113 protein-coding genes and 1 tRNA gene (2 of these 114 cut by a window edge) are annotated in these 113500 nt (G+C 57.1%); 72 read left to right on the top strand and 42 right to left on the bottom strand.

The genetic code is table 11. The annotated features are described in order from the left end of the window. The 3 genes from AAC636_RS06460 to AAC636_RS06450 form a co-directional block, all read right to left on the bottom strand. Positions 1-495, bottom strand: the 5' portion of a protein-coding gene (locus tag AAC636_RS06460) for a peptidylprolyl isomerase (RefSeq protein WP_340300823.1). 12 nt of this gene lie to the left of the window's left edge; the window shows 495 of its 507 coding nt (coding positions 1-495); it begins with the start codon at positions 493-495; its stop codon lies beyond the left edge, outside the window. 43 nt (positions 496-538) lie between these two features. Beyond that, on the bottom strand, positions 539-1033 hold the full coding sequence (gene coaD, locus AAC636_RS06455; RefSeq protein ID WP_340300822.1) for a pantetheine-phosphate adenylyltransferase: 495 nt from the start codon (positions 1031-1033) through the stop codon (positions 539-541). Positions 1034-1109: 76 nt separating this feature from the next. Next, positions 1110-1997 (bottom strand): LysR family transcriptional regulator, encoded by an 888-nt coding sequence (locus AAC636_RS06450; protein ID WP_340300821.1) that lies wholly within the window; start codon positions 1995-1997, stop codon positions 1110-1112. A 116-nt stretch (positions 1998-2113) separates the two neighbouring features. Here AAC636_RS06450 and AAC636_RS06445 point away from each other — a divergent pair, with 116 nt between their 5' ends. The 6 genes from AAC636_RS06445 (at position 2114) to AAC636_RS06420 (ending at position 7618) form a co-directional block, all read left to right on the top strand. Then, positions 2114-3613: a CoA-acylating methylmalonate-semialdehyde dehydrogenase gene (locus AAC636_RS06445; protein ID WP_340300820.1), complete on the top strand. Its 1500-nt coding sequence runs from the start codon at positions 2114-2116 to the stop codon at positions 3611-3613. 84 nt (positions 3614-3697) lie between these two features. Beyond that, the gene (locus AAC636_RS06440; RefSeq protein WP_340300819.1) at positions 3698-4747 is read left to right on the top strand and encodes an enoyl-CoA hydratase/isomerase family protein; all 1050 of its coding nucleotides are present in this window, start codon (positions 3698-3700) and stop codon (positions 4745-4747) included. Between the two features lie 21 nt (positions 4748-4768). Further along, positions 4769-5644 carry a 3-hydroxyisobutyrate dehydrogenase gene (gene mmsB / locus AAC636_RS06435; RefSeq protein ID WP_340260826.1) on the top strand — a complete coding sequence of 292 codons (876 nt, stop codon included), beginning with the start codon at positions 4769-4771 and terminating at the stop codon, positions 5642-5644. 111 nt (positions 5645-5755) lie between these two features. After that, positions 5756-6157 carry a DUF2852 domain-containing protein gene (locus tag AAC636_RS06430; protein ID WP_340300818.1) on the top strand — a complete coding sequence of 134 codons (402 nt, stop codon included), beginning with the start codon at positions 5756-5758 and terminating at the stop codon, positions 6155-6157. A 90-nt stretch (positions 6158-6247) separates the two neighbouring features. Beyond that, a complete protein-coding gene (locus AAC636_RS06425) occupies positions 6248-6679 on the top strand; it encodes an RDD family protein (protein WP_340300817.1) in 432 nt (143 codons plus the stop codon). A 90-nt stretch (positions 6680-6769) separates the two neighbouring features. Further along, complete coding sequence (locus tag AAC636_RS06420) at positions 6770-7618, top strand: arginyltransferase (protein WP_340300816.1); 849 nt, start codon at positions 6770-6772, stop codon at positions 7616-7618. 92 nt (positions 7619-7710) lie between these two features. On the opposite strand, the gene AAC636_RS06415 is transcribed toward AAC636_RS06420, so the two are convergent. The 3 genes from AAC636_RS06415 to AAC636_RS06405 all read right to left on the bottom strand — a co-directional run bounded on the left by AAC636_RS06415 (position 7711) and on the right by AAC636_RS06405 (position 12262). Continuing rightward, positions 7711-10068 (bottom strand): TRAP transporter large permease, encoded by a 2358-nt coding sequence (locus AAC636_RS06415; RefSeq protein WP_340300815.1) that lies wholly within the window; start codon positions 10066-10068, stop codon positions 7711-7713. A gap of 38 nt (positions 10069-10106) precedes the next feature. After that, positions 10107-11006 (bottom strand): TRAP transporter small permease subunit, encoded by a 900-nt coding sequence (locus AAC636_RS06410; RefSeq protein WP_340300814.1) that lies wholly within the window; start codon positions 11004-11006, stop codon positions 10107-10109. A gap of 170 nt (positions 11007-11176) precedes the next feature. Next, positions 11177-12262, bottom strand: coding sequence for a TRAP transporter substrate-binding protein (locus AAC636_RS06405; RefSeq protein WP_340300813.1), 1086 nt, complete (start codon positions 12260-12262; stop codon positions 11177-11179). Positions 12263-12967: 705 nt separating this feature from the next. Here AAC636_RS06405 and AAC636_RS06400 point away from each other — a divergent pair. The 4 genes from AAC636_RS06400 to AAC636_RS06385 all read left to right on the top strand — a co-directional run bounded on the left by AAC636_RS06400 (position 12968) and on the right by AAC636_RS06385 (position 16795). Next, positions 12968-14722 carry an acetolactate synthase 3 large subunit gene (locus AAC636_RS06400; RefSeq protein WP_340300812.1) on the top strand — a complete coding sequence of 585 codons (1755 nt, stop codon included), beginning with the start codon at positions 12968-12970 and terminating at the stop codon, positions 14720-14722. A gap of 15 nt (positions 14723-14737) precedes the next feature. Continuing rightward, entirely contained in the window at positions 14738-15298 is a 561-nt protein-coding gene (gene ilvN, locus AAC636_RS06395) for an acetolactate synthase small subunit (RefSeq protein ID WP_340300811.1), read from the top strand. 118 nt (positions 15299-15416) lie between these two features. Beyond that, on the top strand, positions 15417-16571 hold the full coding sequence (locus tag AAC636_RS06390; RefSeq protein WP_340300810.1) for an aromatic ring-hydroxylating oxygenase subunit alpha: 1155 nt from the start codon (positions 15417-15419) through the stop codon (positions 16569-16571). Further along, the gene (locus AAC636_RS06385; protein WP_340242852.1) at positions 16568-16795 is read left to right on the top strand and encodes a hypothetical protein; all 228 of its coding nucleotides are present in this window, start codon (positions 16568-16570) and stop codon (positions 16793-16795) included. Before AAC636_RS06390 ends, AAC636_RS06385 begins: the two co-directional genes overlap by 4 nt. Positions 16796-16799: 4 nt before the next feature. Here AAC636_RS06385 and AAC636_RS06380 read toward each other — a convergent pair whose 3' ends face one another. Continuing rightward, entirely contained in the window at positions 16800-17315 is a 516-nt protein-coding gene (locus AAC636_RS06380; RefSeq protein WP_317655778.1) for a lytic transglycosylase domain-containing protein, read from the bottom strand. Between the two features lie 230 nt (positions 17316-17545). Between AAC636_RS06380 and ssb the strand changes: the two genes are divergently transcribed. From ssb to trpE, 3 genes are all read left to right on the top strand, one after another. Beyond that, positions 17546-18058 (top strand): single-stranded DNA-binding protein, encoded by a 513-nt coding sequence (gene ssb, locus AAC636_RS06375; protein WP_317654442.1) that lies wholly within the window; start codon positions 17546-17548, stop codon positions 18056-18058. A 131-nt stretch (positions 18059-18189) separates the two neighbouring features. Next, complete coding sequence (locus tag AAC636_RS06370; RefSeq protein WP_340300809.1) at positions 18190-20046, top strand: SurA N-terminal domain-containing protein; 1857 nt, start codon at positions 18190-18192, stop codon at positions 20044-20046. A 10-nt stretch (positions 20047-20056) separates the two neighbouring features. Next, entirely contained in the window at positions 20057-21580 is a 1524-nt protein-coding gene (trpE, locus tag AAC636_RS06365; RefSeq protein ID WP_340300808.1) for an anthranilate synthase component I, read from the top strand. A 10-nt stretch (positions 21581-21590) separates the two neighbouring features. Here trpE and AAC636_RS06360 read toward each other — a convergent pair whose 3' ends face one another. Further along, entirely contained in the window at positions 21591-22601 is a 1011-nt protein-coding gene (locus AAC636_RS06360) for a divergent polysaccharide deacetylase family protein (protein ID WP_340300807.1), read from the bottom strand. Positions 22602-22717: 116 nt separating this feature from the next. Between AAC636_RS06360 and AAC636_RS06355 the strand changes: the two genes are divergently transcribed. From AAC636_RS06355 to lexA, 6 genes are all read left to right on the top strand, one after another. Next, entirely contained in the window at positions 22718-23305 is a 588-nt protein-coding gene (locus AAC636_RS06355) for an anthranilate synthase component II (protein ID WP_340251573.1), read from the top strand. Next, positions 23302-24318, top strand: a complete 1017-nt coding sequence (trpD, locus tag AAC636_RS06350) for an anthranilate phosphoribosyltransferase (RefSeq protein WP_340300806.1) — start codon at positions 23302-23304, stop codon at positions 24316-24318. The genes AAC636_RS06355 and trpD overlap by 4 nt, the downstream gene beginning before the upstream one ends. A 13-nt stretch (positions 24319-24331) precedes the next feature. Continuing rightward, on the top strand, positions 24332-25144 hold the full coding sequence (trpC, locus tag AAC636_RS06345) for an indole-3-glycerol phosphate synthase TrpC (RefSeq protein WP_340300805.1): 813 nt from the start codon (positions 24332-24334) through the stop codon (positions 25142-25144). Between the two features lie 7 nt (positions 25145-25151). After that, positions 25152-25634 carry a cyclic pyranopterin monophosphate synthase MoaC gene (gene moaC, locus AAC636_RS06340; RefSeq protein ID WP_317654433.1) on the top strand — a complete coding sequence of 161 codons (483 nt, stop codon included), beginning with the start codon at positions 25152-25154 and terminating at the stop codon, positions 25632-25634. Beyond that, entirely contained in the window at positions 25631-26818 is a 1188-nt protein-coding gene (locus tag AAC636_RS06335; protein ID WP_340300804.1) for a molybdopterin molybdotransferase MoeA, read from the top strand. Before moaC ends, AAC636_RS06335 begins: the two co-directional genes overlap by 4 nt. A gap of 106 nt (positions 26819-26924) precedes the next feature. After that, positions 26925-27632 (top strand): transcriptional repressor LexA, encoded by a 708-nt coding sequence (gene lexA, locus AAC636_RS06330; RefSeq protein ID WP_340300803.1) that lies wholly within the window; start codon positions 26925-26927, stop codon positions 27630-27632. Between the two features lie 62 nt (positions 27633-27694). On the opposite strand, the gene AAC636_RS06325 is transcribed toward lexA, so the two are convergent. Then, positions 27695-28027, bottom strand: a complete 333-nt coding sequence (locus AAC636_RS06325; RefSeq protein WP_340300802.1) for a hypothetical protein — start codon at positions 28025-28027, stop codon at positions 27695-27697. A gap of 481 nt (positions 28028-28508) precedes the next feature. Here AAC636_RS06325 and gltX point away from each other — a divergent pair, with 481 nt between their 5' ends. Both gltX and gltA read left to right on the top strand, forming a co-directional pair. Continuing rightward, positions 28509-29915 (top strand): glutamate--tRNA ligase, encoded by a 1407-nt coding sequence (gene gltX, locus AAC636_RS06320; protein ID WP_340300801.1) that lies wholly within the window; start codon positions 28509-28511, stop codon positions 29913-29915. 104 nt (positions 29916-30019) lie between these two features. After that, complete coding sequence (gltA, locus tag AAC636_RS06315; protein ID WP_340300800.1) at positions 30020-31312, top strand: citrate synthase; 1293 nt, start codon at positions 30020-30022, stop codon at positions 31310-31312. A 76-nt stretch (positions 31313-31388) separates the two neighbouring features. Here the strand turns inward: gltA and AAC636_RS06310 are convergent, their stop codons facing one another. The 3 genes from AAC636_RS06310 to recA form a co-directional block, all read right to left on the bottom strand. Further along, positions 31389-31679, bottom strand: a complete 291-nt coding sequence (locus tag AAC636_RS06310; RefSeq protein ID WP_340260850.1) for a DUF1330 domain-containing protein — start codon at positions 31677-31679, stop codon at positions 31389-31391. Position 31680: 1 nt separating this feature from the next. Continuing rightward, the gene (gene alaS / locus AAC636_RS06305) at positions 31681-34347 is read right to left on the bottom strand and encodes an alanine--tRNA ligase (RefSeq protein ID WP_340300799.1); all 2667 of its coding nucleotides are present in this window, start codon (positions 34345-34347) and stop codon (positions 31681-31683) included. A 179-nt stretch (positions 34348-34526) separates the two neighbouring features. Continuing rightward, positions 34527-35597: a recombinase RecA gene (gene recA, locus AAC636_RS06300; RefSeq protein ID WP_317654423.1), complete on the bottom strand. Its 1071-nt coding sequence runs from the start codon at positions 35595-35597 to the stop codon at positions 34527-34529. Between the two features lie 208 nt (positions 35598-35805). On the opposite strand from recA, the gene AAC636_RS06295 reads away from it, so the two are divergent. Then, positions 35806-36162, top strand: coding sequence for a hypothetical protein (locus AAC636_RS06295; protein ID WP_340300798.1), 357 nt, complete (start codon positions 35806-35808; stop codon positions 36160-36162). 239 nt (positions 36163-36401) lie between these two features. Here the strand turns inward: AAC636_RS06295 and AAC636_RS06290 are convergent, their stop codons facing one another. The 3 genes from AAC636_RS06290 to AAC636_RS06280 form a co-directional block, all read right to left on the bottom strand. Next, a complete protein-coding gene (locus AAC636_RS06290) occupies positions 36402-37571 on the bottom strand; it encodes an RsmB/NOP family class I SAM-dependent RNA methyltransferase (RefSeq protein ID WP_340300797.1) in 1170 nt (389 codons plus the stop codon). A 9-nt stretch (positions 37572-37580) separates the two neighbouring features. Beyond that, entirely contained in the window at positions 37581-39035 is a 1455-nt protein-coding gene (gene guaB / locus AAC636_RS06285; RefSeq protein ID WP_317655777.1) for an IMP dehydrogenase, read from the bottom strand. A gap of 87 nt (positions 39036-39122) precedes the next feature. Further along, positions 39123-39839: an RlmE family RNA methyltransferase gene (locus AAC636_RS06280; RefSeq protein WP_317654418.1), complete on the bottom strand. Its 717-nt coding sequence runs from the start codon at positions 39837-39839 to the stop codon at positions 39123-39125. Between the two features lie 166 nt (positions 39840-40005). Between AAC636_RS06280 and AAC636_RS06275 the strand changes: the two genes are divergently transcribed. Then, positions 40006-40944 (top strand): nucleoside hydrolase, encoded by a 939-nt coding sequence (locus tag AAC636_RS06275; RefSeq protein WP_340300796.1) that lies wholly within the window; start codon positions 40006-40008, stop codon positions 40942-40944. Further along, the gene (locus tag AAC636_RS06270; RefSeq protein WP_340300795.1) at positions 40941-42398 is read left to right on the top strand and encodes a protein adenylyltransferase SelO; all 1458 of its coding nucleotides are present in this window, start codon (positions 40941-40943) and stop codon (positions 42396-42398) included. The genes AAC636_RS06275 and AAC636_RS06270 overlap by 4 nt, the downstream gene beginning before the upstream one ends. Here the strand turns inward: AAC636_RS06270 and AAC636_RS06265 are convergent. Then, entirely contained in the window at positions 42395-43291 is an 897-nt protein-coding gene (locus AAC636_RS06265) for a DMT family transporter (protein WP_340296940.1), read from the bottom strand. The genes AAC636_RS06270 and AAC636_RS06265 overlap by 4 nt on opposite strands. A gap of 149 nt (positions 43292-43440) precedes the next feature. Here AAC636_RS06265 and AAC636_RS06260 point away from each other — a divergent pair, with 149 nt between their 5' ends. The 4 genes from AAC636_RS06260 to AAC636_RS06245 all read left to right on the top strand — a co-directional run bounded on the left by AAC636_RS06260 (position 43441) and on the right by AAC636_RS06245 (position 46565). Continuing rightward, on the top strand, positions 43441-43818 hold the full coding sequence (locus AAC636_RS06260; RefSeq protein ID WP_445322542.1) for a Fur family transcriptional regulator: 378 nt from the start codon (positions 43441-43443) through the stop codon (positions 43816-43818). 84 nt (positions 43819-43902) lie between these two features. After that, on the top strand, positions 43903-44772 hold the full coding sequence (locus AAC636_RS06255; RefSeq protein WP_340300794.1) for a DMT family transporter: 870 nt from the start codon (positions 43903-43905) through the stop codon (positions 44770-44772). An 83-nt stretch (positions 44773-44855) separates the two neighbouring features. Continuing rightward, positions 44856-46130 (top strand): phosphopyruvate hydratase, encoded by a 1275-nt coding sequence (gene eno / locus AAC636_RS06250; RefSeq protein ID WP_340300793.1) that lies wholly within the window; start codon positions 44856-44858, stop codon positions 46128-46130. 3 nt (positions 46131-46133) lie between these two features. Further along, a complete protein-coding gene (locus tag AAC636_RS06245; RefSeq protein WP_340300792.1) occupies positions 46134-46565 on the top strand; it encodes a cupin domain-containing protein in 432 nt (143 codons plus the stop codon). On the opposite strand, the gene AAC636_RS06240 is transcribed toward AAC636_RS06245, so the two are convergent. Next, positions 46562-47668 (bottom strand): anhydro-N-acetylmuramic acid kinase, encoded by a 1107-nt coding sequence (locus tag AAC636_RS06240; protein WP_340300791.1) that lies wholly within the window; start codon positions 47666-47668, stop codon positions 46562-46564. The two genes, AAC636_RS06245 and AAC636_RS06240, sit on opposite strands and share 4 nt — an antisense overlap. 76 nt (positions 47669-47744) lie before the next feature. Between AAC636_RS06240 and tyrS the strand changes: the two genes are divergently transcribed. Together tyrS and AAC636_RS06230 are read left to right on the top strand one after the other, a co-directional pair. Further along, a complete protein-coding gene (tyrS, locus tag AAC636_RS06235) occupies positions 47745-48995 on the top strand; it encodes a tyrosine--tRNA ligase (protein ID WP_340300790.1) in 1251 nt (416 codons plus the stop codon). Positions 48996-49038: 43 nt separating this feature from the next. Then, positions 49039-49944, top strand: coding sequence for a hypothetical protein (locus AAC636_RS06230; protein ID WP_340300789.1), 906 nt, complete (start codon positions 49039-49041; stop codon positions 49942-49944). Here the strand turns inward: AAC636_RS06230 and AAC636_RS06225 are convergent. Continuing rightward, complete coding sequence (locus AAC636_RS06225) at positions 49888-50625, bottom strand: GNAT family N-acetyltransferase (RefSeq protein ID WP_340300788.1); 738 nt, start codon at positions 50623-50625, stop codon at positions 49888-49890. The genes AAC636_RS06230 and AAC636_RS06225 overlap by 57 nt on opposite strands. 28 nt (positions 50626-50653) lie before the next feature. Continuing rightward, complete coding sequence (locus tag AAC636_RS06220) at positions 50654-51148, bottom strand: outer membrane protein assembly factor BamE (protein ID WP_340300787.1); 495 nt, start codon at positions 51146-51148, stop codon at positions 50654-50656. Between the two features lie 171 nt (positions 51149-51319). Between AAC636_RS06220 and AAC636_RS06215 the strand changes: the two genes are divergently transcribed. From AAC636_RS06215 to AAC636_RS06180, 8 genes are all read left to right on the top strand, one after another. Beyond that, entirely contained in the window at positions 51320-51970 is a 651-nt protein-coding gene (locus AAC636_RS06215; protein ID WP_340300786.1) for a YceD family protein, read from the top strand. Between the two features lie 268 nt (positions 51971-52238). Next, a complete protein-coding gene (gene rpmF / locus AAC636_RS06210; RefSeq protein ID WP_317654399.1) occupies positions 52239-52445 on the top strand; it encodes a 50S ribosomal protein L32 in 207 nt (68 codons plus the stop codon). Positions 52446-52484: 39 nt separating this feature from the next. After that, the gene (plsX, locus tag AAC636_RS06205) at positions 52485-53582 is read left to right on the top strand and encodes a phosphate acyltransferase PlsX (protein WP_340300785.1); all 1098 of its coding nucleotides are present in this window, start codon (positions 52485-52487) and stop codon (positions 53580-53582) included. Beyond that, positions 53579-54553 (top strand): beta-ketoacyl-ACP synthase III, encoded by a 975-nt coding sequence (locus AAC636_RS06200; RefSeq protein WP_340300784.1) that lies wholly within the window; start codon positions 53579-53581, stop codon positions 54551-54553. Before plsX ends, AAC636_RS06200 begins: the two co-directional genes overlap by 4 nt. Before the next feature lie 118 nt (positions 54554-54671). Continuing rightward, the gene (gene ihfA, locus AAC636_RS06195; RefSeq protein WP_340300783.1) at positions 54672-54977 is read left to right on the top strand and encodes an integration host factor subunit alpha; all 306 of its coding nucleotides are present in this window, start codon (positions 54672-54674) and stop codon (positions 54975-54977) included. Positions 54978-54989: 12 nt separating this feature from the next. Then, positions 54990-55535, top strand: a complete 546-nt coding sequence (locus tag AAC636_RS06190; RefSeq protein WP_340300782.1) for a MerR family transcriptional regulator — start codon at positions 54990-54992, stop codon at positions 55533-55535. 73 nt (positions 55536-55608) lie between these two features. Next, a tRNA-Pro gene (locus AAC636_RS06185) sits at positions 55609-55685 on the top strand. 74 nt (positions 55686-55759) lie between these two features. Beyond that, positions 55760-56836, top strand: coding sequence for a 2'-deoxycytidine 5'-triphosphate deaminase (locus AAC636_RS06180; RefSeq protein WP_340300781.1), 1077 nt, complete (start codon positions 55760-55762; stop codon positions 56834-56836). Between the two features lie 3 nt (positions 56837-56839). On the opposite strand, the gene AAC636_RS06175 is transcribed toward AAC636_RS06180, so the two are convergent. Both AAC636_RS06175 and AAC636_RS06170 read right to left on the bottom strand, forming a co-directional pair. Then, complete coding sequence (locus AAC636_RS06175; protein ID WP_340300780.1) at positions 56840-57664, bottom strand: heme-dependent oxidative N-demethylase family protein; 825 nt, start codon at positions 57662-57664, stop codon at positions 56840-56842. After that, a complete protein-coding gene (locus AAC636_RS06170; protein WP_317654389.1) occupies positions 57661-58140 on the bottom strand; it encodes an Lrp/AsnC family transcriptional regulator in 480 nt (159 codons plus the stop codon). The genes AAC636_RS06175 and AAC636_RS06170 overlap by 4 nt, the downstream gene beginning before the upstream one ends. 138 nt (positions 58141-58278) lie before the next feature. Between AAC636_RS06170 and cysG the strand changes: the two genes are divergently transcribed. The 7 genes from cysG (at position 58279) to infC (ending at position 64309) form a co-directional block, all read left to right on the top strand. Further along, a complete protein-coding gene (gene cysG, locus AAC636_RS06165) occupies positions 58279-59676 on the top strand; it encodes a siroheme synthase CysG (protein ID WP_340301103.1) in 1398 nt (465 codons plus the stop codon). Continuing rightward, a complete protein-coding gene (locus AAC636_RS06160) occupies positions 59673-59975 on the top strand; it encodes a DUF2849 domain-containing protein (RefSeq protein ID WP_340260897.1) in 303 nt (100 codons plus the stop codon). The genes cysG and AAC636_RS06160 overlap by 4 nt, the downstream gene beginning before the upstream one ends. 5 nt (positions 59976-59980) lie before the next feature. Beyond that, entirely contained in the window at positions 59981-61639 is a 1659-nt protein-coding gene (locus AAC636_RS06155; RefSeq protein ID WP_340300779.1) for a nitrite/sulfite reductase, read from the top strand. Then, positions 61626-62366: a phosphoadenylyl-sulfate reductase gene (locus tag AAC636_RS06150; RefSeq protein WP_340242889.1), complete on the top strand. Its 741-nt coding sequence runs from the start codon at positions 61626-61628 to the stop codon at positions 62364-62366. The genes AAC636_RS06155 and AAC636_RS06150 overlap by 14 nt, the downstream gene beginning before the upstream one ends. Positions 62367-62377: 11 nt before the next feature. Continuing rightward, positions 62378-62767, top strand: coding sequence for a DUF934 domain-containing protein (locus tag AAC636_RS06145; protein ID WP_340300778.1), 390 nt, complete (start codon positions 62378-62380; stop codon positions 62765-62767). 42 nt (positions 62768-62809) lie between these two features. After that, positions 62810-63673, top strand: coding sequence for a ferredoxin--NADP reductase (locus tag AAC636_RS06140; RefSeq protein ID WP_340300777.1), 864 nt, complete (start codon positions 62810-62812; stop codon positions 63671-63673). A gap of 66 nt (positions 63674-63739) precedes the next feature. Continuing rightward, positions 63740-64309, top strand: coding sequence for a translation initiation factor IF-3 (gene infC, locus AAC636_RS06135; protein ID WP_445322555.1), 570 nt, complete (start codon positions 63740-63742; stop codon positions 64307-64309). 85 nt (positions 64310-64394) lie between these two features. On the opposite strand, the gene AAC636_RS06130 is transcribed toward infC, so the two are convergent. The 7 genes from AAC636_RS06130 to AAC636_RS06100 all read right to left on the bottom strand — a co-directional run bounded on the left by AAC636_RS06130 (position 64395) and on the right by AAC636_RS06100 (position 72543). After that, the gene (locus tag AAC636_RS06130; RefSeq protein ID WP_340300776.1) at positions 64395-65183 is read right to left on the bottom strand and encodes an FAD binding domain-containing protein; all 789 of its coding nucleotides are present in this window, start codon (positions 65181-65183) and stop codon (positions 64395-64397) included. An 87-nt stretch (positions 65184-65270) separates the two neighbouring features. After that, on the bottom strand, positions 65271-67646 hold the full coding sequence (locus AAC636_RS06125) for a xanthine dehydrogenase family protein molybdopterin-binding subunit (protein WP_340300775.1): 2376 nt from the start codon (positions 67644-67646) through the stop codon (positions 65271-65273). A gap of 102 nt (positions 67647-67748) precedes the next feature. After that, positions 67749-68234, bottom strand: a complete 486-nt coding sequence (locus tag AAC636_RS06120) for a (2Fe-2S)-binding protein (RefSeq protein ID WP_317654378.1) — start codon at positions 68232-68234, stop codon at positions 67749-67751. A gap of 107 nt (positions 68235-68341) precedes the next feature. Continuing rightward, a complete protein-coding gene (locus AAC636_RS06115; protein ID WP_340300774.1) occupies positions 68342-69349 on the bottom strand; it encodes a molybdopterin-binding protein in 1008 nt (335 codons plus the stop codon). Continuing rightward, positions 69346-70323: an XdhC family protein gene (locus tag AAC636_RS06110; protein WP_340301101.1), complete on the bottom strand. Its 978-nt coding sequence runs from the start codon at positions 70321-70323 to the stop codon at positions 69346-69348. The genes AAC636_RS06115 and AAC636_RS06110 overlap by 4 nt, the downstream gene beginning before the upstream one ends. Before the next feature lie 21 nt (positions 70324-70344). Further along, positions 70345-71613 carry a vWA domain-containing protein gene (locus AAC636_RS06105; protein WP_340260907.1) on the bottom strand — a complete coding sequence of 423 codons (1269 nt, stop codon included), beginning with the start codon at positions 71611-71613 and terminating at the stop codon, positions 70345-70347. Between the two features lie 6 nt (positions 71614-71619). Then, positions 71620-72543, bottom strand: coding sequence for an AAA family ATPase (locus AAC636_RS06100; RefSeq protein WP_340300773.1), 924 nt, complete (start codon positions 72541-72543; stop codon positions 71620-71622). Between the two features lie 212 nt (positions 72544-72755). Here AAC636_RS06100 and pyrC point away from each other — a divergent pair, with 212 nt between their 5' ends. From pyrC to purF, 9 genes are all read left to right on the top strand, one after another. Next, a complete protein-coding gene (gene pyrC / locus AAC636_RS06095; RefSeq protein WP_340260910.1) occupies positions 72756-73802 on the top strand; it encodes a dihydroorotase in 1047 nt (348 codons plus the stop codon). Between the two features lie 12 nt (positions 73803-73814). After that, complete coding sequence (locus tag AAC636_RS06090) at positions 73815-74495, top strand: orotate phosphoribosyltransferase (protein ID WP_340300772.1); 681 nt, start codon at positions 73815-73817, stop codon at positions 74493-74495. Between the two features lie 243 nt (positions 74496-74738). Beyond that, positions 74739-76265 (top strand): replicative DNA helicase, encoded by a 1527-nt coding sequence (locus AAC636_RS06085; protein ID WP_340300771.1) that lies wholly within the window; start codon positions 74739-74741, stop codon positions 76263-76265. A 90-nt stretch (positions 76266-76355) separates the two neighbouring features. Continuing rightward, positions 76356-77405 (top strand): alanine racemase, encoded by a 1050-nt coding sequence (alr, locus tag AAC636_RS06080; RefSeq protein WP_340300770.1) that lies wholly within the window; start codon positions 76356-76358, stop codon positions 77403-77405. A 2-nt stretch (positions 77406-77407) separates the two neighbouring features. Next, on the top strand, positions 77408-78196 hold the full coding sequence (locus tag AAC636_RS06075) for an MlaE family ABC transporter permease (RefSeq protein ID WP_340260915.1): 789 nt from the start codon (positions 77408-77410) through the stop codon (positions 78194-78196). Then, a complete protein-coding gene (locus AAC636_RS06070) occupies positions 78193-78939 on the top strand; it encodes an ABC transporter ATP-binding protein (protein ID WP_317654368.1) in 747 nt (248 codons plus the stop codon). Before AAC636_RS06075 ends, AAC636_RS06070 begins: the two co-directional genes overlap by 4 nt. 49 nt (positions 78940-78988) lie before the next feature. Then, the gene (gene radA / locus AAC636_RS06065; RefSeq protein WP_340300769.1) at positions 78989-80356 is read left to right on the top strand and encodes a DNA repair protein RadA; all 1368 of its coding nucleotides are present in this window, start codon (positions 78989-78991) and stop codon (positions 80354-80356) included. 26 nt (positions 80357-80382) lie between these two features. Next, entirely contained in the window at positions 80383-80991 is a 609-nt protein-coding gene (locus tag AAC636_RS06060) for a CvpA family protein (RefSeq protein ID WP_340300768.1), read from the top strand. A gap of 173 nt (positions 80992-81164) precedes the next feature. Further along, positions 81165-82670 (top strand): amidophosphoribosyltransferase, encoded by a 1506-nt coding sequence (gene purF, locus AAC636_RS06055; RefSeq protein ID WP_340300767.1) that lies wholly within the window; start codon positions 81165-81167, stop codon positions 82668-82670. Between the two features lie 70 nt (positions 82671-82740). Here purF and AAC636_RS06050 read toward each other — a convergent pair whose 3' ends face one another. Beyond that, positions 82741-83313 (bottom strand): biotin transporter BioY, encoded by a 573-nt coding sequence (locus AAC636_RS06050; RefSeq protein WP_340300766.1) that lies wholly within the window; start codon positions 83311-83313, stop codon positions 82741-82743. A 166-nt stretch (positions 83314-83479) separates the two neighbouring features. Here AAC636_RS06050 and AAC636_RS06045 point away from each other — a divergent pair, with 166 nt between their 5' ends. Continuing rightward, entirely contained in the window at positions 83480-84142 is a 663-nt protein-coding gene (locus AAC636_RS06045) for an SDR family NAD(P)-dependent oxidoreductase (protein ID WP_340300765.1), read from the top strand. Between the two features lie 14 nt (positions 84143-84156). Here the strand turns inward: AAC636_RS06045 and AAC636_RS06040 are convergent, their stop codons facing one another. Beyond that, positions 84157-84660, bottom strand: a complete 504-nt coding sequence (locus AAC636_RS06040) for a cell division protein ZapA (protein ID WP_340300764.1) — start codon at positions 84658-84660, stop codon at positions 84157-84159. Next, positions 84660-85394 carry a hypothetical protein gene (locus AAC636_RS06035; RefSeq protein WP_340300763.1) on the bottom strand — a complete coding sequence of 245 codons (735 nt, stop codon included), beginning with the start codon at positions 85392-85394 and terminating at the stop codon, positions 84660-84662. Before AAC636_RS06035 ends, AAC636_RS06040 begins: the two co-directional genes overlap by 1 nt. A 291-nt stretch (positions 85395-85685) precedes the next feature. Here AAC636_RS06035 and tkt point away from each other — a divergent pair, with 291 nt between their 5' ends. After that, positions 85686-87701, top strand: coding sequence for a transketolase (gene tkt / locus AAC636_RS06030; RefSeq protein WP_340300762.1), 2016 nt, complete (start codon positions 85686-85688; stop codon positions 87699-87701). A gap of 41 nt (positions 87702-87742) precedes the next feature. Here the strand turns inward: tkt and AAC636_RS06025 are convergent, their stop codons facing one another. Continuing rightward, positions 87743-88687, bottom strand: a complete 945-nt coding sequence (locus AAC636_RS06025) for a DUF808 domain-containing protein (RefSeq protein ID WP_340300761.1) — start codon at positions 88685-88687, stop codon at positions 87743-87745. A gap of 187 nt (positions 88688-88874) precedes the next feature. On the opposite strand from AAC636_RS06025, the gene gap (AAC636_RS06020) reads away from it, so the two are divergent. The 9 genes from gap (AAC636_RS06020) (at position 88875) to AAC636_RS05980 (ending at position 98970) form a co-directional block, all read left to right on the top strand. Next, a complete protein-coding gene (gap, locus tag AAC636_RS06020) occupies positions 88875-89879 on the top strand; it encodes a type I glyceraldehyde-3-phosphate dehydrogenase (RefSeq protein WP_340300760.1) in 1005 nt (334 codons plus the stop codon). Positions 89880-90358: 479 nt separating this feature from the next. Further along, positions 90359-91360: a type I glyceraldehyde-3-phosphate dehydrogenase gene (gap, locus tag AAC636_RS06015; RefSeq protein WP_340300759.1), complete on the top strand. Its 1002-nt coding sequence runs from the start codon at positions 90359-90361 to the stop codon at positions 91358-91360. A 111-nt stretch (positions 91361-91471) separates the two neighbouring features. Beyond that, positions 91472-92650 (top strand): phosphoglycerate kinase, encoded by a 1179-nt coding sequence (locus tag AAC636_RS06010; RefSeq protein WP_340300758.1) that lies wholly within the window; start codon positions 91472-91474, stop codon positions 92648-92650. 147 nt (positions 92651-92797) lie between these two features. Next, complete coding sequence (locus tag AAC636_RS06005) at positions 92798-93097, top strand: FtsB family cell division protein (RefSeq protein WP_340251712.1); 300 nt, start codon at positions 92798-92800, stop codon at positions 93095-93097. A 98-nt stretch (positions 93098-93195) separates the two neighbouring features. Continuing rightward, positions 93196-94326, top strand: coding sequence for an S-(hydroxymethyl)glutathione dehydrogenase/class III alcohol dehydrogenase (locus tag AAC636_RS06000; RefSeq protein WP_340300757.1), 1131 nt, complete (start codon positions 93196-93198; stop codon positions 94324-94326). After that, positions 94326-95150: an S-formylglutathione hydrolase gene (gene fghA, locus AAC636_RS05995; protein ID WP_340260936.1), complete on the top strand. Its 825-nt coding sequence runs from the start codon at positions 94326-94328 to the stop codon at positions 95148-95150. The genes AAC636_RS06000 and fghA overlap by 1 nt, the downstream gene beginning before the upstream one ends. Positions 95151-95270: 120 nt before the next feature. After that, positions 95271-96290, top strand: coding sequence for a pyruvate dehydrogenase (acetyl-transferring) E1 component subunit alpha (gene pdhA / locus AAC636_RS05990; RefSeq protein ID WP_340300756.1), 1020 nt, complete (start codon positions 95271-95273; stop codon positions 96288-96290). 21 nt (positions 96291-96311) lie between these two features. After that, complete coding sequence (locus tag AAC636_RS05985) at positions 96312-97676, top strand: pyruvate dehydrogenase complex E1 component subunit beta (protein WP_340251724.1); 1365 nt, start codon at positions 96312-96314, stop codon at positions 97674-97676. 13 nt (positions 97677-97689) lie between these two features. Then, complete coding sequence (locus tag AAC636_RS05980) at positions 97690-98970, top strand: pyruvate dehydrogenase complex dihydrolipoamide acetyltransferase (protein ID WP_340300755.1); 1281 nt, start codon at positions 97690-97692, stop codon at positions 98968-98970. A gap of 53 nt (positions 98971-99023) precedes the next feature. On the opposite strand, the gene AAC636_RS05975 is transcribed toward AAC636_RS05980, so the two are convergent. The 3 genes from AAC636_RS05975 to AAC636_RS05965 form a co-directional block, all read right to left on the bottom strand. After that, positions 99024-99560: a pseudouridine synthase gene (locus tag AAC636_RS05975; protein WP_340300754.1), complete on the bottom strand. Its 537-nt coding sequence runs from the start codon at positions 99558-99560 to the stop codon at positions 99024-99026. A 56-nt stretch (positions 99561-99616) separates the two neighbouring features. Beyond that, entirely contained in the window at positions 99617-102430 is a 2814-nt protein-coding gene (gene polA, locus AAC636_RS05970; protein WP_340300753.1) for a DNA polymerase I, read from the bottom strand. A gap of 81 nt (positions 102431-102511) precedes the next feature. Further along, the gene (locus AAC636_RS05965) at positions 102512-102697 is read right to left on the bottom strand and encodes a zinc-finger domain-containing protein (RefSeq protein WP_340251735.1); all 186 of its coding nucleotides are present in this window, start codon (positions 102695-102697) and stop codon (positions 102512-102514) included. A gap of 129 nt (positions 102698-102826) precedes the next feature. Between AAC636_RS05965 and AAC636_RS05960 the strand changes: the two genes are divergently transcribed. After that, positions 102827-103762, top strand: coding sequence for an ABC transporter ATP-binding protein (locus AAC636_RS05960; RefSeq protein ID WP_340251738.1), 936 nt, complete (start codon positions 102827-102829; stop codon positions 103760-103762). Here the strand turns inward: AAC636_RS05960 and AAC636_RS05955 are convergent. The 4 genes from AAC636_RS05955 to nth are packed head-to-tail and all read right to left on the bottom strand — an operon-like array spanning position 103754 to position 106014. Continuing rightward, positions 103754-104140: a histidine triad nucleotide-binding protein gene (locus AAC636_RS05955; protein WP_340251741.1), complete on the bottom strand. Its 387-nt coding sequence runs from the start codon at positions 104138-104140 to the stop codon at positions 103754-103756. The genes AAC636_RS05960 and AAC636_RS05955 overlap by 9 nt on opposite strands. Positions 104141-104178: 38 nt before the next feature. Continuing rightward, the gene (locus tag AAC636_RS05950; protein ID WP_340300752.1) at positions 104179-104331 is read right to left on the bottom strand and encodes a DUF5928 domain-containing protein; all 153 of its coding nucleotides are present in this window, start codon (positions 104329-104331) and stop codon (positions 104179-104181) included. Positions 104332-104377: 46 nt separating this feature from the next. Beyond that, positions 104378-105373 (bottom strand): adenosine kinase, encoded by a 996-nt coding sequence (locus AAC636_RS05945; RefSeq protein ID WP_340297039.1) that lies wholly within the window; start codon positions 105371-105373, stop codon positions 104378-104380. Continuing rightward, on the bottom strand, positions 105370-106014 hold the full coding sequence (nth, locus tag AAC636_RS05940; RefSeq protein ID WP_340301100.1) for an endonuclease III: 645 nt from the start codon (positions 106012-106014) through the stop codon (positions 105370-105372). The genes AAC636_RS05945 and nth overlap by 4 nt, the downstream gene beginning before the upstream one ends. Before the next feature lie 137 nt (positions 106015-106151). Between nth and AAC636_RS05935 the strand changes: the two genes are divergently transcribed. From AAC636_RS05935 to AAC636_RS05915, 5 genes are all read left to right on the top strand, one after another. Continuing rightward, a complete protein-coding gene (locus AAC636_RS05935) occupies positions 106152-107000 on the top strand; it encodes a methylated-DNA--[protein]-cysteine S-methyltransferase (RefSeq protein ID WP_340300751.1) in 849 nt (282 codons plus the stop codon). 121 nt (positions 107001-107121) lie between these two features. Continuing rightward, a complete protein-coding gene (locus tag AAC636_RS05930) occupies positions 107122-107796 on the top strand; it encodes an OmpA family protein (protein WP_340300750.1) in 675 nt (224 codons plus the stop codon). 67 nt (positions 107797-107863) lie between these two features. Further along, a complete protein-coding gene (locus AAC636_RS05925) occupies positions 107864-108631 on the top strand; it encodes a FadR/GntR family transcriptional regulator (RefSeq protein WP_340300749.1) in 768 nt (255 codons plus the stop codon). Then, positions 108615-109430 (top strand): 3-oxoadipate enol-lactonase, encoded by an 816-nt coding sequence (gene pcaD / locus AAC636_RS05920; RefSeq protein WP_340300748.1) that lies wholly within the window; start codon positions 108615-108617, stop codon positions 109428-109430. The genes AAC636_RS05925 and pcaD overlap by 17 nt, the downstream gene beginning before the upstream one ends. Positions 109431-109466: 36 nt before the next feature. Further along, entirely contained in the window at positions 109467-110684 is a 1218-nt protein-coding gene (locus AAC636_RS05915; protein ID WP_340300747.1) for a TCR/Tet family MFS transporter, read from the top strand. On the opposite strand, the gene AAC636_RS05910 is transcribed toward AAC636_RS05915, so the two are convergent. Together AAC636_RS05910 and AAC636_RS05905 are read right to left on the bottom strand one after the other, a co-directional pair. Beyond that, positions 110673-111644, bottom strand: a complete 972-nt coding sequence (locus tag AAC636_RS05910) for a threonine ammonia-lyase (RefSeq protein WP_340300746.1) — start codon at positions 111642-111644, stop codon at positions 110673-110675. The two genes, AAC636_RS05915 and AAC636_RS05910, sit on opposite strands and share 12 nt — an antisense overlap. Then, positions 111641-112483, bottom strand: coding sequence for an alpha/beta fold hydrolase (locus AAC636_RS05905; RefSeq protein WP_340300745.1), 843 nt, complete (start codon positions 112481-112483; stop codon positions 111641-111643). Before AAC636_RS05905 ends, AAC636_RS05910 begins: the two co-directional genes overlap by 4 nt. A gap of 191 nt (positions 112484-112674) precedes the next feature. On the opposite strand from AAC636_RS05905, the gene AAC636_RS05900 reads away from it, so the two are divergent. Continuing rightward, positions 112675-113103: an FKBP-type peptidyl-prolyl cis-trans isomerase gene (locus AAC636_RS05900; protein WP_340300744.1), complete on the top strand. Its 429-nt coding sequence runs from the start codon at positions 112675-112677 to the stop codon at positions 113101-113103. Between the two features lie 138 nt (positions 113104-113241). Here AAC636_RS05900 and AAC636_RS05895 read toward each other — a convergent pair whose 3' ends face one another. After that, positions 113242-113500: the final stretch of an enoyl-ACP reductase FabI gene (locus AAC636_RS05895; RefSeq protein ID WP_317654330.1), read on the bottom strand. It continues 530 nt past the right edge of the window; only the last 259 of its 789 coding nucleotides appear in the window; its start codon lies beyond the right edge, outside the window; it ends in the stop codon at positions 113242-113244.

Raw genomic sequence — 113500 nt, 5'->3', positions numbered from 1 at the left:
GGCCACCTTCACGCTGATCATTTTATCAGGGTTTGCGGGCGGCTCGCCGCGGGTGATCGCGTCAATATGCTCCATCCCTGCAATAACGCGGCCATAAACGGTGTATTGGCGATTGAGGAAATGGTTGTCGTTAAAATTGATAAAGAACTGGCTGTTTGCCGAATTGGGGTTGGAAGAGCGCGCTGCCCCTAATGTGCCGCGATCATGCGGAATGCCAGAAAATTCAGCAGGTAAATCAGGCTTGTCCGAACCGCCCGTGCCCGCCATGCGGATATTCGCGCCCTTGTCACCATTGCCATGTTCAACATCGCCCGTTTGCGCCATGAACCCGTCAATCACGCGGTGAAAGATCACACCATCATAGGCGCCTTCACGCGCCAATTCCTTCATGCGCGCGCAATGCGCAGGCGCAATGTCGGGCAGCAATTCGATGGTGACAGTGCCCTCTTTCAGCTCCATCAGGATGGTGTTTTCGGGGTCTTTGATCTCGGCCATGCCTTTATTCCTTTTGCGGATATCTGACTTTGGCCTTGACCTATCAGGATGAGAATTTCGCGTCTAGCGCTTGATGCACAGCGGGCGGCACGAAATGGCTGACATCGCCCCCAAGCCGCGCGATTTCTTTGACCAGTTTTGAGGCAATCGCCTGATGCTCGGCCTCGGCCATCAAAAAGACAGTGTTGATCTCATCATCCAGTTTGCGGTTCATGCCGACCATCTGGAATTCATATTCGAAATCGGCGACCGCACGCAGGCCACGGATGATAAGCCCCGCCCCAACCTCGCGCGCGCAATCAATCAAAAGATTGTCGAAGGGATGCGCGACAATCTCAATGCCCGTGGCGCGTGACAGTTTCGCGCTTTCGGCCTCGACCATAGCCACCCGTTCCTCAAGGGTGAAAAGCGGGCCTTTATCGCGGTTGATCGCAACACCAATCACCAATCGATCAACCAATTTGGCCGCACGGCGGATAATATCGACATGGCCCAATGTGATTGGATCGAATGTGCCCGGATATAGGCCTGTGCGCATCTGCAAATCTCCCAAACTTGGCATATGCTGCCGCAATTACGGGGTCACGCAACATTATTGCGCCGCGAAACGCAAGCTAAAAGCAGCGCGCCGCCGCCTCCGCTTCAAGCCGCGCCACCTCGGCGCGCAGCCCCGCTGACAAAGCCTTAACCAAACGCCCCAACCTGTCAGAGCGCCGATCTTGCTCGTGGCGCACAAGATAAAAGGCCCGTTTCAGGCTGATGTCATCCTTCAGCACAATCCGCAATTCGGGCGCAAAAGGCAGTGCAAAATCATGCACAAAGCCAATCCCGCCCTGCCGCAGCATGTGCAATTGCACCGCGACAGAATTTGACGCCATCTGCACCCGTCCGCGCCCCAATAGCCCAAGATAGTCCAATTCTTTGTCGAAAATCATATCGGGAATATAGCCCACCACCGCATGATCCCGCGCCTTGGCCAGATCATCTGGCGGCGTCAGATCGGCGCGCATTGCCAAATGCAAATGGTAATCGGTGATCTTTTGCACCAAAAGCCGCCCCGCATCGGGTGGGCTGACAGTAATCGCTAAATCCGCTTCGCGCTTGGATAGGTTCACAACCCGCGGCAGGGCCAGAATTTGGATATCGAGATCAGGGTTATCGGCGCGAATGGCCGCGCAGACCTGTGGCAGCAAATAATTGGCGCAGCCATCAGGTGCGCCGATCCGCACCGTGCCAGACAGCCCCGCCTGCCCCTGCCCGCCCGCAAGAGGAACGGCAAGGGCCGCCTCGGCAGCCTCGGCCGCGGGCAAAAGCTCCTCGCCTACACTGCTCAGGACATAGCCTTGCGGGGATTTCACAAACAGCTCGGCCCCCAGCCGCGCCTCAAGCCGTGCAATACGCCGCCCGATTGTGGCCGCATCAAGCCGCAGGGTTTTCCCTGCCCCTGTCAGGCTTTCGGCCCGCGCAACGGCCAGAAAGACACGGATATCATCCCAATTCATCGCCCCATCCATTTTGCAAAAATGCAAGACTAATTTGGATTTCTTCCTCTTTTCCCGACAGGATTGCAAGTATAGAACAGCCACCAAGTGTAGATTTTCAACAAAAGGGTGGGATCATGGAACAGATCGGTCACTGGATTAACGGCGCGCATGTCGCGGGCACATCAGGCCGCACAGCGGATGTCTTTAACCCCGCAACAGGGGAAGTGCAGGCGCAGGTGGCATTGGCCTCGCAGGAAGAAATGGATCGCGCGATCGCCTCCGCCGCAGAGGCGCAAATTGCATGGGGCGCCACAAACCCACAACGCCGCGCGCGCGTGATGATGGAATTGGTGCGCCTTCTTAACCGCGATATGGACAAACTGGCCGAGGCCATCAGCCGCGAACATGGCAAGACCTTCCCAGATGCGAAAGGCGATGTTCAGCGCGGGCTAGAGGTGATCGAATTTTGCATCGGCGCACCGCATCTGCTGAAGGGTGAATTCACAGATGCCGCAGGCCCTGGCATTGACATGTATTCCATGCGCCAACCTTTGGGCGTTGTTGCAGGGATCACGCCGTTTAACTTTCCCGCCATGATCCCCTTGTGGAAATTGGGCCCTGCCTTGGCATCGGGCAACGCGATGATCCTCAAACCTTCGGAACGCGATCCGTCCTGCCCGATGATGTTGGGTGCGCTTTTGAAAGAGGCGGGTTTGCCTGATGGCGTGTTCCAAGTGATCAATGGCGATAAGGGTGCTGTGGATGCCATCTTGGACAGCGAGATCATTCAGGCCGTTGGCTTTGTTGGGTCGACCCCAATCGCGCAATATATCTATAGCCGCGCGGCCGAAACAGGCAAACGCTGCCAATGCTTTGGCGGGGCGAAAAACCATATGATCATCATGCCCGATGCCGATATGGATCAGGCCGCTGACGCCTTGGTCGGCGCGGGCTATGGGGCGGCAGGCGAACGCTGCATGGCGATTTCCGTGGCCGTGCCAGTGGGTGACGAAACCGCAGATCGGTTGATCGAAAAACTTGTCCCGCGGATCGAGGCCTTGAAGGTTGGCCCTTATACCGCAGCCAATGATGTCGATTTCGGGCCAGTTGTCACCAAAGCCGCGAAGGAAAACATCCTGCGCCTTGTGCAAACGGGCGTAGATCAGGGCGCGGAATTGGTTGTCGATGGCCGCGATTTCAATCTGCAAGGCTATGAAAACGGGTTCTTTGTGGGCGCGCATCTGTTTGACCGCGTCACCCCCGACATGGATATCTATAAAACCGAGATTTTCGGCCCCGTTCTGTCGACCGTGCGCGCTGCTTCCTACGAAGAGGCTTTGGGTCTTGCGATGGATCACGAATATGGCAATGGCACCGCGATCTTTACCCGTGACGGCGATGCAGCGCGCGATTTTGCGTCCCGCGTGAATATCGGGATGGTTGGCATCAACGTGCCAATCCCTGTTCCCTTGGCCTATCACACCTTTGGCGGTTGGAAGCGGTCAGGCTTTGGCGATTTGAACCAGCACGGGCCAGATTCCTTCCGTTTCTACACCCGCACCAAAACCGTGACCTCGCGTTGGCCAAGCGGGATCAAGGAAGGGGCTGCGTTTAACTTCAAGGCAATGGATTGATCCTGCCGCGAAAATCACCAAACTTAACACAAGCCCCCGCGCAGACCTTGCGCGGGGGTTCGCTGTGACACTAGGGAGGGGGCCATGAGCGAGACAGAGTTTCTCAATATCCGAAAAGACGGGCGCGCAGGTCGTATCACGCTGACGAGACCACAGGCCCTTAATGCGCTATCGCAATCGATGTGCGCGGAAATTGCCGCAACAATTGACGCATGGGCCACGGATGAGACAGTCGAGATTGTGATCCTAGATGCAGCGGGCGGGCGGGCCTTTTGTGCAGGCGGGGACATTGCCGAAATTTACGAGGCGGGTCGCGCGGGCGATATGGAAATTGGCGCGCGCTACTGGGCCGATGAATATCGCATGAATGCAAAGCTAGTCCACTTCCCCCGCCCTGTGATCAGCTTCATGCAAGGCTATACGATGGGCGGCGGCGTTGGATTGGGCTGTCACACCTCGCATCGTATCGTGGGCGACAGCAGCATTCTTGCCATGCCTGAGGTTGGAATCGGCCTTGTGCCAGATGTCGGCGGCACCTTGATCCTGAGCCGCGCCCAAGGTCGCTTGGGCGAATATCTGGGCGTCACGGGCGCGCGGATGACAGGGGCCGATGCGATTTACGCGGGCTTTGCGGATTATTATATTCCTGAGGCGGATTGGCCCACATTGATTACCCAGCTTTGCGAAAGCGCGGATTATGATTTGGTGGATCAGGCCGCCGCAGGCCACAGCTCCCCTGTTGCCCCGCTTGCCGCCCTGCAAGCCGAGATTGACCACTATTTTGGTGGCGAAACCCTGCGCGATATTCTCAATGCGTTGGAATTCTCTGACAGCGATTTTGCAAAATCCATCTTAGCCGAGATGGGCAAGAAATCACCCCTGTCGATGGCCTGCACGGTGGAACTGGTGCATCGTGCGCGCCTGCGCGACACAATCGAAAATGCGCTAGAGCAGGAATACCGCTTTACCTCGCGCGCAGTGGAAAAGGCCGATTTCCTAGAGGGTGTGCGCGCGCAGATCATCGACAAAGACCGCAACCCGAATTGGATGCATAGCAGCCCGCGCGATGTGCCGCCCGCGATGGTGGCATCGCTGCTCTTGCCATTGGGGCCACGGGCGCTGAAACTGGATTAAGCAGGAATAAGGGGCCAAACCATGCAGATCGCATTCATCGGATTGGGCAATATGGGTGCACCCATGGCGCTTAATTTGCAAAACGCAGGTCACACGGTCACGGGGTTCGACACGGCTGCCGCACCTGACGGGATCTCCTGCGCCACATCGGCGGCGGAGGCCGCCCATGGGGCTGAAGTGGTGATCACCATGCTGCCCAATGGCATGATTGCACGCGCCGTGGCGGATGAAGTTTTGGCCGTTCTGCCACAGAGCGCGCTGGTGATTGATTGCTCAACCATTGAGGTTGACGCGGCCCGCGCAATTGCCGAGGCCGCCGCCGCGAAAAGGATCGGGTTTCTCGATGCGCCCGTCTCAGGGGGCGTTGGTGGGGCGGCAGCAGGCACGCTGACATTCATGGTCGGCGGGGATGAGGCGGATTTCACCCGCGCAGCGCCCCTGTTCGAGATCATGGGGCAAAAGGCCGTGCATTGCGGTGCAGCGGGAAATGGTCAGGCGGCAAAGATCTGCAACAATATGATCCTAGGGATCACTATGATTGGCACGTGCGAGGCTTTTGCGCTGGCCGATAAGCTGGGTCTTGAGCGGCACGCGATGTTTGATGTTGTCTCGACTTCATCGGGTGCCAGTTGGTCGATCAATGCCTATTGCCCTGCCCCCGGTGTTGGGCCGCAAAGCCCCGCTGATAACGGCTACAAGCCTGGATTTGCGGCGGAATTGATGCTTAAAGATCTGCGCCTGTCGCAGGATGCCGCAACGGCCGCGGATGCCGCCACCCCGCTTGGCGCATTGGCTGAGGCGATCTACACGCAATTTGTCGAAAACGAAGATGGGCGCGGCAAAGATTTCTCTGCCATGCTGCCACGTTTGGCCGCAATGGGCAGAAAAAGCACCTAATTTACAAAAATATTTCCCCGCCCTCTTGTGGCGGGGTTTTTTGTGCCCACATGTGTTAATGTAATTAACATTAACATCATGGCACGGCTGCGCAGCAAAGGAGAAACGCATATGCAAAGCCAAACACTTATGCCCCCTGCCCCTGTTCAAGGTTGGTTCTCACGGGCCGAGGCGTTTTTGGATCAACGTGGCAAACCTGCATGGATTGCAGCGATGGTTCTATGGTTCATCCTATTTTGGCCCTTAGGTCTGGCCCTTTTGTTTTATATGATCTGGAGAAAAGACATGTTCAAAACCTGCAAAAAATCGCGCCATGCTCACATGGGTGGCAGCACAGGCAACAGCGCCTTTGACGCCTATAAGGCCGATACGCTTAAGCGCCTTGAGGATGAGCAGCGTGCTTTTGAAGGGTTTCTTGGACGTCTGCGCGAAGCCAAGGACAAAACCGAATTTGACGCCTTTATGAAAGAGCGTGATGCAAAAACAGGCGCCCCGGCCCCACAGGCCGAGTGATCCATAAATGCAACGCTTACCCCACCCTGCGCTTTTGGGTGGGGTATGGTTCTTCTCACCCTCCCTCGAAGCCATTAGGTTGCACCCATCATGTCTCACCTGCCCGATCCTTACGCGCAAAGCGAATTTTATTCTTATGTCGCGCTCAAACGCTTTGGCGCTTCGGTGATTGATGTTCTGGTGATCACTGTGATCTTGCTGATTACAGGGATTTTCACAGTAGGGCTTGCGTGGTTTTTCTGGCCCGTATTCTTTGTGGCGCTTTCTTTTGTCTATCGGTGGTTCACCCTTGCCCGCCAATCCGCCACATGGGGGATGCGGATCATGGCGATTGAATTGCGCAATGCAACGGGCGCGCGGCTCAATAGTTTCGAGGCGATGATGCATACGTTTTTGTTCATGCTCGCCTCTGGCTTTGTTCTGCCGCAAACGATTTCTGCCCTCATGATGATTTTGGGCGCGCGTAAACAGGGTCTGCACGATCTTTTCTTAGGCACAGTCGCCATAAATCGCCCGCAATAAGCGCGCAGTTTTCGCGGTATGGTTGCAATTTACTTGCCCACGCCCCTACATTGAGGCAGGCTATATTCAAATTTTCGCCGCTGAGGATCCATGCGCCACACTTTACCGATTGCACCGCAATTCTATGTGACTGCACCTCAAACCTGCCCTTACCTTCCAAATCGGCGGGAACGAAAGCTTTTTACCGCATTACAGGGCGATCATGCGACTGAATTGAACGATAGCCTATCAAAGCAAGGCTTTCGCCGCTCGCAAAATGTGCTCTATCGCCCCGCTTGCGCTGATTGCACCGCCTGTCTCTCTGCGCGGATCAGGGTGGCGGATTTTGTGCCAAGCAAAAGCCAAAAACGCACCAAAAAGCGCAATCTGGGGATGACCCGCAATGCCCGCGCCCCTTGGGCCACGGAAGAGCAATTCACCCTCTTTCGCCGCTATCTAGATGCGCGCCACGCCGATGGCGGCATGGCTGATATGGATGTGTTCGAATTTGCCGCGATGATTGAGGAAACACCCGTGCGCTCGCGCGTGGTGGAATATCGCGATGCGGGCAAGGATGCGGGATTAGCGGCGGTCTGCCTGACCGATATCCTCGATGACGGGCTCAGCCTTGTCTATTCCTTCTTTGATCCTGATTTGGATCACCGATCCCTTGGCACGCATGTGATCTTGGATCATATCGATCTCGCACGCGAGGCAGGGCTGCCCTATGTCTATCTCGGCTATTGGGTGCCAGGGTCGGACAAAATGGCCTATAAGGCGCGGTTCTCGGCCCTTGAAATATATGTTTATGGCGCGTGGCAGGAGATCCGCAATCCTGATGAATATTCCAACCAGACGCACCCTTTGTCGGTTGATCCGATTGCGCAACAAGTGGCGCAGATTTCCTTGCCCGACTTGATGGCCCCGCAGACAGCGAAATCTTCGCAGGACACGCCCTGAGGCCCACCCGTTTCACATCAGTATAAGCACCAAACGAAAACGGCCCCCAAAATTGGGGGGCCGCGCTTTTTCATGCACCCTGTCCTCTGCCCTTAATTGTTGGGCAGAAGGTCAGGCACGATGGTCACGATGTCAGGGAACAGCCACAACAGGCCCAGCCCCAGAACTTGGATCAACACGAAGGGGACCACGCCACGATAGATGTTGCGTGTGGTCACGCTGGCAGGGGCAACCCCGCGCAGATAGAACAACGCAAATCCAAAGGGCGGTGTCAGGAACGAGGTCTGCAGGTTCACCGCGATCATAATGGTCACCCATTTCGGATCCAATGTACCGCCATAAATCACAGGCCCCACGATTGGGATCACGATGTAGATGATCTCGAGAAAATCGAGAACAAAGCCCAAGACAAACAAGATCAGCATCACCAAGAGGAACACGACCGTCTCATTATCGAAGGCGCGCAGGAATTGTTGGATGTAATGCTCGCCCCCAAAGGAGATCAGAACAAGGTTCAACAACTGCGACCCGATAAGAATGGTGAACACCATCGATGTCACTTTCGCCGTTTCCCGCACCACAGGCGTCAGAACGCTGCGGCGATAGAGAACATAGCAGCTGTAAAGCAGCCCGCCGAAGGCGAAGTGATAGGCAAATTGCGCGATGAAATAGGCAATCCAATCTTGCAGCGGCACCTCAGAGCGGCTGATGCGCAGATCGAAATTGACACCCACCAAGATCAGGATGACCAGCGCGAAAGACGCCCAGATCACGATCTTTGATTTCTTGTCTTCTTCGCTCAGTTTACGATGCGCGGCGAGCATGATCGCCCCTGCCGCACCCAAAGCCGCCGCAGGTGTGGGGTTGGAAATACCGCCAAGGATAGATCCCAAAACCGCAACGATCAGAACCAGCGGCGGGAACACCACCCGCAACAGTTCGTTTTGCGACATCCGCATCATAGCAATCCGACAGCCATAAATGGTGAGGGCAAACGGAAGGGCAAGGTAGATCCACGCCGCACCCGAACTGGTCGCGGGCGTGATGAACAACATATCCACCATAAAGGCCAAGGCCACGCCAATCGCGCCGATCAGCAACGGACGCGCGTTTTCATTTGGCGCAACACCGCGTGCCGTGGTCAGGATCAGTGCCAAGAGGATAAAGATTGTCGCTACGCCAGACCCGATCGGTGCCGCATTGGCAACCGCCGCCTCGCGAGCCGCAACCATTTCCTCTTCGGACAGTTCGCGGGTTTCGCCTGTTGCACCTGATGCTGCAATCTCGGCCGTCTCAACCACGGCTTGATCCCATGCCTCTTGACCATGCAACTCAATCATCGCCGCTTGGCAGCTTTCACTCACATTCGTGCGCAGGCTGGCGGAACGGCTGTTGTTTTCCATGTTGGAAACAAAGATCGACTGGCTGCCAATCACACCGCTACTTGCCCCAAGAACCACGGCAAAGATAAGGGCGGCGGGCGCGGCCAAGAACCATGTCAGCGCCTCATTGCGGGTGATCTGGCTGGCATTGGTCGACCCCATCCGAACCGCAGGCGCCTTGCTTGGATTAAACAAGGCAAAGCCGAAGGCATAGGCGGCATATAGGAAAGCCAGGAAGATACCTGGCAAAATCGCGGCTTGGAACAAGGTGCCAACGGAAAGAACGGCAGGCTCGCCCAGATAGGTCAGCGCATCGGTACAGCCCGCCACTTGGGCACGGGTTTCTTGGCCCGTAGCATAGAGGTCACCCACCAATGTGCCCAGAAGAACAATCACGATAGAGGGCGGGATAATCTGGCCCAAAGTGCCAGAGGCCGCAATCACACCCGTTGCCAGTTCGGGCGAGTAGTTGTTGCGCAACATGGTTGGCAGCGCCAAGAGGCCCATGGTCACCACAGTCGCCCCAACGATCCCCGTGGAGGCCGCAAGGAACGCACCCACAATCACGATGGACACCGCCAAGCCACCGGGCAGCGGGCCAAAGACGCGCGCCATAGTTGTCAGCAGGTCATCGGCGATCTTAGAACGCTCAAGCGTGATCCCCATCAAAACAAACATCAAAACAGCCAAAAGCGTTTCGATAGACTGACCCGCGATCACACGTTCGTTCATGCGGTTCACGATGAAGGAAATGTTGCGATCCATAGCCATTTCCCACCCGCCGGGGAAGAGATGTTCCTCAAGCCGCGGCAATTCGGGGTATCGGAAGACCGAGATAGCTTCGCGAGAAATCCCACTGTCAACTAGGGCGCGATACTGATCAGAGGCCGTATCAATCGCTTGGTGGATCAACAATCCCGCAGAGTCGAGCGCAGCAATAACCGCAAAGGATATTATCCCCGCGCCGCCAATCGCAAAGGCAACGGGGAAGCCTGTCATGATCCCGCCAAACAGCGTCAGGAACACGATAATCAGACCGATTTCAATTCCATCCAATCCAAAAATCATTTTCTTTTCTTTCCTTCAGGCACGTCTAGGCGTGGATCTTAATGGCCCGCAGCATGCAAGGCTTGGGTCTCTGCATCTTGCGGATCAAGGTCACGATACTTATCAGTACTTTCTTCGCCCTCGACATATTCGAGAAAGGCGCGCCAGAACACCGCCAGCGCATGGACGAACACCATGACGCAGAAGATGACCAACAAGACCTTGAAGATAAAATAGGCGTTAAACCCGTTGGGGCTGAAGCCGATAGTTTCCACGTTCCACCGCAACACACGCGCTTGCATGATCATGCGATCCAACTCGCTTGAGGCGGCAGGATTTGGCACCACAAGGTGACGCCACATAAAAAACCATGCATATAGATAGGTCAGAACGGTTGTGGGCAGCATAAAGAACAGCGCCCCACCCATGTCGATAATGCGCTTTGCGCGGTGTCTCATGCCCGAGTAAAAAAGGTCAACGCGCACATGCCCGCCCTGCACAAAGGTGTAAGACACGCAAAGGCACACAATCATAGCATTGTACAGCTTCAGCTCTTCCGCAAACCATGACAAATCCTGCGTGAAGCTTATACCAAGCGGCCCAAGCTCAAGACCGGGGACCTGAAAAATTCGTTGCAGGAATACGATCATTACCTGCTGCAGCACCATTATCAAGCCTACCCATGCAACTGTGCGGCCAACGCCATTGGCAATAGCCTCAAATGCGCGCACCATCACCCATAGCATTTGGCGCTTCCAGATCGCACCAATAAGGGTAATGACCAAAAAGGCGGTGAAAACGACGAAGAAAAACTCCACCGATGCACCATAGTAGATGAACCGCACGAGGGACTCGTTATTGCTCCAATCCAACCATGACCCAGGGTTCATGAGCGCGATTGCCAGATTGTAAGGGGCCATCGCGATATTGTTGAAGACCCAGACAATGAAATCAATCATGTGACTATCCTTGCAGAAGCGGGCGTTGCATCAACAGAATTCGCAGCACCGCAGCACGCAGGACTCTGCACGCACTTGGCTCTGGATCTGTCCCGCAATGAGAGGCAGCTTCGGGGAGATGTAAAAACTCCTCCCCCGTTTGCACGGGAGAGGAGCCAAAGCTCAGGCGATTAGCCCGCGTTTACACGGTTACGCTGGCGCATATATTCGCCATCCGCAATGTCGAACCAACCTACCGATTCTTGCATAGCAGAGAAGTAGCTTTCTGCGATCTGTGCATAGATCGGGTCGCCCATGTTTTCTTCGCGCACTTCAGCAGCTGCAGCACCAAATGCGTTCCAAACATCATCCGGGAAAGATCTTGTCTGGATACCGCCAGCGCGGAGCCTTTGGAGTGCAGCCCCATTCTCTTGCAGCGTCATCGAAAGCGACTTGGAATTTGTTGCCGCACACGCTGCATCGACAACTTGCTTTTGAGCAGATGTAAAGCTTTCGTAAACATCCAAGTTGAATGACAAGGTCAATGCAGAGCCTGGCTCGTGGAAGCCTGAGGTGTAGTAGATCGAGGTTGCTTCTTGGAAGCCCATTCGCTCATCCGCGAAGGGGCCGATCCATTCCGCACCGTCAATCTGACCAGAGGCAAGCGCCTGATAGATTTCACCGCCTGGAATGTTCTGAACGGATGCACCCAAGCGGCCAAGAACCTGACCACCCTGACCGGGCATGCGGAAGCGCAAACCCTGAAGGTCATCTGCCGAGTTGATTTCTTTGTTGAACCAACCACCTGGCTGCATTGCAGTGTTACCACAGGTGAAAGACTTGAGGTTAAACAAACCTGCAAGCTCATTATGCTGCTCGTGACCACCACGGTTATAATACCAGTTGGCGAATTCCTGACCCGTCATGCCGAAGGGAACTGACGTGAAGAAAGCAAAACCCGGGTGCTGGTTCAAGAAGTAGTAATCAGCCGAGTGATACATGTCAGCCTGACCAGAGGACACGGCGTCAAACACTTCGAAGGCGCCAACGAGGCTACCGGCTGGGTTTTTGTTAACTGTCAATTGACCGTCGGTCATTGCAGTAATGTAGTCGGCAGCCATTTGTGCCGCGTCATCAAAGATCGCGAAACCATCAGGAACCGAAGTTACCAATGTCAGCGTACGATTGCCCTGAGCATAAAGTGGTGCGGCCAAAGTCGAAGCTGCGGCTGCTGTCCCCCCAAGGGCAGACGTTCTCAAGAAAGAACGACGATCCATAGTATTCCTCCCATTCGGACACTGCCGCATTGGTGCGACAGTTTTTCGTTTCAAGGTTCTACCACGCTACAGCAACAAAATTGCGCCGCAAACCAATTTCCGCGCCCGAAGCCCCGATTTTGTAAAATTTTTTTACCAAAAGAGCCATTTTCCCTAAAATATATCGCAAATTATGACCTAATTTTAGAATAGGTGAATGGATTTTACGCAAGCGATCAACTTAAGGTTACAATTGAGAGCGGTGCACTCGCCATGATCTGCGCCCTCGTTCCGAATCTTTTCAAACGCAAGGGCACCTGCAGTTTTACCGATCTTGCCCCCCAAAACGCACAGTCCTATCACAGAGCAAAAGCGGCCAATCATCCCCAAGGTTGGATGGTCAAATTCAGAAAACCATCCATTAGGGCCATTCTGGGATATAAAATTGCGTATTTTCGCCACCAAAAGACAGTTTATTTAATTTCTACCCTGCAAACGCTGTTGACCTCCCCCCCGCGGATACCTAATGTCGACCCGATTATAGGAGATTGGGATGCTACATTTGGTGGTCGTAAATGTGGGAGTGACAGCGCGCGTGGGTCGGTGACGATAGCCATAAGAACCCCCATGCGCCCTCGGATATCACCGAGGGCTTTTTTATTCGTAACACCCCATAAAACATCGCCCCGTGTAGCGGCCAAAGTGTACAACGAAGGACAAAGACAGATGACGCGTCAGATGACCGGTGCAAAGATGGTGGTCGAAGCCTTGATTGAACAAGGCGTTGATACGGTGTTCGGGTATCCAGGTGGCGCGGTTCTGCCCATCTATGACGAGATCTTTCAGCAAAATCACATTCGCCACATTCTTGTGCGTCATGAGCAAGGGGCGGTGCATGCCGCCGAAGGCTATGCCCGCGCCACGGGCAAACCGGGTGTTGTGTTGGTCACCTCTGGCCCCGGGGCAACCAATGCTGTTACAGGGTTGGTGGATGCGTTGATGGATTCGATCCCAATTGTGGTTCTGACGGGTCAGGTTCCAACCTTCATGATTGGGTCAGACGCATTCCAAGAGGCCGATACAGTCGGCATCACCCGCCCCTGTACCAAGATGAACTGGTTGGTCAAAGACACAGATCATCTGTCGTCCACCATTCACGAGGCGTTTCATATCGCCACGAAAGGCCGCCCCGGCCCCGTTTTGATCGACATTCCAAAAGATGTGCAATTCGCAACAGGCACCTATGTCGAAAAGCCCCGCGCGAAGGTTGATCACTATACCCCGCGCGTCAAAGGCGACACCGCGATGATCACCGCCTTGGTCGAGGCCATGGAACAGGCGGAGCGTCCGATTTTTTATACAGGCGGCGGCGTGATCAATTCCGGCCCCGCGGCAAGCAAGCTGCTGCGTGAACTGGTCGAGGCGACTGGATTTCCTATCACGTCAACCTTGATGGGGCTTGGCGCGTATCCTGCATCAGGCGAAAAATGGTTGGGGATGCTGGGTATGCATGGCCTTTACGAGGCCAACCTTGCCATGCATGGCTGCGATTTGATGATCAACATTGGCGCGCGGTTTGACGACCGCATCACAGGGCGCATCAACGCGTTTTCGCCAAACAGCCTCAAGGCGCATGTCGATATTGATCCCTCCTCGATTAACAAGGTAATCCATGCGGATTTCCCCATTATTGGGGATGTGTCCCATGTGTTGGAAGATATGCTGCGCATCTGGAAATCTCGCGGCGGCAAAACGAATTCGGCAGCGGTCAAGAAATGGTGGGGCCAGATCGAAGAATGGCGCGCCGTGAAATGCCTCAGCTATAAAAATTCAACCAAGACAATCAAACCGCAATATGCACTTGAGCGGCTTGAGGCGCTGACAAAAGGCATGGATCGCTACATCACCACTGAGGTCGGCCAACACCAGATGTGGGCCGCGCAATATTTGGGTTTTGATGACCCAAATCGTTGGATGACCTCTGGCGGCCTTGGCACAATGGGCTATGGCACACCCGCCTCAATCGGGGTGCAGGTCGCCCATCCTGACGCCTTGGTGATCAATGTGGCGGGCGAGGCATCATGGCTGATGAATATGCAGGAAATGGGCACGGCCGTGCAATACCGCCTGCCCGTCAAGCAATTCATCCTCAACAACGAACGTCTTGGCATGGTGCGCCAATGGCAGGAATTGCTGCATGGTGAACGCTACAGCCATTCATGGTCAGAGGCCTTGCCAGATTTCGTCAAACTGGCCGAAGCGTTCGGGTGCAAGGGTATCATGTGCGACAATCCCGATGATCTTGATGAGGCGATCAAGGAAATGCTCGCCTATGATGGGCCAGTGATTTTCGACTGTTTGGTTGAGAAGCATGAAAATTGCTTCCCAATGATCCCATCGGGCAAGGCACATAATGAAATGTTGTTGGGCGAGGCTGAAACCCAAGGCGTGATTGACGCCAAGGGCAGCGTCTTGGTCTAAGTAAAGGGTGTAATCATGTCTCCGCTCAATATCGAAAAAGGCTCTAGCAGCCATTCGGCCTATGATCTGCGCAGCCATATGTCTGACGCGATTGAAACCCACACGCTTGCGGTTTTGGTGCAAAACGAAGCGGGCGTTCTGGCCCGTGTCATCGGGCTGTTTTCGGGCCGTGGCTATAATATCGAAAGCCTGACTGTGGCTGAGGTTGATCACGCAGGCCATCGGTCACGGATCACGATTGTGACCTCAGGCACGCCACAGGTGATCAACCAAATCAAAATGCAGCTCGAGCGTATGGTGCCCGTCCATGAGGTGCATGACCTTACCGTGGAAGGCGCGATGGTCAGCCGTGAATTGGCCTTGTTCAAGGTCAAAGGCAAGGGTGAGCATCGTGTCGAAGCCTTGCGCATTGCCGAGATTTTCCGCGCCAATGTGGTGGACAGCACTTTGGAAAGTTTCGTCTTTGAAGTCACGGGCACGCCCGAGAAAATTGACGCCTTTGCCGATCTCATGCGCCCCTTGGGCCTATTAGAGGTTGCCCGCACAGGCGTTGCTGCCATTGCGCGCGGTGCGTAACCGCAAAGGTCGCTTCCCATAGTCTCAAAGGTCGCGTTTTGATAAGATCAGCGCGGCCTTAGCTTTCAAAAAAGATCATCCCCGTTAGGGGCGCATCTTTTCTTAGGGGGAAAGACCTATGCCTGATGATTTGATCAAGTACGATCTCGACAGCGTTCTTGCGCCAATTTCGCGCGCCAATGGCCTGCCGAATGCGCATTACACCGACCCCGCAACAATCGCTCGTGAAAACCGCGCGGCGCTTGAGCATCAATGGGCCGCTTTGGCCGTTGGGGCCGATGTGCCTGAAAATGGCGATGCAAAACCGATTGAATTTTTGGGCCAACCCCTGCTGCTTTTGCGCGATGACACAGGGGCGGTGCGGGTCTTTTTCAACATCTGCCGCCACCGCGGTATGATCTTGGTCGATGCGCCGCGCAAAATCGAAGGCGCGATCCGCTGCCCCTATCATTCATGGTGCTATGCCAAGGATGGCCGCCTTGTGGCCACGCCCCACGTGGGCGGGCCTGGCCAAAACCAACATGAAGGGATTGAGCGGGCGACCTTGGGCCTCAAAGAGGTGCGCAGCCATATCTGGCGGGATGTGGTGTTTATCAACCTGACGGGCGATGCCCCCGATTTTGAAACCCAACACCAAGCCGCCCTCACCCGTTGGGCTGAATTTGAAAAGCCGCTCTATCATGGCGGCGAAGACAGCTGCTTTACCTTGGATGTGAATACGAATTGGAAACTCGCGGTCGAGAATTATTGCGAGAGCTATCACTTGCCATGGGTGCATCCGGGCCTGAACAGCTATTCACGCCTCGAAGATCACTATCACATTGAAGAAGAACAAAGATTCTCAGGCCAAGGCACGCTTGTCTATCGCCAGCTCAAGGATGAGAAAGGTCAAAGCTTTCCTGATTTTGACGGGCTGTCGCAGACATGGGACACCGCCGCTGAATATATCGCGCTTTATCCCAATGTCTTGCTGGGCGTGCATCGCGATCATGCCTTTGCGATTATCCTAGAGCCTGTCGCCCATAACCGCACGCGCGAGCATGTGCATCTCTACTATGCCACCCCAAAGACCGATCCTGACTTGCGCGCCAAAAACGCCAAGCTGTGGAAGGATGTCTTTATCGAAGATATTTTTGTGGTGGAGGGGATGCAAAAAGGGCGTGCTGCCGCAGGGTTTGATGGGGGCCGCTTTGCCCCCGCGATGGACGGGCCGACACATATGTTCCACCAATGGGTGGCGCAGCGGTTGCACGACACGGAAAGCGGATTGTGAGCGCCCCAAAATCCGCGCTTGATGCCGCACTTCTTGCGGCCCATGCGGCAGGCGATAAAGAACGCATTGCGCAGATATATGCCAAGGCCGCCGATGATATGGGTGCGGCCTCTGCCGCGTTTTATTTGACCCATGCTTATGTGTTTGCCCTTGATGCAGGGCTGCCCGAGGCCGAAACCTATCGCCGTGCTTTGGTCGAATTGGGGGCCGAGCCGACCAGCTAGGCGCTCACCCACCCCCCAAAATGCGGCGCACGTAATTTTGTGTCTCTTGAAAGGGCGGCACGCCGCCATGGGTGTTTACGGCTTGTGGCCCAGCATTATAGGCCGCCAAGGCCAAACGCCATGAGCGGAAATTGCGATATTGCATCGCCAAATAGCGCGCGCCCCCTTCTAGGTTTTGCGCAGGATCATGCGGGTTCACCCCCAAGAGATCAGCGGTATCTGGCATCAATTGCGCCAAACCAATCGCACCCGCATGGCTGATGGCGCGCGGGTTCCAGTTCGATTCAACCGCAACAAGGCGTAGGAACAAATCCTCAGGCACGCCATGACGGCGCGCCGCATTGCGGGCAAGATCAAGATAGGCCTGAGGGGCCTGCCCCGAAAAGCGCGGGATCGCCGCGCCAAGGGCCGCATCGTAATCAGGGCGCAAGCGTTCTGAATTGGAATATTGGCTTGAGGCGCGGCTGTCCAAAACCCGTGCCGCCGAACGGAAACGATCAAGGCTATTGCCATAGGCCATAGAGATTTGCCCAAATATTAGGACAAATCCCACAGAAATCAGGCTGACTTTCTGCACCTTCACGGCCCATTCACCTCATAAAACCTGCGCTGTTTTAGCCTGTATCCCCCACAGCGCCAAGCGCTTGTGCGCCGCCTGCAAATGAAATTCGGGTTTCATTAACCAATTTACGATGGTCTATACATATCGCAAAGGCGCAGATTCGCGGCCACGACTATGGGAGAGATGACATGGCAGGTTCGGTTAATAAGGTAATTCTGGTCGGGAATTTGGGGCGCGACCCTGAGGTGCGCAGCTTTCAGAATGGCGGCAAAGTGTGCAATTTGCGCATCGCGACATCTGAAAACTGGAAAGATCGCAACACAGGCGAGCGACGCGAGCGCACGGAATGGCACTCGGTGGCGATTTTCTCAGAACCTTTGGCCCGCATTGCAGAACAATATCTGCGCAAAGGGTCAAAGGTCTATATCGAAGGCCAGCTGGAAACCCGCAAATGGCAGGATCAAAATGGGCAGGATCGTTACACGACCGAGGTGGTCTTGCGCCCCTATCGTGGCGAGTTGACCTTGCTTGATGGTCGCAATGACCAATCGGGTGGTGGTGGCAGCTATGGCGATAGCGGGGGCTATGGCGGCGGAGATGACCGCATCAGCGGCGGCGGTTTCCCAGATGATCGCGGAATGGATCGCGGTGGTGCGGGCCAATCCATGCCAAGCGATATGGATGACGAAATCCCCTTCTAAGTTGCTTGCCCCCCCTGCCCCAAGCGCGTAAATCCTCATCACAAATTTGGTAAATGCCACCCGCGCGGGTTGCGCGTGGTGGCTTTTGTCAGGCACAAGATCGGCACAGCGCAACAAAGCGAGACACGCATATGAGCAAATCGGCCCGCAAATCCCTGTCCAAGATTTTTGTCTGGGCAATCCTTGGCCTGCTATTTGTGGCCCTAGCAGGCTTTGGGATCGGGTCGTTCTCAGGCGGCGCCTCGCGGATGGGATCGGTCGGCGATATTGAGATAAGCGCTGAAGATTATGCCCGCGCCCTAGATCAAGAATTGCGTGCCCGCAGCGGGGAGACGGGGCAAAATGTGACCCTGTCGATGCTGATTGCCAACGGCATAGATGCACAGGTGCGTCAGAGCCTTTTTGCGCGCGCGGCCCTTGATAATGAGGCGGCGATGATGACGCTCTCCATCGGGGATGAGGAGATCGCCAACCAGATTTTGCAAATCCCCGCTTTCCAAGGTGCAGATGGCACGTTCGACCGCCAAGCCTATGAGTTTTTTCTCAGCCAACGTGGTTTGAGTGCTGGCGAATTTGAGGAAGAAATTCGTGCGGATATCGCCCGCACCATCCTGCAATCTGCGATTTTGGGGCGCGTGCCTGCGCCTGCGGCATTGGTTGATCCTTTGGTGGCCTATCAACAAGAATACCGTGGCTTTTCTTATCTGCCTTTGACCGCCGCCGATTTGGACGCCCCCGTGCCTGCCCCTACGGAAGAGCAGATCATAACCCATTACGAGGCGTTCCCAGATCGCTTTACCCTGCCCGAGGCCCGCGAGATCACCTATATCTGGATCACGCCCAACATTATCATGGATGATATCCCCGTCAGCGACAGCACGCTGCAAAGCCTCTATCAGGAACGCATTGAGGAATACCGCCAACCCGAGCGCCGCTTGGTGGAGCGTTTGGTCTACCCCACAGAAGCAGAGGCCGAAGCCGCTTGGGCGCGGCTCAATGACAACAGCGCAGATTTTGAAACCCTCGTCAGCGAACGTGGGCTGTTGTTGGAAGACACCGATATGGGGGATGTTACCCGCGATGATCTCTCTGCCGCCGAGGCAGAGGCCGTTTTCGCCGCAAGCAATGCGGAATTCGTGGGCCCCGTTGCCTCGCCCTTTGGCCCTGCAATTTTCCGCATTAATGCCGTGTTGGATGCGACAGAAATCCCGTTCGAAGAGGTGCAGGACGACCTGCGCAGCGAAGTCACGGCGGATGCCGCGCGCCGCGCCATTTCTGACCTGCGCGAAGGGTTTGACGACCTCCTCGCCTCAGGCGCCACCCTTGAGGAGGTCGCGGATGAGACGCAAATGGTGCTTGGCACGATCCGCTATGATGGCAGCCAAGAGGATGGCATTGCCGCGTACGAGGCTTTCCGCGCGGTTACAAACACGATTGAAGACGGGGATTTCCCCGAAATTCTCGATCTCTCCGATGGCGGGGTATTCGCCCTGCGGCTTGACCAAATCGTGTTGCCAACCCTGCCGCCTCTTGACGATGTGCGCGCGGATGTCATCGCGGATTGGACAATCTATGCGACCCGAGACGCGCTCTTGGCCCGCGCCGAAGAAATCCGCGCCGATATCGCGGCCTCGGGTCGGCGCCTTGAGCGGTTTGGCGGCTTGATGCGCGAGACAGATGTGCGGCGCAATGACTTTATCGCGGATACGCCTGACGCGCTGGTACAAACAGTGTTTGGCCTGTCCCGCACGGGCGAGATTGCGGTTGTCGTCGGTGAGGCGCAGGCCTTGGTCGTGCGCCTTGATGCGATCAACCCTGCCGATCGCGCCGACCCTGACACGGATCTACTGGCCAATATCCTGACCCAACAAATCAGCCAGTCCCTGACGGCTGATTTATTCGAAGATTTCGGACGCCAGATGCAATCGGCGGTCGGCCTCACCTTTAACCAATCCGTGGTCAACCAAGTCCACGCATCCTTCCCATAAGGCACGGATCATGGCGCTAATCACCCGTTTTGACAGCTTCGCCGAAGGTTGGGCGCAAGCCAAAAACCAGATTGTCTATGCCCGTTTGGCTGCTGATTTGGACACGCCTGTTTCGCTGATGCTGAAACTTGCCAATGCGGGCCAAGACAGTTTCATGCTTGAATCTGTCACCGGCGGGGAATTGCGCGGCCGCTATTCAATCGTGGGCATGGCCCCCGATGTGATCTGGGAATGTCACGGCACACAGGCGCGGATCAACCGCCACGCTGCCCAAGATCGGGATCATTTTGTTGATTGCGACAGCGCACCCCTCACCTCGCTGCGCGCGCTTTTGGCCGAAAGTCAAATTGATCTGCCCGCCGATATGCCACAGGCCGCAGCGGGTCTATTCGGCTATTTGGGCTATGACATGATCCGTTTGGTGGAGCATTTGCCCGATGTGAACCCAGACCCGCTTGGCCTGCCTGATGCCGTGATGATGCGCCCATCTTTGGTTGCCGTGCTAGATGGGGTTAAGGGCGATGTAACCTTGGTGTCGCCTGCGTTCTTCTCGGCGGATATTTCGGCGGAAACCGCCTATGCGGCGGCCTGCGCGCGGGTGCAAGAGGCGCTCGACAAGCTCGAACAGGCCCCTGCCATCGCGCAACGCCATTTGGGGGTGGAAGCAGACACATCTGGCGTTGAGTCCGTTTCCAATTTCACCAAAGAGGGCTATTTCGCCGCCGTGGACAAGGCCAAGGCCTATATTCGAGCGGGCGATATTTTTCAGGTTGTTCCCTCGCAGCGCTGGACGCAGGATTTCCCGCATCCACCTTTCGCCCTCTATCGCGCGTTGCGGCGCACGAACCCGTCGCCCTATATGTTCTTCTTCAATTTCGGGCCTTATCAAGTCGTTGGCGCAAGCCCAGAGATTTTGGTGCAGGTCAAAGGCAGCCAAGTCACCATTCGCCCGATTGCAGGCACACGCCCCCGCGGTGCAACGCCCGAAGAAGATCGCGCGCTTGAGGCGGATTTGCTGAGCGATAAAAAAGAATTGGCCGAACATCTTATGCTGCTGGATTTGGGCCGCAACGATGTGGGTCGTGTCGCCAAAATAGGCACAGTGCGTCCAACCGAAGAATTCATTGTCGAACGCTACAGCCATGTGATGCATATCGTTTCGAATGTTGTGGGCGAATTGTCGGATGAGCATGATGCGCTTTCCGCCCTTTTGGCGGGTCTGCCCGCAGGCACAGTCTCGGGCGCGCCCAAATTGCGCGCCATGCAGATTATTGACGAGTTAGAGCCAGAAAAGCGCGGCGTTTATGGGGGCGGTGTCGGGTATTTCAGCGCGGGCGGTGATATGGATATTTGTATCGCCTTGCGCACGGCTGTTTTAAAAGATGCACAGCTTTACATCCAAGCAGGCGGCGGCGTTGTCTATGACAGTGACCCCGAGGCGGAATTCATGGAAACCGTGAACAAATCGCGCGCCTTGCGCAAAGCTGCGGCAGAGGCCGCGCAATTCGCGGGCCAATCCCATAGCAAAGATTAGACAAGAACGCCTAGCGCATGAGGGTCTGTTGCAAGATCGCTGAGACGGGCGCGACCGCATAGCTTGCGTTCACAGCCGCCTGCCCTGCCCCCCAAGACAAAAGCGCCGCCAAGGTTTCGGGATAGCTGCGGCCCAAAAGAATCGAGCTGCCTGTTTGCTGTGCCTCAAAAGCCGCACGATCCAAAAGCCGCAACATGACGGGCGCAGATCGCCCCTCGTCATCCAAAACGCGGTAAAGACGCGCGGCAGGAACGCCATCGCGGGCGGCGGCCTGCTCAAGACCGCCAAAGCCGAAGGCACCTGCAATCAGCCCATGGCCCGTTTCCCCCATCCGCGCCAGAACCTGACCTTGGAGGGAAATATCCCCGCGCAATGTTCCATCTGCGCTGTCAAGCAAGCCCACAGTTTGCCGCAGGCGGTCGAGCGCGGCCTCGAATGCCGCAAGATCAGCAAACCGCGCCTCTATTACCGCCTCAATCCCTGCCGCACGATATCGCGCCAGTTGCGCCTCTGCATCCATGCGCGTGGGATCAATCACGATGCTCACAGGCACCGTTAGGCTTTGCAAGGTGCTATCGGTCAGCGGAAATTCGGGATCATCATAAAGCAAGATTGAGAAAAGCGGCACAGATTGCGGTGCAGAAAACGGCGTTGCGTAGACCACGACCGCAGGCAGATCTTCGGGCTCTGGCATAGGTGCCGAGGCCGACACGGGGGGCATCGCGGGTTGTGCAACAGGGGCATCTGGCGTGATTGTTGGCCAAATCACGCGTTCTGGCTCAGGTTCTGGCTGCGGCTCAGCCTCTGGCTGTGGTTCTGGCTGTGGTTCTGGCTCAGGCGCGGCGGCAGGGGCAGGATCTGGGGAGGGGGCTGCGGCCTCTTGGGCCTGCTCCACCATCCCGCCCGTGTCTTGCCCTAAGAAATAGGATGTGCCCAATAATCCCGTCACAGAGATCACCGGGCCGATCACGGCACCGACCAAAACCCCTTTAGCATCCGACTTTACTCTCTCTTGTGCCAATCAATCTGCGCAGTGCCGCATGTTTTCAGCCCCACCTCCCTTGACCCCGAGGCGCGGCTCTGAACATTTGTAGCCTGAGTGATCTGCCAAAACACACCCAATTCCGCGAGCCCGTCATGCTTCTCTTGATCGATAATTACGACAGTTTCACCTATAACCTTGTTCACTACTTGGGCGAGCTTGGGGCAGAAACCCGCGTTTTGCGCAATGACGCGCTGACAGTGACCGAGGCCTTGGCCATGGGGCCAGATGGGATTGTTCTTTCACCTGGGCCTTGTGACCCCGCACAGGCGGGTATCTGCCTTGATCTGACCCGCGCTGCCGCCGAGGCCCGCGTGCCGCTTTTTGGCGTGTGCTTGGGGCATCAAACCATTGGCGAGGCCTTTGGGGGTAAGGTCGTGCAGTGCCATGAAATCGTGCATGGCAAACTGGGCGAGATCCATCACAAGGGCATCGGGGTCTTTGCAGGCCTACCTTCGCCCCTTTTGGCCACGCGCTATCACAGTCTGGTGGTCGAGCGCGCCTCCCTGCCCGATTGTCTTGAGGTCACAGCGGAATTAACAGACGGCACGATTATGGGGCTGCGCCATAAAACCCTGCCGATTGAGGGCGTGCAATTTCATCCCGAAAGCATCCGTTCGGAACATGGCCATGCGATGCTGAAAACCTTTATCGACACCACGAAGGGAGCGGTGCCTGCATGAGCGATGCAATGAAACCCCTGATCTTTGCGGCCTCAGAAGGGCCGCTATCCCGCGCCCAAGCCGAGACGGCATTTACACATCTGTTCGAGGGCACAGCAACCGCCGCGCAAATGGGGGGCTTGTTGATGGCCTTGCGCGCGCGCGGTGAATCCGTCTCAGAATATGCGGCGGCGGCGGCTGTGATGCGCGCAAAATGCACCGCCGTGTCCGCACCCGCAGGCGCGATAGATATCGTGGGGACAGGTGGCGATGGCATGGGCACGCTGAACATTTCCACCGCGACCGCGTTTGTGGTGGCGGGCGCAGGAGTGACCGTGGCCAAACATGGCAATCGCAATCTGTCGTCCAAATCAGGGGCAGCAGATGCGCTGACCGCCTTGGGGGTCAATGTCATGGTCGGTGCCGAAGTCGCAGAACGTGCCATCAATGAAATTGGCATCGGCTTTATGATGGCCCCAATGCATCACCCCGCGATCAAACATGTCATGCCCGTGCGCCAAGAATTGGGATGCAAAACCGTCTTCAACATCCTTGGGCCTTTGACCAACCCTGCAGGAGTGAGACGGCAATTGACCGGGGCCTTTGCGATTGACCTGATTTTCCCAATGGCTGAAGTTCTCAAGGATTTGGGATCCGAGAAAGCATGGCTTGTCCATGGAGATGACGGCAGCGATGAGGTGTCGATCTGCGGGGCCACACAGGTTGCAAAGCTTAAGGATGGAAAAATCACAGGCGGTGAAATTCACCCCGAGGATGCAGGCCTGCCCGTTCACCCCTTGCGCGATATCTTGGGTGGCTCTCCTGAGGAGAATGGCCGCGCCTTTGCCGCGCTGCTTGAGGGCGCGCCATCAGCCTATCGCGATGCGGTCCTCTTGAATGCGGCCTGTGCACTTGTGGTTGCGGATCACGCCAGTGATCTGCGCGCAGGGGTCGAGATGGCCCGCGACAGCATCGACAGCGGCAAGGCCAAGGCAAAACTAACCGCCCTTGCCCGCCTGACATCGCAAGCCTGACATCGGAGGCCGCATGATCACCCCCACGATCCTAGAAAAAATCAAAGCCTATAAGCTTGAGGAAATCGCAGCCGCAAAGGCAGCGACCCCTCTTAGCGAGGTTGAGGATGCGGCGCGCAATGCTCCGCCCCTCCGCCCCTTCGCCGAGGCGCTACAAGAGGCCAGCCGCGAAGGCTATGGTTTAATTGCTGAAATCAAGAAGGCGAGCCCGTCCAAAGGGTTGATCCGCCCTGATTTTGATCCGCCGGCCCTTGCACAGGCCTATGAGGCGGGCGGGGCCACTTGCCTCTCGGTTCTGACCGACACCCCCAGTTTTCAGGGTGCGCCTGACTATCTGGTGGCGGCACGCGCCGCAACCACCCTGCCCGCGCTGCGCAAAGATTTCCTCTATGACACGTATCAAGTGGCCGAGGCGCGCGCTTGGGGGGCCGATTGCATTTTGATCATCATGGCATCTGTCAGTGATGCCCAAGCCGCCGAGCTTGAGGCGGCAGCGTTTGATTGGGGGATGGATGCGCTGATCGAAGTGCATGATGAGGCTGAGCTAGAGCGCGCAAGCGCCATGAAATCACGCCTCTTGGGGATCAATAACCGCAATCTCAACACCTTTGAGACCAGCCTTGAGGCCACCCGCCGCCTGTCGCGCATGGCCCCTGAAGATCGGCTTTTGATCTGCGAAAGCGGGCTTTTCACCCCTGCAGATTTGGCCGATATGGCAAAATATGGGGCGCGCAGTTTCCTGATCGGCGAAAGCCTGATGCGCGCGGATGATGTGGCCGCGGCCACAAGCGCGCTCTTATCTCACCCCTATAATGGCACAATGTGAGGGCGGCATGAGCGAGCAAAAACTGACCCATTTCGACAAAGACGGACAGGCGCATATGGTGGATATCTCTGCAAAAGACGCAACTGATCGCGTGGCGATGGCCGAATGTTTTGTGCGCATGGCCCCTGAGACATTGGCGCTTGTGGAAAGTGGCACTGCGAAAAAGGGCGATGTTTTGGGGGTCGCGCGGCTTGCGGGGATCATGGGGGCGAAGAAAACCGCCGATTTGATCCCGCTGTGCCATCCTTTATCCTTGTCAAAAGTGGCCTTGACGCTTGAGGCAGACAGCGCCCTGCCCGGGGTGCGGATCGTGGCGATTGTGAAAACCACGGGCCAGACAGGTGTTGAGATGGAGGCGCTGACCGCCGCCTCCACCGCCGCGCTGACGGTCTATGACATGCTCAAAGCCGCCGACCGCGCGATGGAAATCGGCGGGCTGCGCGTACTGCTCAAAGATGGCGGCAAGTCAGGGAAATACGAGGCGCAATGATTTCCGTAAGTGAGGCCCTCGCGCGGTGTTTGGACTTAGCGCAGCCCTTACGGGTTGAAGATATCCCCTTGCGCCATGCAGCGGGGCGGGTTTTGGCGCGGCCTGTTGTGGCGATGCGTGATCAGCCGCCCTTTGCGGCTTCTGCGATGGATGGCTATGCAATCCGCAAAGCGGATTTGTGCCTTGGCGCGCGGCTGCGTGTGGTGGGGGCGGCCCCCGCGGGACAAGCATGGCAGGGCCAGATTGGCCAAGGTGAGGCCGTTCGTATTTTCACGGGCGCCCCGCTGCCGCAAGGGGCCGATCATATTGTGATCCAAGAGGATGTGACCGCCGCAGAGGATCATATCGTGATCAATGCAGTGGATGACGCGCCCCATATTCGCCCTGCAGGCGCTGATTTCAAAGCAGGGGCAGAGATGACCCCACCGCGCCGCTTGACTTCTGCAGATCTGGCCTTGGCCGCGGCCATGAATGCGCCGCGCCTCTTGGTTTATCGCCGCCCTGAGGTGGCAATCATTGCCACAGGGGATGAATTGGTCAGCCCTGGGGAAACCCCGCGCCCTGATCAAATCATTGCCTCAAACACCTATGGTTTAGCCGCAATGGCCGAGGCTGAGGGCGCGGTCGTGCGCCTTTTGCCGATTGCGCGCGACGGGCGCGACAGCCTTGCCGCCACGTTTGAGATGGCAAAAGGCGCGGATTTGATTGTCACTGTGGGCGGCGCATCGGTGGGCGATCATGATTTGGTTGGCGCCGTGGCCCAAGATCTGGGGCTTGAGCGCAGCTTTTACAAAATTGCGATGCGCCCCGGAAAGCCGCTGATGGCGGGGCGGATGAGGGATGCGGCCCTCTTGGGTTTGCCAGGAAACCCCGTATCCGCCATGGTGTGTGGGCATCTTTTCATGGTGCCGCAATTGCGCGCCTTCCAAGGGCTACCTAAATCCCCGCGCCGCACCAAACAGGCGCAACTGTCAACTGATCTGCCCGCCAATGGCCCCCGTGCCCATTACATGCGCGCAAGCCTTGCGCCGCAAAAGGGGGGGGCGCTGCCACATATTGCCCCCTTTACAAGCCAAGACAGCGCGCTCTTGACCATTTTCGCCGAGGCGGGTGCCTTGTTGATCCGCCCCCCGCATGACGGGCCGCGAAGGGCGGGCGATATTGTTGATTACCTCAGCCTTTAACACCTAAAATCGCAGGGGCGTTGACAAAATAGGCGAACAAGGGTAGAACATTCATCGAACATAACCGCATCACGCCAAGCGATGCATGAGCAGAGGCCCGTTCGAGATGTTGACGAAAAAGCAGCTAGACCTGTTGGAATTCATCCACCGCCGCATGCAAAAGGACGGTGTTCCCCCCAGTTTTGACGAGATGAAGGATGAGCTGGATTTGCGCTCGAAATCGGGCATCCATCGTCTGATCACCGCCCTTGAGGAACGGGGCTTTATCCGCCGTCTGGCCCATAAGGCCCGCGCGCTGGAGATTGTAAAACTGCCCGATGCGTTAGAGCAGAAATTTGGCACTGGGGCCAAAGCAGGCTTTGCGCCCCGCGTGATCGAGGGGGACAGGGTCGACCCGCCCGCCCGCGCGCAAGCGGTTGAGACCCGCGGGGTCAGCGAATTGCCAATGATGGGCCGCATCGCAGCCGGCACCCCGATTGAGGCTTTGGCGGAAATCTCGCATCACGTCAGCGTACCAGCCTCCATGTTGGCGGCAGGGCGGGCGCATTACGCGCTAGAGGTTAAAGGCGACTCTATGATTGAGGCGGGCATCAATGATGGCGATATGGTCATCATCGAAGAACGCAACAGCGCCGAGAATGGTGACATCGTTGTGGCCTTGGTCGAAGGCTATGAGGCCACGCTCAAACGCTTTCGCCGCAAGGGCAATATGATCGCGCTTGAGGCGGCCAACCCTGCCTATGAAACCCGCGTTCTGCCCGAAGGTCAGGTGAAGGTACAAGGTCGCCTTGTTGGCTTGGTGCGGGTTTACTGACCCCCCTTTTTATCGCGACCTGCCAGACCAAAGCCGCGCACCCTGTGATGCGCGGCTTGTTTCTATGGTAATTGGGCCGATGCCACCTTGGGCAAATGCAAGGCCACAGCGCCCTCACGGGCCATATCGCGCGCATCAAAAAATAGGCAAGGCCCCGGACTATCCGATGGGTTTAGACGGGCGGCAAGGATCACAACATCCGCTGCCCCACAGGCAGAAAGGGCATCCGCCAAGGCCGCCTCGCCCCGTCCGTGCCAAAGACGATACCCTTTGACGGTGGCAGCCTGCCCCGCCCCTTCGCCTGCCAAAGCGGTCGTGCGGCCGCCTCGGGTTGGGTCGCCGATCCCCATTGTTTTCAAGCCAGAGATCCACCACGAACCCCTCGCCGCGCGCATGGCTCGGCACACGCAGGCCCGCCGCATCCATCACCCCCACAAGACGCGCTGAAGTGGCAATCAATATGTCTGGTCGCGGGCTTTGGCCCCAAATCCAAAGGGCCACCCCCATGGGCAAGAGAAAGGCGGCCCGTATTGGCCCGTTCCAAATCAATCCGCCCACAAACCCCGTCGCAAAAACGGCGATGCGCGTGCCCGTGTCAGGTTCCACAGGCAGGGCAAAATATGCTGCAATGCCTGCGGCTAAAAAGACAGGCACCCATAAAAACCGATCTTGGGCTTGCGCGCGGAAGTTATAAACAACAGCGCGAAACCCAAGGCGGCGTGTCAAGATGTGGATTGGTGAATGTGGTGCTGCAATCGGCACGTTCTGCGCCCTTGTCTCCCTGTTGCGGAGTGCCTAAACACAGAGCCAAACCTAGCCGTAAGTTTGTAAGAGAAGGGTTAAGGGCCACCACCCAAACCCGCGAAAGGTAAGCCGATGAACCAGCCTGTCACACGTTTCGCCCCCTCGCCCACGGGGTATTTGCATATTGGCGGCGCGCGCACGGCCTTGTTCAACTGGCTTTACGCGCGCGGGCGGGGTGGAAAATTCCTGCTTCGGATCGAAGATACGGATCGCGCCCGCTCGACCCCAGAGGCGACAGAGGCCATTTTAAAGGGCTTGGCTTGGCTTGGCCTCGACTGGGATGGGGAACCCATCAGCCAGTTTGAGCGCGCAGACCGCCATGCCGAAGTGGCGCGCGCGATGCTGGAAAATGGCACGGCCTATAAATGCTTTGCCACCCAAGACGAGATTGAAGCCTTTCGCGAGGCGGCTCGGGCCGAAGGCAAATCCACCCTTTATCAAAGCCCGTGGCGGGATGCGGCCCCTGAAACCCACCCTGACGCGCCCTTTGTGATCCGTCTGCGCGCGCCGCGTGATGGTGAAACCATCATCGAAGATCAGGTTCAGGGGCGTGTCACCATCGGCAATGCGCAATTGGATGATATGGTTTTGCTGCGCTCGGACGGAACCCCGACCTATATGTTGGCGGTGGTGGTCGATGACCATGACATGGGTGTGACCCATGTGATCCGCGGCGATGACCATCTCAACAATGCCGCAAGGCAAAGCCAGATTTATCACGCAATGGGATGGGATTTACCGATTTGGGCGCATATCCCGCTGATCCACGGGCCAGACGGCAAAAAACTGTCCAAGCGTCACGGCGCTTTGGGGGTCGAGGAATATGCTGCGATGGGATATCCGCCTGCCGCAATGCGCAATTATCTCGCCCGTCTGGGATGGAGCCATGGTGATGATGAATTGTTCACCGATGCCCAAGCGACCGAATGGTTTGATCTGGGCGGCATTGGCAAATCGCCTTCGCGGCTTGACTTCAAAAAGTTCGAAAATGTCTGCCAATGGCATATCGCACAGATGGAAGATGCCGCGCTTTTGCGGGATATTGAAACATATCTCGCAGCGGCCAGTCAGCCCGCCCTTTCGCAATCGCAGAAAGATGGCCTCAAATCCGCGCTCTATTGCACAAAGGATCGCGCCAAATCCCTGCCAGAGCTTTTGATGAAGGCCGCATTTGCTTTGAACGAAAGACCAATAAAACCTGACGAAAAGGCCTTAGGGGCGCTGGATAATGTATCCCGTGGTATACTGAAATCATTGACTGCGCAGTTGCAGAATGCTACGTGGACGCGTGAGGGTCTTGAAACGCTGATCGGCGCAGTCGCCGAGGCGCATGAGACCAAGCTTGGCAAATTGGCAGCACCGCTTCGTGCGGCCTTGTCGGGACAAACAGTTTCACCGAGCGTCTTTGATATGATGCTCGTGCTGGGTCGGGGCGAATCCATTGCCCGACTTACGGATGCAACGGTTGGTGCGGATTAAACCAGACCCGCACCAATGAGGCCCCAAGCGCATGCTACGGCCAGATACGTCAACACCCCCCGTGCAAACCCTGTGTTTTGCGCGGCAAAGCGAGAGGGAACGCCATGACTGACACGAAAACGGCCAAACTCAGCATCAATGATCGCGACTTCGATCTACCCGTCTACAGCCCCACAGCAGGGCCTGATGTCATCGACATCACCAAACTATATGGCCAAGCGGGCGTGTTCACCCATGACCCAGGCTTTACCTCCACCTCGTCTTGCGAAAGCCAGATCACCTTTATTGATGGCGACAAGGGCGAGCTTTTGCACCGCGGCTATCCCATCGACCAACTGGCGAAAGATTCGCATTATCTCGAGGTTTGCTACCTCTTGCTTTATGGCGAATTGCCGACAGCGGCCGAATTGGAAGATTTCGAGACCCGCGTGACCCGTCACACCATGATCCACGAACAGATGCATAATTTCTTCCGTGGCTTCCGCCGTGACGCGCATCCAATGGCGACAATGGTGGGTGTCGTGGGCGCAATGTCGGCCTTCTATCACGACAGCACCGATATTGCGGATCCTTGGCAGCGCGAAGTGGCCTCGATCCGTATGATCGCGAAAATGCCAACCATTGCTGCGATGGCCTATAAATATTCCATCGGCCAGCCCTTTGTGTATCCGCGCAATGACCTCGATTATGCGACCAATTTCTTGCGGATGTGCTTTGCCGTGCCCGCCGAGGAATATGTGCCTGATCCTGTGCTAAGCCGCGCGATGGATCGCATTTTCACGCTGCACGCAGATCACGAACAAAACGCCTCCACCTCAACGGTGCGCTTGGCGGGCTCGTCTGGGGCGAACCCGTTTGCCTGTATCGCGGCGGGTATTGCTTGCCTTTGGGGGCCTGCACATGGCGGTGCGAACCAAGCCTGCCTTGAAATGCTGCGCGAAATTGGCACTGTGGATCGCATTCCCGAATATATCGCCCGCGCGAAAGACAAAAATGACCCGTTCCGCCTGATGGGCTTTGGTCACCGCGTCTATAAAAACTTTGACCCGCGCGCGACGGTGATGAAGGAAAGCGCCGATGAGGTGCTGGATCTGTTGGGTGTTGAGAACAATCCAACCCTGCAAGTTGCGAAAGAACTTGAGAAAATCGCGCTTGAAGACAGCTATTTCGCGGATAAGAAACTCTATCCAAACGTGGATTTCTATTCAGGCATCATTCTGGATGCGATGGGGTTCCCAACCTCAATGTTCACCCCGATCTTCGCGGTCAGCCGCACAGTGGGTTGGATTGCACAGTGGAAAGAAATGCTGAACGATCCTGCGGCAAAAATTGGCCGTCCGCGTCAGCTTTATACGGGCCCAACCAAGCGCGATTATGTCGATATCGCAAAGCGCTAAGGCACGACTTTAGACGGAAAAAGAAAAGCCGCCCTCTAAAGGGCGGCTTTTTTGTGTCGTGCAAGGCAGCGGTGGATTATTCCACGCCTTCAATCAAGATCAATTCGCGTATTGAGCTGTCCTTGGCAAATGCCATCGCCTCTTGATAGGCGGGGCTGTCATAGCAGGCATTGGCATCGGCCAAACTGGGGAACCAGATCACCACATTGCGCGCATGACCCTGCCCTTCTTTGATAATCACCTCACCACCGCGCGCCAAGAATTTGCCACCAAAGGCCGCAATCGCAGGGCCTGCCAATTCGGCATAGCGCGCATATTCCTCTGGATTTGTAACGGTGACATGTGCCACCCAATATGCCCCTGCCATATTATGATACTCCCTTAATCACATCCCGCACGGCTGCAAGCGCCGCATCGGCTTGGGTTGCATCCTTCGCCCCCCCTTGCGCCAAATCTGCGCGGCCACCGCCGCCCTTGCCGCCAAGCGCCTCAACGGCTGCCTTGACCAGATCAACGGCGCTAAGCCGCGCGGTCAGATCATCGCTCACCCCTGCGGCCACTGCGGCCTTGCCATCGGCTTCGGCAATCAAAAGAACCGCGCCAGAGCCGATTTTGGCCTTATGCGCATCAATCAAGCTGGGCAGATCTTTGCCAGTAACACCCGCAACCACCTGCCCAAAAAAGGCGATGCCGCCGATATCTTCGGCAGCGACCTCTTTGGCCCCCGCACCACCACCCGCAAGCGCAAGCTGTTGGCGCAATTGGTCGCGTTCATTCTGAAGCGCGCGGCGCTCCTCCATCAACGACTGAACACGGGCCAAAACATCAGGCCCTTGCGCCTTGAGCATCCCGCCAAGCTGGCTGAGGATGCGATCTTGTTGCGCCAAATAATCAAAGGCGGCTTGCCCCGTCAGCGCCTCAATGCGCCGCACACCCGAGGAAGAGGCGGTTTCCGCAAGGGTCACATACAGGCCAATATCGCCCGTCTGGCGCACATGGGTGCCGCCGCACAGTTCAAGACTATAGGTCGCGCCATCGCTGCCCTTGCCCGACCCTGCAAGCTTACCCATGGAGACCACGCGCACCTCATCGCCGTATTTCTCACCAAAGAGCGCCTGCGCCCCCAAATCACGCGCCGCATCAGGGGTCATGATCCGTGTCTCAACAGCCGCGTTTTGGCGGATGAATTCATTCACCTCGGCATCGACCCGCGCCAATTCCTCGTTGCTGAGCGCCTTGGCGTGCGAGAAGTCAAAGCGCAAACGATCCGCCGCGTTCAATGAACCACGCTGCGCCACATGATCGCCGAGCGCGCGGCGCAGGGCCTCGTGCAACAAGTGCGTGGCCGAATGGTTCGCGCGAATGGCGCTTCGGCGGCTGTGATCCACAACCAATTCAGCGGCCTGCCCTGTCTTAATCTCGCCTTCTGTAACCTTGGCGATATGCAAGAACAGGCCCGCAACCTTTTTCGTGTCTGATATTTCAGCGCGGCCCGTATCGGTCTTAACCAGACCAGTATCGCCAACCTGACCACCGCTTTCGCCATAGAAGGGGGTTTGGTTCGTGATCAGCGTGACAGCGCCGCCTTTTGCCGCGGCGATCACTTCGGCCCCGTCAGAAACAAGGGCCAAAATCTGACCTTCGGCCTGTTCCGTGTCATAGCCCAAAAATTCGGTCGGGCCATGTTGATCGGCCAGATCATACCAAATTGCGGCATCTGCCGCCTCGCCCGACCCTGACCATGCGGCGCGCGCCTTGGCCTTTTGGGCCTCCATCGCTTGGTCAAACCCGTCTGTATCCACCTTGCGGCCCTTTTCGCGCAGAGCGTCTTGGGTCAAATCCAGCGGAAAGCCATATGTGTCATAAAGTTTGAACGCAGTCTCACCTGCCAAAGCTGCCCCTTCGGGCAGATCAACAAGGGCGTCATCCAACAGTTTAAGCCCACGATCAAGCGTGGTGCGGAAGCGTTCTTCCTCAAGCTTAAGCGTCTCGGTGATCAGCGCCTGCGCGCGGCCAAGCTCGGGATAGGCCTGCCCCATCTGGCTGACCAAAGCAGGCACGAGGCGATACATCAACGGATCTTGCGCGCCCAAAAGATGGGCGTGGCGCATCGCGCGGCGCATGATGCGGCGCAACACATACCCCCGCCCCTCGTTTGAGGGCATAACCCCATCAGCAATCAAGAATGAGGTCGAGCGCAAGTGATCTGCAATCACACGGTGATGCACATTCTTTGACCCGTCTGGATCAACGGATGTTGCATGCGCAGAAGCCTCAATCAAGGCGCGCATCAGATCGGTGTCATAATTGTCGTGCTTGCCCTGCAAAAGCGCGCCAATCCGCTCAAGACCCATGCCCGTATCGATGCTCTGCATCTTAAGAGGCACCATCGAGCCATCAGCGAATTGCTCATTTTGCATGAAAACCACGTTCCAAATCTCGATGTAACGATCGCCATCTTCGTCGGCCGATCCAGGAGGGCCGCCCCAGATATGGTCGCCATGATCATAGAAAATCTCGGTGCAGGGGCCGCAAGGGCCTGTTGGCCCCATCTGCCAGAAATTGTCGGATGTGGCGATGCGGATGATCCGATCCTCAGGCACGCCCACCTTTTTCCAAATCTCAAACGCCTCGTCATCGGTATGATAGACCGTGGTCAAAAGACGTTTCGGGTCGATATCAAAATCCCTGGTGATCAATTCCCATGCAAAGGGAATGGCCTCTTTTTTAAAGTAATCACCAAAGGAGAAATTCCCAAGCATTTCGAAAAACGTGTGGTGGCGCGCCGTGTAGCCGACATTATCAAGGTCATTATGCTTGCCGCCCGCGCGCACACATTTTTGCGCCGTGGTGGCGCGTGGCGGGTCACGATGCTCAAGCCCTGTGAAGACGTTTTTGAACTGCACCATGCCCGAATTGGTGAACATCAAAGTCGGGTCATTGCGCGGCACAAGTGGCGAGCTTTCTACAATGGCATGGCCGTTGCGTTCAAAATATTTGAGATAGGTTGAGCGAATATCGTTCAAACTGGCCATGAGCACGCGGTCTTTCTGACTAAATCCATCGGTTCTGCGTGGGATACAAGTTTGTCAAAGCACTGTCCACAGGACAAAAACTTGGGGCGGGGATGGAAATTTCAAGGGCCTAAAATACAAGACGCGCGCAGCCCGATTGGGGCTACGCGCGAAACTGTGCTGACGCAAGGAGTGGGGAATTAATCCTCAACCATCGCGCTGTCATCACTGTCATCCATACCGAATTCCAACCCATGGGCGGCGCGGATTTTGTCTTCGATCTCCAAAGCCATGCTTGGATTGTCTTTCAGGAATTGCTTGGCGTTTTCGCGGCCCTGTCCAATCCGCTCGTCCCCGTAAGAGAACCAAGCGCCTGATTTCTCAACCACGCCTGCCTTAACACCCAAATCAAGCAATTCGCCCGTTTTCGAGATGCCCTCGCCATACATGATGTCGAATTCCACCTGTTTGAACGGAGGGGCCACCTTGTTTTTCACCACTTTCACACGGGTTTGGTTGCCGACAACCTCGTCACGATCCTTGATCGCACCGATGCGGCGGATATCCAAGCGCACGGATGAATAGAATTTCAGCGCATTGCCGCCTGTGGTGGTTTCTGGGCTGCCAAACATCACACCGATTTTCATGCGAATCTGGTTGATGAAAATCACCATACAGTTTGAGCGCGCGATGGAACCTGTCAGTTTGCGCATCGCCTGAGACATGAGGCGCGCATGCACCCCGACCGAGCTGTCGCCCATATCACCCTCAAGTTCGGATTTCGGGGTCAAAGCTGCAACGGAGTCGACCACCACAAGGCTGACCGCACCAGAGCGCACCAATGTATCGGTGATTTCAAGCGCCTGTTCCCCTGTATCGGGCTGAGAAATCAGAAGATCATCCAAATTCACGCCCAATTTTTTGGCATATTGTGGGTCAAGCGCGTGTTCGGCATCGACAAAGGCGCAAACCCCGCCCTTCTTTTGCTCTTCCGCGACCGCGTGAAGCGTCAGCGTTGTCTTCCCCGAGCTTTCAGGGCCATAGATTTCGATGATCCGCCCCTTTGGCAGACCCCCAATCCCAAGGGCGATATCGAGCCCGAGCGAGCCTGTCGATGTCGCCTCAATTTCTTGGATGGCGTTCTCGCCCCCAAGGCGCATGATCGAGCCCTTGCCAAATTGGCGCTCGATCTGTGCCAAGGCGCTGTCGAGTGCCTTTTGCTTTTCCGCCGCGTTGCGATCCGTCATGTCCAGAATATCCGCCATTGCCATTGGTTTGGCTCCTTATTTCACACTGCTGCCAAGGCGGCAATGCTTGCCTGTGTTCACCTCTTGTTCTCAGATATAAATGCAAACAAAAAGAGAACATTTCAAGTAAAATCTTGCAAGGCCCATGTTTTACGTTGAATGGTAAAGAAGTGGTTACGGGGATCGCCCTTGGCGATAATATTAATATGCTCTTGTTTTTAAGAAGAAACTGGTGTTTTTCGGTGTGCCGAAAACAGGCACAACCGCATTAGAGGCCGCAGCCATGCCCTATGCGAGTGCGGCGATTCTTGACCCGCCGGGGATCAAACATGTCTCCGTGTCGCGCTATCAGGCGCAGCTTGCCCCGTTTTTCGAGGCGCGCGGCAAGCAGCCGCATAAAATCATGGCCATCATGCGCGAACCCATTGACTGGCTTGGAAGTTGGTATCGCTATAGGCGGCGCGACCAGATCAAAGGAAAACCAAATTCAACCGCTGATGTAAGTTTCGCCGAATTTGTTGAGGCATGGTTGCTTGATACCCCCCCCCCGCCTCACAAATCAGCGCGACCGACCACAGCGGTGACATAGAGGTCGTGAGCCCCGCATAGGTCAGGCCCAAGCCAAGGGTCACAATCCCAAGCACCAAAAGCACTGTCAAAAGAACAGGAGAAAACTGACCAAACCGCGGCTTGGTTTGCCCGCTCACTATACTGGCTTGATCTGACAAGCCGCGCCTCCGTGTTCACGGTTTTTCACGCGGCATCGGCCCAAACAATTAACGATTGATTAAGATTTACGCGAAAGGCGCGGCAGCGCGCGAAGATGCCTTATTTTGCCTGTAACACGGCAAAAAAGAACCCGTCCGAGGCATTGCGCGGATCAAATCGGCGTGACTGAAGCAGGTCAAACTGCGGGTGGCGCGCCAAAAGCGCATGCACCGCATCTTCATTTTCCGCACGCAGCAGCGAACAGGTCATGTAAATGATAAGGCCGCGCGGCGCGGCAAGGGCCACCGCCCGATCCAAGATCTGCGCTTGCTCACTCTGCAAAGTCGCCAGAGTTTCGGGTGTCATCCGCCACCGCACCATCGGATCACGCCGCCATGTTCCACTGCCAGAACAGGGCACATCCAAGAGAACCACATCAAATGGGACTTCGTGATCCAATTGCTCATCTTTGCGGGTTTGATAGATCATCCCCGCCCGTTCGGCGCGCAAGGCGACATCGCCCATGCGTTTGGGGAATTTATCATGCAATGTCAGATCCGCATCACTGCGCGCGGCAATGGCCAAAGATTTCCCTCCTGCGCCTGCGCAATAATCCAAAATGCGCCCTGTTTGGGGCACTGGGATCTCGGCCATTGCCATCTGCACAGACAGGTCTTGCACCTCGATCAAACCTGCCTGATAGGCGGCTGTGGCGGTAATTTTGCGTGCGCCCGTCTGCACCTCAAGCGCGGTGGCAAGGCGTGGGTCGGCTATCGCGTGCACGCCCGCTTGGGCCAAGTCGGCAATCACATGCTCAGGCGTGGTCTTGCGCGTATTTACCCGCAGATAGACAGGCGCCCGCGTGGACATGGCGGCAAGCAAGCCCTCCAAGTCTGGCCCAAATTCCGCCTTGAGCAGCGCCAGCAGCCAATCTGGCGTATCGCTCAAAATATCGGGGGTTGGGTGTTCCTTCGCCTCATCCGAAGAAAGCGCGCTAGGGCCGTATGGCATCTGCCCAAAGACATCCTCAACCGCCACGCCTTGCAGGCGCAAAAGCCCCAAAATCAGCGCGCGCCCCGTGGTCTGCGGGACGGTGCATCCCGCAAGGGCCGCTGCGCGGCCGCGATTGCGTAGCACATCGTAGACATGGTCGCTAATGGCCGCGCGGTCTTTTGACCCCGCAAAGCGCGCAGACCTGCCCCATGCCCGCAAGGCGGGTTCAGGGGTTTGGCCCGCAAGAATGGCGTCCAAGACCTCAATCGCGGCCTGATATCGCGCAGCAGGCGTCACGCGCGCGCCTCAGCCCACGCGGTAATTGGGGCTCTCGCGGGTGATTTGCACATCATGCACATGGCTTTCTTGCAGGCCCGCATTGGTGATTTTCACGAATTGGCAGTTTTTGCGCATCTCATCCACAGTGGCCGAGCCCGTGTAGCCCATCGCCGCGCGCAAACCGCCCACCAACTGGTGGATAACCGCATTGGCACTGCCTTTATAGGGCACCTGCCCCTCGATGCCTTCGGGCACCAATTTGTCAGAGGCGGCATCTTTTTGAAAATAGCGATCCGCTGAGCCGCGCGCCATGGCGCCAAGACTGCCCATCCCGCGATAGGATTTGAACGAGCGACCTTGATAGAGGATCACCTCACCAGGGGATTCATCTGTGCCCGCAATAGCAGAGCCGACCATCGCGCAAGAGGCGCCTGCGGCAATCGCCTTGGCGAAATCGCCTGAGAATTTAATACCGCCATCGGCAATGATCGGCGTGCCAGAGGCCGCGGCTGCTTCGGCACAATCCATGATGGCGGTTAATTGCGGCACACCAACGCCCGCCACAATCCGCGTGGTGCAAATGGATCCGGGGCCAATGCCCACCTTAACCGCATCTGCGCCCGCATCAATCAAGGCGCGAGTGGCATCGCCTGTGGCGACATTGCCCGCCACGACCTGCACGGCGTTGGACAGTTTCTTAACCCGCTCAACCGCATGGGCCACGCCCTCGGAATGCCCGTGCGCAGTGTCGATCACGATCAGATCACAGCCTGCGTCAATCAACGCCTCCGAACGCTCAAAGCCCGCATCACCCACGGTTGTGGCGGCGGCCACGCGCAAACGGCCTAAATCATCTTTGCAGGCATTGGGGTTCAGCACTGCTTTCTCAGTATCTTTCAGGGTCAAAAGACCCGTTAGCTTGCCCGATTTATCGACAACCAACAGCTTCTCGATACGCCGTGCCTTCATCAGGCTTTTGGCTTCTTCCAAATCTGCAGGTTCGCGCAGCATCGCCAAATTATCAGATGTCATCATCGCGCGCACAGGCGTCTCGTCAGATGTCGCAAAGCGCATATCGCGGTTGGTGACGATCCCCACCACGAGGCCCTTTTCATCCACAACAGGAAAGCCCGTGAAATTATACCGCTCAATCAGGGCCTTGGCATCGGCCAAGGTCTGATCTGGGGTCAATGTGACGGGGGAATAGACAATACCGCTTTCAAACCGTTTGACGCGCCGCACCTCGCGGGCTTGTTCCTCAAGCGTAAGATTGCGGTGGATCACGCCCATACCGCCCGCCTGCGCCATTGCAATCGCCATGCGCGCCTCGGTCACTGTATCCATGGCGGAAGACAAAAGCGGGATGTTCAGCGCAATCGATTTTGTCACCCGCGTGCGCGTATCTGCAGTCGAGGGCAGCACGCTAGACGCGGCAGGCAGCAGCAAAACATCATCAAAGGTAAGGGCCTCACGAATCTCCATCACGCATCTCTCCTTGCGGGAGTTTCAATTGGCACTGCCCTATCTCATGCATAAGCCCTGAGGGAAAGCCCCAATCGGGAAAAAATCTCAGCCGCGAAATCCTGAGGCGACCACAAATTTCTCGGAACTATCCGCGCGGCTCGCGCCTGGTTTCACATTTGCCACCTTGGCAAAGCGCTGTTTGAGGATCTTTTGCAAATCGCCCTCAGCGCCCCCTGCCAACACTTTGGCCACAAATGTGCCGCCCTCTTCCAACACATCAAAGGCGAAATAGGCTGCGGCCTCGCACAAGGCGATGATGCGCAAATGGTCGGTTTGCTTATGCCCTGACGAGGCTGCGGCCATATCGCTCATCACGACATCGGCCTTGCCACCAAGCCAGCCTTTGACCTTTTCATCTGCATCATCTTCCATGAAGTCCAATTGATGCAGCTCTGCGCCTGCGATGGCTTCGACCTCTTGCAGATCAACACCGATGATACGGCCAATGGCCTTGCCTGATTTCTCGCCCAACGCGTTGATCCGAGGCACGGCCACCTGACACCATCCCCCCGGTGCACAGCCCAAATCAACCACCCGCGCGCCTGGCACCAGAAAGCGGAACTTGTCATCTAATTCCATGATCTTAAACGCCGCGCGGCCGCGATAGCCTTCGCGCTTGGCGCGCTGCACATAGGGGTCGTTTAACTGCCGCTCCAACCAACGAGTTGAGCTGAGTTTCCGCCCGCGCGCGGTTTTGACCTTCACACGCAAATCCCGCGCGCCGCGCCCGCTGCCGCTTTTTCCTGTGGGGGTTTTGGTCATCTCAGGTTCCAACTCGCTTCTTTCCCCCGCTTACTGCGCAGACCGCATTAGCGCAAGGGACTGCGCCTTTTGCGCGAATTTCCAAAACCTGCCGCACAGGTCATGGACAAGCCCGCCAAGCCACGCCAATTTAGCCGCAATGACGCAGCGCAAGGATCAACACCACATGGCACGCAAAATCATCATTGATACCGATCCAGGCCAAGATGATGCCGTGGCCATACTGTTGGCTTTGGCCTGCCCTGAGGCGCTTGATGTGTTGGGCGTTGTGGCCGTTGCAGGCAATGTCCCCCTGCCCTTGACCGAACGCAATGCCCGCATTGTGACGGGTCTGTCTGGGCGCACTGATGTGCCCGTCTTCGCGGGCGAGGCTGCCCCGCTTGCCCGCCCCCTTGTGACTGCCGAGCATGTGCATGGGCAAACAGGTCTAGATGGCCCGCCTTTACCCGAACCCCATCTGCCGCTTGATCCTGAACATGGGGTGGATTTCATCATTCGCAGCCTGCGCGCCCATCCCAACCAAGTGACGCTTTGCCCGCTTGGCCCCCTGACCAATATCGCACGGGCCTTTCAAAAGGCCCCCGATGTGATCCCACTGGTGCAAGAGATCGTGCTGATGGGCGGCGCTTATTTTGAGGTCGGAAACATCACCCCTGCCGCAGAATTTAACATTTACGTAGACCCAGAGGCCGCCGAGATTGTGTTTCAATCAGGCGCGCCGATCACGATGATGCCGCTCGATGTCACGCATCAGGCCCTGACAACCGCGCCCCGCGTTGCGGGCTTTGAGGCAATGGGAAATCACGCAGGCGCGATGGTTGCCGCATGGACAGGGTTCTTTGAACGCTTCGACAAAGAAAAATACGGCGCTGCTGGGGCGCCTTTGCATGATCCTTGCGTGATTGCCTATCTGCTAGATCCTGACCTCTTTTCTGGCCGCACCATCAATGTCGAGATTGAAACCAAATCCGAGCTGACACTGGGCATGACAGTCGCGGATTATTGGGGTGTTACAGATCGCAAGGCCAATGCGCTGTTTATCCGCGACATGGATGCAGATGGGTTTTATGCGCTGCTGCATGACAGGATCGCAAGACTGCCATGACAGGCCAAGACAAACCCCCTCCTAGCATCGGCTTTGACAACAGCTATGCCCGCCTGCCCGATCGCTTTTTTGCGCGGGTTGCCCCGACCCTTGCGCCAGATCCAAAGCTTTTGGCGCTTAATCACCCGCTTGCAGACCGCTTGGGGCTTGCTGATACGCTCCGCGCTATGAGCGATGACGAACTGGCCCAGATTTTCGCAGGCAACAAGATGCTTGCAGGGGCAGACCCGATTGCACAGGCCTATGCGGGGCATCAATTCGGCGGATGGGTGCCGCAATTAGGGGATGGGCGTGCAATCCTCTTGGGCGAGGTGGTGACGGATCAGGGGCGCTTTGACATCCAACTCAAAGGCGCAGGGCGCACACCCTTTTCGCGCATGGGCGATGGGCGCGCATGGCTTGGACCCGTCTTGCGCGAATATGTCTTGAGCGAGGCGATGGCGGCCTTTGGGATACCCACCACCCGCGCTTTGGCCGCTGTCACCACGGGCGAGGATATCTTGCGCGAAGATATCCTCCCCGGCGCGGTTCTCGCCCGCGTTGCCCAAAGCCATATCCGCGTGGGCACATTCCAATACTTTGCAGCGCGGGATGATCGCGAAGCCCTGCGCGCTTTGGCGGATCACGCAATCGCGCGCCACTATCCGCAGGCACAAAGCCTTGATGATCTTTTGATCGGGATGCGCGATGCGCAAGCGCGCCTTATTGCGCAATGGATGGGTGTGGGGTTCATTCATGGCGTGATGAACACCGACAATATGACAATATCGGGCGAAACCATTGACTATGGCCCTGCCGCCTTCATGGATCGTTATGATCCTGAGCAGGTGTTTTCATCCATCGACCAGTTTGGGCGCTATGCTTATGCCAATCAGCCCAATATCGCGGTCTGGAACATCGCCCAATTCGCCACCTCGCTTTTGCCCATCTGCGATGGCCCGCGTGAGGATGCAATAGACCGTTTCACCCAGATCGTGCAGGGATTTGCGGATCGCTTTGACGCGGAATGGCATGCTGTTTTGGGGCGCAAACTGGGGCTTGGCCCTGATCATCCGCAGGCAGGCACTATGGGGCTTCAGTTTCTCGAGCATCTCGCACAGCTGGGGGGGGATTTCACCCGCGCCTTTCGGGCACTGACCGAAGGGGGCCTATCGGGCCTTGAGGCTGAACTGTGCGCAACAGGGGATCAAGCCCTGCGCGACTGGGGCATGATGTGGGACGGTGAAACCACCCCAGAGACACGCGCAGAAATGGGTCAGGCTAACCCTGTGCGCATCCCGCGCAATCATCAGGTTGAGGCAATAACCGCAGCCGCGCTATCGGGTGATCTGTCAAAATTTCAGGCCCTAAGCCATGCCTTGGCTGCGCCCTATACGCCCGATCCCAGCCTTTCCGCCTATGAGGCCGCGCCTACCGCGGCAGAACGGGTGACACAGACCTTCTGCGGCACCTAGCGGCGATTGATCAAGATCAGCCCCGCACAAACCAAAGCAAGCGCAAGCAAAAGCTCAAGCCCAATCGCCTCGCCCAAAAAGAGCCACCCCATCGCAACCCCAAAAATCGGCGATAAAAAGCTAAAGGACGCAATGGAGGAGGCAGGGTAAATCGAGATGAACCAAAACCAGACCAGAAAGGCGGCAAAGGCAATCACCACAATCTGAAAGCCTAGCCCCGCCCAATGGATCAGCTCAGGGTCACGCAAGAACGGGCCAAAAAACAGCGCCGCCGCGATCAATATCGGGCCAGAGACTAAAAGCTGCCAAAATAACTGCATTTCAATCCGCAGTGTGCGCAACGGCGTGATCCGTGCCGACACCGCAATCGCAGCCCAACACATTGCCCCTGCAATCGCATAAATATCGCCCAAAACCCCGCCTGCGCCGCTCGCCCGCCCGTCATGCGGCCATGCCAAAGCGCACACCACCCCGCCAAACGCAAGCGCCAACCCGATGCCTTTTTGGGCTGTGATCCGCTCGTCCGGGATCAGAAAATGCGCGGCCAGTGTCAGCCAAATCGGCATGGTGTAAAACAAAACCGAGGCGCGCGCGACCGTGGTGTAATCAAGGGCAAGGAACAGAAACATAAACTGTCCCGCAAAGAGCAGCGCCACCCAAAGGCCAGAGAGGGGCGCACGGGCGAAATCAAGCGGGATCCCGCGAAAGCGCATCCACAGCAGCAGCAAAAATGCGGCCCCTACAGATCGGATGCCTGCAAAAAACACGGGCTGAATCCCCTCATTCGTGACCCTGACCACGACCTGATTAAAAGCCAGAAAAACCGCAAACAGGATCATGCCCACAGTGCCAAATTGATCCATCTGCGCTTTGCGCTGTGGTTGATGCTCCATAACCCTGCCTATGTGTTTTGATATGCCATGACCCAAGCGGTCTTTTCGGGCGATGTCAAATCCCTTACAGAAGAAAAGGCAGAGGTGGAAAAAGGGCAAAATTGGTGACTGAGACGATCGAGATGAGATGTAATGCGCAAGGGCTGCGCATGACGGAACAGCGCCGCGTCATTGCGCAGGTTCTAGACGCATCCGCCGATCACCCCGATGTCGAAGAACTTTACTCTCGGGCATCCGCCGTTGATCCACGGATTTCCTTGGCCACAGTCTATCGCACCGTTAAATTATTTGAAGAAGCGGGCATCCTAGAAAAGGTGGAATTCGGCGATGGCCGCGCACGCTATGAGGATGCAGAGCGCGAACATCACGATCATCTCATTGATGTGACAACAGGCGATGTCATCGAATTCATCGACCCCGAGATCGAAGCCCTGCAAGAAAAAATCGCGGCTAAGTTGGGCTATAGGCTTCAGGGGCATAAGCTTGAGCTTTACGGCGTGCCGATTACAGCGCCTGAGAAAAAATAGTCAGACCCACCACAGGGCTAGCATCGCGCCACGGCACAGGCTAAGCCACGCGCAAGGCTATTTTGCACGGAAGCGACCCCCAGAATGGAAAATATACGCGGCATCGCCTTGATGACGGCAGCGATGTTTGGCTTTGCGATTGAGGATGCGCTGGTCAAAACCCTCAGCGTGACCATGCCTGTCGGACAAATTTTGATCCTTTTGGGCTTAGGGGGCGCGCTGATCTTTGGCGGGATCGCTTGGGCGCAAGGCACCAAATTGATCACCCGTGACTTGCTTGACCCGCTGATGCTGACCCGCAATTTGGGCGAGATGTTTGGCACGATGGCCTTTGTCTCTGCCCTTGCGCTTTCGCCCATGTCTCTTGTCGCGGCCATTATTCAGGCCATGCCCTTGATGGTGACGATGGGCGCGGCCCTGTTTTTAGGTGCGCCTGTTGGGTGGCGGCGGTGGAGTGCGATTATCATTGGTTTCATCGGGGTTCTCATCATCATCCGCCCCGGCACAGCCGAATTTGATATCGGCGCGGTTTTAGCCCTTTTGGGGGTCACGGGCCTGACGGCACGCGATTTGGCAACCCGTGTGATGCCCGCAAAATACAGCTCGATGCAGCTGTCTTGTTACGGTTTTTTTGCGGTCGTGCCCGCAGGCCTGTTACTCTGGGCCTTTTCAGGCGGGGCTTTTGCCCCGCAAAGCCCCGAGGTGATCCGACTTGCTGCTGCCTTGCTTGCAGGGGTGATGGGCTATTACGCGCTGACCCTCTCCATGCGTATGGGGGATATCTCAGTCATTACACCGTTTCGCTACTCGCGGCTCTTATTCGCCCTGATCTTGGGCGCGATTGTTTTTGGCGAGCGGCCCGATGCCTATATGCTGACAGGGTCGGCCATCGTGATCGCGGCGGGGCTTTACACGTTGATCCGCGAAGCGCGGCTTGCGCGTGCCGCACAATAGGCGCAATCGACCCTTTCTTCTGATCCCACATCGCGCTAAAGCATCGCGCAAATCTTTTTCTTTCTTCACAGACAGGCCAAGCCATGACCACCATAATTGATATTCACGCCCGCGAAATTCTCGACAGCCGTGGCAACCCCACCGTTGAGGTGGATGTAATCCTCGAAGATGGCACCTTGGGCCGCGCGGCTGTGCCTTCGGGTGCATCCACAGGCGCCTATGAGGCGGTTGAGATGCGCGATGGCGATAAAGCGCGCTATATGGGCAAAGGTGTTCAAAAGGCGGTCGCGGGCGTCAATGGCGAATTGGCCGACACGTTGGTTGGGTTTGACGCCACTGAACAGGCCGCAATTGATGCGGTGATGATCGAAATGGACGGCACCGAGAATAAGGGCCGTCTGGGCGCGAACGCGATTTTGGGCGTCTCGATGGCCGTTGCCAAAGCCGCCGCCGAGGCCACAGGCCAGCCGCTTTATCGCTATATCGGCGGTACTCAGGCGCGCGTTCTGCCTGTGCCGATGATGAATATCATCAATGGCGGTGAGCACGCAGATAACCCAATCGATATTCAAGAATTTATGGTCATGCCTGTTGCAGCCCCCACATTGTCTGAGGCTGTGCGGTGGGGGTCGGAAATTTTCCACACCCTGAAAAAAGAGCTGTCCGCCGCGGGTCTGGCAACGGGTGTTGGCGATGAGGGCGGCTTTGCCCCTGCGCTTTCCTCAAGCCGCGCGGCGCTTGATTTTATCATGCAGTCGATTGAAAAAGCAGGCTTCAAGCCCGGCTCTGATGTGATGTTGGCGCTTGATTGCGCGGCGACCGAATATTTCAAAGGCGGCAAATATGAGCTGACCGGTGAAGGCCTCAGCCTGACCCCTTCGGAAAATGTGGCCTATCTCAAGGCGCTTTGCGCTGATTACCCAATCTTGTCCATCGAGGATGGCATGTCCGAAGATGATTGGGCAGGTTGGAAAGAATTGACCGATGCGATTGGCGACAAGGTGCAATTGGTGGGCGATGATCTCTTTGTTACTAATCCTGCCCGTTTGGCCGAAGGTATCGAAAAAGGCTGCGCCAATGCGTTGCTGGTGAAAGTGAACCAGATCGGCACATTGACCGAAACCTTGGACGCGGTCGAACTGGCGCATCGCAACCGCATGGCCTGCGTGATGAGCCACCGCTCGGGCGAGACCGAAGACGCCACGATTGCCGATCTGGCCGTGGCCACCAATTGCGGCCAGATTAAAACAGGCAGCCTTGCGCGGTCAGATCGTTTGGCGAAATACAACCAATTGATCCGTATCGAGGAAGAATTGGGCGATGTCGCGCGATATTCGGGCACATCCATCCTGCGCTAAGGCATGAAGACAGCCGCCGAGATTATCGCCCATCTGGGCCTGATGCCCCATCCTGAGGGTGGGCATTATCGGCAAACATGGGTGGGCGGCGGTGCGGGCGACCGCCCTGCGGGGTCTTGCATCTATTTCCTTTTGGCCGCAGGCGAGGTCAGCCATTGGCACCATGTCGATGCGACCGAGATTTGGCATTACCACACGGGCGCGGAATTGATCCTGTCGCTCAGCGCCACCGATCAGGGGCCTGCGCGCGATCATATTCTTGGGTCAGACCTGACCCGCGCAGCGCCGCAGATCATCGTGCCAGAGGGGCATTGGCAATCGGCGCGCAGCACGGGGGATTACACGCTGGTGTCCTGCACTGTCAGCCCTGCCTTTTCTTTTGACGGCTTTACCCTTGCCCCTGCGGGGTTTGATATCCCGCGCGCGGCTGGCTAGGGGCGGCTGATTTGCCCGCCCCCTATGGCCGCCGCCACGCCCGTGGTTGCAGGTGCAGAGGTGGGCAGCCCCGCCTGCACCCGCGCCGCAAGATAGGCAAAGGCCTGCGCCTCTAGGAAATCCCCATCAAAGCCCGCCGCCTCAACCGCCACGACCTCTCGGCCCGTTAACGCGGCGAGGCGCGCCATCAGATGGCCATTCTTACGCCCGCCACCACAGATCAAAATCTGGGCAACAGGCTTGGACAGATGTGCGAGGCCTTCGGCCACAGCGCGCGCGCTGACCTCAGCCAAACTGGCCAGACCATCGGGCAAGGGCATCGTTTGCGCCTCGGTCAGAACCTGCGCAAACGTATCGCGATCAAGGGATTTTGGGGGCATTTTCAAGAAATATTCCTGCGCCATGACCCGTGCGACAAAGGCCTCGTTCACGCGGCCCGATGCGGCCAAGGCGCCGTCATTATCATAGCCCTGCCCTGTCCCTGACATCAGATCATCCATCGGCGCATTGGCAGGCCCCGTGTCAAAGGCCAAAAGCGCGCCCCCCTGTTCTGGGCGGTCATGGCTTGGATCAACATAGGTGATATTCCCCACACCCCCCAAATTGAGAAAGGCCAAGGGTGCCGTGGCGCCCCTATGTTTGGCAAGGGCAAAATGATAAAACGGGGCCAAAGGCGCGCCCTGCCCCCCCATCCGCATATCATTGCTGCGGAAATCCCAAATCACGGGGCAGTCAAAGGCCCGCGCCAAAACCGCGCCATCGCCCAATTGATGCGTGCGTCCCTGATCAGGATCATGCGCCAAGGTTTGTCCATGAAACCCTATAAGATCAAACGGGGCGTTCAACGCCTGCAGCGCCTCGATATGGGCGCGGTGAATGATCTCTTGGGCCTCTGCAAGACCCGCATCATCGGGCCACTTGCCAAGGCAGCCCCGCAGCACGGCACGTTCCTGCGCGCTATAGGGGCGGAAGGCCGTTTGACCAAAACCAAGCACATGCACCCCATCGGTGTCCAAAATGGCGGCATCCACCCCATCTAGCGATGTGCCAGACATCAATCCCGCCACGCGTAGCCTTGGGTTGGCTTGACCCTTTCCCTTCATCCCCGCCCCCGTTATAGATCACCGCGCAGAGCATAAAACCGCTGCGCCTCGCTTGCCAAGAATGGATCACACCGCAATGACCTACCAGCCCAAATCCGACTTCCTTCAGATCATCCGTGCGCGCGGTTTTCTTGCGGATTGCACGGATCTGCAAGAGCTAGACGAAAAGCTGCGCGCGGGCGTGACCCCTGCCTATATCGGATATGATGCAACAGCAAAATCCCTGCATGTGGGTCATTTGCTGAACATTATGTTGCTGCGTTGGTATCAAAAAACGGGGCATAAGCCGATCACATTGATGGGCGGCGGCACCACAAAGGTTGGTGATCCCTCCTTCCGATCTGATGAACGCCCGCTTTTGGATGCGGCGGCGATTGATAACAATATCGCGGGCATGAGCCGCGTTTTCGCACGTTATCTCAGCTATGATGACAGCGCGACAGGCGCGTTGATGCTGAACAATGCCGAATGGTTGGACGGGCTGAATTATCTGGAATTTTTGCGCGATATTGGGCGGCATTTTTCGGTCAATCGCATGCTGTCGTTTGAATCGGTCAAATCGCGTCTGGATCGCGAACAAAGCCTGAGCTTCCTTGAATTCAATTACATGATCCTTCAGGCCTATGACTTTCTTGAATTGAACCGCCGTTATGGCTGTGCGCTGCAGATGGGTGGGTCGGATCAATGGGGCAATATCATCAACGGCATCGACCTGACCCGCCGCGTTTTGGATCACGAGATTTTTGGCCTAACCACGCCACTTCTGACCACATCAGATGGCAAGAAGATGGGCAAATCCCAAGGTGGCGCGATCTGGCTGGATGGCGAGATGCTGTCGCCTTACGAATTCTGGCAATTCTGGCGCAACACAACCGATGCGGATGTGGGGCGATTCCTGAAACTTTACACCGAATTGCCGCTTGAAGAGTGCGAGCGGCTTGGCGCGCTTGCAGGTTCCGAAATCAACGAAGCTAAAATCGTTCTTGCCAATGAGGTGACGGGTCTGTTGCACGGGCGCGATGCCGCCACCGCCGCAGAGGCCACCGCGCGCGAGGTGTTTGAAAAAGGGGGTATGGGCGATGACCTGCCCCGTCTGACGCTCAGGGCCGATGATATTGGCGAGGGCGTGTCGATTGTGCAGCTGATCACGCGCTCAGGCTTGGCAGGGTCGGGCAAAGAGGCCAAGCGCCTGATCGCAGAAGGCGGCGCACGGATGAATGACGCGGCCATCACCGATGCAGGCCTGATGATCACAGCCAGTGATCTGGCCACGCCCTTGAAACTGAGCGCAGGGAAAAAGCGCCACGCTTTGGTGGAATTGGGCTGATCCGTTAATCTTGGATTTACCTTGATCGGGCAGGCTTGCGGCTATGTTGCACAGCCTGCCCGATCTTGAGTATGCCCTGCCCGTTGCCACAGCGGGCTTTACCCAATCTGCGGGGTTTGAGCAGGCATTGCGCGCGCTCGGGCAGTCAGTTGCGCGCATTGACGGGCAGCTTTTCATATCGCGCCGGTTTCCAATCCTAGGCCCCGTTGGCTATTGTGCAAAACCTGCTCATATTCCTGCCTCCATTCTTTCAGGCGCATCCCCGCAGGGCATGGCACAGGTGCTCATCAACGCGGCCACCCCTGCGCAAGGGGCGGCCTTGGCCCGTGCGGGGTTTCTGCACCTTGCCAAACCGCGCCACAGCTTGAGCGTGCCGCTGACACAAAACACCGCCAAGATGGTCGCGCGCCTGCATCCCAAATGGCGGGCCGCACGCAAAACCGCGTTGCAGCGTGGCGCTGTGGCCCGCATTCGGCCCTTTTATACGCCGCGCGATGGGTGGCTTTTGGCCGCCGAAGCGGCACAGCGCAAAAGAAACCACTATGACGGGATCGCGCTGGCCCTTTTGGCCGAAATTGGCCGCAGCAAGACCCAAAAACTGCTTTATATCTGCGAGGGGGTGTCGCGGCAGGCAGCGTTGGTTTTCTCACTTTCAGGGCATGAACCGGCCTATCACATTAATTGGCGCAGCGCCGATTGCCCCTATGGCAGCCACCAGATGCTGCTCTTCGAGGCCATGGAATACGCCGCCAAGCGGGCGCAGCATTTTGATCTGGGGCTGAGTAAGGCGGATAGCCCTGGGCTTGCGCGGTTCAAACGGGGAACGGGGGCAACACTTTTGCCGCTTGGGGGCACATGGGTGCTCAGCCGCGCTTTGGCCCCCTTGCACCGCTTAGCGCGCCAGACGCAACAGCCGCGCGCGGGCGGGCGGAACGGCGGCAATCTCTAGCCCTGTGAACACATGCAGCGTGTTCAAATCTTGATCAATCACAGCATGATCGCTGACCCACCCCCCCAACATCAAATAACTGCGCAAAAGCGGCGGCAGCGTTGCCATTGCCCGTTTCAGATCGGGTTTGCGCCGCAGCTTTGCCGCGAATGGAAACACATGGGACGACTTGATCTGAGGCCGCCATCGGGCGGGCGCAATATGGCGATCACGCAACAGCGCAAAGGCATCATGATAGGGCAGCGCATCCGTGCCGCGAAAAGACGAGCAACCAAAGAGCAGCTTGACCCCGATCTCATCCACATAGGCGGTCAATGCCCCCCATGCGAGACGCAAGATGTCCGGGTCATGCACCTCTGGCGCAAGGCAAAAACGCCCCATCTCAACCATTGGCCCGTCAAAATCGGACAGGGGCGATAAATCGTAAAACTGCGCCGAATAACTGGTGTGTAAGGCTGCCCCATCGGGCAGGCACAGCAGGCGAAAACAGGCGACCAATTTCCCCGCTTCCTGCGTTTCAATGAGGATATGGTCACAAAGCGCATCATAGGGATCCGCATCTAGACCCTCCCCATCTGCCCCACCGCGAAAAGCGCGGTGCCGCAGGGTTTGCGCGGCGGTCACATCGGCGGCGGTTTGGGCCATGCGCAGCCGATATTTCCCCGCCACATTCTCGCGCATGATGCACCTATGTTACGCAGACAAAGGATTAATTGTTGGCGTTGACCAACTCACCCACATTGATGCGGCCAAAATTACCCATAACCTGACGGAAAATCGACACTTCACGGATCGAGCTTTCCGTAACGCGGCGCGAAATATCGACAATCTGACCATCGGCAAGCGTGTAGGTTTCCACATTCGACACGGTGCCGTTATCGGCAAAGGACACGGCCACGATATCGCGGGTCACAATTTCAGGCGCCCGCCATGCATGGCTGCGCACACGATATTGCGAATAGAACCATGTGGTTTCGCCAATCACGCCCTCACCAGCAGGGCGGCCAAGGGTTTGCCCGAGGCTGTCGCGGGTATCCTGACCGATGGTGATGGCATCCAATTCTTCTTGCGGCGGGATAAAGCCGTGGTCACGGAAACTTTCGGTGCAGCCAGACAAAGCTAATCCAAAGGCCACTGCAATCACCGCTGCACGCACCCGCTTGCGCCCCGTGCGTGCCTGCGTGCTGATCCGAAGTTCTGCCATACCCATCTTCCTCACCCTAGCGCCAAGTTCCCTTCTGCGCTTAGGCGCAAACATTCAGGCATGGCGTCTGTCTTAATTTGGGCTTAACTTACAGCGACCAACAGAGCAAGCATTGCAATCGCGCGACCCTCATTTTCGAGGGGAAGTTGATCAGAAACTTGAGGGGAGATCATGTCAAACGCCAGCCCACGCACTGATCTTTTGGCATTGGCCGAACTGCGCCGCGCAGGCGGCAAAACATTTGCCTTGACCCCCGATGCGGATGCGTTGCGCGAGATTGCAGATGATCTAGAGCTGCGTGCGCTGCGCAAACTGCGCTTTACAGGCAAAATTATGCCCGAAGGCAAAAGCGATTGGCGCCTTGAGGGGCAACTGGGCGCAACAGTGACACAGGCCTGCAGCGTCAGTTTGGCGGATGTGGTTACGCGGATCGATACCGATGTGTTGCGCCGCTATATCGCAGATTTCACGGCGCCCGAGGCCGAAGAGGCCGAGATGCCCGAAGATGACAGCATCGAGCCATTGCCCGCAAAAATTGACCTATATGCCGTGATGACCGAAGCCTTGGCATTGGCCCTGCCCGATTATCCGCGCGCACCAGATGCCGCAACCGAGGATGACGCCGCCGATTTGGTGCATATTTACAGCGCAAGCCCCCCCAATGCGGGCCTAGTAGAGGCGGAGGTTGAGCCCCCCCAAACCGCAAACCCACTTTCTGCTTTGCAAGAATTACGGGATAAATTGGTGCAATCCCCCGCAGACAGTGGCGATGCGGGCGCAAGCAAAAACACAGGCAGCCCCGCCAAAAACAGCGATAAATAACCGCAAACAAACGCAAACGCGCGGAATTTACCCAAAGGTCTATTAGGGCTTGCATAGGTGCAGAATCTTTGTATGTTCCCGCCCTCATTCGCCAATTGGATTTTATCCCAATTTTGCGTGCGTTTTTCGGGCAAATCACCCCATGAACCGCGCATCACAGGTTGCCCTTTGGTGAAAAAAATGTGACAGAGATTTGAAACGTGACGATGGGCTGCCCCTGTTTGGTCAATCTTGACCGCGAAGCCCCTAACAAAACCGAGGTTGAGACATGGCTGTCCCCCAGAACCGAGTGACCCGCTCGCGCCGCAACCAACGCCGTTCGCATGACGCGTTGACCGCCGGCAATCCAAATGAATGCCCAAGCTGTGGTGAGCTGAAACGCCCCCACCACGTCTGCCCGTCTTGCGGCAGCTACAATGACCGCGAGGTTATTGCCCAAGCAGACGAGATTGATCTCGATGATGACGCGGCCTAAGGGCCGCGTGTTTTTCCGAGGCAAGCGGATTTAAAAGTCATGACAGAGACATCCGTTCTGACTGGGCGTCAAGTTCCTGGAACGGTGCTATCGATTGATGCAATGGGGGGCGATCTTGGCCCCTCTGCTGTTGTCTCTGGCATGGCCAAAGCTGCGCTCAAGAACCCCGATCTGCGGTTCATCGTACATGGTGATGGCAAAACCCTAAACAAACTGATTGCCAAACGCGGTGGCCTGAGGGGGCGCTGCGACATTCGCCATTGTGACGATGTGGTCACGATGGATGCCAAACCCTCACAGGTGGTGCGCCACGCCAAAGGCAGCTCGATGTGGAGCGCAGTTCAGGCCGTGGAAAACGGCGAGGCGCGGGCCGCTGTGTCTTGTGGCAACACGGGCGCGCTGATGGCGCTGTCGATGTTGCGGTTGCGCAAAATTCCAGGGGTGAACCGCCCCGCGATTGGCGTTTTGTGGCCTTCGCGCAACCCATCTGGCTTTAACGTCATGTTGGATGTGGGCGCTGATATCCGTGCCGATGCCCAAGATTTGTTGCATTTCGCCCTGATGGGCAGCGCCTATGCGCGCAGCGGCTTAGACCAATCCCGCCCGCGTGTCGGAATCCTGAATGTAGGCACCGAGGAACATAAGGGCCGCACCGAATTACACGATGCCTATGGCCTTGTCGCCCGCGCCGCACCTGCGGCAGATTTTGAATTTGTGGGCTTTGTCGAGGGGGGCGATATCCCCTCCGATAAGGTCGATGTCATCGTCTGTGACGGGTTTACAGGGAATGCCGCACTCAAAACGGGCGAAGGCACCGCGCGTCTTATCCGCGAATTTCTGCGCGAGGCATTTGAATATTCAATATTGTCGCGCTTGGCTGCGGTCATGGCCTATAGCTCGCTCAAGAGGTTGCAAAAACGTATGGACCCCCGCCGCGTCAATGGCGGTGTGTTCTTGGGCCTGAATGGCACAGTGGTCAAAAGCCACGGCTCGGCAGATGGAACAGGGGTTGCAGCAGCAATCAAATTGGCGGCACGATTGGCCGCAGCGGATTTTGCAGATCAGTTGACCAAACGGATTGCCGAGGCGGAAACCGCAGCAGATAAGATCGTCCATGGGGAAGGGAAACAGGCATGACACTTCGCGCGGTCGCAACTGGAATTGGCCATTACCTGCCTGAGCGGGTTGTGCCCAATTCGGAGTTCGAAGCGCAAATCGACACTTCGGATGAGTGGATTCGCGCCCGCACAGGGATTGAACGGCGTCATTTCGCTGCCGAGGGCGAGACGACAAGCCAAATGGCGATCAAGGCCTGTGAGGCTGCCTTGGCCAGTGCGGGCCTGTCTGCCGCAGATGTCGATGGCGTCATTGTTGCTACCTCAACCCCAGATCTCACCTTTCCCTCTACCGCCACAATGGTGCAGCATGGGCTTGGGATGACGCAGGGCTTTGCCTTTGATGTGCAGGCCGTCTGCGCGGGGTTTATCTATGCGCTGTCCACCGCCAATGCCTATATCCTCTCTGGTCAGGCAAAGCGGATTTTGGTGATTGGTGCGGAAACCTTTAGCCGCATTTTGAATTGGGAGGATCGCGGAACTTGCGTTTTGTTTGGGGATGGCGCAGGCGCCGTTCTGTTATGCGCCGAAGAAAGCGCGGGCGCGGCCACAGATCGGGGCGTTTTGGCCGTTGATCTGCACTCAGACGGTCAATTCCGTGATCTGCTTTATGTCGATGGCGGTGTCTCGCAGACACAAACCACGGGCCATCTGCGGATGGAGGGGCGTGAAGTGTTCCGCCATGCGGTCGAAAAACTGGCCGAAACCGCCCATGCCGCGCTCGCGCGTTCGGGCAATGTGACGCAAGATGTCGACTGGATCGTGCCGCATCAGGCCAATTTGCGCATCATCACCCGCACCGCCCAAAAAATGGGGGTCGATATGGATCGAGTGATTGTGACCGTGCAAGATCACGGCAATACGTCAGCCGCCTCTATCCCCTTGGCATTGTCGGTTGGCGTCGCGCGCGGGCAGATCAAAAAAGGCGACCTCTTGGTTACCGAAGCGATTGGCGGTGGTTTGGCTTGGGGTGCGGTGGTTTTGCGCTGGTAAGGCGTTAAAATCTTGCCCTTACGTCACGGCAATTGACTCGCGCCGCAGCATTGCTCATTCTGTGGCGGTGCTAAAACAACCCTTATACCGCTGCGCCAATGTCGGGAGGACATGAGCAATGAGCAATAAGACACTGACGCGAATGGATTTATCCGAAGCCCTGTTTCGTGAAGTGGGTTTGTCGCGCAATGAAAGCAGCGACCTTGTTGAGCGTGTAATTGAGTTGATGTCAGACGCATTGGTCGATGGGGGACAGGTCAAAATCTCGTCTTTCGGCACATTTAGCGTGCGCGCCAAATCTGAACGCATTGGTCGCAACCCGAAAACGGGCGAAGAAGTGCCCATTACGCCCCGCCGTGTCCTCAGTTTTCGCCCCTCGCATCTGATGAAAGAGCGGGTCGCAGACGGCAATAAGAAACGCTAAGAGGCGGGCAGGATGGCCAAATCCCCCGATGCCTTTCGCACCATTCGCGAAGTCGCCGATTGGCTTGGTGTCGCGGCCCATGTGTTGCGGTTTTGGGAAAGCAAATTCACCCAGATCAAACCTGTGAAACGCGCAGGCGGGCGGCGTTATTATCGCCCTGCCGATATGCGCCTGATCGGCGGGATCAAGGTGTTGCTGCATGATGAAGGCATGACCATTCGGGGCGTTCAGCGCCTTTTGCGCGAAGACGGGGTTGCGGCAGTCGCTGCGCGCTCGCCTGAGCTTGACCCCGATATGATGGTGGCCGAGGCGCAACCTGCCCCAAGCATTGCAGAGGTGGCGCGTGAAGCGGCCAATGAAAATACGCCAAGCCCCACGCCGCACCCTGCCCCCGCTCAGTCTGTGATGCAAGGAACCCCTCTGCCCCTCGCTGATGGGCTGGCCGCGCTAAAGGCGCGCAAGACTGTGCTGAAATCATTGCCAGAGGCGCAATCCGCCCCAATCCTTGCGCGGCTGCGCAAGCTACAGGCGGGGCTCATGGCTGCGGCGCATGGGTAAAGCCTGCGCTTTGTCGAAATTCCTGCGCCCTAGCCCTTGCGCCACGCCATAAAATCGGTAGAAGAACCCCATTCGGGCTATAGCGCAGCCTGGTAGCGCGTCCGTCTGGGGGACGGAAGGTCGCAGGTTCAAGTCCTGCTAGCCCGACCAGATTTTTGAAAACCGCTCTTGCCCTTTGCGGCGGGGCGGTTTTTTCTTGGGTAAAGGTCAAGGGAGGGTTCGCAATGGCGACAGATCAGACACGGGGCGTGCTGCCAGATCATCGGATTGAGACGATGATCGCAGAAGGTCAGATCACGCTCACTACCCCACCTGCGGAAACCCAAGTGCAACCCGCCAGTCTTGACCTGCGCCTTGGCCCCGTGGCCTATCGGGTGCGCGCCTCGTTTCTTGCAGGCCAGGGTGCGCGTGTCGCAGATCGGCTGGCCGAATTTGAGATGCATAAAATCGACATCAGCGCAGGCGCCGTATTGGAGAAGGGCTGCGTTTATGTTGTGCCCCTGATGGAGGGCTTAAACCTGCCCCAAGATATCAGCGCCGTTGCCAATGCCAAAAGCTCAACCGGGCGTCTTGACCTTTTGACGCGCACGATCACCGATAGCGGCACAGAATTTGACCGCATCGCACATGGCTATAACGGGCCGCTTTATGCCGAAATTTGCCCGCGCAGTTTCTCGGTTCTGGTGCGGGCAGGCGCGCGACTTAATCAAATCCGCTTTCGCCAAGGGCAAGCGGTTCTCAGCGATGATGAATTGCGCGCACGCCACGCAGAAAGCCCGCTTGTCTCAGGCGAGACAGCTGTGATTGACGAAGGATTGGGGTTCTCGGTTGACCTCAAGCGCGAGAATAGCGCCCTTGTCGGCTATCGCGCCAAACCTCATACGGGCGTGATTGATCTCGATCGTATCGGCGCCTATGACGCGCGCGATTTTTGGGAAGAAATCCATACGGATCAAGGCCGTATCATCCTTGATCCCGGTGCGTTTTATATTCTGGTGAGCCGCGAGGAAGTCTCAATCCCGCCCGATTGCGCAGCGGAAATGTCGCCCTATCTGGCGATGGTTGGAGAATTCCGCGTTCATTATGCAGGCTTCTTTGATCCAGGTTTTGGCCACGGCCAACCCGCGCGCGGGGTTCTTGAGGTGCGCTGCCACGAAGCCCCCTTTGTGCTCGAACATGGGCAGGTGGTTGGCCGCTTGGTTTATGAACGGATGGAAAGCCTCCCCAGCACGCTCTATGGCCGTGAGATTGCCTCAAACTATCAGGGCCAAGGGCTAAAACTGTCCAAGCATTTCAAATAGGCGTCAGACAGAGCGCCCTGCGTAATGCACGGGGTGGGCTACCAAACCTTCGACCTGTTCAGGGCTTAATTGCCCAAAGGGCAAAACCCATGTGTGGATCGAAAACACCATCGCCCCTGTAAGCGGCAGACGCAGAATAACCTGCCGCTCTGAGCGCAAAAATTCTGGTCGCCGTTCAGGGGTTTTGCGTGGCTGTGCCTCTGAGGCAGGCTGAAACAGGGCGGGGTTTTGATAAAAAAGCGCATTCTGCCGCCAAAGCGGGTGATCCACCCGCACCATATCAAACAGGCGCTGCACGCGCTTGGCCATGGCATCATCATATTTTTCAACGGGAATATGGATTGCGGTCAAAGGCCGCCCAATCTTTTCAGCCAATGTCCAACTGGCGGGAAAACACAAAACCGCCGCACTGAGCAGATGCTCGCCCTGCAGGGCATCATGGGTGAGGATGCACAAATCTTCCTGAACAAGACGGGCAGCGGTGATCAACGGGTGATCGGCATCAAGATCAATCGCCACCCCATCTGGCCGGAGGATCACGCGGCCTTGATGCAGAAAGCCATCAGGCAGATGCGCGACCACCAGATCGCGCAATTCGGCACAGGCGGCTTCTACGCCTGTTTGGCATTCAAACACCCGCGCACGATGCGCCGACAACAGATGATCGCGCAAGGCCATTTGTTCGGCATATCGCTCGTCACGGATCAGCCAATCCGACATCGGCACAGGTTGCACCCCTGGCAGGCGGCGGGTCGCCTCAGCCATCCAAGGCGCGCTTGGCAGATGGTCGTGCAGAATAGGGTCGGATAGGATCCTGTCTGAGATCATTTCACCTCGGCCAATCCCAACGGCAACATGGAGGTGGATTTAATCTCCTCCATCGAAAGCAATGCGGTGACGTTGTAGATTTTCACCTCTGAAATCAAGGCCTGATAAAAGGCGTCATAGGCGCGTGCATTACGCACCCGAACCTTCAAAATATAGTCAATCTCCCCCGCGAGGCGATGCGCCTCTAACACTTCGGGGCGAGATTTGAGGCTGCGCAAAAACGCCTTTTGCCATTCGGCATCATGTTCCGATGTGCGGATCAAAACGAAAAAACACGCCTCAAGCCCTAAGGCATCGGCATCCAATTCCACAGTATGCCGCCCGATAATTCCCGCCTCTTTCATACGGCGAATCCGCGTCCAAACAGGCGTCTTGGACGAGCCAACACGGCGCGCGATTTCATCCAAAGACAGGCTTGCATCCTCTTGCAGCACCGCAAGGATTTTTCGATCGGTCTCGTCTATTTGAACAGCCATCCGCAAAGCCTTTCATCCACAGAACAGCGAGGGGTTATGCGGCATCAATACCGAACAAATGTCCCTATCTGCAAGGGGTATCTGCCAAATTTCAGGAAATTGTTCTATATGATGCAAAGTGAACGCGGAGTTTTGACCATGCAGCATTTTCCGATCTTCCTTAATCTCGCGGGACGGCGTGTGATCGTGTCAGGCGGCGGCGAATGCGCCTTGGCCAAGCTGCGCTTGCTGCTCAAGACCGAAGCCCGCATTTGGGTTTTTGCAGCTGACCCTGCCCCTGCGGTTTTGGATCTGGCTGCCACGGGCAAGATCACCTTGATCAAGCGTGCGCTTGCGGCGGGGGATGCGTTTTGCGCCGCCCTCTTTTACGCCGCAAATGATGATGATGCCGAAGATGCACGCGTCATTCGTTTGGCCCGCGCAGATGGGGCATTGGTGAATTGGGTCGACAATCTCGAAGCATCCGAATTCATTACCCCCGCTATCGTTGATCGTGACCCCGTGACGATTGCCATCGGCACTGAAGGCGCGGCGCCCGTTTTGGCGCGGCGGATCAAGCGTGACTTGGAGGAGAGGTTAAGCCCCGCCCTTGGAATTTTTGCCCGTGTGGCGAAGTCCTTTCGCCCTCAGGTCGAAGCCTTGCCCGAAGGGGCCGCGCGGCGCGGGTTTTGGGCGCGCTACTATGATCAACTCGCGCCACGGATCTTTGCGGCGGAGGGTGAAGCCGGTCTTGAGGGCGCACTTGAAACCCTGCTAACGGAAAGCTTAAGCGCCACCCCCCCTATGGGCGAGGTGCTTTTGGTCGGTGCAGGCCCGGGCGACCCCGAACTTCTCACACTCAAGGCGCGCAAAGCCCTTGATGAGGCCGAGGTGGTCATCCACGACCGCCTGATCTCGCCCCAAATCCTAGAGCTTGCACGGCGCGAGGCGGTGCTGATTGATGCAGGAAAAACGGGCTTTGGCCCTGCGATGAAGCAAGAAGATATTTCTGCCCTTATGGTGGAACATGCGCGCGCCGGCGCAAAGGTAGTGCGCCTCAAGGCGGGCGATCCGTGCGTCTATGGCCGCTTGGATGATGAGATTGATGCGCTTTCTGATGCCGGTATCCAATGGTCGATCATTCCAGGTATCACGGCGGCAAGCGCCGCCTCCGCGCAAATCGGGCAAAGCCTGACGAAACGAGGGCGCAATTCCGCGCTGCGATTTCTCACGGGCCATGATGTGGCAGGGTTTGCCGAACATGATTGGCGCGGCCTTGCGCGCAGTGGCGAGGTGGCGGCAATCTATATGGGCAAGCGCGGTGCGCGTTTTATCCAAGGGCGGCTTTTGATGCATGGCGCACGCCCCGACACACCCGTCACTGTGGTCGAACATGCAAGCCGCGCCGACACTCATGTCATCGATACCGATCTTGCACATCTTGCCCACGCCAGTGAGGCGCAAGGCAAAGGTGCGCCTGCGGTGATCCTATATGGGCTTGCGCCGCGCGCCGCGCGCACGGCCCTCAACACTCTCAAAGCGGAGATTGCGTTATGAGCCGTGATTATTCCAAATTCCTGACCGCGAATGACCTGCGCCTTGGCGATGTCGTCTATTGGGCGGCCGACCAAAGATGGGCGCGGGACATCACGGATGCGGTGGTCTTTTCTGACAGCGCCACGGCCGAGGCTGCGCTTGCCGCAGCCTTCGCGCAAAGCGATCTGGTGGTTGGTCCCTATTTGGTCGATGCCATTACAACCGAAACAGGGCCCGCGCCTGCGCATTTTCGCGAGGCATTTCGGATGCGCGGCCCCTCAAACTATCCCCATGGCAAACAAGAACAAGCGCAAGGGTAAGGCAGATGTATCGCTACACTGAATTTGACCAAAATTTCCTGCGCGCCCGCAACGCGCAATTCCGCGCGCAAGTGGCCCGCCGCCTGTCTGGCGAATTGACCGAGGATGAGTTTAAACCTCTGCGCTTGATGAACGGGCTATATCTGCAGCTTCACGCCTATATGCTGCGCGTAGCAATCCCCTATGGCACGCTCAATTCAGCACAGATGCGCGCCTTGGCGCGGGTCGCACGGCAATGGGACAAGGGCTATGGCCATTTCACCACGCGCCAAAACATCCAATTCAATTGGCCAAAATTAGAGGATGTGCCCGATATTCTGGACGCTTTGGCCGAAGTTGGCCTTCACGCCATCCAAACTTCGGGGAACACCGTGCGCAATGTCACCGCAGACCATTTTGCAGGGGCCGCTGCAGATGAGATTGCAGACCCTCGCCCCGTGGCGGAATTAATCCGCCAATGGTCAACCGATCATCCCGAATTTCAATTCCTACCGCGCAAGTTCAAAATTGCCGTAACAGGCAGCCCCAATGACCGTGCCGTCACCGCCGCCCATGATATCGGTCTGCGCATTGTCGCGCGCGAAGGCGAGATTGGCTATCAGGTCTTGGTCGGGGGCGGCTTAGGCCGCACGCCTATGATCGGCAAGGTTTTGGCAGAGTTTATGCCCGAGGCTGATCTTCTGCCCTATATCGAGGCAATTGTGGCGGTTTATAACCTGATCGGGCGGCGAGATAATAAATATAAGGCCCGCATCAAGATCACCCTACACGAGACAGGCTTGGACGAAATCAAACGCCTTGTCGAAGAGGAATTCATCCCGCGCCGCGCGGCATTCAAAGGGGTTGATCAACGCCTTTTGGCAGAAATTCGGGGCCATTTTGCACCCCCTGAGTTTATCAAAGGCGACAACGGCGCCCCAACCCTAAGCCCCGCTTTGCGCGCCTTTATCGACAGCAACGTAACGGCACACCGCCATCCAGATTACGCCATTGTGACGGTTTCGATGAAATCCCATGGCGCGACACCCGGTGATGCCACCGCCGCGCAAATGGAGGTCTTGGCCGATCTTGCCGAAACCTACGGGCATGACGAGCTGCGCATCAGCCACGAGCAAAACGTGATCCTGCCCCATATTCCCCGCGCAGCCCTGCCTGATCTCTATCAGCGGCTGAAGGCTGTGGGTTTGGCCACGGCCAATATCGGGAAGATCTCGGATATTATCGCCTGCCCTGGCATGGATTACTGCGCCTTGGCCACGGCGCGCTCTATTCCTATTGCGCAGGAAATCGCCAGGCATTTTCGTGATATCGGGCTAGAGGAGGAAATTGGCGCGCTGAAAATCAAAATCTCAGGCTGCATCAATGCCTGCGGGCATCACCATGTGGGCCATATCGGGATTTTGGGCTTGGATCGTGCAGGGGTCGAAAATTACCAAATCACCCTTGGGGGTGATCACACCGAGGCCGCCACAATCGGCGAGCGCGCAGGCCCCGGATTTTCTGCCGATGCGCTGATCCCTGCGCTTGAGCGACTATTGCGCGCCTATTTGACCTTGCGCGAGGGGGTGGATGAACCCTTCATCACGACCTATCGCCGCTTAGGGCTCGCCCCCTTTAAGGCCGCACTTTACCCGCAGGAGGGCGCGCAAGATGTTGCAGCCTAGCCCCTTTGGCACAGTTGCCGAACGGGTGGCTGTGCTGAACCGCCGCTATGACAAACACGGTGCCACAGCCGTGCTTGAGCATGCGCTGCGGGATGCAGATTGCGGGCGCGTGGCCTTGGTGTCCTCCTTTGGGGCGGAGTCTGTGGTGTTGTTGCACATGGTGTCTGTGATTGATCGCACGACACCCGTTTTGTTCATCGACACCGAAATGCTCTTTCCCGAAACCTTAACCTATCAAAACGACTTGGCAGATCATCTGGGCCTTGAGGATGTGCGCCGCATTCACGCCAGCCGCACGATGATTGCGGCCAGCGACCCGCAGGGCGATTTGCATAAAACCAACCCCGATGCCTGCTGCGCCAAGCGCAAGACTGAACCGCTTGAACACGCTTTGGCCCCGTTTGACGCTTGGATCACGGGGCGCAAACGCTTTCAGGCGCAAAGCCGCGCGGCGTTGGACTTCTTCGAGAATGAGGCCGAGATAAGGATCAAAATCAACCCGCTGGCCCATTGGGCGCGCGAGGATGTGCAGGACTATATCACCAATAACCGCCTGCCCCGTCATCCGCTTGTGGCGCGGGGCTATCCGTCTATTGGCTGCGCCCCCTGCACGAGCCCCGTTGCCGCAGGCGAAGACCCGCGCGCGGGCCGTTGGCGCGGGCAGGACAAAGAGGAATGCGGCATCCATTTCGTGGATGGCAAAATCATCCGCCGCAATGTGGCGTGAAAGGATATATCATGAACACCACCCCCCATATTCTGGTCACCGATCATGGCTTTACCCCAGAGGCTGCGCGGCCCGCAGAGATGGTTGAACTCAGCGATCCCGCCGGGTTTGACGCGGCCCTACAGACACCGCAACGCCATAGCGCGATCTGCATTCCCTTTGGCAGCTTTTCCGATGGCCGTGGCTTTACATGGGCCAAACGCCTGCGCATGGCGGGGTTTTCGGGGCGCTTGCGCGCTGCGGGTCATGTCATTTCGGATCAATACGCCATGGCGCGGCGCGCAGGGTTTGACGAGGTGGAAATCAGCCCTGATCTGGCCCGCAGGCAACCGCAAGAGGCATGGGTGTTTCGGGCCGATTGGCGCGCGCACGATTACCAAAATCGCCTACGCGGCGAATAGCGCCTTTCCCTGAGATAAATCAAAGTTTACAACTGCGGGCATATGCTAGGGCTGTGCCCATTCCGAACCATAGGCCAAAGTGACGTGACAGACGCAACATCGACCCTCCCCAAAGCCACCCCCACCCTGCCCGATGCGCAGCGCGTGACCTTTGTGAAACATTGGACGGATCGGCTGTTTTCCTTCCGCGTAACGCGGCCAGCAAGCCTGCGCTTTCGGTCCGGCGAATTTGTTATGATCGGATTGATGGGCGATAACGGCAAGCCACTTTTGCGCGCCTATTCCATTGCTTCCCCCTCCTGGGATGAAGAATTGGAATTCTATTCCATCAAGGTGCAAGACGGCCCCCTGACCTCAAAGCTGCAACATATCAAAGTGGGTGATGAAATTATCCTGCGCCCCAAACCTGTGGGGACATTGGTGCATGACGCGCTGTTGCCTGGAAAGCGGATTTGGTTCTTTGCCACGGGCACGGGCTTTGCCCCTTTCGCAAGCCTCCTGCGCGAGCCGCAAACCTATGAAGATTATGACGAGGTCATCATCACCCATACCTGCCGCGAAGTGGCAGAATTGGATTATGGCTGCACCCTGATCGAAGAGATCAGGCAAGATGAGCTGTTGCGCGAATTGATCGGTGACGGGTTCGCGGATAAAATCCGATACTACCCCACCACCACCCGCGAACCGAGCCCCAAGATGGGCCGCATCACCGATTTGATGCGGGCAGGCACTGTGTTCGAGGATTTGGGTGTTCCGCCCCTCAGCCCCGAATACGACCGCGCCATGGTCTGTGGCAACCTCGCCTTCAATCTTGAGATCAAAGATATGCTTGAGGGCTATGGTTTGGTCGAAGGGGCCAATTCCAACCCACAGCATTACGTTGTGGAAAAGGCCTTTCTTGACTGATTGCAGCAGCCAAGAACGTGCCCCCTTGAAAGCCCTTTGGTGGGCCTGTAGGTTAATGCATCATCACTGCAAAACCACAGAAGGACAAAACCCATAGCCCGCAGACCCCACAACGCGCCGCCCAGCCGTGACACTGGCCCGCGCGTCAACGACCGTATCCGCTGCCCCGAAATTCGCCTGATTGGCGCAGAGGGCGAGAATATTGGGGTGGTCACCCCAGAACGCGCAATGGAATTGGCAGATGAGGCAGGATTGGATTTGGTGGAAATCTCCCCAAATGCTGAACCGCCCGTTTGTAAAATCATGGATTTCGGCAAGTTCAAATATGAACAGCAGAAACGTGAAGCCGAAGCCCGCAAAAAGCAAAAGGTGATCGAGGTCAAAGAGGTCAAAATGCGGCCTGGCACCGATGATCACGATTTCGACCGCAAGGTGCGCGATGCCATCAAATTCCTTGAAAATGGGGATAAGGTGAAGGTGACGCTGCGCTTCCGTGGCCGCGAAATGGCGCACCAACAATTGGGCCGTGAATTGCTGGAACGTGTAGCCGAAAAGATTGAAGGCGTGGGTAAGATCGAGAATATGCCCAAGCTGGAAGGTCGCCAAATGGTGATGATGATCGGCCCCGCAAAATAATTTGGACGGGGTCATGGGCCTCAGGCCCATGACACGAAAAAAGCCCCGCTTTCGCGGGGCTTTCTTTTTTTGGATTGTGCTGACCTCAGGCTGCCGCGACAGCCCGCGCGGCCATCACTTTGACCAAATGCGCGCGATAGGCGCCTGTGCCGTGCAGATCAGAGATCATCCCATCCGCCGAAGGGGCCGCCACGCCATCAAGCGCCGCTGCGGTGAAATCCTTGGACAGTGCCGCTTCGGCCTCCGCCCAACGGAACACGCCCTCACCTGACGCGCCCGTGACCGCCACGCGCACACCATCTGCGAATTTCGCAACAAACACCCCAACAAGCGCAAAGCGCGAGGCGGGCTGAACGAATTTTTGATAATTCGCCTTTTGCGGCACGGGGAATTTAACCTCGGTGATGATCTCGCCTTCTTCAAGGGCCGTGGTGAACATCCCTTGAAAGAAATCATCCGCAGCGATTTCGCGGCTGTTGGTTTTCACAACTGCACCTGAGCCCAGCACCGCAGACGGGTAGCAGGCAGACGGGTCGTTATTGGCAAGGCTGCCGCCAATTGTGCCACGGTTGCGCACAGCAGGATCCCCGATATGGCCCGCAAGATCAGACAGCGCTGGATAAGATTTAGCCACCTCGCGCGCGACCTCTGCATGGGTTGTTGCCGCGCCGATGCAAATCTGGCCTGCAACATTGGCGCAAATGCCCTTCATCTCTTGAATGCCTGTGAGGCTGACCAAGGTTTCAGGCATGGCAAGCCGCGCTTTCATCGTGGGGATGAGGGTCTGCCCCCCGCTGAGCGCCTGACCGCCTGCGCCAATGGCCGCAACCGCGTCTTTGATGGTGCTTGGGCGGGTAAAGTCGAAATTATACATATCCCGTTTCCTCTGGTTCCAAGGGGCATAGCCCCTCTTTGACGTTGATGGTGCGCGGGTCAGAGCACCGACCCGCGCGTGCTTTTTTTAGCCCTGCATTGCTTGCCAGACGCGGTGCGGCGACAGGGGCATATCAATATGCGTCACGGCATGACCGCCGCGGTTCAACGCATCGACAACCGCATTCACCACCGCAGGGGGCGAGCCGATGGCTCCCGCCTCTCCGCAGCCTTTCACGCCCAACGGGTTATGGGTGCAAGGGGTCTGGCATGAGTGATCAACTTTTAAAAACGGCAAATCATCGGCACGCGGCATCGTATAATCCATGTACGAAGCGGTTAAAAGTTGTCCCTCTTGATTGTAAACCGTTTGCTCAGTTAAGGCCTGCCCAATGCCTTGAGCTACGCCACCATGTACCTGCCCATCGACGATCATCGGATTTATCACATTTCCAAAATCATCAGCGCAGGTAAAAGAGCATATCGTAACTTTTCCAGTATCCGGATCGACTTCAACCTCACATAAATATGCTCCCGCCGGATAAGTGAAGTTATTGGGGTCATAGAACGCCGTCTCTTCCAATCCCGGTTCAAGCGTTTCTAACGGGTAGTTGTGAGGCACATATGCAGAAAAAGCCACTTCTCCAAACGACTTACTCTTGTCTGTGCCCTTTACAGTGAAATTGCCGTTCTCGAAGTTGATGTCAATTTCGTCAGCTTCCAACATGTGGGCGGCTATTTTTTTGCCTTTCTCAATAATTTTATCCACCGCGCGATCAATCGCAGAACCACAAACAGCCAGCGAACGCGATCCGTAGGAGCCCATCCCGAACGGGATTTTCGAGGTATCGCCATGGACTATTTCAACAGCATCTTCAGCAACGCCTAATTTGCTAGCAACCAATTGGGCAAAAGCTGTCTCATGCCCCTGGCCATGGCTGTGTGCGCCAGTCATTACCTGAATAGTGCCAGTCGCGCTTACTCTTACTGTTGCGGCATCGTAAAGACCAACTCTAGCACCAAGTTGCCCCACTAAATTAGACGGCGCAATTCCGCAGGCCTCGATCCAAGTTGAGAGACCCAGACCCCGCAATTTCCCGTTGGACTTGCTCTTTTTAACCCTATTTTCAAAATTTTTAAGGTCTGCTAACTCTATCGCCTTATCCAAGGTATTTTGATAATTTCCGATATCGTAGATTAATCCGACTGGTGAGGTGTAAGGGAATTGATCAGGTGTGAGTAGATTTTTCTTACGTACCTCAATCGGATCTAAATTAAGTTCTCTGGACAGTTTGTCGATTGCTCGCTCCAAACTGTAGGTAGCTTCAGGTCGACCAGCTCCGCGGTAGGCATCTACAGGCGCCGTATTAGTAAAGACGGCCTTCAAGTTCACGTAAACGTGTGGAACTTTGTAAGGGCCAGCCATCAAGGTGCCATGCAAAAAGGTCGGCGTCACTGTCGAGAAATTCGACAGGTACGCACCAACGTTGGCAAGCGTGCTAGTCCTGATGGCTAATATCTCTCCATCCATCGTGGACCCCACCTCGATGGTAGTCAGATGATCACGCCCATGAGCATCAGATAAAAAGCTTTCCGAGCGATCAGCAGTCCACCGAACAGGGCGCCCAAGCTTTCTTGCCGCTGCTAAGACTAGCGCTTCCTCACCGTAGTGATAAATTTTAGATCCAAAACCACCGCCAACGTCTGGTGCAACTACCGTTAACTTGTGCTCAGGGATACCCAGTACAAATGCACAAATTAAAAGTCTGGTCAGGTGCGGGTTTTGACTGGTTGTGGTAAGTTTGTATTCTCCGGTCCCGGGATCATATTCCCCAATCGATGATCGAGGCTCCATAGCATTTGGCACCAGACGATTATTAACTAATTGCAAAGTTGTTACGTGGGGAGAAGATGCTAGGGCTTTATCAACAACTTCACGATTGTCTTCTATCCACCCCCAGTCAAAGCAAAGGTTGTCATCTATCTCATCATGAACGCGATTTTCAGAGTCACTGATAGCCCCAGCCATATCGATGATGGCAGGTAGCTCTTCAATCACAGCGCTTTCTGCAAGCCTTTCTGCCGCATCCTTAGCTTGCTGCAAAGTTTCTGCGACAACAGCAGCATAAGCATCACCTACATGTCGGACTTTTCCATGCGCCAAGACTGGTCTTTTAGGCTCTCGCATTGGAGTGCCATCACGAGAATTTATCAGCCAACCGGCGGGGTTGCCTCCGACATCGGAAAAATCTTCGCCAGTAAACACTGCGCGCACACCTGACATTTCAGAGATAGCTTTAGTGTCTATCTTTTTAATTTTTCCGTGAGCTACTTCCGAACGGACCATAACCGCATAAAGCTGCCCCTGCAGCGCAACATCATCTGTATATTTTCCGCGACCAGTCAGAAATCTAAAATCTTCTCGCCGCTTCGATGCGGCCCCGATACCACTGTCTTTTGGCATAATCATTCCTCCCCTAGGTTTGTCGCGCCCACCCAACTGCGAGGCAGGCCTTTTTGCTTTAATCACATTCCTTCGGGCCTTCTCCTCCCAAAGGAGTGGCCTTTATTCTGCAGCCATCGCAGCGACATCTTGGCCCGAGGCTGCAAGGATCGCCTTGACGATGTTATGGTAGCCCGTGCAGCGACAGATATTGCCTTCAAGATAGGCGCGCACTTCGCCTTCGGTGGGCTTAGGGTTTTCTTTCAGCAAAGCGGCTGCAGTCATCACCATACCAGGTGTACAGAACCCGCATTGCAGGCCATGATGCTCTTTAAAGGCTGCTTGGATCACCGAGAGCGAGCCATCAGGATTGGCCATGCCTTCGATTGTAGTAACCTCTGCGCCCGCGACATCCATAGCTAGAACTGAGCATGATTTCATCGATTTGCCGTCCACATGAACGGTACAAGCCCCACACTGGCTGGTATCACAGCCCACGTGGGTGCCTGTCAGACCAAGTTTTTCGCGCAGCACCTCAACAAGAAGTGTGCGGCCTTCGACCTCGGCTGACATTTCCTTTCCATTTACTGATAGTTTGACCGTCGTCATTCGATCCTCCCTAGAACGATTGCTGTAATCCAAACATGGATTTTGCCAATGGCAAAACAAAAAAAGTGCATTCGCGCCAATTTGCTCCTCAAACCCGCGTGAAGGGCCTATCGTTCGCGTCCATCACGGGGCTGTGGACGGGTGGGAATTTCCTTTAACAAGCCACCGACCCCCATCGCGCCAATTTCTTCGGCGCTCGGCGGATGGCCACATATGACCCGCTCCAACACCCAATCTGCCCCATTCAAGGCGGGGCTGCGTACGCAACCGGGCAAGCCTATGACAGGGATTTCTGCCAATGCGGCCAAAACCAAAAGATTGCCTGGATCAACAGGCATTCCAAACCGCGTCACCTGCCCCCCCGCGCCCCGCAACGCAGCAGGCATCACATCGTCGATGTCAGATGTGGCAGAGGCGGTAAGGATTAAGATCAGGCTTGTCTTTGCCTGCGCAATCTCAACCTCAAGCGCGGCTCTGTCATGCGGGCAGATGCGGGTGTCCTTGAGTTCAACGTGAAACGCAGCGAGACGCGCCTCAACCGCGGCGATAGATTTTGCCTCAAGCGCGGCCGCCTTTTGTCCCTGATGGCTGGTGAGGATCAGGGTAGCCGAAGAAATCTGCGGCTCGATATGGGCCAATGCCCCACCACGGGCCGCCTCTTCAGCGGCAAAGAGCGCGGCCTCTGGCACGGCATAGGGAATGATCTTGATTGTGGCGACCATCATCCCTTTTGAGACTCGCTGCCATGGCGGCAGGGTTGCAACCGTGATGCGTGGGTCAATCGCATTCACCGCCGCGATTTTTGCGGTATCCACCGACACAATGCCCGCGCCGCGACTGCGCAGATTGACCCGCCCTGTAAAGGCGGCTTCAATCTCAAGGCCTGCATCGGCCCCGCATAATGCATGCGCCAATCGCGCGGCGGCGGTGTTTTCATCGATATCGCCCGCCTCCATCGCGGCAACTGTCACCTCGGCCACCCCCGCGGCCCGCAGCGCGGCGATATGATCTGCCCCAAGGCGCGTGCCCTTCCGGATCACCCCCCCTTCAACGGACACGGAATGGGCCAAGATCGCGCCCATCCCTTCGGCTATAGGACGCGGCCCAAACTTCATGATGTGCGCAACCTTTCAGTGATTTGCGCCATGATCGAAATTGCAATCTCTGCGGGGCCCATCGCCCCAATATTCAGACCAACAGGGGCATGGATGCGCGCAATAGCCTCGGCGCCAAAGCCTGCCTCGGTCAGGCGATCCACCCGTTTTGCATGGGTGCGCGTTGAGCCCAAACAGCCCAGATAAAACACATCGGCCCGCAGCGCGGCCATGATTGCGGGATCATCAAGCTTGGGATCATGGGTCAAGGTCACAACGGCCGTGCGAGTATCAAGCCCGATTTCATCCAAGGCCTCATCGGGCCAAGCATCGAGCAGTCGCACCGCCTCAAATCGGGCGGTCGAGCCAAAGGCGGGGCGCGGATCAACCAGCGTCACATCATACCCTGCCATTTGCGCCATTGGGATCACGCTTTGCGCGATATGCACCGCCCCCACAACGACCATGCGCAACGGCGGGTTGTGGATTGCGATATAGCGCAAGCCCTCGGCATCAAGGCCCGACTTATCCTTGGCAAAGGCCTCGCTCAGATCGGGTGCTTCTGCGCGTTCCACGACCTGCGGCGGGGCTTCGCCCGTGACATCGCTGATCAAGGCCACCGCATGGCGGGCCGCACGGGCCGCAACGAGATCACGCAAGACGGCCTCGGGCAAGGCCCCGCCAATGGGCTGAAGCAGAATTTTGATCCGCCCCCCACAGGCCAAGCCCACGGCAAAGGCTGCATCATCAGAAACCCCAAATTCCAACAGCTTGGGCGCGGCGGCGTGGGTGGCAAGCATATCCTGCGCCTCAAGAACCACAGCCCCTTCGACACAGCCCCCCGATACGGAGCCTTGCATCTCGCCATCGCCTGCAACCACCAATTGGCTGCCCACACGGCGCGGCGCGCTGCCCCATGTCTCCACCACAGAGGCCAAGACCGCACCGCGACCCGCGCGATGCCATTCAAGCGCCAATTCGGGCATATTTTCCATCATGACCCCTCCCTTTCAACCTCAGCTTGCCGCATCGGATAGCATCCGCGCAAGCCGTGCTTTTTCGTTGAAATCCCCGCGCGCATTCAGCGCCTCGGCCAAGCCCTGCAATGCCGCGATATTGTGCCCCGCGCGGAACATATCAACATGGGGCAAAATGGCACGAATGCCTGCGGCCTTTGGCGCAAACCCCTCCCAACGCAAAAGCGGGTTAATCCAAATCAGCCGCTTAGACGACAGGCTAAGACGCTGCATCGCGCTCGATAACAGTTCGGGATCATCCCGATCCAGACCATCTGTGATCAAAAGCACAATCGCGCCTTGCCCCATGACACGGCGCGACCAATCGCGGTTAAAGCGGTCGATGCAATACCCAATGCGCGTGCCGCCTTCCCAATCTTGTGCCTCCGCCCCCGCAGCGGCCAGTGCCGCATCCACATCGCGCCCGCGCAAGTGGCGGGTGATATTGGTGAGCCGCGTTCCAAAGGTGAACCCATAGACCTTTGACCACCCCGCCCCTTTCGCGTTTGAGAGCGCGTGCAGAAAATGCAAAACCGCACGGCTATAGGCTGACATCGACCCAGAGATATCGCAAAGACAAATCAAGGCAGGCATCCTTTCGCGCCGCGCCTTGCGCGCAAAGCCTTGCATTTCGCCACCATGGCGCATGGCTTGGCGCAGGCTTCTGCGCCAATCGGGCTTGGTGCCATTGGCATCAGCCGCGTAGCGGCGGGTCAGCAGCGGTGGCACGGGCAGGCTCAACCGCGCCAAAATACGCCGCGCCTCAGCCATTTCAGCCACGGACATTTGTTCAAAATCAAGGCTGCGCAAGCGTTCTTCACGGCTCATCGTCAGGCTTGCGTCAATTTCGATTTCCGTGTCCTGCGGGCGATCTTCGCCTTTTATATCGGGGGCCTCAGGGGTGATCCCGTCTAGCAGACTTTCTGCCGCGCGCTTTTCGGCGGGTTTGGCTTGGCGTTCCTCCGCCACGCCGCGAATAGCGGGCAGCATCAAGGACATCATATGCTCCATATAACGCGGGTCTCGCCAATAGAGGCGGAAGATCTGCGCAAAAATTGGCAAATGTTCGGGCCGCGTGCAAAAACAGGCACGCGTTGCATAGAAAAACGTATCCCGATCCGTAAAACCGACACTGGCCAAGGCGCGCGCCGCATCCATCACACGCCCTGACCCCGCAGGCAGCCCTGCCACGCGCAAGGCGCGCGCAAAATGCGCAAGGTTGCGCAAAAGCTGCGGATTGTCGGGCAGGTCAAGAGGGGCGTATTCCATAGCGCCCTAGCCCAAATCGGCGCGGATTTCGTCCAAGATACGCTTGGCCTCAGACCCTTGCAGCCGCGCGATATCGTCTTGATATTTCAAAATCGCGCCAAGCGTATCTGCAATCACCTCAGGCGATAATTCGATCACATCAAGCGCAAGCAGACATTTCGCCCAATCAATTGTTTCTGCGACACCTGGCTTTTTGAATAGATCTTCGCTGCGTAGGCGCTGCACAAAGGCCACGACCTCGCGCGAGAGTGTATCTGCCGCCTGTGGCACACGGGCGCGCAAAATCGCCATCTCGCGGGTGATGTCGGGATAGTCGACCCAATGATAGAGGCACCGCCGTTTTAGTGCATCATGCACCTCGCGGGTGCGGTTTGATGTCAAGATGACGATGGGCGGCTCTGGGGCTTTGATCTGGCCAACCTCGGGGATTGTGACCTGAAAATCTGACAGCGCCTCAAGGAGGAACGCCTCAAAAGGTTCATCTGTTCGGTCAATCTCGTCAATCAGCAAAACAGGCGCGCCTTCGGGATCAGGGCGCATGGCTTGCAACAATGGCCGTTCGATCAAATAATCTTGCGAGAACAAGTCAGCGGTCAAGCTTGCGCGATCTGCACTACCCGCTGCCTCGCTTGCGCGGATGGCAACCATCTGTGCGGCGAAATTCCATTCATAGACGGCAGAGGCCGCATCAAGCCCCTCATAGCATTGCAGACGGATCAGGCGGCGACCCAACATTGCGGCAATAGATTTGGCAATTTCTGTTTTCCCTGTACCTGCCTCGCCTTCTAGAAACAACGGCCGCCCGAGGCTGAGGGCAAGATAGGCAACCGTGCCTAACGATTTGCCGCAGATATAACCTTCAGCGCTTAACCCTGTGCGCAATGCATCAATTGATGGGGGAATTGCCGTTTGGTGTGATGACCCGCGCATGCTGCCTCCCGCAATGTGTCGCCCCTATCAACGCCAGAGAATAGCCTGCGGTCAAGCCTGTGCAAAATCCTTTTGTTTCGCCCTGCTCGGCTGCTAGGATCTCATAAGGTTACCAACACAAAAGAAGCAGCAGCTAGAGCAGCAGGATGTACCCCCACCGATAGCGCGCTTAGCTCTTGGCAAGGCTGCGGGAATTTTGTAGCGCAAGGGGCATGACATACACCCTGACCCTTCGCCGCCCTGATGATTGGCATTTGCACCTGCGCGATGGTGCGATGTTGCGCGCCGTATTGCCCGAAACCGCGCGCCATTTTGGTCGCTCAATCATCATGCCAAACCTTGTGCCACCCGTGGTCACGGGGGACGACGCCCGCGCCTATCGCGACCGCATTTTGGCGGCCCTGCCCGATGGCATGACCTTCACGCCATTGATGACATTGTACCTAACCGAAGGCACAGATCCCAACGATCTGGCCTCTGCGCATGCGGCGGGGCTGATCACGGCGGTGAAGCTTTACCCTGCAGGGGCCACCACAAATTCCGCTTCAGGCGTGCGCGACATCGGCAATGTGCGCGCCGTTTTGGAAAGGATGGCAGAGATTGGCCTACCTTTGTGCATCCATGGCGAGGTCACGCGCCATAATGTCGATATTTTCGACCGCGAAAAAGTGTTCCTAGATACGGTTCTTGATCCGCTGCGTCGTGATATTCCTGAACTTAAAGTGACGCTTGAACATGTCACCACAAGCGATGGGATTGACTATGTACGCGATGCGAGCGGCGATATTGCGGCCACCATCACAACGCATCACCTTATGATTAATCGCAATCATATCTTGGTGGGCGGGATCAAGCCGCATTACTACTGCCTGCCCGTGGCCAAACGCGCTACCCATCAAGAAGCGCTTCGCAAAGCCGCAATTTCGGGAAATCCGCGGTTCTTCCTTGGCACAGACAGCGCACCCCATACCGACCCCAATAAAGAAAGCGCCTGTGGCTGTGCGGGATGTTTCACCGCAACCAATACCATGGCCTGCCTCGCCCATGTGTTCGAGGAAGAAGGCGCGCTTGATAAACTTGAGGGCTTCGCCTCGCTATTTGGCCCAGCGCGCTATGGTCTGGCCCCGAATGACACGACGATCACCTTGGTCAAGGAAGACACCCCTGTGACCTATCCCGCGAAAATCGAGACGGAAGATGGGCCTGTCACTGTCTTTGACCCAGGCCATCCGCTGTTTTGGCGGGTTCTCGACCAATAAAGGAGCCATGCCATGATCCCAACAAGCTATCCCGATCAGGCGCAGATTGCGAAAATGTCAGCACGGATGTTGCTGGATATTGGCGCGGTGCATTTCAACGCGGACGAGCCCTATACCCATGCCTCAGGCAAACGTGCGCCCACCTATATTGACTGTCGGCGGATTATTTCCTTCCCGCGCGTGCGCGCCACATTGATGGATTTTCTGACCTGCACAGTCATGCGCAATGCGGGGCTTGAGGCCTTTAACAATATCGCAGGCGGCGAGACGGCAGGCATTCCTTTTGCCGCCTTCGTGGCCGAGCGTATGGCCCTCCCCATGAGCTATGTGCGCAAAAAGCCCAAAGGGTATGGCAAAAACGCCCGTATCGAGGGGGCAATGGATGCGGGTGACCGCGTGCTATTGGTGGAAGATTTGACCACGGATGGTGGCTCGAAGCTGAGCTTTGTCGATGCAATCCGCGAGACAGGCGCAAGCTGTGCTCACACGGCGGTTGTATTCTATTACGGCATTTTCGAGGACACGATCCCGCGGTTGCGGGAGCACGGGGTTGAATTGCATTGGCTATGCACTTGGGCCGATGTGATTGCCGAGGCACGCGCAGGCAATGATTTTGGCGCGAACACGCTTGAGCAGGTCGAACATTTCCTGCGTGACCCCGAAGGGTGGCGCGCCGCGCGGGGATTCGCCTAAGCCCCGAGGCAAAGGCCCAAAAACGGCCCAGAATTAACGCGGCCTCATTTGCCCGATCCATCAAGCAAAGCAGAGGCCCGAAAAAAATTCCTGCCGCCTTGCCCTATGTGGTAGGGTTTACAAAGGGGGCACCCATATCTTGGGGATATTATCGGGGATCAACATATCCACAGGATATCCAGATTGACGCTGCGGCATACGCAGCATACCGCAGGTAGGGTGTGATATGTTGGGGGAGTAATCATGAGCGAGATCGCCAATCTCAATGCCAAAGCATTGCGCAAATCAGGCGATGGTGACCCCGACACGGACGCAAGCGCCCTCTCCCCTCTGCCGCATAACATCGAAGCCGAACAGCAATTATTGGGCGCGATTTTGGCGTCAAATGACGTCATTGATCGCCTGCAAGACCTGATTGAACCTGCGCATTTCTATGACCCCGTACATGGCGCGATTTTCGAGGTTGCGCGGGCGCGCATCCTAAAGGGGCAGCAAACAGACGCGACGACCCTCAAAAACTTTATGGCCGAACACGAAGGTCTGCGCGCTCTTGGGGGGGCCGAATACCTGTTGAAATTGCAGCTTTCGGCCATCGCCACATCGGCCGCGCGCGATTACGCCCAGCTGATCCATGATCTGGCTGTGCGCCGCAATCTGATAGATTTGGGCAAGTCCATTTCGGATCGCGCGCAATCGATGCGCGAAGATGTCTCGCCCGATGAGCAGATCGTGCAGGCCGAGTCCGATTTGTTCCAACTCGCCTCAACGGGCAGCACATCCCGCGGGTTTCAATCATTCTTGCGCGCGCTGCATGATGCGGTGGAAATGGCCAATGCGGCCTATAATCGGTCGGGCGGTTTGGCGGGCCTTTCCACGGGCTTGGCTGATCTGGATAAGATGTTGGGCGGTTTGCACCATTCTGACCTTTTGATCCTTGCGGGGCGCCCCTCGATGGGGAAAACCTCGCTTGCCACCAATATCGCCTTTAACGTGGCGCGTGCCTTTAAGCGGGGTCTTAAGGATGATGGCACAGAGGGCACAATTGATGGCGGTGTGGTGGGTTTTTTTAGCCTCGAGATGTCTGCTGCGCAATTGGCGCAACGGGTTCTGTCAGAGGCGGCCGAGGTGCCATCGGAACTGATCCGCAAAGGCGATTTGAACGAGCAAGAATTCCAACGCTATCTGATCGCAGCGCAGGATTTGCAGAATTGCCCCTTGTATATTGACGACACCCCCGCGCTGCCGATTGCTCAGGTCGCCGCCCGCGCGCGCCGCCTCAAGCGCAGCCCGCAGGGGTTGGATTTGTTGATCATCGACTATTTGCAATTGTTGCGGGGCAATGGCCGCAACGAAAACCGCGTGAACGAAATTTCGGAAATCACCCAAGGGCTCAAGGCGATTGCGAAGGAATTGGATATTCCTGTGATCGCGCTGTCGCAGCTGTCCCGCCAGGTCGAAAACCGCGATGATAAACGCCCCCAATTGTCGGATCTTCGGGAATCTGGATCAATCGAGCAAGATGCCGATGTGGTCATGTTCGTCTATCGCGGCGAATATTACAAAGAGCGCGAAAAACCAGGCGAAGAAAATCTCGAGGCCATGGCAAAATGGCAGCAGGACATGGACGCGCTTCATGGCAAGGCCGAGGTGATCATCGGCAAGCAGCGTCACGGGCCTGTTGGCACGGTTGAGCTAAGCTTTGAGGGGCGCTTCACCAAATTTGGCAATCTCGTCAAACCATGGCAGCAAGGCGCGGACAGGTTCAACTAAGGCGCGCATTCGTGCCATGATCTGTTGGAATTTCGGGCAAAACCCGCCTTGCCCCTTGACGGGTTCCGATGAAAACGGGACAGAAGGCGCATGGCATCTGGAAAGCTTCATATTGATCTGGGCGCGATTGTCGCCAATTGGCACGCCCTTGACGGCCTGACCAGCGCGAAAACGGCCGCGGTGGTGAAGGCAGACAGCTATGGCTTGGGCGCAGGGCGCGTGGCCCCTGCCTTGGCCCGCGCAGGCGCTGACACATTCTTTGTGGCAATTGCCGAAGAAGGCGCGGCACTGCGCGCCGCCCTCACGAAGGCGGGTTTCCCACACGCCCGCATTTTCGTCTTTTCGGGTCACATGGCAGGTGATGACGCGCTGTTGCGGGATCACAATTTGATCCCCCTTTTGAATTCCGCCGATCAATTCCGCCGCCACCGCGATGCGGGCGACCTGCCCTATGGAGTTCAACTTGATACAGGCATGAACCGCCTAGGCATGGAGGCGGCTGATTGGGCCGCCTTGCGCGATGAGGCCGAGCGCGGGCCCTGCCAGTTGATCATGAGCCATCTGGCCTGCGCTGAGGAGCCTGATCATCCTGAAAATCACGCGCAATTGGCAAATTTTCGCGCCATGACCGATGGCACGCATCACCCCCGTTCGCTTTCTGCTACGGGTGGCGTTCTTTTGGGCGAGGCTTATCATTTTGATCTCACCCGCCCTGGAATCGGGCTTTATGGCGGGCTGCCTTTTGCGGATGCGACCCCCGTGGTGCGTCTCTCCCTGCCTGTCATCCAAGTGCGGCAAGTCGAGCTGGGCGAGTTTGTGGGCTATGGCGCGGGCTATCGCCCCAACAGCCCCCGCCAGATCGCAACCGTGGCCGCGGGATATGCCGATGGGTTGATCCGCGCGATGACGGGCAAAGCCGCAGTCTATGCAGGTGACACGCCCTGCCCGCTTGCGGGGCGGGTGTCGATGGATTTGATGGGGGTGGATGTCAGCGGGCTTGGGGCGGATGTGCCAGATCACCTAGACATTCTCTGCCCCGCACAAGGCGTGGATCAACTGGCGGATCATGCGGGCACGATCGGCTATGAAATCCTCACCTCGCTTGGCGCGCGCTATCAGCGTCACTATCAAAGGGGTTAGGGATGGCTGCACTCATTCTTGCACCGCTTGCCACGATTGGCCGCTCGGTTATGGGGCTGTTGGCGGGTGTGGGGCGCGTCAGCATCTATGCAGGCGCGACTGTCTCGCACCTGTTTCGCCCGCCATTTTACCCGCGCGAGTTCCTGATCCAACTGATGCAAATTGGGTTTTTATCCCTGCCCGTGGTCGGCCTGACCGCCCTGTTTACGGGCGGGGCCTTGGCGCTGCAAATCTATTCAGGCGGCGCGCGATTTAATGCCGAAGCGGTTGTCCCCTCGATTGTGGCCATCGGCATGGTGCGCGAACTTGGGCCTGTTTTGGGGGGCCTCATGGTTGCGGGCCGCGTGGCGGCTGCGATTGCCGCCGAGATTGGCACGATGAAAGTGACCGAACAGATTGATGCGTTGGTCACGCTTTCGACCAACCCGCTCAAATATCTGACCCTACCCCGGGTTCTAGCCGCGACCCTGTCTTTGCCGCTTTTGGTGGCGATTGGGGACAGTATCGGGATTTTCGGCGGCTATTTGGTCGGCACAACGCGGCTTGGGTTCAACGCTGCCAATTACATTCAGAACACCGTTGATTTTCTCGAAGCTTGGGATGTCATCTCGGGCATGATCAAGGGGGCGGTCTTTGGCTTTATCGTGGCCATGATGGGCTGCTATCATGGGATGAATTCAGGCAAAGGGGCCGCGGGTGTGGGCCGCGCCACAACCAATGCGGTGGTCTCGGCCTCTATCCTTATTTTGGCGTCAAACTACATTCTGACAGAGGTGTTTTTCAGCGCATGATTACCCTGTCCGATGTCCATAAATCCTTTGGCCCCAAGCAGGTCTTGCGCGGCGTGAACCTCGAGGTTCCCAAAGGCGAAAGCATGGTCATTATTGGCGGCTCTGGCACGGGCAAATCGGTTTTGCTGAAATCGGTTTTGGGTCTTGTGCGCCATGACAGTGGGATGATCCTGCTTGACGGCGAGGATGTCACCCGCGCCGCGCGTGACCCGTTTTTGGCCCGCTTTGGGATGCTGTTCCAAGGTGCGGCTCTGTTTGACAGTCTGCCCGTATGGCAGAACGTGGCCTTTCGTCTGATGCGCGGCCATCTTAAGCGGCCAAAATCAGAGGCGCGCGAGATCGCGATTGAAAAATTGCGCCGTGTGGGGCTGAAGCCCGATGTCGCTGACCTTTACCCGTCTGAATTGTCAGGGGGCATGCAAAAGCGCGTAGGCCTCGCCCGCGCCATTGCAGCGGAGCCTGAAATTATCTTTTTTGACGAGCCAACCACAGGGCTTGATCCGATCATGTCGGGCGTGATCAATGATTTGATCCGCGAAATCGTGGTTGAGATGGGTGCAACCGCCATGACCATCACCCATGATATGTCCTCGGTGCGCGCGATTGCCGATAAAATCGCCATGCTGCATGACGGGGTGATCCAATGGACAGGCCCCGTGGCGGATATGGACAGCGCCGATGACCCCTATTTGCGCCAGTTTATCACAGGCTCTGCCGATGGCCCGATTGAGGCGGTGCGCTAAGGCGCAGCATACTCTGGCCAAAGCGCGCGACCCGCGCTAATCCTGTGCCATGGCAAAACCTATAACCCAATTTATCTGCGGCCAATGCGGCACGGTTCATAAAAAATGGATCGGGCGTTGCGATGGCTGTGGCGAGTGGAACACGATTGTTGAGGAGGCCCCGCTTTCGGCAGGCCCCGCCAAATCGGGCTTGGGTGCAGGCAAGGGGCGCAAAATGGCGCTGATGGATTTGGCCAGCCAAGAGGCCCCGCCACCGCGCCACCCTTCAGGCTTGGCGGAATTGGATCGTGTTCTTGGTGGCGGGCTTGTGCCGGCCTCTGCGCTGCTCTTGGGGGGGGATCCGGGCATCGGGAAATCAACCCTCTTGTTGCAAGCTGCGGCCAGTTTCGCGGCCAAGGGCCTGTCGGTTGTTTATGTCTCGGGCGAGGAGGCCAGCGCACAGGTGCGCATGCGCGCGCAACGTCTGGGTTTGGGCGCAGCCCCGATGGCCTTGGCGGCAGAAACCAATTTGCGCGATATTCTGACCACTTTGGACGAAACCCGCCCCGATTTGGTGATTATCGATTCGATCCAAACCATGTGGCTTGACACAGTCGACAGCGCACCTGGATCTGTCAGCCAAGTGCGCGCCGCAGCACATGAATTGGTTACCTTCGCCAAACGGCGTGGGGTCAGCGTGATCCTGGTGGGCCATGTCACCAAAGATGGCCAAATTGCGGGGCCGCGCGTGGTCGAACATATGGTCGATTGCGTGCTATATTTTGAGGGCGAACGCGGTCATCAATTCCGCATTCTGCGCTCGGTCAAAAACCGCTTTGGCCCTGCGGGTGAGATTGGTGTTTTTGAAATGACCGGTGCGGGCCTCTGTGAGGTTGCAAACCCGTCTGCTCTGTTTCTCTCAGAGAATGAAACCGCCTCACCCGGATCGGCGGTCTTTGCAGGCATTGAGGGCACAAGACCCGTCTTGGTCGAAATCCAAGCCTTGGTCGCCCCCTCCCCGCTTGGTCAACCCCGCCGTGCGGTTGTGGGCTGGGACAGCGCACGGCTTGCCATGATCTTGGCGGTGCTTGAGGCCCGTGTGGGGATCGCCTTTGCGGGGCTTGATGTTTATCTCAACATCGCAGGCGGGTTGCGGATCACTGAACCTGCGGCTGATCTGGCGGTTGCTGCCGCCTTGCTAAGCGCGCGCGAGGATGCGGCGCTGCCACAAGGGTCGGTGATTTTTGGCGAATTAAGTCTATCTGGCGCGCTTCGGCCCGTGGCACAGGCGGAAAACAGGTTGAAAGAAGCGCAAAAACTTGGTTTCTCGACTGTGATCGCGCCAGAGGGCTGCAATTTTGGCTCGGTCGGGGGTGTTAAGCTGATGCAAATGGCGGATATGACGCGATTTGTGGGCGATATATTCGGCGCGGGCTAGCGCCAAAATAAGTGAGGGAGCGGGCGATGGATGGGTTCACGATGATTGACGGCATTGCAGGCGGGGTGATTTTCATCTCGGCCATCTTGGCCTATTCGCGCGGTTTTGTGCGCGAGGTCATGTCAATCTTGGGCTGGATCGCCGCGGCCATCGTGGCCTATTGGGCCGCACCTGAAGTGCGCCCACTGATCTCGGAAATTCCCTATATCGGGCCATATGTCGATGACAGCTGCGAATTGGGCATGATCTTGGGCTTTTCGGCAGCCTTTGCTGTGACGCTGATTGTTGTCTCGCTCTTCTCGCCGCTGTTTTCCTCATTCATCCAGAAAACCAAACTGGGCGGGTTTGATGCGGGCGCGGGTCTCTTCTTTGGCGTGCTGCGCGGTGTGGCCTTGGTGGCGGTGGCCTTGGTGGCCTATGACCGACTGGCCGGCAGCGATCCTGCGGCGTCAGTCGTGAACAGCCAAACCGCACAAATCTTTGCCTCGCTGACCATGCAGATCGACAGCGAAATCCCAAGCGATGCGCCGGGTTGGTTGATTGGTCGCTATGAGGGGCTGACCACAGGATGCGTGGCCCCTGCCGCAGGCGACGCGCAAAGCGCGCGCGCACTCCTATCCGTGCCCGCAGCGTAAGTGCATGCCCACGCGGCGTATCATTAAAATTATACATGAATTTAGAGCGAAAATTGTGACGCATTCATGACAGCTAACAGGTGACAGCGCCGCGCCTTTGTCCTAGGTAAGGCTTGCAACCGACTCGCCCATTTCCGTAGCTTTCGGCTATGACCGCAGGCAGGAGCCCGCCGATGCCCAGCAATTTTGCGTCCCCGCGCACCGCAGATTTCCCCGCCCATCCCTTTGATCCCCTCTCTGATGATAAGCTGCGTGAAGAATGCGGCGTCTTTGGTGTGATCGGTGTGGCGGATGCCGCGAATTTTGTGGCCCTTGGCCTGCACGCGCTGCAACATCGCGGCCAAGAGGCGGGTGGGATCGTCAGCTATGACCCTGCCGAAGGGTTCAACTCGGCCCGCCGTTTCGGGTATGTGCGCGATAATTTCACCAATGCCAGCGTTATGGACACGCTGCCCGGTGCGCTTGCCATCGGCCATGTGCGTTATTCCACGGCAGGCAATAAGGGCAATACGGCAATCCGTGATGTGCAGCCCTTTTTTGGCGAATTCGCCATGGGTGGGGCCGCGATTGCGCATAATGGGAATATCGTCAACGCCGATGAACTGCGCCGCGAATTGATTGAACGCGGGTCGATCTTCCAATCCTCATCGGACAGTGAGTGCATCATTCACCTGATGGCGCGCAGCTATCAGAAAAATATCCCCGAGCGTATGAAAGATGCGTTGCGCCGCGTAGAGGGCGCGTTTTCGGTAGTGGCCATGACGCGCACAAAATTGATGGGTGTGCGCGACCCGCTTGGGGTGCGCCCCTTGGTGTTGGGCAAGATCGGCGATGGTTACGCGCTTTCCTCCGAAACCTGTGCGCTTGATATCATCGGCGCCGAATTCGTGCGCGAGATCAAGCCCGGTGAGATGGTCGTCATCACCGCGCAGGGCATCGAAAGCTATATGCCCTTCGAGCAGCGCAAATCGCGCTTTTGCATCTTCGAACATGTCTATTTCTCGCGCCCCGACAGTATTTTGGGCGGGCGGTCAGTGTATGAAACGCGCCGCCAGATTGGCGTGGAATTGGCGCGCGAAGCCCCTGTTGAGGCAGATCTCGTCTGCCCTGTGCCCGATAGTGGCACGCCTGCGGCCATCGGGTTTGCCCATGAAAGTGGCATCCCGTTTGGCATGGGGATCATCCGCAACCAATATATGGGCCGCACCTTTATCGAACCCACCGAACAGATCCGCAATATGGGTGTGCGTCTTAAGCTGAACATCAACCGCGCCTTGATTGAAGGCAAGCGGGTGATCTTGGTAGATGACAGCGTTGTGCGCGGCACCACCTCGCAAAAGATCAAAGAAATGATTTTAGACGCAGGCGCGGCCGAGGTGCATTTCCGCATCGCCTCTCCGCCTACAGCATGGCCTTGTTTTTACGGGGTGGACACGCCACAGCGCGACAAGCTTCTTGCAGCGACAATGAGCGCCGAAGAAATGCGCGCCCATCTGGGTGTGGACAGCCTGCGCTTTATCTCGCTTGATGGGCTCTATCGTGCCGTGGGTGAGGCCAAGGGCCGTGACCCCAAAAACCCCACCTATTGCGATGCCTGTTTCTCAGGCGAATATCCTGTGCGCCCCACAGACCAAATCGCCAAAGGTTTTGCCATGAACGAACCCGCCGCTGCTGAATAAGCGGCACCATGGCACAAAAGAAAAAGGCCGCTCCGAGGAGCGGCCTTTTTCTTTAGATCTTTCATGCAAATCAGCGGATCGCTTTGCGCAAGTTAGACGCACCCGCCACAATCAAAGCGGCCAAAAGCGCCTTGACCACATCACCCGCGATGAAGGGCGCCATCCAACCAGAGAGCAAGGTTGAAGGCTCAACCCCCATGACCAAGGCAGGCCATGCAAGGCCAGGCACATAAAGCGCGGCCGAAGAAACCAGTGCCGCAGCAAAGCCAAGGATTGGCTTGAGCGCCATGCCACGATCAGCAGCCAAACCCGCGATATAAGCCATCACAACAAAGCCCAAAAGGAAACCACCGGTAGGCCCGAACATATAGGCCAGACCTGCACCGCCATTGGCGAAAACAGGCAGACCCATCGCGCCCTCAACCAAATAGGCCACAAGCGCCGCAACGCCCAAACGCGCGCCCAAGGCGAAAGCAACGGTCAGGATTGCTAAGGTTTGCAGCGTCATAGGAACAGGGAACATCGGCACCGAGATTTGCGCCGCAATTGCAATCACAAGAGAGCCTGCCAAGACCAATGCCGCTTTTTGCGCAAGGCTTGTGGGGGTGGTCAGGGATTTGGTTAGAAAGTCAGAACGGCTCATAAATCGGGCTCCTCAAAGGTTCTGGAGAATTCGCGTTTAAGCTGTTTTCCGCTTGCAGCACCGCAAAGTCAAGCAAAGAGCACGCAAATTACCCACAGCCACCGCAAATCAGGCGCGGCAAAAAACCCTGCTTGCCAAATCGCTGCTTTCATCCCATGTGGGAGGCATGGAAAAGATTTTGTCAGGTAAAATCGCCCTTGTCACAGGGGCATCGCGCGGAATTGGGGCAGCCTCAGCGGAATGGTTGGCCGCTCGCGGCGCTCATGTCGTTGCCGTTGCCCGCACCACGGGCGCTTTGGAAGAATTGGATGACCGCATCCAAGCCAAAGGCGGCCAAGCCACGCTTGCCCCCATGGATATTACCACGGATGCTGCAATGGCGCATTTGTGCCGTTCGATTTTTGATCGGTGGGGGCGCGCCGATATTTGGGTGCATGCGGCCCTTCACGCAACCGCGCTGACCCCTGCCCCGCATATCACGGAAAAAGACCTTGATCGTGCCATTGGCACCAATATTCGCGCAGTATCGCGTTTGATCACCATGATCGCGCCATTGATTGAGCCGTCTGACGACCCGCATGCCGTGTTCTTTGACGATACATGGGACGCGAAATTCGCAGGCACCTATGGCATGAGCAAGGCCGCCACCCGCGCCTTGGTGCAAAACTGGCAATCCGAGACGGAAAAGCACGGGCCGAACGTGCATCTGTTACACCCAAAGCCCATGCCAACCGCTTTGCGCGCACGGTTTTATCCTGGTGAAGATCGGGAGGGGTTGGCAAAGCCCAGTGACGAAGCCGAACGGCTGTTACAACCGATCTTCGGCTAAAAGCCGAAGGTCAGCTAATCTTTATCGTCATCGTCTTCGTCCTCAACCGCAGCCGCTTTGGCCTTGGGGGCAACAGGCGTGGGACGGGGCGCTTCAACCTCAGGCAGTTCTTCGATACGATCTGCCAAGGCCTCGGCGCGGGCGGCAAGCTCGGCCAACCCATCCACCACTTGCGCAGGGATGACCGCCACCTCTGCAGGCGGCTTCGCGGCTTCAAGATCTGCGATTTTCATCTGCGATTTGCGCAAAAGATCCTCGGCTTTGGCCAGCGTCTCTTCCATCGCCTTGATTTTGGTTTGCGCGGCCTCAAGCTCATCGGTTTTGGCAAGGGTTTTATCGGCCAAAAGCAGACCCGCCATCAGCAACATCCGTTCCGCAGGCAACCGACCAATCTGACCCGAGACCACAGAGGCCTCGGTGTCCAACATTTGCGCCGCCGCTTTGAGAAGGGGTTCCTCGCCCTCTTGGCAGGCGACTGGGAAATTACGGCCACCGATGGTAATCGTTACATCAGGCATTACGCGCCCCCTTCTTCGGTCACAGTATCAATCTCGGCCAAAATCTGCGCCAGTTCTTGGGCATCGGCGGCGCGCTGCGCCTTGAGCGCACGAATTTCCGCCAAAAGACCAGATTGGAGCAATTCGCGATCAAAATTCCCTTCGGGCGTCTCGCGCAACTCTTCCAAGGTCTCTTGTAACCTCGCGATTGTTGCGCGCAATTCGCCCAATGTGCTGTCCGTCATCTGAGCGCCACGATCCTCCAGCGCATCGCGCGCGGCATCACGCTCATCGCGGGCCTCGTTGCGTTCTTCGCGCAAGCGCGCGGCGCGCATCCGCAGGATTTGCACCTCACTCTCGCCCGTGGCTTCGGGTATTGGGGCGGCATCAGATACGGCCTCGGCTTGGGTGGTAGATTGGGCAAGGTCAGATTTCAGCTGCTCAACCTCGGCACGGGCTGCTGCCAATTCGGCCTTGAGCGCATCCCGCGCAGCCTCGGCCTCAGTGGCCCGCAATTCAGCCCCATCCGTGCTGCCCTGCGCCTGAGCCTCCATCGCCTTAAGCCGTGCCGTCAGATCCAATCGCGTACGCTGCTCTAGCGCCAATTCTTCGCGCAGATCAGACAGTTCATCCGAGGACGTGGTGCTGTTTGCAGAGGTGCGGGCCTTTTCCATCGCCGCATCAATCCGCGCAAGCGCAGCTGACAGGCGGGACTCAAGCTGATCGACTTTCTCAATGGCCAAAGGATCGCTCATTTTGCCTCCCCCAATTGCGGGCGTTTGGATCGCCTCATGAAACATTTACGCGGCAGTCGTATCACGCAGACCATGTCAGATCGCGCGGGCCGAATCTGACCCCCTGCGACACATTATGATCCAATTTCGGGAGTTTGGCAGGATTTCTTGATCTAAGGCAACCCTTGCGTCTCTAGCGGCCAACAGCACTTGGGCGTGGGCTTCGGGCTTGAACTTTGGTCACGCCCTGCTAAACCCGTCCGCGTTAACGCTCCCACAAGCACTCCCGCAGCCCTCTTCTAGGACATTGATATGGATCTTTCTGCACTTGCCGCCCGCAATCCTGACCATTGGCGCCGCGCCGCCTGTATCCGTACGCTTGCCCTTGACGGGGTGGCCGCCGCGAATTCGGGCCATTCTGGTATGCCGATGGGGATGGCGGATGTTGCGACCGTGCTGTTCGACAAGCACCTCTCCTTTGACGCATCGGCCCCGAGCTGGCCAAATCGCGACCGCTTTATTCTGTCGGCGGGCCATGGCTCGATGCTGATCTATGCGCTGCTGTATCTCACAGGTTACAAGCAAATGACATTGGAGCAGATCAAGAATTTCCGTCAGTTGGGCGCCATCACAGCGGGCCATCCTGAATTTGGCCATGTCGAAGGGGTTGAAACGACCACAGGCCCCTTGGGGCAAGGGATTTCCAACGCGGTTGGCTTTGCCATGGCCGAGGAACATCTGCGTGCCACATGGGGCGCAAAGATTATGGATCACTACACCTATTGCATCGCGGGCGATGGCTGCCTGATGGAGGGCATCAGCCAAGAGGCGATCGGTCTTGCAGGGCGTCATGAATTGAGCCGCCTGATTGTGCTTTGGGATGACAATAACATCACCATCGATGGCACAGTTGATATGGCCTGCCGTGTGGATCAGCGCGCGCGCTTTGCCGCCGCAGGGTGGGATGTGTTTGACTGTGACGGCCATGATGCCGCTGATATCGACCGCGCAATTACGGCAGCCAAGGCAAGTCCGCGCCCCGCAATGGTGGCCTGCAAAACCCATATCGCAATCGGCTCTGCCGCGCAGGACACCCCCAAGGGCCACGGCGCATTGACCGACCCCAAAGTGGTAGCTGACACGAAAGCCGTCTATGGCTGGACGCATGGGGCCTTTGAAATCCCTGCCGATCTCAAAAACTGGTGGGAAGCTGTTGGCGCAAAAGGCGCCACCGCGCGCGCCGAATGGGAAGCTCGTCTTGCCGCCCTGCCCGCCGCCAAACAGGCCGAGTTTACCCGCGCTTTTGCAGGCGAGGTTCCCGCGAAATTGGGCAATGCGCTGCGCCGCTATAAAAAATCCCTCGCGGATGAGGCGCCCAAAGTGGCGACCCGCAAGGCCAGTGAAATGGCCCTTGCCGTGATCAACCCGATAATGAAAGAGACCTTGGGCGGCTCTGCAGATTTGACTGGGTCGAACAATACCAAAACGGGCGATATGGGGATTTTCACTCCTGAAAACCGCAAAGGGCGCTATGTCCATTACGGCATCCGCGAGCATGGTATGGCGGCAGCGATGAACGGCATGGCGCTACATGGGGGTGTGCGCCCCTATGGCGGGACTTTCTTTACCTTTACCGATTACGCGCGCCCCTCGATGCGACTTTCCGCTTTGATGGGGATTAACGTGGTCTATGTGATGACCCATGACAGCATCGGCGTCGGCGAGGATGGCCCAACCCACCAACCTGTTGAGCATCTCGCCATGATGCGGGCCACGCCAAATTGCCTTGTGATGCGCCCTGCCGATGCGGTGGAAACCGCCGAATGTTGGGAGATCGCGCTGGCGCAACCAAACCGCCCCAGCGTCTTGGCCCTGACCCGTCAAAACCTACCCACGTTGCGCAGAAAACATGTCTCGCGCAATTTGGCCGCCCAAGGGGCCTATGTTTTGGCCGAGGCCGAAGGCAAGCGTCAGGTGATCTTGATGGCAACAGGGTCGGAAGTCGAAATTGCCATGGCGGCCCGCGACAAGTTGCAGTCCGAAGGCATCGGAACACGGGTTGTCTCGGTGCCGTCTATGGAACTCTTTGCCGAGCAAGACGAAGCCTATCGCAAGCGCGTTCTACCTGCAGGGCCCGTGCGCATTGCGGTTGAGGCCGCTGTGCGTCAGCCTTGGGATCGCTGGTTGTTGGGCGAGCGTGGTCGTGAGGCCAAGGCGGGCTTTGTTGGGATGAACAGTTTTGGCGCTTCTGCCCCTGCTGAAGTTCTCTACGAGCATTTCGGCATCACCGCAGAGGCGGTCGTGGCCGAGGCCAAAGCGCGCCTTTAGGCAAAGAACCTAATATACAAAATCGGGCGTGTGGGGGTTTCCTACACGCCCTTTTTCTTTGGGAAAAGTGGCAGGATCACCGCAACGAGCGGGATCAAACAGGCCCCAACACCCAAGCCCACAATACCTGCGCCAAGGGCGAACACCGCCCACTCCACCAATCCGTGGGCCGCGGCCACAGCATCCGCTGCGGCAAGGCTGAGGTGATGCAGCATCTCCTCTGGGGCGGGCCAGCCCAGTTGCGCGGCCCCGTGCAGAAGGATGGCGCCCCCCACCCACAGCATCGCCGCTGTGCCAATTCGGGTGAGCCACAGCAGGAAGCTGGGCATCGCGGCCACGATCCCCCGCCCCAGACGTTGTAAGGCGGGCGCGCGGTCGGGATGCGCCAAATGCAGCCCCACATCATCGGCCTTTACAATCAGGGCGACCGACCCATAGACCAAAGCGGTGATGCCAATCGCCACAAGGGCAAGCGCGAAACCCGCATAAATCAGGCTTGGCGCCTCAAGCGCCGAAAGCGCGATGGTCATGATTTCAGCGGAAAGGATGAAATCTGTTTTGATCGCACCTTTGACACGCGCCTCTTCTAAATGGGCGGGGTCGCTTGCCGCAGGATCGCGCGCCTCAGGATGCGGGCGAAAGGCATGAAGGATCTTTTCTGCCCCCTCACAACACAAATAAGCCCCCCCCATCATCAACAGGGGCGGAATCGCCCAAGGGGCGAATTGCGACAACAGGAGCGCCACAGGCAAAAGGATCACCAATTTATTGACAATCGAGCCACGCGCGATCTTCCAGACAATCGGCAATTCACGCTCTGGCGAAAACCCTGTGAGATATTTGGGGGTGACGGCCGCGTCATCAATCACCGCGCCTGCGGCCTTTGCCCCTGCTTTGGCTGCTTGTGCCGCGATATCGTCCACGGAGGCCGCCGCAACCTTCGTCAAAGCCGCGACATCATCCAACAGCGCCAATAATCCGCTCATCCACCCCAATCCTTTTGCACCCAACAGCCGCCCTTAGCATAGCGGCACAGCATGTTCGCGCAACCGTTCGCGCTAACATCGGATGTTTTCGCTAACATTATGAAAATTCGTCATTTTTTCCTTGGGGATCGGGCGCGGCTTTTGTATGCGATCAAGCAAGAGCGCAAATCGGATTGGAGACAAGATCATGACCATCACCCTTGGCATCAATGGATTTGGCCGCATCGGGCGGTGCACCCTTGCCCATATCGCAGAGGCTACACGCAACGATGTGCAAGTGGTCAAAATCAACGCGACTGGCCCGCTTGAGACCAATGCGCATCTGCTAAAATATGACAGCGTGCATGGCCGTTTTGGCGGCGAGGTGCGCCTGACCGAGGACACAATGGATTTAGGCCAAGGCCCGATCAAAGTCTTTTCCACCTACGACCCACAAGAGTTGGATTGGGAGGGCTGCGATGTCGTTCTTGAATGCACAGGCAAGTTCAACAATCGTGACGCGGCCGCTGTCCATTTGACCCGCGGCGCAAAGCGGGTCTTGGTCTCGGCCCCCGCGAAACAAGCCGATAAAACCATCGTCTATGGCGTGAACCACCGTGACCTGCGCGAAGATCATCATGTGGTCTCGAACGGGTCTTGCACCACGAATTGCTTGGCCCCTTTGGCAAAAGTGCTGAATGACGCGATTGGTATTGAACGCGGGATCATGACCACGATCCACAGCTACACAGGCGATCAGCCCACGCTAGACCGCCGCCACTCCGATCTTTACCGCGCGCGTGCCGCCGCGATGGCGATGATCCCCACATCGACTGGCGCTGCAAAAGCGCTAAAAGAAGTTCTGCCTGAACTCGAAGGTCGGTTGGATGGCACGGCCATGCGGGTTCCAACCCCGAATGTGTCTTGCGTTGATCTGACCTTTGAGGCGGGGCGCGACACATCGGTGGAGGAGGTCAACCAAATCATGCGCGATGCGGCCGAGGGCCATATGCGCAGCGTCCTGGCCTATGATCCAGAACCCAAGGTTTCGATTGATTTCAATCACACCACGCATAGCTCGATTTTTGCGCCAGATCAGACAAAGGTCATCGGTGGGCGCACGGTTCGTGTTTTGGCATGGTATGACAATGAATGGGGATTTTCGGCGCGTATGGCGGATGTCTCTGCTGCCATGGGGCGCCTGATCGCCTAAACCCCCGTCCTAGGTCACGACTTTTTATAAAACCCAGCCATGATGCATGGCAGGGTTTTTGCTTTTTCATCCCCTGAACGGCCTAAACCCAAGTTATAATGCCCCCAACCAGAGATCGAACTCTGCGATTTATAACCCGCGTCCAATGGCGATCGGGGCGATTTCCGCACAAATCCTGTCTCACAAGGCCGCCACAAACAGGTGGGCCGTTCACCACAGCAGAAAGGAAATCCACATGTCTTTTATGAAAACATCGACCTTTGTCGCAGCACTGGCCCTGACCACCGCCCTGCCTTTGGCGGCACAGGCCTCTGGCTATGAGCGTCTGACCGAAGAGCAGCGTGCAAACATTTGATCCATATCCTCGATAAAATGGCGTTCTGGCGCTAGAGATCCCCTTTCCTTTTCGCGGCTAAGGGACTATACCACCCGCAACTGTTACCGCTAACAATGCCATGCTTGGCGCACTGGAGGGGATTATGGCTGTTAAAGTTGCCATTAATGGGTTTGGTCGGATTGGACGCAACGTGCTGCGCGCGATCATCGAGTCGGGCCGCACCGATATTGAGGTGGTCGCAATCAATGATCTGGGGCCTGTTGAAACCAACGCGCATCTTTTGCGTTTTGACAGCGTGCATGGCCGCTTTCCCGCCGAAGTGAAAACAACCGAGACGACCATTGACGTGGGGCGCGGCCCAATTGAGGTCACCGCCATTCGCAACCCCGCTGAATTGCCATGGGGTCACATTGATATCGTCTTGGAATGCACGGGCATTTTCACCGACCGCGACAAGGCCGCCGTGCATCTTGAAAACGGGGCTTCGCGTGTCTTGGTTTCGGCCCCCTCAAAAGGGGCGGATAAGACCATCGTTTACGGGGTCAACCACGGCACATTGACGAAGGATGACATCATCGTCTCGAACGCCTCTTGCACCACGAACTGCCTTAGCCCTGTGGCCTTCGCGATCCACCATGCCATCGGGATTTCGCGCGGCTTTATGACGACGATCCACAGCTACACGGGCGATCAGCCGACCTTGGACACGATGCACAAGGACCTCTATCGCGCCCGCGCCGCCGCGATGAGCATGATCCCCACCTCAACAGGGGCCGCGCGCGCCGTTGGTTTGGTTTTGCCCGAATTGAATGGCAAGCTGGACGGGGTCGCAATCCGCGTGCCGACACCGAATGTCTCGGTTGTTGATCTGACTTTTGAGGCGGCCCGCACCACATCAGTTGAAGAAATCAACGAGGCAGTGATCAAGGCGGCCAATGGACCGCTTAAGGGCATTTTGGGCGTGACGGATCAGCCCAATGTCTCGATGGATTTTAACCATGATCCCCGCTCCTCGATCTTCCATTTGGATCAGACCAAAGTGATGGATGGCAATATGTGCCGCGTTCTGAGTTGGTATGATAACGAATGGGGCTTCTCAAACCGCATGGCCGATACGGCCGTGGCGATGGGAAAACTGATCTAAAGACAAAAAGGCGCGGAACACCGCGCCTTTTTCTTTGCCAAAAAATTGACCTTTGCGCTGGAAAAGTCTAGCGCAAGGATGACTGTATTTCCCAAATATCGGAGGCCGCAAATGGCGTGGAACACCTTGGATGATCTCGATCTTGCGGGCAAAACGGTGCTGACCCGTGTCGACATCAACGTGCCGATGGAAAATGGCAGCGTCACCGATGCGACACGGATTGAGAAGATCATCCCCACGATCCGCGACATCCGCGCGAAAGGTGGCCGCGTGGTTCTTTTGGCCCATTTTGGCCGCCCGAAAGGGCGCCCCGTTCCAGAAATGAGCCTAGCGCAACTGACGCCTGCCCTTGAGGCCGCGCTGGGGCATGAGGTGATTTTCATCGAAACCCCAAGCCGCGCCGCGATTGAGGCAACACCCACGTATGCTGTGATCTTGGTTGAGAACACTCGGTTTTCCCCGATGGAGGAGGCAAACGATCCGCAAATGGCGCAATTCCTTGCAGGGCTTGGTGACATTTACTGCAATGACGCTTTTTCAGCGGCGCATCGGGCGCATGCCTCAACCGAAGGGGTCGCGCATTTGCTGCCCTCTTGCGCGGGCCGCCTGATGGCTGCGGAATTGGCCGCATTGGAAGCCGCACTTGGCACCCCTGCCCGCCCTGTTATGGCCGTTGTTGGCGGGGCAAAAGTCTCGACCAAGCTGGATCTTCTGCACAATCTGGTTGGTAAGGTGGATCGCCTCGTAATCGGGGGCGGCATGGCCAATACGTTTTTGGCGGCACAGGGCCATGATGTCGGCGCGTCTTTGTGCGAACATGATCTGGCGCAAACGGCGCGCGACATTTTGGATCACGCAAAAACCACGGGTTGCGCCATCATTTTGCCAAGCGATGTGGTCATTGCCCGCGAATTCAAATCGGGTGCTACGCATGAGGTGGTTGCAAGCACGGCCGTGCCCAAGGATGCAATGATTTTGGATGCAGGCCCGAACAGCGTGGCAGCCATCATTGCCCAGATTGAAACTTCAAAAACCTTGATCTGGAACGGTCCGCTTGGCGCCTTTGAACTTAGCCCCTTTGACGCGGCCACGAACGCGGCCGCACAAGCGGCGGCACAGGCCACCAAAACAGGCCATCTGATTTCTGTCGCAGGCGGCGGGGATACGGTCGCGGCCCTCAATAAATCGGGCGCGGCGGAGCATTTCACCTATATCTCAACCGCAGGCGGCGCCTTCCTTGAATGGATGGAGGGCAAAACCCTCCCAGGTGTTGCGGCGCTGGGGATCTGACCCCCTAAATTTAGTGCTATAAATATCTGACTCTAAATATAAAAAAAATCGAATCAGGGGGATTCCCTTTTCAATTGGGATATGCGAATCTGCCCGCACGATATCGGCACAAATTCAAAGAATGCCGAATTGATGAGGCAGTAACGCATGTCGAAGACACGCAAACTTTCCCTTGCGGGGGCAGTTCTTCAGATCACGCTGATTTTGGTCGGTGGGTATTTTGGGCTTGCCGCGATCCAAGGGGACTCGGGCCTGTTCGAGCGCATCCAAATCGAAGCGGAAGCCGATGAGCTGCGTCTCGAATTGGCGGCGTTGCAGGCTGAAACGGCCCATCTTGAAACCCTGACACAACGCATGTCCGACACGTTCCTCGACCTTGACCTTCTGGATGAGCAAGCCCGCGAAATCCTCGGCTATCTGCGCGCGGATGAGATCGTCCTGCGTTAAGGCAAAAAAACCCCCTCAACCGCCGCATTCTGCCTTGCCCCTATGGGATGGGCTTCTTAACACTATGGCGAGATCGGATAAAAACAGGGGAGATCACCATGCGCACCAAAGCAGCCGTAGCCCTAAAAGCGGGCGAACCATTGACCGTGATGGAGGTCGAATTGGACGGCCCGAAGGCGGGCGAGGTCTTGGTGGAAATCAAAGCCACAGGCATTTGCCATACGGATGAATTTACCCGCTCGGGCGCGGACCCTGAGGGGATTTTCCCTGCTATTCTTGGCCATGAAGGTGCAGGCATTGTGGTTGAGGTGGGCGAAGGCGTGACCACCCTGAAACCTGGTGATCATGTGATCCCCCTCTATACGCCTGAATGTCGGCAATGTGCATCCTGCCGCTCAGGCAAGACCAACCTGTGCACCGCCATTCGCAACACCCAAGGTCAAGGGCTGATGCCTGATGGCACAACACGGTTTAAGATGCTCGATGGCACGCCGATTTATCACTATATGGGCTGCTCAACCTTCGCCAATCACACAGTGCTGCCCGAGATTGCCTTGGCCAAAGTGCGCGATGACGCGCCGTTTGACAAAATCTGCTACATTGGCTGCGGCGTGACCACGGGTATTGGCGCGGTGATCAACACCGCAGGGGTCGAGATCGGGTCAACCGCCGCCGTGTTTGGCCTTGGCGGCATCGGCTTGAACGTCATTCAAGGCCTGCGCATGGCGGGTGCAGATATGATCATCGGCGTTGATCTCAATGATGGCAAAGAGGAGATGGCGCGCAAATTCGGCATGACCCATTTCATCAACCCGTCAGAAATCGAAGGCAGCGTTGTGCAGGAGATTGTAAACCTCACCAAGCGCGGCGATGACCAGATCGGTGGCGTGGATTATTCCTTTGACGCCACAGGCAATGTCAAAGTGATGCGCGATGCACTAGAATGCAGCCACCGCGGGTGGGGTGTTTCCGTCATCATCGGTGTTGCCCCCGCAGGGGCCGAGATCAGCACGCGACCCTTCCAACTTGTGACAGGGCGCGTCTGGAAAGGCACGGCCTTTGGCGGCGCGAAAGGGCGCAGCGATGTGCCAAAATTTGTCGATTGGTATATGGATGGTAAGATCGAAATTGATCCGATGATCACCCATAAATTGACACTCGATCAAATCAATGAGGGGTTTGATTTGATGCATGCGGGCAAATCAATCCGCGCAGTGGTAGAATTTTGATGCAGGTGATCAGCGAAAATCGTGCATTTGGCGGCAAGCAAATTGTCGCCAAACACCTGTCAGATGCGTGCAACTGCGAAATGACCTTTGCGGTCTATCTTCCACCGCAGGCCGAAGACGGGCCTGTGCCCGTGTTGTATTACCTGTCAGGTCTGACCTGCACACATGAGAATGCCATGACCAAAGCGGGCGCCCAAGCATGGGCGGCAGAGTATGGCATTGCCGTGGTCTTTCCCGACACCAGCCCGCGTGGCGAAGGCGTTGCAAATGACGAGGCCTATGATCTGGGCCAAGGCGCAGGGTTCTATGTCAATGCGACCGAGGCCCCTTGGGCTGCACATTTTAAGATGTGGGATTACATCGCAGAAGAATTTCCTGCCTTGATTGATGCGGAATTCCCCATTGACGGCACCCGCGCAGGCATCACGGGCCATTCAATGGGCGGGCATGGGGCGCTGACGCTTGCCTTAACCTATCCTGATCGGTTCAAAAGCCTTTCTGCCCTTGCACCAATCGCCAACCCGACCCAATCAGATTGGGGGAAAAAGCAGCTTGCCGCTTATTTGGGGCCAGATCAGGGCCAATGGGCCGCGCATGACGCAAGTCTTTTGATGGCCACGCAGGGCTATCCAAGTGACATCTTGATTGACCAAGGCGGCGCAGATCAATTCCTTGAGCTACTACGCCCTGCCAGTTTGGCCCACGCCATGACAGAACGTGCACAGCCCCATGTGATGCGGATGCATGAGGGCTATGATCACAGCTATTTCTTTGTGGCCTCCGTGATCGAAGATCACATTCGCTGGCATGCTGAACGGCTTTAAAAATAGTAGAAATTTGCGCAAAAACCCTTAGGCTGAATTCCCCCTACCCTTTCCCCTGACTTTTGTGATAAAGAATAGTTCAACGTTAAACTATTCTTTCGAATGGGAGGGCCCAAGGATATGGCCGCGAAACGACCGACCCCCGCATCGAGCGGAAAAACCAAAGCGAAATCAAATGTTTCGCCTGATGAATTGAAAAAATTCTATCGCGAAATGCTGCTGATCCGCAGATTCGAAGAAAAAGCAGGTCAGCTTTACGGCATGGGTTTGATCGGTGGTTTTTGCCATCTCTATATTGGGCAAGAGGCGGTTGTTGTCGGCCTAGAGGCCGCGGCCAGCGAAGGCGACAAGCGGATCACCTCCTATCGCGACCACGGCCATATGCTGGCCTGCGGGATGGATGCCAAGGGTGTTATGGCCGAATTGACGGGCCGCATCGGGGGCTATTCCAAGGGCAAGGGCGGCTCGATGCATATGTTCTCGAAAGAGAAACATTTCTACGGCGGCCACGGCATCGTGGGCGCGCAAGTGCCATTGGGTGCGGGTCTGGCTTTCTCGGACAAATATCGCGGCAATGATCGCGTCACCTTTGCCTATTTCGGCGATGGTGCAGCCAACCAAGGTCAGGTCTACGAGACTTATAACATGGCCGAGCTGTGGTCGCTGCCTGTTGTTTTTGTGATTGAGAACAACCAATACGCGATGGGCACCTCAGTGCAGCGTTCAACAAAATCCCCAAGCCTATGGGAGCGCGGCGCGGCCTATGGGATCGCGGGCGAAGAGGTTGACGGGATGGATGTTTTGGCGGTCAAAGATGCGGGGCAACGCGCCGTTGCCTACTGCCGCGCTGGCAAAGGCCCCTACATTCTTGAGGTCAAAACCTATCGCTATCGCGGACATTCGATGTCTGACCCTGCGAAATATCGCACCCGCGAAGAAGTGCAGGAAATGCGCGAAAAGCACGATGCGATTGAACATGTTCGCCAATTGTTGCTGACGGGCGGTCACGCCTCTGAGGACAACCTCAAGGCGATTGATAAAGAAATCAAAGACCTCGTGAATGAGGCCGCCGAATTCTCCAAAGAAAGCCCTGAGCCACCTTTGGATGAATTGTGGACAGATATTTACGCGGACGCGTGAGCGGAAGGAGAGGATAAACCAATGGCAACCGAAATTTTGATGCCCGCCCTTTCGCCAACGATGGAAGAAGGCACTTTGGCCAAATGGCTGGTTAAGGAAGGCGACACCGTGCAAGCGGGTGATATTCTCGCCGAGATTGAAACCGACAAGGCCACGATGGAATTCGAGGCGGTCGATGAAGGCGTGATCGGCAAGATCCTTGTGGCTGAGGGCACCGAAGGGGTGAAGGTGAACACCGCCATCGCCATCATCGGCGAAGCGGGCGAAGATATGAGCGCGACCCCTGCGGCAGCCTCCCCCGCCTCTGCGGCCCCCGTTGCAGAAGCGGCACCTGCCGCACCTGTGGCCGCGGCCCCTGCGGCGCCCGTGGCAGATCAAAGCCCCGATTGGCCCGAAGGCACGCCGATGAAAACGCAAACCGTGCGAGAAGCGTTGCGCGATGCCATGGCCGAAGAAATGCGCGGCAATGACAATGTGTTCTTGATGGGCGAAGAGGTCGGTGAATATCAAGGTGCCTATAAGATCAGCCAAGGTTTGTTGGATGAGTTCGGCGCAAAGCGCGTGATCGACACCCCCATCACCGAGCATGGCTTTGCAGGGATCGCGGTCGGTGCGGCCTTTGGCGGGCTGAACCCAATCGTGGAATTCATGACCTTTAACTTTGCCATGCAAGCGATTGACCAGATCATCAACTCGGCGGCAAAGACGCTTTATATGTCAGGCGGTCAGATGGGCTGTCCTATCGTGTTCCGTGGCCCGAACGGCGCCGCCGCCCGCGTGGGCGCACAGCACAGCCAAGATTACGCCGCATGGTATGCGCATATTCCAGGCCTAAAGGTGGTGCAGCCTTATACCGCCGCAGATGCCAAGGGCCTTTTGAAACAGGCTATCCGAGATCCGAACCCCGTGATCTTCCTTGAGAATGAAATTCTCTACGGCAAAACCTTTGAGGTGCCAGATCTGCCCGATTTCACCATTCCGTTTGGCAAGGCAAAAATTGCCCGTGCAGGTGATGATGTGACCCTCGTGTCCTTCGGGATCGGCATGACATACGCCATGGAGGCCGCCGAACGTCTGGCCGCCGAAGGCATTTCTGCTGAGGTGATCGACCTGCGCACATTGCGCCCCTTGGATTACGGCACGGTTTTGGCCTCTGTCCAAAAAACCAACCGCTGCGTGACGATCGAAGAAGGTTTCCCTGTGGCCTCCATCGGCAATCACATCTCGGCATATCTGATGCAAAACGCCTTTGATTATCTCGATGCGCCTGTGATCAATTGCACGGGCAAAGATGTGCCAATGCCCTATGCGGCGAACCTTGAGAAACTGGCCCTTGTCACCACCGATGAAGTGGTCGCAGCGGTCAAATCCGTAACCTATCGCTAAGGAGGGGCTGATTATGGCAACCGAAATTCTAATGCCCGCCCTGTCGCCTACAATGGAAGAGGGCACATTGGCGAAATGGTTGGTCAAAGAGGGCGACACTGTGCAAGCAGGCGACCTCTTGGCCGAGATTGAAACCGACAAGGCCACGATGGAATTCGAGGCCGTGGATGAAGGCGTGATTGGCAAAATCCTTGTGGCTGAGGGCACCGAAGGGGTGAAGGTCAACACCGCCATCGCCATTATTGGTGAGGCGGGCGAGGATATGAGCGCGGCACCCGCCGCAGCGGCCCCTGCCCCTGCGGCACCCGCAGCCCAAGCAGCCCCAGCCACACCTGCAACCCCCACCCCTGCACCTGCGGCCCCCAAGGCAGAGGGCGCACGGGTTTTTGCCTCACCGCTTGCGCGGCGGATTGCGGCGGAAAAGGGCATCGACCTGACCAAAGTGAAGGGCACAGGCCCACATGGGCGGATCGTGAAGGCCGATGTCGAAAGCGGCAAGGCGGTTGCATCTGCCCCTGCGGCGACAGCGGCACCTGCGCAAAGCGCGCCCGCTCTGCCCGCCTCGCCTGGTGCAGATCAGATCAAGAAAATCTACGAAGGCCGCGATTATGAAGAAGTGGCTTTGGATGGGATGCGCAAAACTGTTGCCGCCCGCCTCACCGAAGCCAAGCAAACCATCCCGCATTTCTATCTGCGCCGCGACATTCGGATCGACAATTTACTTGCCTTCCGCGGCCAGCTGAACGCGCAATTGGCGGCGCGGGATGTCAAGCTTTCGGTCAATGATTTCATCATCAAGGCCTGTGCCCTTGCCCTGCAGGAAGTGCCAGATGCCAATGCGGTTTGGGCGGGGGATCGTATCCTCAAGCTGAAACCGTCTGATGTTGCGGTGGCCGTGGCAATTGAAGGTGGGCTGTTCACGCCTGTCCTCAAAGATGCGGATCAAAAATCCCTGTCGCGATTGTCGGCTGAGATGAAGGATCTAGCCGCACGCGCGCGGTCTAAGAAACTCGCCCCGCATGAATATCAGGGCGGCAGTTTCGCAATTTCCAATTTGGGTATGTTCGGGGTCGATAATTTCGATGCCGTTATCAACCCACCCCATGGCGCAATCTTGGCGGTTGGTGCAGGGGTGAAAAAGCCTGTCGTCAGCGAGGATGGCGCGGTGCAAGTGGCGACTGTGATGTCGGTCACGCTTTCCGTGGATCACCGCGCGATTGATGGCGCACTTGGGGCAGAATTACTGGCCTCCATTGTGCGCAATCTGGAAAACCCAATGGCGATGCTGGCCTAAAAGCCCGCAACATTCGGATAAGGGCGCGCAAGGTAAAAGCCTTGCGCGCCTTTTTATTTGGGCAATTCAATCTCGCGCCATGCGGCAGGGGGCAGGTCACCCAAAACCCAATCCCCGATTTGCCACCGAACAAGCCGCAAAACAGGCAAACACACATGGGCGCACATCCGCCGCACTTGGCGGTTGCGTCCCTCGGTAATGGTGAGGCGCAGCCAATGATCTGGCACAGTTTGACGATAACGCACAGGCGGCACACGCGGCCAGAGCCAGTCAGGCTCGGCCACCTGCGCAACCTCGGCAGGGCGTGTTGGCCCATCTTTTAGCGTAATCCCTGCGCGCAATGCGGCAACGGCATCGGGGTTTGGCGCGCCCTCAACCATCGCATAATAGGTCTTCGGCAATTTGGCGGCAGGGCTTGTGATCTGCGCTTGCAGTCGGCCATCATTGGTCAGCAACAGCAGCCCTTCGCTGTCGCGATCCAACCGCCCCGCAGGATAAAGGCCAGGCAGATCCAAATAATCCGAAAGCCCCCGCCAATGACCATCGGGCGAAAATTGGCTTAGGACATCCATGGGCTTGTTAAAAGCCACAAGCCGCCTTGGCCCCTCAAGCGCCTTGCGGGGGCGCGGCCGATTTGTGCGCCCCCTCAATGCGCCTCGGCCCAATTCTTACCCTGCCCTGCATCCACGATCAACGGCACAGATAGATGCAAAACGGGGCTTGCCGCGCTTTCCATAACATCGCGGGCGCGGGCAATCAGGGCGTCCACCGCGCCCTCATCCACCTCAAAGACCAATTCATCATGCACCTGCAACAACATGGTTGCAGGCAAATCTGCGATTGCCTGATCCATGCGGATCATCGCGCGGCGGATAATATCGGCCGCGGTGCCTTGGATGGGCGCGTTGATGGCCGCGCGCTGCGCAAAGCCTGCGGCGGGGCCTTTCGCCTCGATATCAGGTGTATGAATTTTGCGGCCAAACAAGGTCTGCACATAGCGGTGCGATTTGGCGAATTCCTTGGTCGCGGTCATATAGTCACGGATGCCCGGGAAACGCTCAAAATAGCGGTCGATAAACCCTTGTGCCTCGGCGCGTGGTATCCGCAAATTGCGCGCAAGACCAAAGCCAGAAATGCCATAAATGACCCCAAAATTGATTGCCTTGGCCTGACGGCGAATGTCCGAGGTCATTTGATCCAGTGGGATGCCGAACATTTCAGACGCTGTTGCGGCGTGAATGTCTTGCCCTTCGCGAAAGGCCTGTTTGAGTGCATCAATCCCCGCAATCTCGGCCAAAATGCGCAATTCAATTTGGCTGTAATCCAAACTGACCAAAACGCGCCCATCAGGGGCCACAAAAGCCTCGCGGATGCGGCGACCTTCTTCGCTGCGGATGGGAATATTTTGTAGGTTCGGATCGGTTGAGGCCAGACGGCCTGTATTAGCGCCCGCAATGACGTAAGAGGTATGCACGCGGCCCGTTTCGGGGTTGATATGATCTTGCAACGCATCGGTATAGGTCGATTTCAGCTTGGCAATCTGGCGCCAATCCAAAAGGCGCGCAGGCAATTCGTGACCCGCGGCGGCGAGATCTTCGAGGATATCCGCCCCCGTGGAATAGGCCCCCGTCTTGCCCTTTTTGCCCCCTTCAAGGCCCATCTTGTCGAACAAGATTTCACCAAGTTGTTTGGGGCTCGCCAGATTGAACGCCTCGCCCGCCAATTCATGCGCTTCGGCCTCGAGCGCCGCCATTTTCTGCGCAAAGGCGTTGGACATACGGCTCAGCACATCGCGGTCAACGCAGACCCCTGCCATTTCCATACGCGCCAAAACGGGCACAAGTGGGCGTTCGAGCGTTTCATAAACCCGTGTCACCTGCACCTGATGCAACTGAGGCTTGAACACCTGCCACAGGCGCAAGGTGATATCGGCATCCTCCGCCGCATAGGGGGCTGCATCTTCAATCTTGACCAAGTCAAAGGTGATTGCGGCCTTTCCCGCCCCAAGCAGGGTTTTAATCGGGATCGGTTCATGATCGAGATAGCGCGCAGAGAGCGCATCCATCCCATGCCCGTGCAACCCGCCATGCAGCGCATAAGACATCAGCATTGTGTCATCAATTGGCGCGACCTTGATCCCGTATCGGGCCAAGATTTTCGCGTCATATTTTATATTTTGCCCGATTTTGACGATGGACTCATCCTCGAACACGGGCCGCAATGCATCTAGGGCTGTGGCAAGCGGCATTTGCCCCTCGACCAATGCGGCGCTGCCAAAGAGATCATCCCCGCCTGCGCGGTGTTGCAGAGGGATATAGCAGGCGCGCCCTGCCTTGGTGGCCAAGGACACGCCAACCAATTCGGCGCGCATCTCATCTAGGGCGGTTGTCTCGGTATCAATCGCAATGAACCCTTGCGCGCGCGCCGCCTCAAGCCATGGGGTAAGCGCCTCAAGCGTTGTGATTGTCTCATACTGGCCATGATCAAAGGCAGGGAATTCTGGTGCGGCGGGGGCCGCCCCGCCCGCAGGCGCAGGGGCCGCGGAGCTCGCCTGAATTTCAGGGGCCTCAACCCCCAAATGATCCGCGACACGCTTGGTCAGGCTGCGAAACTCCATCGCGGCCAGAAATTGCATCAGCGTCTCTGGTTCGGGGTCTTTAACCTCTAAATCATCAAGGGTGATTTCAAGCGGCACTTGAGCATCGAGACTGACCAATTGCCGCGACAATCGAATTTGATCGGCAAACTCAATCAACGCCTCGCGCCGCTTGGGCTGTTTGATTTCCTCGGCCCGCGCCAGAAGCGTGTCTAAATCGCCATATTCATTGATCAAAAGCGCGGCTGTTTTTATCCCGATGCCAGGCGCCCCGGGAATATTGTCAACACTATCCCCCGCCAAGGATTGCACATCAATCACCCGCTCAGGCCCGACCCCAAATTTTGCAAAAACACCGTCAGCATCAATGCGCGCATTTTTCATCGCATCGAACATCTCGACCCCACCGCCGACAAGCTGCATCAGGTCTTTATCCGATGAGATAATCGTACAGCGCCCCCCTGCCTCGCGCGCTTGCCGCGCAAGGGTGGCGATGATGTCATCCGCCTCGTATCCCTCCAACTCCAGACAGGCGAGGTTAAAGGCCCGCGTGGCTTCGCGGGTCAGCGGCATTTGCGGGCGCAAATCCTCGGGCATGGCATCACGATTGGCTTTGTAGAGATCGTATAGATCATTGCGGAACGTGTGGCTGCCTTTGTCAAACACCACCGCCGCATGGGTCGGCCCGTCAGAGCCGCCATTCTCGACAATCATTTTCAAAAGCATATTGCAAAAGCCAGACACCGCCCCAATGGGCAGGCCATCGGATTTGCGCGTCAGCGGCGGCAGCGCATGATAGGCCCGAAAAATAAAGGCCGAGCCATCAACGAGATGAAGGTGGCACCCTTTGCTAAATCCGCTCATATTCACACCGCGCTTGTTTCTGGGGTCTTGCTTCCCCTGTTCTAGCGCAGCATCAGAGCGGATGCGACCCGAAAGCGGTGCTTAGGACTTAGCCTTTTTGGCAGCGCTTTCGTGAATGAACATTTTGTCGCAATAGCCACATTCGACACGGCCCGTTTCATGCGGAATGGACAGCCACACCCGTGGATGACCCAAGGCGCCCTGCCCGCCATCGCAGGCCACACGCCATTGGCTGACAATCTCGGTTTCTGGGGCGTCCATGGTCATTGAGCCGTTCCTCCTGTCCTGTCTGTCTGCGCGCGGTGCGCACGCGGGCTGCTTGCCCTAGCCGTAGCATAGGCTTACATCTGCCTCATATCGCAGTTTGCCTCCCATCGGGCAAGAGGAGACAGGACAATGCCACGCGAAAACGCCATCGAGTTGCGCAATTTGCGTAAGACCTACGCGGCCACTGCGCGCAGCCCTGCCAAAGAGGCGCTGAAGGGCGTTGATCTCGACATTCCACGCGGGTCTATTTTTGGGCTTTTGGGGCCAAATGGCGCGGGCAAATCCACGATGATCAACATTCTGGCGGGGCTTGTAACCAAGACCTCAGGCCAAGTGACAATTTGGGGGTTCGATCAGGACAAAAACCCCCGCCAATCGCGCGCCTCTATCGGGGTGATGCCCCAAGAATTGAACATCGATCCGTTTTTCACCCCCCGCGCGGCATTGGATGTGCAGGCAGGCTTGTATGGAATGCCAAAATCGCAACGCGATGTTGAGGGGGTTTTGCGCCTCATTGGGCTTGAGGATAAGGCCGAAGCCTATGCCCGCACCCTCTCTGGCGGGATGCGGCGCAGATTGCTCCTTGGCAAGGCATTGATACACAACCCCCATGTGCTGGTTTTGGATGAACCAACCGCAGGGGTCGATATTGAATTACGTCAAATGTTATGGGCCAATGTGCGTCGCCTGAATGAAGAGCGCGGCATGACCATCATTCTGACCACCCATTACCTCGAAGAAGCTGAGGAGATGTGCGATGAAATCGCCATCATCAACCACGGCGCGGTGATCGCGCGCGACCGCACCGAAAACTTACTGGCGCAGATGGATCAAAAAAGCCTTGTGATCTTGCCAGAAGGGCCAAGCGATGCTGTCACCGCCCCGCAAGGCGTAACCCTTGAGCGGCGCAGCGATGGTGCATTGGTCTTTAGCTATAGCCGCGCCAAAACTAGCCCTGCGGCGATTTTAGACAGTCTGCGGGTTGCGGGCGTGGGCATTCGTGACGTGAAAACCCAAGAACCCGATTTGCAGGATGTCTTTGTCTCGCTCACGCAATCAGCCTGAGCGCTTCGCCAATAAGGGCCCCAAAGCCGCCCCACCCAAAAGATGCAGGTGATAATGCGGCACTTCTTGTCCACCATGATCGCCCGCGTTGGAGATGACGCGATAGCCCTGCCCGCCTTCAGCCAAGGACAGGCCAAGCTCTTTGCACAGCCGCCCCGTTAGGCGCACAAAATCCAAGATTTCCGCGTCTGACGCGTTTTGTGCAAAATCATCATAGGTCACATAGGCCCCTTTGGGGATCACCAGAATATGGGTCGGCGCCTGTGGCCCGATATCGTGAAAGGCCAAACAATGATCAGTCTCAGCGACCGTGTTGTTTGGAATCTCCCCGCGCAGGATTTTGGCAAAGATATTCTGCGGATCGTACTCATGCGGCATATTTTGCGGCCCCCTTTTGGCTTTGGCTTTGGCAGGGGTTAGTCGTCAAACAAATGCGGCTTGTTCAACAGCCCCTGCGCCTGTTCCTGCGATATGGTGAAGAATTGCGCAAGCGCCTGCAAGTTCTCATCGTTATTGCGTGATTGACGGATGATGTATTGCGGATCAAACCCTGCCAATAAGATGCCCATTGGCGAGATTGATCCAGACGAGGTGCACGCCAAACTGGGCGATTGATCAGATCAAGTTTTGATCGGCGAATACCGCACGCAGGCTGCGCTTGGGGCGCGGGCCGATTTGGGCGATCACCTCTGCCGCCGCAGCCACACCCATCTCGCCTGCGCGCGCAATGCCAACATCCATCGCCATCCCGCCCAAGAACCCCGCGGCGAATTGGTCGCCCGCTCCTGTTGCATCCACAGGGGTGACGGGGGTTACAGCAACCTCGCAACGCGTGCCTTGGTGGATGATCTTCACTGCCTCGCCCGAATGGGTGCAGACAATCAGCCCACACGCCCCCGCGGCCTCGGCCAAGGCCGCGTCAAGATCGCTGGTCTGATAGAGCGACAGCCATTCTTCATGGTTGCCAATGGTGAAATCCATACCTTGCGCAATCAGGTTGCGAAAGTCATCGCGGTGCCTGTCCACACAAAACGGATCAGACAGGGTGATCCCCACTTTGCCCCCGCCCGCGCGGCAGGCCTGACCTGCAAGGGTAAAGGCGGACTTGCCTTCGGGTTTGTCATAGAGATAGCCCTCCAAAAACATCCAGCGCGCGGCTTTGGCAGTGTCGACATCCACATCCGCCTCGTTAAAATCAGCGCCTGCCCCAAGATATGTATTCATCGAGCGCTCACCATCTGATGAGACAAAAATCATCGAGCGCGATGTGGGGGGCAAATCCATGTCTGCCACGGGCGGGTTGGGAAAATCGCTGCCATCGGCACGCATGCCATCGGCGTAAAATCGGCCCAACTCATCGTCTTTGACCTTACCCAAAAACGCGGTTTTCAGCCCCAAACTGGCCGCACCTGCGATTGTATTGGCCACCGATCCGCCAGCGGTCTGCACACGATCCGTCATCGCGGCATAAAGCGTCTCGGCGCGATCCTTGTCGATCAATTGCATGATGCCCTTGTCAATTCCCATGTCAGCCAAAAACGCGTCATTGCCATGTGCGATCACATCAACAATGGCATTCCCGATGCCGACCAGATCATAGGTATTGCTCATTGGGTTTTTCCCTCGAATTGACACAAGTCTTTGATCGGGCACGCCCCGCATTTGGGTTTGCGCGCCACGCAGATATAGCGACCATGCAAGATCAGCCAGTGATGGGCGTGCAGTTGGTATGGGGCGGGGACATGATCCTCAATCGCGCGCTCAACCGCATCGACCGATTTGCCAACGGCAATGCCCGTTCGATTGCCCACGCGGAAAATATGCGTATCCACCGCCTGCGCGGGCTGCCGCCACCACATGTTCAAGACCACGTTGGCGGTTTTGCGCCCTACCCCTGGCAACGCCTGAAGCGCAGCGCGCGAGGCAGGCACGACACCATCATATTCTTCCACCAAGATTTGCGCCATTTTGATCACATTCTTGGCCTTGTTGCGATAAAGCCCGATGGTCTTGATATGTTCAATCAGCCCCGCTTCGCCCAGCTCCAGCATTTTCTGCGGCGTATCCGCTATCTGAAAGAGCTTTGCAGTGGCGCGGTTCACGCCCGCATCTGTGGCCTGTGCGGAAAGGGCAACAGCCACTAAAAGCGTGTAGACATTGACATGGTGAAGCTCGCCCTTGGGTTCGGGTTCAGCCGCCTCAAAGCGGGAAAAGATTTCGACAACGGTGCTGTAATCCAATTGGCGTGCCATGGCCTCTTGTGGCGATTGGGGCGCGCGGGCGCAAGCCCTGTTGAAGGGCTTTTGCGCAAGTTTCGGGTCGCGCGGCACCAAAGCCTCGCGTAAGTTTAGTGTAGGCACATCAGAGCACATAGGGACGAAGCCGCGCGATGAAGACCACCGACAGTGAAACCGAGTATCACTTTGGCGTCATTGCCCGCGCCATCGCCCTGATTGATGAAAACCCTGCTGTGGCCAGTAACCTTGACCATCTGGCCGCTAAAATCGGGCTAAGCCCTGCGCATTTGCAGCGGGTCTTTTCGCGCTATGCAGGCATCTCACCCAAACGCTATGCGCAATTCCTGACGCTTGGCCATGCGAAATCGCTTTTGACCACGCGCCACAGCACGCTTGAAACAGCTGTGCTGACGGGGCTTTCTGGCACGGGCAGGCTTTATGACTTATTCCTGCGATGGGAGGCCATGGCCCCCGGTGACTATGCCAAAGGCGGCGCGGGCCTGACCCTGCGCTACGGATGGTTTGACAGCACCTTTGGCCCCGCTTTGATCGTTGCATCAGATCGCGGGATTTGCGGGCTTGGCTTTGCCGCTGAGATGGGGGAAGCGGCCTGTTTGGCGGATATGGCAAGACGTTGGCCCAAAGCCGATTTGCAGCACGACCAAGCGGCCATCGCCCCATGGGCCAATGCCGCCCTAAGCGCCAAGGGCGAGGCGTCTTTGCACCTAATAGGCGCCCCGTTTCAGATCAAGGTTTGGGAGGCGCTGATGAATGTGCCCGCAGGCCATGTCACCACCTATTCCGAAATTGCAGGGGCCATTGGCGCGCCAAAGGCGGTCAGGGCGGTTGGAACGGCGGTGGGGCGCAATCCCATCTCGCTGCTTATTCCCTGCCATCGCGCCTTGCGCAAATCGGGCGAGATGGGGGGCTATCATTGGGGCCTGCCCATCAAACGCGCGATGTTGGCATGGGAAACCGCCGCTTTTGAGGCGCAAGGCTAAAGCTCACGCGCCTCTCACGTCTGCGCGAGGCTTTGCCGATTACAAGCTTGCCCGCTTTCTTTTGCTGCGGCGCAAAGCTATGATGGATGCACGAGCAAATAACCAAGAAAGAAGGTGTTCCATGGCGCAACAGACTGCAGGCCTGCGCGTGAAATCTCTGGGCGCATTGAGCGCGATTGCCCTTGTGTTGAGTGGCTGTGTCCAAAGCACCGCCGCTGATCCAAACGCCAACCGCACCCGTGACGGGGCGATTGTAGGCGCGATGTTGGGCGGCTTTCTGGGCGCGACCCGTGACGGAGAAAACAGCCGCCGCGATACCGTGATCGGTGCGGCAGCGGGGGCTGCAATTGGTGCAGGGATTGGGTCAATGCTAGATCGCCAAGCGGCTGATCTGCGGGCGCAGATGGATAATGAAAACATCATGATCCAGAACACAGGTGACGAATTGATTGTCACCTTGCCCGAGGGCATCTTGTTCGACACGGACAGCGCCGCCATTCAGGCCATGCTGCAATCGGATTTGCGGGCCTTGGCGCAGAACCTTCAAACCTATCCTGACACGACTGTTGATGTGATCGGTCACACCGATAATACGGGGTCGTCTGGCTATAATATGGATCTGTCCTCGCGCCGCGCGAGCGCGGTTGCGGGTGTCTTGCTTGAAGAGGGGGTTGCCCCTTGGCGCGTGCGCAGTTTTGGCCGTGGGGAAACTGAACCTGTCGCCTCGAACCTGACCCCTGAGGGACGGCAGCAAAACCGGCGCGTGGAAATCTTTATTCGCCCCGGCACCCAATGAGGCGCTAATTCCTTGCCCCGCGCCCTGTCTGGTCATATAAATTGACCAATCAGGGAGGGGCGCGCGGATGCCATTTCAACGGATCGAAGCCGAAAAACTGTCGAATTCTGTGCAGCGCCAGATAGAAATGCTGATTTTGCGCGGCATATTGCGCCCTGGTGAACGGCTGCCATCTGAGCGGGAATTGTCAGAGCGGCTTGGGGTTTCGCGCCCCTCGCTGCGCGAAGCGATTGCCGAGTTGCAAGATCGCGGCCTTCTGGCAACCCGCGCAGGCGCAGGGATTTATGTCGCCGATGTCTTGGGGTCTGCGTTCTCACCTGCCCTGATCCGCCTGTTTGGCAGCCACCCAGAGGCGGTGTTTGACTATGTAGCCTTCCGTCGAGATATGGAGGCTTTGGCCGCAGAACGCGCCGCACAATTTGCCTCGGACACTGACCTCAAAGTGATCGACACCGTATTTCGCAAAATGGAGGCTGCCCATTCCAAGCGCAATCCTGCGGATGAGGCCGATCTTGATGCGCAATTTCATATGGCGATCATCGAAGCCAGTCACAATGTCATCATGCTCCATATGATGCGCTCTATGTTTGATCTGCTGCGCGAAGGTGTGTTTTACAACCGCTCGGTCATGTTCAAGCAACGCACAACGCGCGATTTGCTGCTCGATCATCACCGCGTGATCAATGATGCGATCCAAGCCCGCGATGGCGAGGCGGCGCGGGCCGCCATCCGCCACCATCTGACCTATGTCGAAGAAGATTTGCATCGGCAACAAAAGGCCGAAGCCAATGAACAAATCGCCAAATTGCGCTATAACCATGAACGCGAAAGATAACACCGCCTTCGATTTGACCCTGAACGGGGTGCGCCATCATGTTGAGCGATGGGGCAGCGATCAGGCCCCCGCGCTTGTGCTATGTCACGGCTTGGGGTGCAGCACGCGGCTTTGGGATGGGGTGATTCCGCATTTGCCCGAAGGTTTGCAGATCATCGCCTATGATATGCGCGGCCATGGCCAGAGCGATATTCCAGACGGCCCCTATTCCATGGGGATGCTGATCCGCGATGCTGAGGCATTATTGGATGAATTGGGGCTTTCTGAGGTGATGTTCTTGGGTCTGTCTCTTGGGGGAATGGTAGCGCAAGGATTGGCGGCAAAGCGGCTTGACCTCATTCGCGCACTTATCCTGTCGAATACAGCCACCAAAATCGGCACGCGCGAGATGTGGCAGTCCCGCATTGCCACAATCGCCAAGGGCGGCATGGCGGCCGCAGCCCCCGCCTTGATGGAGCGTTGGTTCACCCGCGCCTTTCGCGCCAAAGGGGGACACGCAGCTTTTGAGGAAAGCCTGAAAAATGTCTCCCTAACAGGCTATCTCGCGGGGGCCGAGGCCATATCAGGCAGTGATTTTTACACCACCACCGCCGCTTTGCGCCTCCAGACCCTTGTCATTGCAGGGGCCGAAGATGGATCCACCCCGCCCGATCTGATGCGCGAGATGGCGGATCTGATCCACGGCGCGCGGTTTGAATTGATGCGCAATTCAGGGCATTTGCCCCCTGTCGAGGCGCCCGAAGATTATGCAGCCTTGATCACAGACTTCATCGCGGCCACAGGCCATCTGTCAACCTAGCTTGACAAGTCGTATTCCTCCTCGCATGAGAGGTCTATGACAATGCGCCTGTCGCTCATCTTTATCATGATCACAGTGACGCTTGATGCCATGGGTATCGGGCTGATCTTGCCTGTTATGCCAGACCTTATTGAGGAGGTGCAGGGGATCACCCTCTCTGATGCCGCAATTTGGGGCGGCATCTTGTCGGCCTCTTATGCGGTGATGCAATTCATCTTTTCCCCCATCATTGGCAATCTGTCAGACCGATTTGGCCGCCGCCCCATTTTGCTGATCTCGCTTTTGGTGATGACGGTGGATTATCTGATCATGTCGCAAGCCAATTCGATTTGGTTGCTGCTTTTGGGGCGGATTATTGCAGGCATTGCCGCTGCAACCCACGCCACCGCCCTTGCCTATATGGCCGATATTTCCCCCGCTGAAAAACGAGCGCAGAATTTTGGCCTGATCTCGGCAGGGTTTGGGATGGGGTTTATTTTGGGCCCCGTTCTGGGCGGTATTTTGGGCGGGCTTGATCCGCGCGCGCCGTTTTATGCGGCGGCCCTTCTGGCTGGATTAAACCTGATCTTTGGGATTTTCGTAGCACCCGAAACGCTACGGGCCGAAAATCGCCGCCCCTTCAAATGGGCACGGGCCAACCCTTTGGGCGGCATCATGGAAATTGGGGCGCTGCCAAATCTCGCGCCGCTTTTGGCCGTGATGTTGGCCTATCAAATTTCAAATTTCGTCTACCCCACGATCTGGGCCTATTACACCCAAGCCGCCTTTGGATGGGATACTGGCCTGATTGGGGCCTCATTGGCGGCCTATGGTGTGGCCATTGCCGTTACACAGGGCGCATTGATCCGACCGATCCTGTCCTATTTGGGCGAGGCGCGCGCGGTGCGATATGGCTTAATCCTGAATATTCTATCGCTGTGGGGCTACGGGTTTGCGCCTGAGGCGTGGATGGTTTGGGTGTTGATCCCGATCTCATCCGCGGGCGCGGTGGTGGCCCCCGCGATGCAGGCGCTGATGTCCCGCGCGGCAGGGGCAGATCAACAAGGGGCGTTGCAAGGCGTGCTTGCTTCTTGCTCCGCCTTGTCGATGATCATCTCGCCCCTTGTCATGACCCAAGCCTTTTTCTGGTTCACCCGTGAAGGGGCCAACCTTTACCTGCCGGGCGCTGCCTTCTTGGTGTCAAGCCTGCTTATGGTGGCGTCCCTCGTGATCTTCATCAGCAAGGGACGCGGGATTAAGACCTCAGCCGCGTAAAATATCGGCGAAGAGATCAGGATCAACATTGCCCCCTGACAAGGTAACGATGGCCGTGTCGCCCTCCAACGCAGCCCCATGATAGAGTGCCGCGGCCAAAGCCACCGCGCCGCCGGGTTCAACCACCAGTTTCAAATGCGCATAGGCCGCGCGCATGGCAGCGCGCACCTCATCATCACTGACCACGATCCCCGCCCCTGCCAGGCGGTTAAGGATGGGAAAGGTCAACTGCCCTGGCGCAGGGGTGACAATCGCATCACAAAGCCCTGCTTCTGGCCCCGTGTTGCGGCAAATCTCGCCCGCAGCCAGACTGCGGGCCGTGTCATCAAACCCTTCTGGCTCGACTGTGCGTAGGCGCATATGTGGTGCATCCGCCTCAAGCGCCAAGGCAATCCCCGCAGAAAGCCCGCCACCCCCGCAACAGGCCAGAACCTCGGCCTGCTCGATACCCGCCTTGCGCGCCTGTTGGGCAATCTCAAGCCCGCAGGTGCCCTGCCCTGCGATCACATCTGCATTGTCAAAGGGTTTGATCAAAGGCAGGCCGCGCTCTTCTTGCAGGCGCGCACCGATCACATTTCGATCCTCCCCCCCTTTGCGGTCATAAAGGATCACCTCGGCCCCATAAAAGCGCGTATTGTCGATCTTGGCCTGTGGCGCATCGGCGGGCATGATGATGGTGGCCTGCACCCCATGCAGCGCGGCGGCATAGGCCACACCTTGTGCATGATTGCCCGATGAGAAGGCAAGCACGCCTTTGGCGCGCTCTGCAGCGGGTAAATTCGAGACGGCAGACCATGCCCCGCGAAACTTAAAACTGCCTGTCAGTTGCAAAACCTCGGCCTTGGCAAAAACCTTGCGCCCCGCGATGTCATCTAGCGCGGGCGCGGATAAGAGCGGGGTTTGGCGCACATGGCCCTTGGCGTGGGCAGCAGCGGCACGGATTTGCGCTATATCGCTCATGCGATCTCCTTGAGAAATTGAGATATCACCGCCTGTGATGCGGGTTCATCGAGAAAGGGAACATGACCGCGATCAGGCAGGTCAGCGTAAATCATATCGGGCCTGCGAGCGCGCATTTCATCGGCTACCTCGCGCGACAGGATATTTGACCCTGCCCCACGGATCAGCGCGAGGGGCAGCGCGGCCAAAGCATCGAAACAGGGCCAAAGATCAGCGGGCTTGGCATCAGCGGCAAAGGCGGGCGCAACCGCCTCGCGCAGCCGCGGATCATAGCGCAGATGCAGCCCCGCCTCATCCTCGCGCCACAGCCGCGCCACATGAGCGGCCCAAGTTTCAGAGGACACGTTGTGAAAACTGGGGTGCAGATCAGGCATGGCCGCCGCCGCCTCGGCCAAATTGCGAAACTTGGGTCTGCGGCCAATATAACCCATGATCGCAGACAAGCCTTCGGGCATAATTTCGGGGCCAATATCGTTGAGGCAAACACCGCTGAGCCGCGCGCGCGCCGTAAGCCCCATAATCATCGCTACAATGCCGCCGCGCGAGGTGCCCAATATAGCCGCTTGCGCAAGTCCCAAATGATCCAGCAGGGTCACGACATCTTCGGCCTCTTGCAAAGGGGTGTAGGTGGCGGGATCTGCATAATCCGACCCACCCCGCCCCCGAAAATCAAGGCGAATGATGCGCGCCTGATCGCGAAAATCGCGCACCACAAAATCAAAATCTTCGCGATTGCGCGTCAGCCCCGCAAGACAGAGCAAAACAGGCCCCGCCCCGCCCGTGTCATCATAGGCAAGGCGCACCCCATCTTTGGCGGTCACATAGGCCGTTTCGCCCATCAGATACCCCCCCTCTCGCACATCTATCGGGCCAGAGTATCAGCCGCCTTCGCGCGCACAATCGCAAAATTCACCAACGGGGTTTCAATCTGGGGTAGAAACGCCTAAGTTGAGACAGAACCCAATACGGGCACCTGCAATAACGCGGCCCCGTGACATTCATTTCCCCAAAAATATCCGAAAGGACAGCCATGACGCAGGCGAAAGCAGGCGATACAGTCGCCATTCATTACACAGGCACCTTGGTCGATGGCAGCCAGTTTGACAGTTCCGAAGGGCGCGATCCGCTGCGCTTTACGCTTGGCTCAGGTCAGATCATCGCAGGTCTAGACGCGGCCATCACGGGCATGAGCCAAGGCGAAAAGAAATCGGTGACCATCGCCGCGGCTGAGGCCTATGGCGACCACCGCCCCGAGGCGGTTCAGGCTGTGCCACGGGCGCAAATCCCTGCTGAAATCCCCCTTGAAGTGGGTGGTGGCCTGCAAGTGCAAACCCCAGACGGCCAGACGATCCCCGTCACAGTGACCTCGGTCACAGATGAAGAAGTCACCCTAGACGCAAACCACCCGTTGGCAGGTAAGGATTTGACCTTTGCCGTGGAATTGGTCGAAATCGCCTAATTTAGGCTGATGAGAAAAACAAAACCGCCCCCAGATGCAGGGGCGGTTTTTTAATGCGGAGCGCCGTTTCTAACGCGTCTCGAAATCAGCCGAAGGGCGGCCCAACACCCGCCCGAGCCGATCATATTTTGGCCTTCGTCACAAATTCTCAGGCTGCGCCATGCCCAGAACGTGGTAGCCACCATCCACGCGCACAATCTCGCCCGTGGTGCAGGCCCCATAGTCAGAGGCGAGGTAGACCGCCGTTCCCCCAACCGCCTCTAGCGTTGCATTGGCGCGCAAAGGTGCGTTCATCTCGGTCGTCTTAAAGGTTTTCCGCGCGCCGCCAATGGCGGCCCCTGCCAAGGTTTTCATTGGGCCCGGGCTGATGGCATTGACGCGGATATTTTGTGGCCCA

Origin of the sequence: Roseobacter sp. HKCCD5988, from assembly GCF_037830355.1 — a bacterium.
Lineage (GTDB): Bacteria > Pseudomonadota > Alphaproteobacteria > Rhodobacterales > Rhodobacteraceae > M30B80.
This window is presented reverse-complemented; position numbering and strand designations above follow the sequence as displayed.

Bases quoted from the DNA above. Each gene is read 5' to 3' on its own strand.
- coaD (WP_340300822.1), bottom strand. From the start codon at position 1,033: ATGCGCACAGGCCTATATCCGGGCACATTCGATCCAATCACATTGGGC.
- AAC636_RS06450 (WP_340300821.1), bottom strand. From the start codon at position 1,997: ATGAATTGGGATGATATCCGTGTCTTTCTGGCCGTTGCGCGGGCCGAA.
- AAC636_RS06445 (WP_340300820.1), top strand. From the start codon at position 2,114: ATGGAACAGATCGGTCACTGGATTAACGGCGCGCATGTCGCGGGCACA.
- AAC636_RS06440 (WP_340300819.1), top strand. From the start codon at position 3,698: ATGAGCGAGACAGAGTTTCTCAATATCCGAAAAGACGGGCGCGCAGGT.
- mmsB (WP_340260826.1), top strand. From the start codon at position 4,769: ATGCAGATCGCATTCATCGGATTGGGCAATATGGGTGCACCCATGGCG.
- AAC636_RS06430 (WP_340300818.1), top strand. From the start codon at position 5,756: ATGCAAAGCCAAACACTTATGCCCCCTGCCCCTGTTCAAGGTTGGTTC.
- AAC636_RS06425 (WP_340300817.1), top strand. From the start codon at position 6,248: ATGTCTCACCTGCCCGATCCTTACGCGCAAAGCGAATTTTATTCTTAT.
- AAC636_RS06420 (WP_340300816.1), top strand. From the start codon at position 6,770: ATGCGCCACACTTTACCGATTGCACCGCAATTCTATGTGACTGCACCT.
- AAC636_RS06415 (WP_340300815.1), bottom strand. From the start codon at position 10,068: ATGATTTTTGGATTGGATGGAATTGAAATCGGTCTGATTATCGTGTTC.
- AAC636_RS06410 (WP_340300814.1), bottom strand. From the start codon at position 11,006: ATGATTGATTTCATTGTCTGGGTCTTCAACAATATCGCGATGGCCCCT.
- AAC636_RS06405 (WP_340300813.1), bottom strand. From the start codon at position 12,262: ATGGATCGTCGTTCTTTCTTGAGAACGTCTGCCCTTGGGGGGACAGCA.
- AAC636_RS06400 (WP_340300812.1), top strand. From the start codon at position 12,968: ATGACGCGTCAGATGACCGGTGCAAAGATGGTGGTCGAAGCCTTGATT.
- ilvN (WP_340300811.1), top strand. From the start codon at position 14,738: ATGTCTCCGCTCAATATCGAAAAAGGCTCTAGCAGCCATTCGGCCTAT.
- AAC636_RS06390 (WP_340300810.1), top strand. From the start codon at position 15,417: ATGCCTGATGATTTGATCAAGTACGATCTCGACAGCGTTCTTGCGCCA.
- AAC636_RS06380 (WP_317655778.1), bottom strand. From the start codon at position 17,315: ATGGCCTATGGCAATAGCCTTGATCGTTTCCGTTCGGCGGCACGGGTT.
- ssb (WP_317654442.1), top strand. From the start codon at position 17,546: ATGGCAGGTTCGGTTAATAAGGTAATTCTGGTCGGGAATTTGGGGCGC.
- AAC636_RS06370 (WP_340300809.1), top strand. From the start codon at position 18,190: ATGAGCAAATCGGCCCGCAAATCCCTGTCCAAGATTTTTGTCTGGGCA.
- trpE (WP_340300808.1), top strand. From the start codon at position 20,057: ATGGCGCTAATCACCCGTTTTGACAGCTTCGCCGAAGGTTGGGCGCAA.
- AAC636_RS06355 (WP_340251573.1), top strand. From the start codon at position 22,718: ATGCTTCTCTTGATCGATAATTACGACAGTTTCACCTATAACCTTGTT.
- trpD (WP_340300806.1), top strand. From the start codon at position 23,302: ATGAGCGATGCAATGAAACCCCTGATCTTTGCGGCCTCAGAAGGGCCG.
- trpC (WP_340300805.1), top strand. From the start codon at position 24,332: ATGATCACCCCCACGATCCTAGAAAAAATCAAAGCCTATAAGCTTGAG.
- moaC (WP_317654433.1), top strand. From the start codon at position 25,152: ATGAGCGAGCAAAAACTGACCCATTTCGACAAAGACGGACAGGCGCAT.
- AAC636_RS06335 (WP_340300804.1), top strand. From the start codon at position 25,631: ATGATTTCCGTAAGTGAGGCCCTCGCGCGGTGTTTGGACTTAGCGCAG.
- lexA (WP_340300803.1), top strand. From the start codon at position 26,925: ATGTTGACGAAAAAGCAGCTAGACCTGTTGGAATTCATCCACCGCCGC.
- AAC636_RS06325 (WP_340300802.1), bottom strand. From the start codon at position 28,027: ATGCGCGCGGCGAGGGGTTCGTGGTGGATCTCTGGCTTGAAAACAATG.
- gltX (WP_340300801.1), top strand. From the start codon at position 28,509: ATGAACCAGCCTGTCACACGTTTCGCCCCCTCGCCCACGGGGTATTTG.
- gltA (WP_340300800.1), top strand. From the start codon at position 30,020: ATGACTGACACGAAAACGGCCAAACTCAGCATCAATGATCGCGACTTC.
- AAC636_RS06310 (WP_340260850.1), bottom strand. From the start codon at position 31,679: ATGGCAGGGGCATATTGGGTGGCACATGTCACCGTTACAAATCCAGAG.
- alaS (WP_340300799.1), bottom strand. From the start codon at position 34,347: ATGGCCAGTTTGAACGATATTCGCTCAACCTATCTCAAATATTTTGAA.
- recA (WP_317654423.1), bottom strand. From the start codon at position 35,597: ATGGCAATGGCGGATATTCTGGACATGACGGATCGCAACGCGGCGGAA.
- guaB (WP_317655777.1), bottom strand. From the start codon at position 39,035: ATGGAGATTCGTGAGGCCCTTACCTTTGATGATGTTTTGCTGCTGCCT.
- AAC636_RS06280 (WP_317654418.1), bottom strand. From the start codon at position 39,839: ATGACCAAAACCCCCACAGGAAAAAGCGGCAGCGGGCGCGGCGCGCGG.
- AAC636_RS06275 (WP_340300796.1), top strand. From the start codon at position 40,006: ATGGCACGCAAAATCATCATTGATACCGATCCAGGCCAAGATGATGCC.
- AAC636_RS06270 (WP_340300795.1), top strand. From the start codon at position 40,941: ATGACAGGCCAAGACAAACCCCCTCCTAGCATCGGCTTTGACAACAGC.
- AAC636_RS06265 (WP_340296940.1), bottom strand. From the start codon at position 43,291: ATGGAGCATCAACCACAGCGCAAAGCGCAGATGGATCAATTTGGCACT.
- AAC636_RS06260 (WP_445322542.1), top strand. From the start codon at position 43,441: ATGACGGAACAGCGCCGCGTCATTGCGCAGGTTCTAGACGCATCCGCC.
- AAC636_RS06255 (WP_340300794.1), top strand. From the start codon at position 43,903: ATGGAAAATATACGCGGCATCGCCTTGATGACGGCAGCGATGTTTGGC.
- eno (WP_340300793.1), top strand. From the start codon at position 44,856: ATGACCACCATAATTGATATTCACGCCCGCGAAATTCTCGACAGCCGT.
- AAC636_RS06245 (WP_340300792.1), top strand. From the start codon at position 46,134: ATGAAGACAGCCGCCGAGATTATCGCCCATCTGGGCCTGATGCCCCAT.
- AAC636_RS06240 (WP_340300791.1), bottom strand. From the start codon at position 47,668: ATGAAGGGAAAGGGTCAAGCCAACCCAAGGCTACGCGTGGCGGGATTG.
- tyrS (WP_340300790.1), top strand. From the start codon at position 47,745: ATGACCTACCAGCCCAAATCCGACTTCCTTCAGATCATCCGTGCGCGC.
- AAC636_RS06230 (WP_340300789.1), top strand. From the start codon at position 49,039: ATGTTGCACAGCCTGCCCGATCTTGAGTATGCCCTGCCCGTTGCCACA.
- AAC636_RS06225 (WP_340300788.1), bottom strand. From the start codon at position 50,625: ATGCGCGAGAATGTGGCGGGGAAATATCGGCTGCGCATGGCCCAAACC.
- AAC636_RS06220 (WP_340300787.1), bottom strand. From the start codon at position 51,148: ATGGCAGAACTTCGGATCAGCACGCAGGCACGCACGGGGCGCAAGCGG.
- AAC636_RS06215 (WP_340300786.1), top strand. From the start codon at position 51,320: ATGTCAAACGCCAGCCCACGCACTGATCTTTTGGCATTGGCCGAACTG.
- rpmF (WP_317654399.1), top strand. From the start codon at position 52,239: ATGGCTGTCCCCCAGAACCGAGTGACCCGCTCGCGCCGCAACCAACGC.
- plsX (WP_340300785.1), top strand. From the start codon at position 52,485: ATGACAGAGACATCCGTTCTGACTGGGCGTCAAGTTCCTGGAACGGTG.
- AAC636_RS06200 (WP_340300784.1), top strand. From the start codon at position 53,579: ATGACACTTCGCGCGGTCGCAACTGGAATTGGCCATTACCTGCCTGAG.
- ihfA (WP_340300783.1), top strand. From the start codon at position 54,672: ATGAGCAATAAGACACTGACGCGAATGGATTTATCCGAAGCCCTGTTT.
- AAC636_RS06190 (WP_340300782.1), top strand. From the start codon at position 54,990: ATGGCCAAATCCCCCGATGCCTTTCGCACCATTCGCGAAGTCGCCGAT.
- AAC636_RS06180 (WP_340300781.1), top strand. From the start codon at position 55,760: ATGGCGACAGATCAGACACGGGGCGTGCTGCCAGATCATCGGATTGAG.
- AAC636_RS06175 (WP_340300780.1), bottom strand. From the start codon at position 57,664: ATGATCTCAGACAGGATCCTATCCGACCCTATTCTGCACGACCATCTG.
- AAC636_RS06170 (WP_317654389.1), bottom strand. From the start codon at position 58,140: ATGGCTGTTCAAATAGACGAGACCGATCGAAAAATCCTTGCGGTGCTG.
- cysG (WP_340301103.1), top strand. From the start codon at position 58,279: ATGCAGCATTTTCCGATCTTCCTTAATCTCGCGGGACGGCGTGTGATC.
- AAC636_RS06160 (WP_340260897.1), top strand. From the start codon at position 59,673: ATGAGCCGTGATTATTCCAAATTCCTGACCGCGAATGACCTGCGCCTT.
- AAC636_RS06155 (WP_340300779.1), top strand. From the start codon at position 59,981: ATGTATCGCTACACTGAATTTGACCAAAATTTCCTGCGCGCCCGCAAC.
- AAC636_RS06150 (WP_340242889.1), top strand. From the start codon at position 61,626: ATGTTGCAGCCTAGCCCCTTTGGCACAGTTGCCGAACGGGTGGCTGTG.
- AAC636_RS06145 (WP_340300778.1), top strand. From the start codon at position 62,378: ATGAACACCACCCCCCATATTCTGGTCACCGATCATGGCTTTACCCCA.
- AAC636_RS06140 (WP_340300777.1), top strand. From the start codon at position 62,810: ATGCTAGGGCTGTGCCCATTCCGAACCATAGGCCAAAGTGACGTGACA.
- AAC636_RS06130 (WP_340300776.1), bottom strand. From the start codon at position 65,183: ATGTATAATTTCGACTTTACCCGCCCAAGCACCATCAAAGACGCGGTT.
- AAC636_RS06125 (WP_340300775.1), bottom strand. From the start codon at position 67,646: ATGCCAAAAGACAGTGGTATCGGGGCCGCATCGAAGCGGCGAGAAGAT.
- AAC636_RS06120 (WP_317654378.1), bottom strand. From the start codon at position 68,234: ATGACGACGGTCAAACTATCAGTAAATGGAAAGGAAATGTCAGCCGAG.
- AAC636_RS06115 (WP_340300774.1), bottom strand. From the start codon at position 69,349: ATGAAGTTTGGGCCGCGTCCTATAGCCGAAGGGATGGGCGCGATCTTG.
- AAC636_RS06110 (WP_340301101.1), bottom strand. From the start codon at position 70,323: ATGGAAAATATGCCCGAATTGGCGCTTGAATGGCATCGCGCGGGTCGC.
- AAC636_RS06105 (WP_340260907.1), bottom strand. From the start codon at position 71,613: ATGGAATACGCCCCTCTTGACCTGCCCGACAATCCGCAGCTTTTGCGC.
- AAC636_RS06100 (WP_340300773.1), bottom strand. From the start codon at position 72,543: ATGCGCGGGTCATCACACCAAACGGCAATTCCCCCATCAATTGATGCA.
- pyrC (WP_340260910.1), top strand. From the start codon at position 72,756: ATGACATACACCCTGACCCTTCGCCGCCCTGATGATTGGCATTTGCAC.
- AAC636_RS06090 (WP_340300772.1), top strand. From the start codon at position 73,815: ATGATCCCAACAAGCTATCCCGATCAGGCGCAGATTGCGAAAATGTCA.
- AAC636_RS06085 (WP_340300771.1), top strand. From the start codon at position 74,739: ATGAGCGAGATCGCCAATCTCAATGCCAAAGCATTGCGCAAATCAGGC.
- alr (WP_340300770.1), top strand. From the start codon at position 76,356: ATGGCATCTGGAAAGCTTCATATTGATCTGGGCGCGATTGTCGCCAAT.
- AAC636_RS06075 (WP_340260915.1), top strand. From the start codon at position 77,408: ATGGCTGCACTCATTCTTGCACCGCTTGCCACGATTGGCCGCTCGGTT.
- AAC636_RS06070 (WP_317654368.1), top strand. From the start codon at position 78,193: ATGATTACCCTGTCCGATGTCCATAAATCCTTTGGCCCCAAGCAGGTC.
- radA (WP_340300769.1), top strand. From the start codon at position 78,989: ATGGCAAAACCTATAACCCAATTTATCTGCGGCCAATGCGGCACGGTT.
- AAC636_RS06060 (WP_340300768.1), top strand. From the start codon at position 80,383: ATGGATGGGTTCACGATGATTGACGGCATTGCAGGCGGGGTGATTTTC.
- purF (WP_340300767.1), top strand. From the start codon at position 81,165: ATGCCCAGCAATTTTGCGTCCCCGCGCACCGCAGATTTCCCCGCCCAT.
- AAC636_RS06050 (WP_340300766.1), bottom strand. From the start codon at position 83,313: ATGAGCCGTTCTGACTTTCTAACCAAATCCCTGACCACCCCCACAAGC.
- AAC636_RS06045 (WP_340300765.1), top strand. From the start codon at position 83,480: ATGGAAAAGATTTTGTCAGGTAAAATCGCCCTTGTCACAGGGGCATCG.
- AAC636_RS06040 (WP_340300764.1), bottom strand. From the start codon at position 84,660: ATGCCTGATGTAACGATTACCATCGGTGGCCGTAATTTCCCAGTCGCC.
- AAC636_RS06035 (WP_340300763.1), bottom strand. From the start codon at position 85,394: ATGAGCGATCCTTTGGCCATTGAGAAAGTCGATCAGCTTGAGTCCCGC.
- tkt (WP_340300762.1), top strand. From the start codon at position 85,686: ATGGATCTTTCTGCACTTGCCGCCCGCAATCCTGACCATTGGCGCCGC.
- AAC636_RS06025 (WP_340300761.1), bottom strand. From the start codon at position 88,687: ATGAGCGGATTATTGGCGCTGTTGGATGATGTCGCGGCTTTGACGAAG.
- gap (WP_340300760.1), top strand. From the start codon at position 88,875: ATGACCATCACCCTTGGCATCAATGGATTTGGCCGCATCGGGCGGTGC.
- gap (WP_340300759.1), top strand. From the start codon at position 90,359: ATGGCTGTTAAAGTTGCCATTAATGGGTTTGGTCGGATTGGACGCAAC.
- AAC636_RS06010 (WP_340300758.1), top strand. From the start codon at position 91,472: ATGGCGTGGAACACCTTGGATGATCTCGATCTTGCGGGCAAAACGGTG.
- AAC636_RS06005 (WP_340251712.1), top strand. From the start codon at position 92,798: ATGTCGAAGACACGCAAACTTTCCCTTGCGGGGGCAGTTCTTCAGATC.
- AAC636_RS06000 (WP_340300757.1), top strand. From the start codon at position 93,196: ATGCGCACCAAAGCAGCCGTAGCCCTAAAAGCGGGCGAACCATTGACC.
- fghA (WP_340260936.1), top strand. From the start codon at position 94,326: ATGCAGGTGATCAGCGAAAATCGTGCATTTGGCGGCAAGCAAATTGTC.
- pdhA (WP_340300756.1), top strand. From the start codon at position 95,271: ATGGCCGCGAAACGACCGACCCCCGCATCGAGCGGAAAAACCAAAGCG.
- AAC636_RS05985 (WP_340251724.1), top strand. From the start codon at position 96,312: ATGGCAACCGAAATTTTGATGCCCGCCCTTTCGCCAACGATGGAAGAA.
- AAC636_RS05980 (WP_340300755.1), top strand. From the start codon at position 97,690: ATGGCAACCGAAATTCTAATGCCCGCCCTGTCGCCTACAATGGAAGAG.
- polA (WP_340300753.1), bottom strand. From the start codon at position 102,430: ATGAGCGGATTTAGCAAAGGGTGCCACCTTCATCTCGTTGATGGCTCG.
- AAC636_RS05965 (WP_340251735.1), bottom strand. From the start codon at position 102,697: ATGACCATGGACGCCCCAGAAACCGAGATTGTCAGCCAATGGCGTGTG.
- AAC636_RS05960 (WP_340251738.1), top strand. From the start codon at position 102,827: ATGCCACGCGAAAACGCCATCGAGTTGCGCAATTTGCGTAAGACCTAC.
- AAC636_RS05955 (WP_340251741.1), bottom strand. From the start codon at position 104,140: ATGCCGCATGAGTACGATCCGCAGAATATCTTTGCCAAAATCCTGCGC.
- AAC636_RS05950 (WP_340300752.1), bottom strand. From the start codon at position 104,331: ATGGGCATCTTATTGGCAGGGTTTGATCCGCAATACATCATCCGTCAA.
- AAC636_RS05945 (WP_340297039.1), bottom strand. From the start codon at position 105,373: ATGAGCAATACCTATGATCTGGTCGGCATCGGGAATGCCATTGTTGAT.
- nth (WP_340301100.1), bottom strand. From the start codon at position 106,014: ATGGCACGCCAATTGGATTACAGCACCGTTGTCGAAATCTTTTCCCGC.
- AAC636_RS05935 (WP_340300751.1), top strand. From the start codon at position 106,152: ATGAAGACCACCGACAGTGAAACCGAGTATCACTTTGGCGTCATTGCC.
- AAC636_RS05930 (WP_340300750.1), top strand. From the start codon at position 107,122: ATGGCGCAACAGACTGCAGGCCTGCGCGTGAAATCTCTGGGCGCATTG.
- AAC636_RS05925 (WP_340300749.1), top strand. From the start codon at position 107,864: ATGCCATTTCAACGGATCGAAGCCGAAAAACTGTCGAATTCTGTGCAG.
- pcaD (WP_340300748.1), top strand. From the start codon at position 108,615: ATGAACGCGAAAGATAACACCGCCTTCGATTTGACCCTGAACGGGGTG.
- AAC636_RS05915 (WP_340300747.1), top strand. From the start codon at position 109,467: ATGACAATGCGCCTGTCGCTCATCTTTATCATGATCACAGTGACGCTT.
- AAC636_RS05910 (WP_340300746.1), bottom strand. From the start codon at position 111,644: ATGAGCGATATAGCGCAAATCCGTGCCGCTGCTGCCCACGCCAAGGGC.
- AAC636_RS05905 (WP_340300745.1), bottom strand. From the start codon at position 112,483: ATGGGCGAAACGGCCTATGTGACCGCCAAAGATGGGGTGCGCCTTGCC.
- AAC636_RS05900 (WP_340300744.1), top strand. From the start codon at position 112,675: ATGACGCAGGCGAAAGCAGGCGATACAGTCGCCATTCATTACACAGGC.